108 protein-coding genes and 1 tRNA gene (2 of these 109 running past the window's edge) are annotated in these 113,028 nt (G+C 67.2%); 49 read left to right on the top strand and 60 right to left on the bottom strand.

The window, feature by feature from the left end; all coding sequences use genetic code 11:
- From NO931_RS02905 to NO931_RS02895, 3 genes are all read right to left on the bottom strand, one after another.
- Window positions 1-586: the 5' portion of a DUF726 domain-containing protein gene (locus NO931_RS02905; RefSeq protein WP_256391121.1), read on the bottom strand. The gene continues 254 nt to the left of window position 1, outside the view; the window shows 586 of its 840 coding nt (coding positions 1-586); the start codon lies at window positions 584-586; its stop codon lies off the left edge, out of view.
- Window positions 587-674: 88 nt separating this feature from the next.
- Window positions 675-887 carry a hypothetical protein gene (locus tag NO931_RS02900; RefSeq protein ID WP_256391120.1) on the bottom strand — a complete coding sequence of 71 codons (213 nt, stop codon included), beginning with the start codon at window positions 885-887 and terminating at the stop codon, window positions 675-677.
- A 12-nt stretch (window positions 888-899) separates the two neighbouring features.
- Window positions 900-2,270: an NAD(P)/FAD-dependent oxidoreductase gene (locus tag NO931_RS02895; protein ID WP_256391119.1), complete on the bottom strand. Its 1,371-nt coding sequence runs from the start codon at window positions 2,268-2,270 to the stop codon at window positions 900-902.
- 145 nt (window positions 2,271-2,415) lie between these two features.
- Between NO931_RS02895 and NO931_RS02890 the strand changes: the two genes are divergently transcribed.
- Window positions 2,416-3,225 (top strand): enoyl-CoA hydratase/isomerase family protein, encoded by an 810-nt coding sequence (locus tag NO931_RS02890; RefSeq protein WP_256391118.1) that lies wholly within the window; start codon window positions 2,416-2,418, stop codon window positions 3,223-3,225.
- A gap of 1 nt (window position 3,226) precedes the next feature.
- Here NO931_RS02890 and NO931_RS02885 read toward each other — a convergent pair whose 3' ends face one another.
- Entirely contained in the window at window positions 3,227-5,116 is a 1,890-nt protein-coding gene (locus NO931_RS02885) for a cbb3-type cytochrome c oxidase subunit I (RefSeq protein ID WP_375142028.1), read from the bottom strand.
- Window positions 5,117-5,322: 206 nt separating this feature from the next.
- On the opposite strand from NO931_RS02885, the gene NO931_RS02880 reads away from it, so the two are divergent.
- Window positions 5,323-6,288: a D-2-hydroxyacid dehydrogenase gene (locus NO931_RS02880; protein WP_256391116.1), complete on the top strand. Its 966-nt coding sequence runs from the start codon at window positions 5,323-5,325 to the stop codon at window positions 6,286-6,288.
- A 27-nt stretch (window positions 6,289-6,315) separates the two neighbouring features.
- On the opposite strand, the gene NO931_RS02875 is transcribed toward NO931_RS02880, so the two are convergent.
- The 9 genes from NO931_RS02875 to NO931_RS02835 all read right to left on the bottom strand — a co-directional run bounded on the left by NO931_RS02875 (window position 6,316) and on the right by NO931_RS02835 (window position 14,350).
- Window positions 6,316-7,152 (bottom strand): hypothetical protein, encoded by an 837-nt coding sequence (locus tag NO931_RS02875; RefSeq protein ID WP_256391115.1) that lies wholly within the window; start codon window positions 7,150-7,152, stop codon window positions 6,316-6,318.
- Window positions 7,153-7,217: 65 nt separating this feature from the next.
- Window positions 7,218-7,685: a histidine kinase gene (locus tag NO931_RS02870; protein WP_256391114.1), complete on the bottom strand. Its 468-nt coding sequence runs from the start codon at window positions 7,683-7,685 to the stop codon at window positions 7,218-7,220.
- 137 nt (window positions 7,686-7,822) lie between these two features.
- Window positions 7,823-8,857 carry an aspartate-semialdehyde dehydrogenase gene (asd, locus tag NO931_RS02865; protein ID WP_256391113.1) on the bottom strand — a complete coding sequence of 345 codons (1,035 nt, stop codon included), beginning with the start codon at window positions 8,855-8,857 and terminating at the stop codon, window positions 7,823-7,825.
- Between the two features lie 147 nt (window positions 8,858-9,004).
- Entirely contained in the window at window positions 9,005-9,199 is a 195-nt protein-coding gene (locus tag NO931_RS02860; protein WP_256391112.1) for a 30S ribosomal protein S17e, read from the bottom strand.
- Between the two features lie 83 nt (window positions 9,200-9,282).
- Complete coding sequence (locus tag NO931_RS02855) at window positions 9,283-9,921, bottom strand: DUF447 domain-containing protein (RefSeq protein ID WP_375142019.1); 639 nt, start codon at window positions 9,919-9,921, stop codon at window positions 9,283-9,285.
- A gap of 2 nt (window positions 9,922-9,923) precedes the next feature.
- Window positions 9,924-10,772 carry a triphosphoribosyl-dephospho-CoA synthase gene (locus tag NO931_RS02850; RefSeq protein WP_256391111.1) on the bottom strand — a complete coding sequence of 283 codons (849 nt, stop codon included), beginning with the start codon at window positions 10,770-10,772 and terminating at the stop codon, window positions 9,924-9,926.
- A gap of 30 nt (window positions 10,773-10,802) precedes the next feature.
- A complete protein-coding gene (locus NO931_RS02845; RefSeq protein WP_256391110.1) occupies window positions 10,803-11,603 on the bottom strand; it encodes a tRNA-dihydrouridine synthase in 801 nt (266 codons plus the stop codon).
- Between the two features lie 3 nt (window positions 11,604-11,606).
- A complete protein-coding gene (gene cofD / locus NO931_RS02840) occupies window positions 11,607-12,599 on the bottom strand; it encodes a 2-phospho-L-lactate transferase (RefSeq protein WP_256391386.1) in 993 nt (330 codons plus the stop codon).
- 176 nt (window positions 12,600-12,775) lie between these two features.
- Window positions 12,776-14,350, bottom strand: coding sequence for a glutamate-cysteine ligase family protein (locus NO931_RS02835; RefSeq protein WP_256391109.1), 1,575 nt, complete (start codon window positions 14,348-14,350; stop codon window positions 12,776-12,778).
- A 135-nt stretch (window positions 14,351-14,485) separates the two neighbouring features.
- Here NO931_RS02835 and ligA point away from each other — a divergent pair, with 135 nt between their 5' ends.
- Window positions 14,486-16,240 (top strand): ATP-dependent DNA ligase LigA, encoded by a 1,755-nt coding sequence (ligA, locus tag NO931_RS02830; RefSeq protein ID WP_256391108.1) that lies wholly within the window; start codon window positions 14,486-14,488, stop codon window positions 16,238-16,240.
- A gap of 65 nt (window positions 16,241-16,305) precedes the next feature.
- Window positions 16,306-17,052 (top strand): MBL fold metallo-hydrolase, encoded by a 747-nt coding sequence (locus NO931_RS02825; protein WP_256391107.1) that lies wholly within the window; start codon window positions 16,306-16,308, stop codon window positions 17,050-17,052.
- 52 nt (window positions 17,053-17,104) lie between these two features.
- Here NO931_RS02825 and NO931_RS02820 read toward each other — a convergent pair whose 3' ends face one another.
- Entirely contained in the window at window positions 17,105-17,965 is an 861-nt protein-coding gene (locus NO931_RS02820) for an ion transporter (protein ID WP_256391106.1), read from the bottom strand.
- Window positions 17,947-18,666, bottom strand: coding sequence for a DUF2270 domain-containing protein (locus tag NO931_RS02815; protein WP_256391105.1), 720 nt, complete (start codon window positions 18,664-18,666; stop codon window positions 17,947-17,949). The genes NO931_RS02820 and NO931_RS02815 overlap by 19 nt, the downstream gene beginning before the upstream one ends.
- A gap of 192 nt (window positions 18,667-18,858) precedes the next feature.
- On the opposite strand from NO931_RS02815, the gene NO931_RS20675 reads away from it, so the two are divergent.
- Window positions 18,859-20,205 (top strand): bifunctional metallophosphatase/5'-nucleotidase, encoded by a 1,347-nt coding sequence (locus tag NO931_RS20675; protein ID WP_256391104.1) that lies wholly within the window; start codon window positions 18,859-18,861, stop codon window positions 20,203-20,205.
- 30 nt (window positions 20,206-20,235) lie between these two features.
- Here NO931_RS20675 and NO931_RS02805 read toward each other — a convergent pair whose 3' ends face one another.
- Together NO931_RS02805 and NO931_RS02800 are read right to left on the bottom strand one after the other, a co-directional pair.
- A complete protein-coding gene (locus tag NO931_RS02805) occupies window positions 20,236-21,327 on the bottom strand; it encodes a DNA topoisomerase IV subunit A (RefSeq protein ID WP_256391103.1) in 1,092 nt (363 codons plus the stop codon).
- Complete coding sequence (locus NO931_RS02800; protein ID WP_256391102.1) at window positions 21,324-23,813, bottom strand: DNA topoisomerase VI subunit B; 2,490 nt, start codon at window positions 23,811-23,813, stop codon at window positions 21,324-21,326. The genes NO931_RS02805 and NO931_RS02800 overlap by 4 nt, the downstream gene beginning before the upstream one ends.
- 329 nt (window positions 23,814-24,142) lie before the next feature.
- On the opposite strand from NO931_RS02800, the gene gyrB reads away from it, so the two are divergent.
- Together gyrB and gyrA are read left to right on the top strand one after the other, a co-directional pair.
- Entirely contained in the window at window positions 24,143-26,056 is a 1,914-nt protein-coding gene (gene gyrB, locus NO931_RS02795) for a DNA topoisomerase (ATP-hydrolyzing) subunit B (RefSeq protein WP_256391101.1), read from the top strand.
- 13 nt (window positions 26,057-26,069) lie between these two features.
- Window positions 26,070-28,574: a DNA gyrase subunit A gene (gene gyrA, locus NO931_RS02790; RefSeq protein ID WP_256391100.1), complete on the top strand. Its 2,505-nt coding sequence runs from the start codon at window positions 26,070-26,072 to the stop codon at window positions 28,572-28,574.
- 12 nt (window positions 28,575-28,586) lie between these two features.
- Here the strand turns inward: gyrA and NO931_RS02785 are convergent, their stop codons facing one another.
- Complete coding sequence (locus tag NO931_RS02785) at window positions 28,587-29,063, bottom strand: hypothetical protein (protein ID WP_256391099.1); 477 nt, start codon at window positions 29,061-29,063, stop codon at window positions 28,587-28,589.
- A gap of 235 nt (window positions 29,064-29,298) precedes the next feature.
- Here NO931_RS02785 and NO931_RS02780 point away from each other — a divergent pair, with 235 nt between their 5' ends.
- Complete coding sequence (locus NO931_RS02780; RefSeq protein WP_256391098.1) at window positions 29,299-29,628, top strand: HalOD1 output domain-containing protein; 330 nt, start codon at window positions 29,299-29,301, stop codon at window positions 29,626-29,628.
- A 7-nt stretch (window positions 29,629-29,635) separates the two neighbouring features.
- Here NO931_RS02780 and rocF read toward each other — a convergent pair whose 3' ends face one another.
- On the bottom strand, window positions 29,636-30,559 hold the full coding sequence (gene rocF / locus NO931_RS02775; protein ID WP_256391097.1) for an arginase: 924 nt from the start codon (window positions 30,557-30,559) through the stop codon (window positions 29,636-29,638).
- Between the two features lie 211 nt (window positions 30,560-30,770).
- Here rocF and NO931_RS02770 point away from each other — a divergent pair, with 211 nt between their 5' ends.
- The 3 genes from NO931_RS02770 (at window position 30,771) to NO931_RS02760 (ending at window position 33,465) form a co-directional block, all read left to right on the top strand.
- Window positions 30,771-31,439 (top strand): metal-dependent transcriptional regulator, encoded by a 669-nt coding sequence (locus tag NO931_RS02770; protein WP_375142018.1) that lies wholly within the window; start codon window positions 30,771-30,773, stop codon window positions 31,437-31,439.
- A 111-nt stretch (window positions 31,440-31,550) separates the two neighbouring features.
- A complete protein-coding gene (locus tag NO931_RS02765) occupies window positions 31,551-32,084 on the top strand; it encodes an Rrf2 family transcriptional regulator (protein WP_256391096.1) in 534 nt (177 codons plus the stop codon).
- A 202-nt stretch (window positions 32,085-32,286) separates the two neighbouring features.
- Window positions 32,287-33,465, top strand: coding sequence for an NAD(P)/FAD-dependent oxidoreductase (locus NO931_RS02760; RefSeq protein WP_256391095.1), 1,179 nt, complete (start codon window positions 32,287-32,289; stop codon window positions 33,463-33,465).
- An 18-nt stretch (window positions 33,466-33,483) separates the two neighbouring features.
- Here NO931_RS02760 and NO931_RS02755 read toward each other — a convergent pair whose 3' ends face one another.
- The gene (locus tag NO931_RS02755; RefSeq protein ID WP_256391094.1) at window positions 33,484-34,857 is read right to left on the bottom strand and encodes a cytochrome P450; all 1,374 of its coding nucleotides are present in this window, start codon (window positions 34,855-34,857) and stop codon (window positions 33,484-33,486) included.
- A gap of 83 nt (window positions 34,858-34,940) precedes the next feature.
- Between NO931_RS02755 and NO931_RS20670 the strand changes: the two genes are divergently transcribed.
- Window positions 34,941-35,591 (top strand): helix-turn-helix domain-containing protein, encoded by a 651-nt coding sequence (locus NO931_RS20670; protein WP_256391093.1) that lies wholly within the window; start codon window positions 34,941-34,943, stop codon window positions 35,589-35,591.
- Window positions 35,592-35,622: 31 nt separating this feature from the next.
- Here the strand turns inward: NO931_RS20670 and NO931_RS02745 are convergent, their stop codons facing one another.
- Window positions 35,623-36,453 (bottom strand): succinate dehydrogenase/fumarate reductase iron-sulfur subunit, encoded by an 831-nt coding sequence (locus NO931_RS02745; RefSeq protein ID WP_259371424.1) that lies wholly within the window; start codon window positions 36,451-36,453, stop codon window positions 35,623-35,625.
- Window positions 36,454-36,685: 232 nt separating this feature from the next.
- On the opposite strand from NO931_RS02745, the gene NO931_RS02740 reads away from it, so the two are divergent.
- The gene (locus tag NO931_RS02740; protein WP_256391091.1) at window positions 36,686-37,117 is read left to right on the top strand and encodes a DUF5518 domain-containing protein; all 432 of its coding nucleotides are present in this window, start codon (window positions 36,686-36,688) and stop codon (window positions 37,115-37,117) included.
- Between the two features lie 96 nt (window positions 37,118-37,213).
- Here NO931_RS02740 and NO931_RS02735 read toward each other — a convergent pair whose 3' ends face one another.
- The gene (locus NO931_RS02735; protein ID WP_256391384.1) at window positions 37,214-38,035 is read right to left on the bottom strand and encodes a nucleoside phosphorylase; all 822 of its coding nucleotides are present in this window, start codon (window positions 38,033-38,035) and stop codon (window positions 37,214-37,216) included.
- A 132-nt stretch (window positions 38,036-38,167) separates the two neighbouring features.
- Complete coding sequence (locus tag NO931_RS02730; RefSeq protein WP_256391090.1) at window positions 38,168-39,484, bottom strand: PQQ-dependent sugar dehydrogenase; 1,317 nt, start codon at window positions 39,482-39,484, stop codon at window positions 38,168-38,170.
- 90 nt (window positions 39,485-39,574) lie between these two features.
- Here NO931_RS02730 and NO931_RS02725 point away from each other — a divergent pair, with 90 nt between their 5' ends.
- A complete protein-coding gene (locus NO931_RS02725; RefSeq protein ID WP_256391089.1) occupies window positions 39,575-39,799 on the top strand; it encodes a PLDc N-terminal domain-containing protein in 225 nt (74 codons plus the stop codon).
- Window positions 39,800-39,814: 15 nt separating this feature from the next.
- Here the strand turns inward: NO931_RS02725 and cdd are convergent, their stop codons facing one another.
- Window positions 39,815-40,201 (bottom strand): cytidine deaminase, encoded by a 387-nt coding sequence (cdd, locus tag NO931_RS02720; RefSeq protein WP_256391088.1) that lies wholly within the window; start codon window positions 40,199-40,201, stop codon window positions 39,815-39,817.
- 94 nt (window positions 40,202-40,295) lie between these two features.
- Here cdd and NO931_RS02715 point away from each other — a divergent pair, with 94 nt between their 5' ends.
- Window positions 40,296-41,300, top strand: coding sequence for a sodium:calcium antiporter (locus tag NO931_RS02715; RefSeq protein WP_256391087.1), 1,005 nt, complete (start codon window positions 40,296-40,298; stop codon window positions 41,298-41,300).
- Between the two features lie 25 nt (window positions 41,301-41,325).
- Here the strand turns inward: NO931_RS02715 and NO931_RS02710 are convergent, their stop codons facing one another.
- The 3 genes from NO931_RS02710 to NO931_RS02700 form a co-directional block, all read right to left on the bottom strand.
- Window positions 41,326-42,753 (bottom strand): phosphohexomutase domain-containing protein, encoded by a 1,428-nt coding sequence (locus NO931_RS02710; RefSeq protein WP_256391086.1) that lies wholly within the window; start codon window positions 42,751-42,753, stop codon window positions 41,326-41,328.
- A gap of 85 nt (window positions 42,754-42,838) precedes the next feature.
- A complete protein-coding gene (locus NO931_RS02705; protein WP_256391085.1) occupies window positions 42,839-43,087 on the bottom strand; it encodes a hypothetical protein in 249 nt (82 codons plus the stop codon).
- A gap of 60 nt (window positions 43,088-43,147) precedes the next feature.
- Complete coding sequence (locus tag NO931_RS02700; protein ID WP_256391084.1) at window positions 43,148-43,618, bottom strand: DUF5793 family protein; 471 nt, start codon at window positions 43,616-43,618, stop codon at window positions 43,148-43,150.
- A gap of 131 nt (window positions 43,619-43,749) precedes the next feature.
- Here NO931_RS02700 and NO931_RS02695 point away from each other — a divergent pair, with 131 nt between their 5' ends.
- The 6 genes from NO931_RS02695 (at window position 43,750) to NO931_RS02670 (ending at window position 51,155) form a co-directional block, all read left to right on the top strand.
- A complete protein-coding gene (locus tag NO931_RS02695) occupies window positions 43,750-44,262 on the top strand; it encodes a DUF7549 family protein (protein WP_256391083.1) in 513 nt (170 codons plus the stop codon).
- A 101-nt stretch (window positions 44,263-44,363) separates the two neighbouring features.
- The gene (locus NO931_RS02690; protein WP_256391082.1) at window positions 44,364-46,046 is read left to right on the top strand and encodes a type II/IV secretion system ATPase subunit; all 1,683 of its coding nucleotides are present in this window, start codon (window positions 44,364-44,366) and stop codon (window positions 46,044-46,046) included.
- Entirely contained in the window at window positions 46,047-48,200 is a 2,154-nt protein-coding gene (locus tag NO931_RS02685) for a type II secretion system F family protein (protein WP_256391081.1), read from the top strand.
- 128 nt (window positions 48,201-48,328) lie between these two features.
- The gene (locus NO931_RS02680; protein WP_256391080.1) at window positions 48,329-48,973 is read left to right on the top strand and encodes a class I SAM-dependent methyltransferase; all 645 of its coding nucleotides are present in this window, start codon (window positions 48,329-48,331) and stop codon (window positions 48,971-48,973) included.
- A 239-nt stretch (window positions 48,974-49,212) separates the two neighbouring features.
- Window positions 49,213-49,283 (top strand) — tRNA-Gly (locus NO931_RS02675).
- Window positions 49,284-49,454: 171 nt separating this feature from the next.
- Window positions 49,455-51,155 carry a DUF262 domain-containing protein gene (locus NO931_RS02670; protein ID WP_256391079.1) on the top strand — a complete coding sequence of 567 codons (1,701 nt, stop codon included), beginning with the start codon at window positions 49,455-49,457 and terminating at the stop codon, window positions 51,153-51,155.
- 6 nt (window positions 51,156-51,161) lie between these two features.
- Here the strand turns inward: NO931_RS02670 and NO931_RS02665 are convergent, their stop codons facing one another.
- On the bottom strand, window positions 51,162-52,658 hold the full coding sequence (locus NO931_RS02665) for a TrkH family potassium uptake protein (protein WP_256391078.1): 1,497 nt from the start codon (window positions 52,656-52,658) through the stop codon (window positions 51,162-51,164).
- A 226-nt stretch (window positions 52,659-52,884) separates the two neighbouring features.
- Between NO931_RS02665 and NO931_RS02660 the strand changes: the two genes are divergently transcribed.
- Window positions 52,885-54,420, top strand: coding sequence for a TrkH family potassium uptake protein (locus NO931_RS02660; protein WP_256391077.1), 1,536 nt, complete (start codon window positions 52,885-52,887; stop codon window positions 54,418-54,420).
- Window positions 54,421-54,506: 86 nt separating this feature from the next.
- Here the strand turns inward: NO931_RS02660 and NO931_RS02655 are convergent, their stop codons facing one another.
- Window positions 54,507-55,694 (bottom strand): hypothetical protein, encoded by a 1,188-nt coding sequence (locus NO931_RS02655; protein WP_256391076.1) that lies wholly within the window; start codon window positions 55,692-55,694, stop codon window positions 54,507-54,509.
- Window positions 55,695-55,925: 231 nt separating this feature from the next.
- Here NO931_RS02655 and NO931_RS02650 point away from each other — a divergent pair, with 231 nt between their 5' ends.
- Window positions 55,926-56,063, top strand: a complete 138-nt coding sequence (locus tag NO931_RS02650; RefSeq protein ID WP_256391075.1) for a DUF7563 family protein — start codon at window positions 55,926-55,928, stop codon at window positions 56,061-56,063.
- Window positions 56,064-56,077: 14 nt separating this feature from the next.
- Here the strand turns inward: NO931_RS02650 and NO931_RS02645 are convergent, their stop codons facing one another.
- The 3 genes from NO931_RS02645 to NO931_RS02635 all read right to left on the bottom strand — a co-directional run bounded on the left by NO931_RS02645 (window position 56,078) and on the right by NO931_RS02635 (window position 62,794).
- A complete protein-coding gene (locus NO931_RS02645; protein ID WP_256391074.1) occupies window positions 56,078-56,377 on the bottom strand; it encodes a PadR family transcriptional regulator in 300 nt (99 codons plus the stop codon).
- A 233-nt stretch (window positions 56,378-56,610) separates the two neighbouring features.
- Window positions 56,611-58,104, bottom strand: a complete 1,494-nt coding sequence (malQ, locus tag NO931_RS02640) for a 4-alpha-glucanotransferase (RefSeq protein ID WP_256391073.1) — start codon at window positions 58,102-58,104, stop codon at window positions 56,611-56,613.
- 130 nt (window positions 58,105-58,234) lie between these two features.
- The gene (locus tag NO931_RS02635) at window positions 58,235-62,794 is read right to left on the bottom strand and encodes a DUF7997 domain-containing protein (protein WP_256391072.1); all 4,560 of its coding nucleotides are present in this window, start codon (window positions 62,792-62,794) and stop codon (window positions 58,235-58,237) included.
- A gap of 325 nt (window positions 62,795-63,119) precedes the next feature.
- On the opposite strand from NO931_RS02635, the gene malA reads away from it, so the two are divergent.
- Complete coding sequence (gene malA / locus NO931_RS02630) at window positions 63,120-65,057, top strand: alpha-amylase MalA (protein WP_256391071.1); 1,938 nt, start codon at window positions 63,120-63,122, stop codon at window positions 65,055-65,057.
- Between the two features lie 78 nt (window positions 65,058-65,135).
- Here the strand turns inward: malA and NO931_RS02625 are convergent, their stop codons facing one another.
- Window positions 65,136-65,369 (bottom strand): DUF5822 domain-containing protein, encoded by a 234-nt coding sequence (locus tag NO931_RS02625; RefSeq protein ID WP_256391070.1) that lies wholly within the window; start codon window positions 65,367-65,369, stop codon window positions 65,136-65,138.
- 62 nt (window positions 65,370-65,431) lie between these two features.
- Window positions 65,432-65,671 carry a DUF6199 family natural product biosynthesis protein gene (locus NO931_RS02620; protein WP_256391069.1) on the bottom strand — a complete coding sequence of 80 codons (240 nt, stop codon included), beginning with the start codon at window positions 65,669-65,671 and terminating at the stop codon, window positions 65,432-65,434.
- Window positions 65,672-65,748: 77 nt separating this feature from the next.
- On the opposite strand from NO931_RS02620, the gene panB reads away from it, so the two are divergent.
- The 3 genes from panB to NO931_RS02605 all read left to right on the top strand — a co-directional run bounded on the left by panB (window position 65,749) and on the right by NO931_RS02605 (window position 71,235).
- Window positions 65,749-66,564, top strand: a complete 816-nt coding sequence (gene panB, locus NO931_RS02615) for a 3-methyl-2-oxobutanoate hydroxymethyltransferase (RefSeq protein WP_256391068.1) — start codon at window positions 65,749-65,751, stop codon at window positions 66,562-66,564.
- Window positions 66,565-67,135: 571 nt separating this feature from the next.
- Window positions 67,136-69,547, top strand: a complete 2,412-nt coding sequence (gghA, locus tag NO931_RS02610) for a glucosylglycerol hydrolase (RefSeq protein ID WP_256391067.1) — start codon at window positions 67,136-67,138, stop codon at window positions 69,545-69,547.
- Window positions 69,544-71,235, top strand: coding sequence for a glycoside hydrolase family 13 protein (locus NO931_RS02605; RefSeq protein ID WP_256391066.1), 1,692 nt, complete (start codon window positions 69,544-69,546; stop codon window positions 71,233-71,235). The genes gghA and NO931_RS02605 overlap by 4 nt, the downstream gene beginning before the upstream one ends.
- 30 nt (window positions 71,236-71,265) lie before the next feature.
- Here the strand turns inward: NO931_RS02605 and NO931_RS02600 are convergent, their stop codons facing one another.
- Window positions 71,266-71,472 (bottom strand): DUF7550 family protein, encoded by a 207-nt coding sequence (locus NO931_RS02600; RefSeq protein ID WP_256391065.1) that lies wholly within the window; start codon window positions 71,470-71,472, stop codon window positions 71,266-71,268.
- 170 nt (window positions 71,473-71,642) lie between these two features.
- Here NO931_RS02600 and NO931_RS02595 point away from each other — a divergent pair, with 170 nt between their 5' ends.
- From NO931_RS02595 to NO931_RS02575, 5 genes are all read left to right on the top strand, one after another.
- Window positions 71,643-73,325 carry a glycoside hydrolase family 13 protein gene (locus tag NO931_RS02595; protein ID WP_256391064.1) on the top strand — a complete coding sequence of 561 codons (1,683 nt, stop codon included), beginning with the start codon at window positions 71,643-71,645 and terminating at the stop codon, window positions 73,323-73,325.
- 78 nt (window positions 73,326-73,403) lie between these two features.
- Window positions 73,404-74,285, top strand: coding sequence for a hypothetical protein (locus tag NO931_RS02590; RefSeq protein WP_256391063.1), 882 nt, complete (start codon window positions 73,404-73,406; stop codon window positions 74,283-74,285).
- Between the two features lie 101 nt (window positions 74,286-74,386).
- Window positions 74,387-75,202 carry an imidazole glycerol phosphate synthase subunit HisF gene (hisF, locus tag NO931_RS02585; protein WP_256391062.1) on the top strand — a complete coding sequence of 272 codons (816 nt, stop codon included), beginning with the start codon at window positions 74,387-74,389 and terminating at the stop codon, window positions 75,200-75,202.
- Window positions 75,199-75,477 carry a hypothetical protein gene (locus NO931_RS02580; RefSeq protein WP_256391061.1) on the top strand — a complete coding sequence of 93 codons (279 nt, stop codon included), beginning with the start codon at window positions 75,199-75,201 and terminating at the stop codon, window positions 75,475-75,477. The genes hisF and NO931_RS02580 overlap by 4 nt, the downstream gene beginning before the upstream one ends.
- Before the next feature lie 205 nt (window positions 75,478-75,682).
- Window positions 75,683-76,315 carry a hypothetical protein gene (locus NO931_RS02575; RefSeq protein ID WP_256391060.1) on the top strand — a complete coding sequence of 211 codons (633 nt, stop codon included), beginning with the start codon at window positions 75,683-75,685 and terminating at the stop codon, window positions 76,313-76,315.
- A gap of 83 nt (window positions 76,316-76,398) precedes the next feature.
- On the opposite strand, the gene NO931_RS02570 is transcribed toward NO931_RS02575, so the two are convergent.
- Complete coding sequence (locus NO931_RS02570; RefSeq protein WP_256391059.1) at window positions 76,399-76,683, bottom strand: DNA-directed RNA polymerase subunit L; 285 nt, start codon at window positions 76,681-76,683, stop codon at window positions 76,399-76,401.
- A 99-nt stretch (window positions 76,684-76,782) separates the two neighbouring features.
- Here NO931_RS02570 and NO931_RS02565 point away from each other — a divergent pair, with 99 nt between their 5' ends.
- From NO931_RS02565 to NO931_RS02555, 3 genes are all read left to right on the top strand, one after another.
- Window positions 76,783-78,207: a cryptochrome/photolyase family protein gene (locus NO931_RS02565; RefSeq protein WP_256391058.1), complete on the top strand. Its 1,425-nt coding sequence runs from the start codon at window positions 76,783-76,785 to the stop codon at window positions 78,205-78,207.
- A 110-nt stretch (window positions 78,208-78,317) separates the two neighbouring features.
- Window positions 78,318-78,929 carry a superoxide dismutase [Mn] gene (gene sod, locus NO931_RS02560; RefSeq protein WP_256391057.1) on the top strand — a complete coding sequence of 204 codons (612 nt, stop codon included), beginning with the start codon at window positions 78,318-78,320 and terminating at the stop codon, window positions 78,927-78,929.
- Window positions 78,930-79,278: 349 nt separating this feature from the next.
- Window positions 79,279-79,575, top strand: coding sequence for a PadR family transcriptional regulator (locus NO931_RS02555; protein WP_256391056.1), 297 nt, complete (start codon window positions 79,279-79,281; stop codon window positions 79,573-79,575).
- 133 nt (window positions 79,576-79,708) lie between these two features.
- On the opposite strand, the gene tpiA is transcribed toward NO931_RS02555, so the two are convergent.
- The 5 genes from tpiA to hisC all read right to left on the bottom strand — a co-directional run bounded on the left by tpiA (window position 79,709) and on the right by hisC (window position 83,211).
- Window positions 79,709-80,353: a triose-phosphate isomerase gene (tpiA, locus tag NO931_RS02550; protein ID WP_256391055.1), complete on the bottom strand. Its 645-nt coding sequence runs from the start codon at window positions 80,351-80,353 to the stop codon at window positions 79,709-79,711.
- Window positions 80,354-80,398: 45 nt separating this feature from the next.
- Complete coding sequence (locus tag NO931_RS02545) at window positions 80,399-80,932, bottom strand: multiprotein bridging factor aMBF1 (protein WP_256391054.1); 534 nt, start codon at window positions 80,930-80,932, stop codon at window positions 80,399-80,401.
- 91 nt (window positions 80,933-81,023) lie between these two features.
- On the bottom strand, window positions 81,024-81,632 hold the full coding sequence (locus NO931_RS02540) for a CDP-alcohol phosphatidyltransferase family protein (RefSeq protein WP_256391053.1): 609 nt from the start codon (window positions 81,630-81,632) through the stop codon (window positions 81,024-81,026).
- Window positions 81,629-82,138 (bottom strand): adenylate kinase family protein, encoded by a 510-nt coding sequence (locus NO931_RS02535; protein WP_256391052.1) that lies wholly within the window; start codon window positions 82,136-82,138, stop codon window positions 81,629-81,631. The genes NO931_RS02540 and NO931_RS02535 overlap by 4 nt, the downstream gene beginning before the upstream one ends.
- On the bottom strand, window positions 82,135-83,211 hold the full coding sequence (hisC, locus tag NO931_RS02530) for a histidinol-phosphate transaminase (RefSeq protein WP_256391051.1): 1,077 nt from the start codon (window positions 83,209-83,211) through the stop codon (window positions 82,135-82,137). The genes NO931_RS02535 and hisC overlap by 4 nt, the downstream gene beginning before the upstream one ends.
- A gap of 194 nt (window positions 83,212-83,405) precedes the next feature.
- Here hisC and NO931_RS02525 point away from each other — a divergent pair, with 194 nt between their 5' ends.
- Complete coding sequence (locus NO931_RS02525; RefSeq protein ID WP_256391050.1) at window positions 83,406-84,041, top strand: DUF7504 family protein; 636 nt, start codon at window positions 83,406-83,408, stop codon at window positions 84,039-84,041.
- Between the two features lie 87 nt (window positions 84,042-84,128).
- On the opposite strand, the gene NO931_RS02520 is transcribed toward NO931_RS02525, so the two are convergent.
- Window positions 84,129-85,613, bottom strand: a complete 1,485-nt coding sequence (locus tag NO931_RS02520) for a hypothetical protein (RefSeq protein WP_256391049.1) — start codon at window positions 85,611-85,613, stop codon at window positions 84,129-84,131.
- A gap of 105 nt (window positions 85,614-85,718) precedes the next feature.
- Complete coding sequence (gene trpB / locus NO931_RS02515) at window positions 85,719-86,894, bottom strand: tryptophan synthase subunit beta (RefSeq protein WP_256391048.1); 1,176 nt, start codon at window positions 86,892-86,894, stop codon at window positions 85,719-85,721.
- A gap of 149 nt (window positions 86,895-87,043) precedes the next feature.
- On the opposite strand from trpB, the gene NO931_RS02510 reads away from it, so the two are divergent.
- Window positions 87,044-87,553 carry a macro domain-containing protein gene (locus NO931_RS02510; RefSeq protein ID WP_256391047.1) on the top strand — a complete coding sequence of 170 codons (510 nt, stop codon included), beginning with the start codon at window positions 87,044-87,046 and terminating at the stop codon, window positions 87,551-87,553.
- A 94-nt stretch (window positions 87,554-87,647) separates the two neighbouring features.
- Here the strand turns inward: NO931_RS02510 and NO931_RS02505 are convergent, their stop codons facing one another.
- From NO931_RS02505 to NO931_RS02490, 4 genes are all read right to left on the bottom strand, one after another.
- Window positions 87,648-88,730 carry an ABC transporter permease gene (locus NO931_RS02505; RefSeq protein WP_256391046.1) on the bottom strand — a complete coding sequence of 361 codons (1,083 nt, stop codon included), beginning with the start codon at window positions 88,728-88,730 and terminating at the stop codon, window positions 87,648-87,650.
- Window positions 88,720-90,723, bottom strand: coding sequence for an ABC transporter permease (locus NO931_RS02500; RefSeq protein ID WP_256391045.1), 2,004 nt, complete (start codon window positions 90,721-90,723; stop codon window positions 88,720-88,722). The genes NO931_RS02505 and NO931_RS02500 overlap by 11 nt, the downstream gene beginning before the upstream one ends.
- The gene (locus NO931_RS02495; protein ID WP_256391044.1) at window positions 90,720-91,604 is read right to left on the bottom strand and encodes an ABC transporter ATP-binding protein; all 885 of its coding nucleotides are present in this window, start codon (window positions 91,602-91,604) and stop codon (window positions 90,720-90,722) included. The genes NO931_RS02500 and NO931_RS02495 overlap by 4 nt, the downstream gene beginning before the upstream one ends.
- A 91-nt stretch (window positions 91,605-91,695) precedes the next feature.
- Window positions 91,696-92,127, bottom strand: a complete 432-nt coding sequence (locus NO931_RS02490) for a DoxX family protein (RefSeq protein ID WP_256391043.1) — start codon at window positions 92,125-92,127, stop codon at window positions 91,696-91,698.
- A 136-nt stretch (window positions 92,128-92,263) separates the two neighbouring features.
- Here NO931_RS02490 and NO931_RS02485 point away from each other — a divergent pair, with 136 nt between their 5' ends.
- Window positions 92,264-92,608, top strand: a complete 345-nt coding sequence (locus NO931_RS02485; RefSeq protein WP_256391042.1) for a winged helix-turn-helix transcriptional regulator — start codon at window positions 92,264-92,266, stop codon at window positions 92,606-92,608.
- Window positions 92,609-92,697: 89 nt separating this feature from the next.
- On the opposite strand, the gene NO931_RS02480 is transcribed toward NO931_RS02485, so the two are convergent.
- From NO931_RS02480 to NO931_RS02470, 3 genes are all read right to left on the bottom strand, one after another.
- A complete protein-coding gene (locus NO931_RS02480; protein ID WP_256391041.1) occupies window positions 92,698-92,952 on the bottom strand; it encodes a DUF8015 family protein in 255 nt (84 codons plus the stop codon).
- A 270-nt stretch (window positions 92,953-93,222) separates the two neighbouring features.
- Window positions 93,223-94,218 (bottom strand): tyrosine--tRNA ligase, encoded by a 996-nt coding sequence (locus NO931_RS02475; RefSeq protein WP_256391040.1) that lies wholly within the window; start codon window positions 94,216-94,218, stop codon window positions 93,223-93,225.
- Window positions 94,219-94,275: 57 nt separating this feature from the next.
- Window positions 94,276-94,560, bottom strand: coding sequence for a hypothetical protein (locus tag NO931_RS02470; protein WP_256391039.1), 285 nt, complete (start codon window positions 94,558-94,560; stop codon window positions 94,276-94,278).
- A gap of 95 nt (window positions 94,561-94,655) precedes the next feature.
- Between NO931_RS02470 and NO931_RS02465 the strand changes: the two genes are divergently transcribed.
- Window positions 94,656-95,576, top strand: a complete 921-nt coding sequence (locus NO931_RS02465; protein ID WP_256391038.1) for a biotin--[acetyl-CoA-carboxylase] ligase — start codon at window positions 94,656-94,658, stop codon at window positions 95,574-95,576.
- Between the two features lie 15 nt (window positions 95,577-95,591).
- On the opposite strand, the gene NO931_RS02460 is transcribed toward NO931_RS02465, so the two are convergent.
- The 5 genes from NO931_RS02460 to NO931_RS02440 all read right to left on the bottom strand — a co-directional run bounded on the left by NO931_RS02460 (window position 95,592) and on the right by NO931_RS02440 (window position 99,701).
- Window positions 95,592-96,074, bottom strand: a complete 483-nt coding sequence (locus NO931_RS02460; RefSeq protein WP_256391037.1) for a universal stress protein — start codon at window positions 96,072-96,074, stop codon at window positions 95,592-95,594.
- A 96-nt stretch (window positions 96,075-96,170) separates the two neighbouring features.
- Complete coding sequence (locus tag NO931_RS02455; RefSeq protein ID WP_256391036.1) at window positions 96,171-97,184, bottom strand: amidohydrolase family protein; 1,014 nt, start codon at window positions 97,182-97,184, stop codon at window positions 96,171-96,173.
- 92 nt (window positions 97,185-97,276) lie between these two features.
- A complete protein-coding gene (locus NO931_RS02450) occupies window positions 97,277-98,512 on the bottom strand; it encodes an HD domain-containing protein (protein WP_256391035.1) in 1,236 nt (411 codons plus the stop codon).
- A gap of 143 nt (window positions 98,513-98,655) precedes the next feature.
- Window positions 98,656-99,390: an archaeal proteasome endopeptidase complex subunit beta gene (gene psmB, locus NO931_RS02445; RefSeq protein WP_256391034.1), complete on the bottom strand. Its 735-nt coding sequence runs from the start codon at window positions 99,388-99,390 to the stop codon at window positions 98,656-98,658.
- A gap of 137 nt (window positions 99,391-99,527) precedes the next feature.
- Complete coding sequence (locus NO931_RS02440; protein ID WP_256391033.1) at window positions 99,528-99,701, bottom strand: hypothetical protein; 174 nt, start codon at window positions 99,699-99,701, stop codon at window positions 99,528-99,530.
- A gap of 284 nt (window positions 99,702-99,985) precedes the next feature.
- On the opposite strand from NO931_RS02440, the gene NO931_RS02435 reads away from it, so the two are divergent.
- The 6 genes from NO931_RS02435 (at window position 99,986) to NO931_RS02410 (ending at window position 104,648) form a co-directional block, all read left to right on the top strand.
- Entirely contained in the window at window positions 99,986-100,360 is a 375-nt protein-coding gene (locus NO931_RS02435) for a DUF555 domain-containing protein (protein ID WP_256391032.1), read from the top strand.
- Window positions 100,361-100,493: 133 nt separating this feature from the next.
- The gene (locus NO931_RS02430) at window positions 100,494-101,033 is read left to right on the top strand and encodes a CBS domain-containing protein (RefSeq protein WP_256391031.1); all 540 of its coding nucleotides are present in this window, start codon (window positions 100,494-100,496) and stop codon (window positions 101,031-101,033) included.
- 42 nt (window positions 101,034-101,075) lie between these two features.
- Entirely contained in the window at window positions 101,076-101,672 is a 597-nt protein-coding gene (locus NO931_RS02425) for a DUF502 domain-containing protein (RefSeq protein ID WP_256391030.1), read from the top strand.
- Window positions 101,673-102,560: 888 nt separating this feature from the next.
- Window positions 102,561-103,073: a DUF5805 domain-containing protein gene (locus tag NO931_RS02420; protein ID WP_256391029.1), complete on the top strand. Its 513-nt coding sequence runs from the start codon at window positions 102,561-102,563 to the stop codon at window positions 103,071-103,073.
- Window positions 103,070-104,125 carry a tyrosine-type recombinase/integrase gene (locus NO931_RS02415; protein ID WP_256391028.1) on the top strand — a complete coding sequence of 352 codons (1,056 nt, stop codon included), beginning with the start codon at window positions 103,070-103,072 and terminating at the stop codon, window positions 104,123-104,125. The genes NO931_RS02420 and NO931_RS02415 overlap by 4 nt, the downstream gene beginning before the upstream one ends.
- Before the next feature lie 358 nt (window positions 104,126-104,483).
- Window positions 104,484-104,648, top strand: a complete 165-nt coding sequence (locus tag NO931_RS02410) for a hydrogenase maturation nickel metallochaperone HypA (protein WP_256391027.1) — start codon at window positions 104,484-104,486, stop codon at window positions 104,646-104,648.
- 19 nt (window positions 104,649-104,667) lie between these two features.
- Here NO931_RS02410 and idsA3 read toward each other — a convergent pair whose 3' ends face one another.
- Window positions 104,668-105,717 (bottom strand): geranylfarnesyl diphosphate synthase, encoded by a 1,050-nt coding sequence (idsA3, locus tag NO931_RS02405; RefSeq protein ID WP_256391026.1) that lies wholly within the window; start codon window positions 105,715-105,717, stop codon window positions 104,668-104,670.
- 1 nt (window position 105,718) lies between these two features.
- The gene (locus NO931_RS02400; protein ID WP_256391383.1) at window positions 105,719-107,071 is read right to left on the bottom strand and encodes a ribonuclease J; all 1,353 of its coding nucleotides are present in this window, start codon (window positions 107,069-107,071) and stop codon (window positions 105,719-105,721) included.
- Between the two features lie 315 nt (window positions 107,072-107,386).
- Between NO931_RS02400 and NO931_RS02395 the strand changes: the two genes are divergently transcribed.
- Window positions 107,387-107,992, top strand: coding sequence for a metal-dependent hydrolase (locus NO931_RS02395; RefSeq protein WP_256391025.1), 606 nt, complete (start codon window positions 107,387-107,389; stop codon window positions 107,990-107,992).
- A 29-nt stretch (window positions 107,993-108,021) separates the two neighbouring features.
- On the opposite strand, the gene NO931_RS02390 is transcribed toward NO931_RS02395, so the two are convergent.
- The 3 genes from NO931_RS02390 to NO931_RS20665 all read right to left on the bottom strand — a co-directional run bounded on the left by NO931_RS02390 (window position 108,022) and on the right by NO931_RS20665 (window position 110,973).
- Window positions 108,022-108,810, bottom strand: a complete 789-nt coding sequence (locus NO931_RS02390; RefSeq protein ID WP_256391024.1) for an isopentenyl phosphate kinase — start codon at window positions 108,808-108,810, stop codon at window positions 108,022-108,024.
- Between the two features lies 1 nt (window position 108,811).
- Window positions 108,812-109,837, bottom strand: coding sequence for a mevalonate kinase (mvk, locus tag NO931_RS02385; RefSeq protein WP_256391023.1), 1,026 nt, complete (start codon window positions 109,835-109,837; stop codon window positions 108,812-108,814).
- A 158-nt stretch (window positions 109,838-109,995) separates the two neighbouring features.
- The gene (locus tag NO931_RS20665) at window positions 109,996-110,973 is read right to left on the bottom strand and encodes a zinc metalloprotease (RefSeq protein ID WP_256391022.1); all 978 of its coding nucleotides are present in this window, start codon (window positions 110,971-110,973) and stop codon (window positions 109,996-109,998) included.
- A gap of 104 nt (window positions 110,974-111,077) precedes the next feature.
- On the opposite strand from NO931_RS20665, the gene NO931_RS02375 reads away from it, so the two are divergent.
- From NO931_RS02375 to NO931_RS02365, 3 genes are all read left to right on the top strand, one after another.
- Window positions 111,078-111,674 carry a J domain-containing protein gene (locus NO931_RS02375; protein ID WP_256391021.1) on the top strand — a complete coding sequence of 199 codons (597 nt, stop codon included), beginning with the start codon at window positions 111,078-111,080 and terminating at the stop codon, window positions 111,672-111,674.
- Window positions 111,675-111,820: 146 nt separating this feature from the next.
- Window positions 111,821-112,792: an archaeosortase A gene (gene artA / locus NO931_RS02370; protein WP_256391020.1), complete on the top strand. Its 972-nt coding sequence runs from the start codon at window positions 111,821-111,823 to the stop codon at window positions 112,790-112,792.
- Window positions 112,793-113,028: the 5' end (the start) of a metallophosphoesterase gene (locus tag NO931_RS02365; RefSeq protein WP_256391018.1), read on the top strand. The gene runs 487 nt beyond the window's last position; 236 of the gene's 723 nt are visible here — the first part of the coding sequence; the start codon lies at window positions 112,793-112,795; its stop codon lies beyond the right edge, outside the window.

Below are 113,028 nucleotides of genomic sequence, written 5' to 3'. Positions count from 1 at the left end.
CCGACTGGTCGTCAGCTGCGGCGCCCAGCAGCGTCAGGGCGTCGACAGTTCGTCCCGCACCCCACGCCGAGAGCGACCGGGCTGCCGAGAGAACGACCTGTGCACCGAGGGAGTAACCGACGTAACGGACGGTGGCGTCCGGACAGGCATCCAGATAGTCCACGGTGAACTGCGCCAGTTTGGCCCCGTTCTTGCGCGCTATCTCGGTCGTCTCCCACCAGTCCCACAGCGGGTTATCGGCGTCCCAGGTGTAGCCGATCGTCGTGCCGCCGTAGCCGCTGGTCGCGAGCGATCCGGCGGCGTCGCTCGTCGTCTCGGGCGCCTCGCCGTTCTTGGTCTTGTAGCCGTGGACGAACACGGTCAGGTCCCCCGCGCAATTCCCGGTGTCGATCCCCGGAACCGCACCGTTCGTTCCGTACTCGCGCGGACCGTACCGGTCGTCCCGTACGACCGATCCCCACTCGATGTCGAAGTGGCCTCGCGTCGTGACCAGCGGAACGGTCTCCGCAGCCTGTACGCTTGCCGGACTGATCGCTGCCCCGATAACACCTGCTCCCGCCAGTTTACAGAACGTTCTCCGTTGCATAGCTCCCGCCGAGAAATAATACATGAATCATGATTATAAAAATCGCAGAACTTGCGGCGAGACGATCCGTGTTGAACGCGTTGAAAGTTCAGTCCTCGATCGCGACGACGCCGAGCTTCCAGAGGACGCCGAACGCGAACAGCCCGACCGCGATCGCAAAGCCCGAGAGGAACAGCGGCGCCGCGACGGTGCGCGCGAGATCGTAACCGATCGCAAGCCGCGAAAACCCCATCGTGACGAACCCGCTGATGACGAGGAGAGCAGACAGGCCGACCAGTTTCGTCAGCGTGGTGGCCCGCATCTCGATCTGGGCTTACAGCTGGTACTCGGCTTCGCGCAGCTGGACGTACTTGCCGTCGCGGTAGCCGAACTTGCGCCACTTGTACTCGCCGACGACTTTGAGGCCGGCCAGTCCCGAACGAAGCTGCCAGCGTAGCAGTTTGTCGTCCTCGGGCGCCAGCAGGTCGTTGGCGACGCCGAAGGTTCGGTCCCAGTCTGCGGGCCCGTAGTCGGCGACGATGTCGGCGAACGTGACGTTCCGCAGTAGCTCGTCGCCGATGGCCTCTTTCCAGGCGTCGTTGTAGCGACGGAGTTCGTCGTCCGCGGCGAGTTCGCCAGCGATCCGCCCCGAGCGCACGGCGACGTGATAGCCACCCTCGTGGAACGCCGAGGTCGTGCCCATCGCGCCGCCGGCGACGGCGATGCCGGCGCGGGTCGGCGAGTCGATCGGCCGGGTCGAGGAGATGGCGTACGTCTCGGTGCCGCCGCGCTTGCCGCGGTCTTCGACGAGCGGGAAGTCCTCCTCGACGTCGTACTCGTCGCCGTACTCGCGTTCGAGCAGGCGCTGGATGTACTCCCCTCCCGAGGGGATGCCGTCGTCGTCGGGCCGCAGGAGGGCGTAGTCCTCGCGGTTCTCGATCTCGTCGATGTCCAGTCCGATCGGCATCGTCAACCCGATGCGGGCGACGTTGCCGTCGTTGGGGAACACCCACGGGTAGGCCGTCTCGCCGGGCATGTACCCCCACCAGAACTTGAGTCGGTCGTCCTCGAAGACCTCCTCGGGCACCTCGCGGTGCTCCTGGTAGGCGATGTGGTTCGCGTGGGTCGTCCCGACGTAGTCGGTGATGTCGACGTCCGCCGGCAGGTATCGGTCGAGTACGCGACTCGTGACCTGACGCTGCGGGCCGTCCGCCAGTACGAGGTACTTCGCGCCGATGTCCTCGCCGTCGCGCAGGCTGAGGACGTGGCGCGGGTCGCCCGACAGGTCGGTCTCCACGTCGGTGACGCTGACGCCGACGCGGTAGTCGGCGCCCTCGCTCTCGGCCTCCTCGCGGAGCCAGTCGTCCATCCGAGCGCGCTGGAAGGTGAACCCGAACCCGTCGTAGCCGGCGTCCATTCCAGTGGTGTCGAGCGAGACCGACTCGTTCGGGCCGACGAAGTCCGTCCCCGAGAGCTCCCGGAGGATCGCCTCCTCGGGGATGCGCTCGTAGTCGATGTCCATGATGTCGACCCAGTAGTCGAGCATCCCCGCTGCGTCCGTCGAGTCCGGACCGAGTCCGTCGCGATCCTCGCGGGGGACGCCCTTCTCCAGTACCACCGCCCGGGAGCCGCCCTTGGCGGCCTCCCAGCCGGCACACGTCCCCGCGGGACCGCCACCGACGACGGCCACGTCGTACCGCTCCATACACCGAAGGGTCCGTGCCAGCGATATTAATGTCCCGATAGCACGCGGTGGCTTGGCGACGCGGCGTCTCCGGGAGCCTACGACGTGGCAGAGCCGTGGAACTTTCGCGCTAGATTATTTCAGGGTGGCCCGCGCAGTTACCCGCATGGAATCCGACAGCTTCGAGGCCGGCGGCGAGCACGTCGACGTCGAGCGCGACGGCGCGGTGGGGACGATCACGATGGCTCGGCCCGACGCGTACAATGCGCTGAGCGAGGCGATGGCCGGCGACCTGCGCGACGCCGTCATCGAACTGGCTGACTCGGACGACGACGTGCGCTGCGTCGTGCTGACCGGCGTCGACGACTGGTTCAACACCGGCGCCGACCTCGCGGCTCTGGAGGGCGACGAGTCAGACGGCCGGCGGCTGCGTGCCTTGGCCTCCCGGCTCCACGCGGCGATCCGGCACATGGCCACCGCGCCAAAGCCCGTGATCGCGGGCGTCAACGGCACCGCGGCGGGCGCCGGCTTCGGCCTCGCGATGGCCGCAGACCTCGTGGTCGTCTCGGAGGACGCCCGCTTCGAGTACGCCTACCCGCGGCTCGGGCTGTCGGGCGACGGCGGCATCACCTACCTCCTGCCGGAGCTCGTCGGCCACCGACGGGCTCGCGAGATCGCGCTCATGGACGCGCCGATAGACGCCGAGCGCGCGGTCGACTTCGGTCTGGCGACCGAGGTCGTCCCGGCGAGCTCGTTCGAGGATCGCGTCGAGGAACTCGCCGACGAGATGGCATCGGGGCCGACGCGGGCCTTCGGCGCGACCAAGCGTCTCATGGCCAACAGCCACGGCCGGACGTTCGATGAACATCTGGAGGCCGAGACCGACACGATCGCGCGCCTCGCAGGCACCGACGACTACGCCCGAGGTCACGAGGCCTTCTTCGGCGACGAGGACCCCGAGTTCCGGGGCGAGTGAGCTAGTCTTCGTTGGGATCGGGATCGACTGAAGGGCCCTCGGCGTCCGACGGCGCCTTAGCGTCGGCGTCCTGTGCGTCGGCGTCCTGCGCGTCGGCGTCCTGCGCGTCGGCGTCCTGCGCAGCCTGTGCATCGGCTTCTTGCTTGGTTCCACCGTCGTACGCGATCGCGTGTCCGCCGCCGCCGGACATCGGCATCCGGTGCTCGCGGAACCAGTCCCACTCGCGGGTCTTCATGTTGTGCTCGTCGAGGTTCCAGGGATCGTCGTCGTCGATCACCGGCCCTTCGAGCGCCGAGGACAGGAAGTTGTACGCCCAGACGAGCTGGCCGACCAGCAACAGCAGGGCGCCCAGCGTCGCGATCTGGTTGAGGTTGATAAACATCTCCTGCGGGCCGACCGTCACGTCGTAGTTGGCGTACTTGCGGGGCATCCCGGCGTAGCCCAGCAGGATCAGCGCGAAGAACACGATGTTCGTCCCGACCATCGAGAGCCAGAAGTGCCACTTCGCGAGCTGGCGCTGGTACATCCGGCCGGTCACGAGCGGGAACCAGTAGTAAAAGCCCGCAAAGAAGGCAAAGCCGATGGCGCCCATCACGATGTAGTGGAAGTGCCCGACCACGTAGTGGGTCTCGTGGAGGATCAGGTTCACGGGCACCGCGGCGAGGAACACGCCGGTGACGCCGCCGATGATGAAGTTCGAGACGAAGCCGAGACAGAACAGCATCGGCGCCGCCAGCCGGATCGACCCCTGCCACAGCGTCGTGATCCAGTTGAACACCTTCACCGCACTCGGCACCGCGATCGCCAGCGAGACGGCCATAAAGGCGCCCTCCATGCGCGGATCCATCCCGGAGGCGAACATGTGGTGCGCCCAGACGCCGAAGGAGAGGACGCCGATCGCCAGCGTCGAGTAGACGACGAACTTGAACCCGAACAGCTTACGCCCCGCGAATCTGGGCAGGACGTAGCTGATGATCCCCATCGGGGGCAACACCAGGATGTACACTTCGGGGTGACCGAAGAACCAGAACAGGTGCTGCCAGAGGATCGGGTTACCGCCCTCGGGGGCAAAAAACACCGTCCCGAAGTTCCGGTCCGCGAGCAACATCAGCAGCGCGCTGCCCAGCAGCGGGAACGCAAAGAGGATGATCGCTGACTGGGTGAGGATCGTCCACGAGAAGATATCGAGGTTGTGCCAGCCGACGTCGTCGGCTCGTTCGGTGAAGATGGTGACGATGAAGTTGATCGCGCCCATCGTCGCGGAAATACCCGAGAGGTGCAGCCCCAGCATCATCATGTCGGCCCCGGGGTTGATCGCCCCCATGCTCGCGGCGGGCGTCCCCTGTGCGGTGCTCGACGTCGACAGCGGCGCGTACATCGTCCACGACGTCTGGGCCGGAGCGACGCCCTCGAGGACGGGCCAGAGGAAGAACCCGCCCCAGATCAACATGGCACTCACCGGGAGGAGCCAGAACGCGATGGCGTTGATCCGCGGGAACGCCATGTCGTCCGCGCCGATGAACAGCGGGATAAAGTAGTTCGCGAATGCGGCGATAAAGGGCGTCCCGAACAGGAACAGCATCGTGATGCCGTGGTTCGTCAGCAACGCGTTGTACGTCGACGCGCCGATGATCGTCTCGCCGGGCTGGAGCAGTTCTAGGCGCATCACTACGACCATCAGGCCGCCGACGACGAACGCCGTCACCGAGAACAGACCGTACATGACGCCGATGTCCTTGTGGTCGACCGTCGTCAACCACCGTATGAGGCCACCGGGTTTCTCGGCAGTCTCGCGGCGATCCTCCTCGACGGTGCCGCCGCCGACGGTCGTCGGTCGCCAGTCGCTGAGTCGTCCGAGCCACGCGGCGACGCCCACGAGAAATAGTCCCATGAGGACTGTCAGGACTACCTGGCCAGCTACCATACGTACCTATGCTCGTCGCGATTTATCAACGGCTGGGGTGCCTCTCGGACGCGCTGACCTGTCTCGCGGGCGATCAGGTGATACCGACGCTCGGATATCGGCGGAGTTCGACGAAACCAGCAGTGTTCGCCACCTGTCCGGGACTTATGGCCGCGTCGGTCGATCACGACTACATGAGCGACCACGACGTACTCGTGCTCCGGAAGGGAACTCACGGCATCCCCGTCGAGGAGTACGCCGACGCGCTTCGGTCCAGACTGCCAGACAGCGACGTCACGCTCGCGCGGACGCCGGCAGCGGAGCGCGAGGAGATCCCGGATGCGGAGATCGTGACGGGCATGGTGTTAGACGAGGAGCTGCTCGACCGGGCCGAGGCGATGCAGCTGTTCGCCTGCGCGTACGCCGGCGTCGGCCACCTGCCCCTCGACGGCCTGCGCGAGCGCGGCGTCACCGTGACCAACGCCTCGGGCGTCCACGGCCCGAACATGGGCGAGCACGTTCTGGGGAACATCCTGACGTTCACTCGCCGGTTCCACGAGGGGTTCCGCCGCCAGCGAAACAACGAATGGCGCCACTACAAAGCCCACGAACTGCAGGACAGTACGGTGACGGTCGTCGGCCTCGGCGCGATCGGGCAGGCCGTCGTCGACCGACTGGAGGGGTTCGGCGTCGAGACGGTCAGCGTCCGGTACACGCCCGAGAAGGGCGGTCCGACCGACGAGGTGATCGGCTTCGACGAGGACGGCCTCCACGACGCTCTCGCGCGCACCGACTATCTGGTGCTCGCCTGCCCGCTGACCGACGAAACTGATGGGTTGATCGGCAGCGAGGAGTTCGTCACGCTCCCGCCCGAGGCCGTGCTCGTCAACGTCGCCCGCGGCCCCGTGGTCGACACCGACGACCTCCTGACGGCGCTGCGCTCCGGCTGGATCCGCGGCGCTGCGCTGGACGTGACCGATCCCGAACCGTTGCCTCGGGACCACCCGCTGTGGGATCTCGGCAACGTCCAGATCACGCCCCACCACGCCGGCCACACGCCCGACTACTACGAGCGCCTCGCCGACATCGTCGCCGGAAACGTCCGGCGGGTCGACGAGACGGGCGAGTACGACGGGCTGGAAAACGAGGTCTCGCTGTAGCCGGGCGAGCACCGAGTGACGCCGGCGTCACGCGGCGAGGTACAGCAACAGCCCGCCGACAGACCCCGGCATCGCGGCGAACGCGTAGAGCGCGGCCGCGTTCTCGGTCCCGCGTCCGATGGCGACGAGCACCGCGGCCAGCCCCAGGAAGACGGCCGCTGTCCCCACGAGCGCGGCACGCTCCGCAGGCGGGTGCGACGCCTCGCTCTCGTCGGGGTCCTCGGGCACCGCGGCGACCGCGGCGTCGGCGACCGACCCTGGAACGACGACCAGCCTCGGTCTGCCGAGATCGTTTGGACCGGCGTACGACAGCCAGAGAACGGCGTAGTCGCCAACGTCGATCCGCCGGTGGTCCGCAACTGCATCGAGGTCGACCGCCCGACCCTGAACGACGAGTTCCCCCGCAGCGGCGTCGAGCGCGCCGTCGACGTCGAGCGACCCTGCCACGCCGAACGATACCGTCGGAATGAGCAGTAACGCCCCCAGTAGCACCCACGACCCGCTGTAGACCGCCGCGAGGATCCCTCCGGCGCCGATGACGGCGGCGAGGGCGATCCTCCACCGGACGAGCCGGCGGTACCGCGGGAGATCCTTCGAGAGCGAGCGCCGCGCGTCGGCGTCGGTGACGACGGGGAGGAGGTACAGCATCGAGAACGGCCCGCCGACGAGCGCCAGCAGCGCGACGAGCGCGAGGACGCCGTACTCGCCGGTACGAACCGACCGGAGAGCGACGAGCGCGATCAGCGCAGCGAGCAGTAGCGCGAGTCCGCCGAAAAATCCGACCTGCAAGTACAGACAGAGCCGACCGACAGTCGACGTCGACGCGTCGCCGGACCAGGTCATCTCGGCGGACTCGCTCGCCATGTCGGCACATAGGTGTCAGATCGTAATCAAAATATCGGTCGGACGAGATCCGCTCAACGAGGACGCTAGTACTTCTGGAGCGCGGCGGCGACGCCGCCGAGCACCGCACCGTAGAGGACGTGGCCGAGTCCGCTGACGGGATTCAGCGAGGGTAGCGCGGGCGGCGCCGTTGCAGAGACGGCCTCCAGCCACAGCGGCATGATCACGCCGGCCGCGAGGAACCAGAGCACGACGCCCCAGGTGATACCGATCGTGACGCTCGCGAGGACTCGGTCTCGAAACGGCTTGAGCGGCGCCCACATGTAGAACCCGCCGAAGATCAGCGCGAACACGACCGCGTGAAACAGGTGTGCGATCCAGCCCGGTCCCGTCGCCGCGAAGCCATACAAGCTTCCGACCGCTTGCATGATCCCCATCACCCGGAACATCACGATGCCCATCGCCAGACCGGCGACGAGGCCGGCGATCGTGACCTTCGTCCAGTACGTCGCGGTCAGCTCGGGGTACTCCGTCTCGTGGGCTTGCGCCGTCATCGATGCGACCTTCAGCGACACGAATGATAGTTCCGGCCCGGCAGTGTGCGACGCTCACACGGGTGCCGCAGCTTTATATGTCGGTTGGCAAAGAACGGCCGTCGGGCGACTGCGAGAGAGCGGATCGCGGACGGCGTCTACAGGTAGCCTTCCTCGACCAGCAGCTCGCCGTTCAGCACGCTGGCGCCGGCGGCGCCGCGGATCGTGTTGTGTGCGAGACAGTCGAACTGGACGCCGTCGCTGGTCTCCTGGACCGGGCCGGTCGCGATGCCCTGGCCGTCGTTGAGGTTGCGATCCAGGCGGGGCTGGGGCCGGTTGGGATCCTCGAACACCTTGATGAGCTCGTCGGGCGCGCTCTGGAGGTCGATCGTCGGCGCCTCGCGGAACGCGGCCTCGACGTCGGACGCCGAGGCGTCCTCGGCGAGTTCGGCGAACACGTTCTCGAGGTGGCCGTCCAGCGTCGCGACACGATTACACGACGCGGTCACGTCGACGTCGTGCCAGCTGAGCTCGGCGCCGTCGAACTCGCCGAGCAGCTTCCGGGACTCGCTCTCCATCTTTTCTTCCTCGCCGCCGATGTGGGGCAGGACGTTGTCGATGATCTCCATCGACGTGACGCCGTCGTAGCCCGCGCCGGAGACGGCCTGCAGCGTCGAGACGAACACTTTTTCGAGGCCGAACTGGTCGAGCTGGGCCAGCGTCGGCACCATCGTGATCGTCGAGCAGTTGGGGTTCTTGATCAGCGCGCCGTCCCAGCCCCGCTCGTCGCGCTGGACCTCGATCAGGTCGAGGTGGTCGTGGTTGACCTCGGGGATCACGAGGGGCACGTCCTCGGCGAGGCGCGAATTCGAGGAGTTCGAGGAGACGACGTAGCCGTCCTCGACGAAGTCGGGCTCGACCTGTTCGCCGACGCTGGAGGGCAGCGAGGAGAAGATCAGGTCGACGTCGTTCGGAACCTCGTCGGGGTCGGTCGCGGAGACCGTGAGGTCCGCGACGTCGTCGGGGATCGGCGTGTTGACGCGCCACTTCGCGGCGTCGCTGTAGGATCGGCCCGCGCTCGATTCGCTGGCGGTCAGGGCCGCGATCTCGAACTGCGGGTGGGGTTCGAGGAGCTGGATCAGGCGCTGTCCGACCGCGCCGGTCGCTCCGAGAATACCGACTCGTACTGACATTGTGGTGGGAGTGGTATCGGGGAGCAAAAACGGTTTGGATAGCGCGGCGTCGCGGCGCTCCGGCCGATCTTCGGCGCTACACGACGCCCTGACCGCCGGCGCAGCCGCTGTCGGAGACCCGACTGCGCAGAATCGGCGAGAACGAGCTTACGCTTCGGCGGCGTTGCCGCTCTTCTTTCGCGAGATGAAGCCGGCGACGCGGTTGCGGACGTCCTTGGACTCGATGTTGGTCAGCGTGTCGACGCCGTCCTTGTTGTGCTCGAAGTCGTCCGAGAACGCGTCGGGATACCGCTCGAGCAGGATGTTACCGGTCTTCTTGACGTACCCAGGTTTGATTGGCATGTTCGAATCGTTGTCCGACCGGCGCCTAAAAGGGTTCGATGTTCGACGGAGTGATCGGCGTCTGATGGCCCGCCGTTCCGTCGTCAGAGCCGATCGCGCCAGCCGGTCAGTTCTGTGAGCCGGTCGAACGCCGCGCGCTCGCGGTCGCCGCCGCAGGTGTCGACGACCTCCGCAAAGTACGCGAGCCGATCGAGCAACGTCGCCGTGTCGTAGGCGTCGACGTCGAGCCGCGAGGCCGCGACGGTCGCCTCGATCACCGCGTAGTACCCGCGGTTCGTCGTCGCGGGGTCGTGCTCTCGACGGACGGACTCGACCGGCCGGAGCGTCCACTCCTCCCAACGCGTCGATCCGTCCTCCCCGGCGTCAACTTGCTCGACCTCGACGCGAGCCCAGGCGTCGGCGGCGTCCGTGATCGGCTCGTCGCGCTCGCGGATCGAGAGGGCCGCCTCGACGAACGCGAGCGGGTCGCGGACGAACTGGACGTACCCCTCGCCCTGCCGGCGGAAGTTCCGCCGCGTGCGGGTGTTCCCGTACGTCCGGGCGGTGACCGGGTCGCCGGCGTGCAGCCCCAGCGCGGCGTCGTTCCACAGATCGTTCGGTCCCAGCGTTGCGACGACCGATTCCGTGACGCCGCGCAGTTCGACCGGCCACTCGACGGGTCGGGCCGCCGTTTCGGCGTCGCTCGCGTCCGCGTCCTCGCCGGAAGCGCGGTCCTCGCGCACGCTCACACCTCCAGCCCGTCGCGTTCGAGCGCGACGAACAGCGCCGCGGCCACGATGTCCGCGGTCGTCCCGGGGTTGATCCCAGACTCGACGAGCGACTCCGAGAACGCGGCCACAAGATCGGGGCCGCCCTCGCGGGCCTCCTGTGCTCGGACCATCACGCTCCGGGCGGTCGACGCGCCGTGTTTCTTGGCGACGTGCGTGTCGGGCCGGCGAGCGAGCAACCAGAGGAACGCGTCGGCCGCTCGTGCGGGCAACGGGCCCGACCGGTCGACGATCCGGTCGGCGACCGCGAAAGTCTGCTCGAACTCGTCGGTCCACTCCCGCGCGACGCCATCACGTTCCGCGCTCTCGGCCATCAGTTCTTCCAGCGTCAGTCCGCGCTCCCGCACCGCGTCCGCGGCGTCGCTCCCGCGGCGGACATCCAGCGGTTCCATTTCCTCGGGCGGATCGCCCGCGCGCACGTCGACGTGGTCGAACGCCCGGTAGAAGTCCACCGCGTCTTCGACGGTCGTCGCCGCGACCGTCGACGCGACGGCGTCCGGCGTCAACTCCCCGGCCTCGGCGTCGCCGGCCGTTCGAACGAGCGGCGTCAGCAGGAGCAGGGCGCCGAACTGCGTGTTCCCGCCGCGCTGCTCGGACATCCCCTCGACCGACCGCTCGAACGCGGCGCCGACGCGCTCCCCGCGTTCGGCCGCCCGGAGGCCGTCCTGCGCGCCGACGGCTCCGGCCAGGAAGTGCTCGAAGCGGAGATCCTGCAAGTCGCGGGCTCGGTCGACGTTGCCGGGCTTGGGCGTCCCGGCCACCTCCAGCAACAGGGCGAGTTCGGCGTTCTGGGCGGGCGTTCGCATCGTCTGTACGAAAGTCGACGCCGCGGGCACTTAGGAGTGCGGCTCCGGCGTCGACGCCGGCTCGGCCGTGGTAGTCCCGGACCCGTGATCCTGCTCTCCGCCCTCGAACCACTCGTCGACGGCCCGACGGACGCGTCGGAGCACAGCGGGCTCGTCGCTCGGCCGGCCGACGCTGACGGCGTCGGCGCCGTAGCTCAGGTACTCGCGGACCGACGCCCGATCCCGCACCTCGTTGTTCGCGATCACGAACAGGTCGGCGGCATCAGCGACGTCCGCGATCGCAGATTCGGTGTCCATCGCGTCGACGTGGATCGCGTCGGCACCCGCGGCGTCGATCCGGCGCGCGGTCGCGGGCAGGTCGACGCCGTCGACTTCGGCGCGGGCCTTCACGCTCACGGTCGCGCCCGCCGCCGATGCCGCGGCGACGTACTCACAGAGCCGGTCGGCGTCCGCGAGGAGGGCCTCGCCGCAGCCGGCGTCGCACAGCTCGTCCTGTCGGCAGTGGGCGTTGATCTCGATGACGGCATCTCGATCGGCGCAGATTTCGGCCGCCGCTTCGATCGGCTCGACGGTCGCGCTGCGAACGTTGAACGCCGGCTGGATCGGGACGTCGTCGATCGCTTCGAGCTCGGCGTCGACGAACGCCAGCGGATCCTCGGGCAGAAACTCCTCGCGGTCGCGCGCGACCAGTTCGCGGGCCGCCTCTCGCGATCGCTCGTCGAGCGCGATCCCGCCGAGAAACGCGGCGCCGGCGTGTTCGGCGCCGCCGGCGGCCCACGCAGCGTCGGATCGGCCGCTCAGGCTCGCAAGCGCGACTCTCGGGCCGAACACGGCCTACCGGACCTCCTCCAGAGCCGTCTCGACGGCCTTCGTGACGCGGGCGGCGTCCTCGCTGCCGTCGATCGAGATATCGGTCCTGACGACCGGCACGTCGAACTCGGTGTCGTCGTCCTCGTCGACGACCAGCGCGTCGGCGAACGGATAGGCGGTCTCCAGCCCCGCGGAGTTCGGCTCGGCGCCGACCGCTTCCATCAGCTGGGCGACCGGGCCGGAGAACGCCTCGCCCTCGACGAACGGCGAGACGGCGACGACGGTCGTGTTCCACAGCGCGTCCGCGATGCCGGGCACCGCGAGCATCGGGCCGATGCTCGTCACCGGGTTCGACGGGCCGATCACCACGTCGTCGTCCAGCGCGTCGAGCACGCCGGGCGCCGGTTCGGCGTTCGACGACCCGCGGAACTCGACGCTCTCGACCTCTGGCTCGCCGCCGCGGGCGACCCAGAACTCCTGAAAGTGCATCAGCCCCTCGTCGGTGTGGATGAGGCTCGAAACGGGGTCGTCGCTCATCGGCAGCAGGTCGATGGTGAGGCCGAAACCTTTCGCGATCTTGTCGGTGGCTTCCGAGAGCGTGTGGCCCTGATCGAGCAGGCTCGTCCGCGTGATGTGGACCGCCCGGTCGCGGTCGCCGATCTCCATGAACTCGACGGCGCCCGAGAAGCGGCGCCATGCGGCGATGTCGCGGCCCTCGGTCTGCTTCTCGTCGGGAAGAAAGTTCGGTCCTTCGTCGAGTCCCATCGCGTCGCCGATGTCCTTGAGGGCGCTGTGGGTTCGCGTCGTGTCGCCCTTGATTCCCCACCAGTCATCGCGGTCGAGCACGCCGCCGCCCTGAAAGATCAGCGTGTCCACGTCGGGCGAGATCAACAGCCCGCCGAGTTCGACGTCGTCGCCGGTGTTCGCGATCACCGTCGTCTCGTCTGGCGAGAAAGAGATCGCGGCACCGTCCAGGAGCTTCGGCGTCCCGGTGCCGCCTGAGAGGAACGTGACCATACCACCCATACTGGACGGGGGGACTATAGTACTGACGAGGATTCTCGAAGGGGAGAACGTGCCGAAGCGCCCGAACTAATCGAGTTGCGTGACGCAGAACGACGGGCGGTGTCGATCACGTCGTGACTCCGGTGAGTCGGACGGCCGCCGTGCCTCCTCGATCCAGTCGGTCCGCGCTACCACTCCCGGTCGTCGACCCACTCAGTGAAGCTGCCGCCGATCAGCGAGTCGTGCTGGCGTTCGAGGTAGCGCCGTTGCATCCCGGTCACCGCATCCGCGAAGCTCTCGCCGTCGTCGAGGCGCTGTTTGACCTCCCGGCGCTTCCAGCGCGCCGGCGTCAGTTCGTGGCGCGCGCGCTGGCGGAGCGGCCAGAGGTACTCCTCGATCTCGGTGTCCGAGAGGCCGCGTCGTTCGAGGCCGTCGGCGGCGTGATCGAGCAGGTCGGCGTACAGCGTCTCCCGATCGGTCGTCTCCTCGCCGGAGTTCGTGATCCACTGCAGGTCGGCGTCGAGCCCCTCGCGCATCGCCGCGTAGAAGTTCTCGCGGGCGTCCTCCCAGGGCAGGTCGGCGACGGGGTGTTCGACGCGCGGGAGGCTCTCTAAGAGGCCGGCCAGCGCGGCCTGAAATGCGACGGAGTCGCTGACGGTCGGCTGTGCGGGCAGCGGCCTGAACTCGATGCGAGCGTTGGCCTCAGATCGCGTTCCGCCGCCGAAGACGGGGCGGACCCAGCGCCAGTAGGTGCCGTGTTTGAGCCGGAAGTGGGCGAACTCGTCGTCGAAGCCGTTGCCCGGATCGACCGGCATCGGCACCAGCGTGTCGTCGCGAGCGATCCGATCGACCGCCTGCTCGACGTGCTCCAGATCGCGGGGGAACCGGACCTTCCCCTCCCCGCGGTCGGCGCCCGGCGGGTTCAACGAGGTCTCGAACACGCTGATCCGGTGTTCCATCCAGCCGTCTTCGAGAACGTCCTCGGCCGTCGCGTCGGCGTCGTACAGGTCCGGCGGGAAGAATGGCGAGTTGACGCCGAGCGCGAGCAGCGGGCCGGCGATCCGCAGCGCGTACCGGAAGTAGGTGGGCAGGTCGATCGCCTGCGGCACCTGATAGTGGGGCTGGATCGACGTGATCAGGCTCTCGGGCATCACCGTGTCGCTCTCCAGCGAGACGTGTGGTGCGTCGATCCGCAGCCCGACGTCGGCGTCGGCGGCGCTGTTGGCCATCGCGTGATAGCGCACCGAGTCGCTCATGTTCGAGGCGATCCTGACGCCGCGGTCCTCGACGCTGTCGGTGAGATATCCCCGCGCGGTCTCGCCCTCCGGCGGGATCGTCCAGAGGCCGTCGCTCACGAGTTGCATCCCCTCGGCGCGGGTGCGCTCCTGGGCGGCCGAGAGCCGGGCGTTGACCTCCGACTCCTGTGCCGCGAGCCCGTAGGAGTTGAGCGGCTGGGGGCTGAGCGTCATCTCGGCGTTGTGCAGCCCCAGTTCCTTCTCGAACCCGATGAGTTCGAGCAATCGGCGGGGGACGCGCTGGAGCGTCCCGCCGGCTTCGGTCCCCGGCGTCCAGGGATCGTCGGCCGGGTTCGCGACCGCGTAGAACTCGTACTCCAGCCCGACGATCGCCTGAGAGTTGTCGAAGGTGCCGTCGCGTAGTTCGGACTTGATGACCTCCGCGTCGGCGTCGACGGCCGCCTGAAACTCCTCGGGGTCGATCGACAGTACGTCGTCTACCGCCGCCGCCAGATCGGCCTCCGACATGTGTGTGGGCCACTGCGCGGCCGAGTTCCTTGAAACCGACGACTGCGACGGGAACGTGTCGTTGAAACCACCCCGCGGCGGGACGCCGAGGACGGTCCGGACGGTTTATTGACCCCACCGACCTACCGGCGTGCGATGGAGTTCCGGGAGTTCGCCGAGCGCGCCGCCCGCATCGAGGCCGAGCCGGCCGACCTCGAAGCCGTCGCACTGGTCACCGAACTACTCGACGCCGCTGCGGGGGATCTGCCCGTCGTCGCGCGATTCGTCCAGGGCCGGGTGTTCCCCGACCACGACTCGACGACGCTGGACGTCGGGCCGAGCTACCTCTACGAGGCGATCGCCCGCGCGGCCGGCCAGAACGTGGACGCAGCCGACGTGGAGGACGACCTGGCCGAACTAGGCGAGATCGGCGAGGTCGCGGCGAGCTACGACCTGGGCGGCCAGACCGGGCTGAGCGCGTTCGGCGCCGGAGCGGGCGGCGGTAGCGACGACCTCACAGTGAGGGAAGTCGCGGACGAACTCGAAACGCTCGCGGAAACCGAAGGCGAGGGCAGCCAGGACGCCAAGATCGACCTGCTGTTCGGCCTGCTCAATCGGTGTTCACCCGAGGAAGCGAAGTACCTCGTCCGGATCGTCCTCTCGGAGATGCGCATCGGCGTCGGCGAGGGCGCCGTGCGGGACGCCGTCGCCGAGGCGTTCGACGTCCCCGTCGAGGACGTCGAGCGGGCGCTGCAGGTGTCGAACGACTACGGCCTCGTCGCCGAGGTGGCCCGCGACGACGGCGTGGACGGGCTCGCCGAGCTCACCCTGGAGATCGGCCGGCCGGTCCAGGCGATGCTCGCGCAGGCGGGTAGCGTCACCGACGCCATGGAGGAGTGGGAGGAGGCCGCAGTCGAGTGGAAGTACGACGGCGCGCGCGTCCAGCTACACCACGAGCCCGGGGGGATCACCCGCGTCTACTCCAGGAACATGGAGGACGTCACCGACGCTCTCCCCGAGGTCGTCGAGTTCGCGGAGGAGCGCATCGACGTCCCGGCGATCCTCGACGGCGAGGTCGTGGCCGTCGACGACGACGGCGAGCCGCTCGCCTTCCAGAACGTCCTGCGCCGGTTCCGGCGCAAGCACGACGTCGCGGCCGCGCGGGAGGAAGTCGCGGTCCGCCCCGCCTTTTTCGACTGCCTCCACGCGGGCGTCTCCGAGTCCACGGACTCGGAGGCTCGTGAGACGGAGTCTCACGGCGGCGAGGATATGCTCGACGCGCCGCTCGTCGAGCGCCACGAGCGCCTGTCCGAGGTACTCGACGACGGCGACGAGGCGCCGGACGACACCGCGGCCGACGTGGAGGGGCTCTCGAAGCTCTGGCGCTCCGACGACGCCGACGAGATCGAAGCCATCGACGCCGAGGCGCTCGACGCCGGTCACGAGGGGATCATGCTCAAGAATCCCGAATCGACGTACTCGCCGGGACGCCGCGGGAAGAACTGGCTCAAGCGCAAGCCCGACGTCGAGACGCTCGATCTCGTCGTGACCGGCGCCGAGTGGGGCGAGGGCCGGCGCGCGACGTTCCTCGGGACCTTCCTGCTGTCGGCCCGCGTCGACGACCGCGACGAGTACGAGACGATCGGCAAGGTCGCGACGGGGATCACCGACGAGGAACTGGCCGAGCTGACCGAACTGCTCGACCCCCACGTCCGAGCGGAGGACGGTCAGGATGTCGACCTCGACCCCGCCGTCGTGTTCGAGGTGGGCTACGAGGAGATCCAGGCCTCGCCGACCTACTCGTCGGGCTACGCGCTCCGGTTCCCGCGGTTCGTCGGCGTGCGCGAGGATCTCGATCCCGACGACGCCGACACGTTAGAGCGCGTCGAGCGACTTGCGGAGAAGCAGTGAACCGGTTGGCATCGCGCCGCGTCCGGAACCGAACGCTTGAATCCGCAGGGGGCGAACCACTCTCCATGACGATCAGCCACGGCGACCTGACGATCGACTGGCTCGGCTACGCGACCGTCCGCATCGAGGGCGACGACGGGACCGTCGTCTACCTCGACCCCGGCCGGTACGGCACGCTCACCGGTGAGTGGGCGCCCGACACCGAGGGCGTCGGCCACCCGCCGGCCCGGGACTACGACGCCCGAGACGGCGACCTCGTGCTGGTGACCCACGACCATCACTACGATTCGGACGGGATCCGTCGCGTCGCGCGCGAGGACGCCACGGTCGTCGTCTACGACGCCGTCTACCCGCCGGGGATCGACCGGGACGTCGAACCGCTCGGCGACCTGCCCCAGGACGTCGTCCGCGTCGACGAGCACACCGATCGGCTGTTCGAGGACGTCATCGTTCGGACGATCGCGGCGTACAACGAGCCCGACGGCCCGCACGTCGACGATCAGGGCGAGCCGTACCACCCCGAGGGGATCGGAGTCGGCTACCACCTCACGATCGGCGATACCACGGTGTTCTGGCCGGGCGACTCGGACGCGCTCCCCGGCCACGAGGAACTGGACGTCGACGTTTTCCTGCCGTCGATCAGCGGGAACTTCACGATGGACCGCCGCGAGGCCGCCGACCTCGCCGAAGCGCTGGATCCCGCCCTCGTCGCACCGATCCACTACAACACGTTCGGCGCGCTGGAAGCCGACGCCGAGGCATTCGAGAACGATCTCGAACGCCGCGGCGTCCCCGTCGCGCTCGACGAGTAGTCCGGCTGCTCGCGGACCGGAATACCCGAGTCAACCGATCGAGAACCGGCGCTCACGTCCGGTCCCCGTCCCCGTTTTCCACACCGTCAGCTGTCGCACCGTCGATCTCGCGCCCGCAGTGGGAACACTCTACGACGTCCCCGCGTCGACCGAGCACCTCGCGGAACCCCTCGACCAGAATCGCCGTCGGCAGCGCGAACACCGCGACCCCCAGCACGGAGATGAACCCGCCGAGTACCCTGCCGAGCGGCGTCACCGGGTAGACGTCGCCGTAGCCGACGGTCGTGAGCGTGATCACGCCCCACCACATCGCCGCCGGGATGCTGCTGAACGCCTCGGGCTGGGCGCCCCGCTCGGCGAAGTACATCGCACTGGAGGCGGCAACCAGCAGGGCGGCCATCCCGGCGCCGACGACGACGAACACGTCACGCTCGCGGCGAACGACCGTCCCGAGCAGTCGCAACGACCGGGAGTACCGTACCAGCTTGAGCATCCGAAACAGCCGCGCGACCCGCAGGAGCCGCGGCGCGCCCTGAACGCCGACCGTTACCGGCAGGAAAAAGGGAAGAATCGCGACGAGATCGATCAGCGCGTACGGCGTGAGGGCGAACCTGAGCCGCCCCCGGACCGGCGACGAGAACCGGTCGTCGGCCGTACACGACCAGACGCGCAGCAGGTACTCGACGGAGAACACGGCGACGAAGAACGCGTCGGCGGCGCGAAAGTAGGCGCCGTACCGAGCAGCGAGATCGTCGACGGTGAACAGCACGACGCCGACGACGTTCAGCAGAATCAGCCCGGCGATCAGCCCGTTGACGGCGATCGACAGTCGGTCGTGTGCGTGACGCGCGTCGAGCACGTCGTAGACGCGGCGCCGAACGGCGTCGTGCCGGGTCATTTCTCGCGCTTCCACTCGCCGACCTCCTCGCCGTGGAACTCGCCTTTCGCCTCGCGTTCGGCCGGCCAGTAGGCGATCGCGAGCACCGCTGCGTAGAACAGGCCGACAGCCCCGATGACGTAGATGCCGTCCAGCGCCGGAAGCTCGGCGGCTTCGATGGCGGATCGATCCGGCGCGAACAGCGTGATCTTGACGATCCACGCGGCGCCGAGAACGAGGAGTAGCGGCCCGTACACGCGATGCATCCGCCGCGACAGCGCCTCTCGGAACGTGATCTTCAGCGTCGGCCGTCGGAGGTCGCTGCCGAGTTCTCTACGCCAGTCTTCGTGCTCGACGCCCGAGGGGTCGAACGCGTTCGCGAACACGTTCTCCTGTAGCAGCCGGACGCGCGAGCGCCACGCGTCGTAGGTCCGGTAGCGCCGCGATTCGAACACCAGAAAGACGCACATCGCGGCCATCCCCACGAACAGCAGGTACGAGGGAATGTTCCGCCCGGAGAACGTGAGAGTGATGATCCCCGCCATCACCGCGACCGCCCAGTCGCTCGTCTGGTCGATCCGGCGCAGTTCCGTGGTCAGGTGCGACACCTCGCCCCGGTAGTAGTGGGGAAGCAGATCGAGGAAGCGCTGGTCGTCGGTCGCCGCTTGCTGTGCCACCTCGCGCTCGGGTTCTCCCTCCGGATCGAATCGGTCGCTGCGGTCGTCGTCGCCTCCCATACCGTGGGTTCCACGGGAACTCAGAAAAACGCGGGACGTGTTCGTCCGGCGCCGAAATCCGACCGCCGAACTCCCAAGACCCTCGCGCGTCGCGGAAATGGCGGGCCTTTTACTCGGACGAACCGACTGGCGACGTATGGATCGGCTACCCCCGGTGTGGATGCGAGACTGCCCCGTTGGGGATGGTGTCGCGTGACCCGCATCCTCCAGTACAGCGACCTCGAAGGCGTCTACGACGACGCCCGGGCGTTCGGGCGGCTGGTCGGCTGTCTCGACGAACGCCGCGACGACGACGCGCTCGTGCTGGGCGCCGGGGACGACATGGCGCCCAGCGTCACGACGACGGTGCTCGGGGTCGACGGTCCGCTGACGGCGCTCGATCTCCTGAATCCCGACGTCGAGACGTTCGGCAACCACGACTTCGATCACGGGGCCGAGTTCGCGCGGACGGTCGCCCGGAGGTCGCCGGCGACGTACGTCAGCGCCAACCTCCGCGCCGACGGCCGACGGTTCGGAGCGGACGACGGCGTCCGCCGGCGGGTCGTCCGCGAGGTGGACGGCACGAGCGTCGGCGTCTTCGGCGTCACGACGCCGGAACTCGACGCGGTGACGAGCGGGCGTGCGGCGGTCTCGACGACCGATCCCGTCACGGCCGCCCGGGAGGCCGAGACGGAACTGCGGACGGCGGGCGCTGATGCCGTCGTCTGTCTCGCCCACATGGGGGGCGACGCGGCGATCGCGCGGGCGACCGACGTCGACCTGATCTGTGGCGGGCACACGGTGCCGGCGGGATCGACGGAGATCGACGGCACGACGCTCGTTCGACCGAAGCGGGACGGCGGGACGATCTTCGAGGTCGATCTGGCGAGCGGCGAGACGACCCACCACGACGTCGACGCGTTTCCCGTCGCCCAGCGCGGCGTCGACGCGCTGCGCGAGGCTCGGCGGGACGCCGGACTGGCCGAGACCGTCGGCCGACTCGACGACCCGATCGACGTTCCCGACCGGAACGGGGCCGGAGAGACGCGGATCGGGAACTTCGTCGCCGACGCCGTACGGTGGGGCGGCGACGCGGACGTCGGAATCTACCACGACGGGGGGCTCCGCGGCGACCGGATCGCCGCCGGAGAGGTCACCGCGTTCGACCTCGCGAGCGCGGTGCCGTTCACCGATCGCGTCCGCGTTCTCGACGTCTCGGGCGAGCGGCTTCGGGCCGCGCTCTCCGAGATGGACGGTCGATGTCTCGGTTTAGCCGACGAGCGCTCGTGGTTCGGCAACGTCTCGGGCGCCCGCGTCGTCCGCGACGCCGCCGCCGGCGAACTCGTCGACGCGACCGTCGGCGGGGACCCGATCGACGACGGGGAACGATACTCGCTGGCGGTTCCCGGCTACCTCTCGGCGTCGGACCACGTGATCGCCGCCGTCGGCGACGACGACGCCGTCCGCCGGACCGACGCCACGGTCTACGAGCGAGTGATCGAGTACGCACGCGAGTTCGGGATCGACCCCGAGGTGGAGGATCGGATGCTAGAACGGTAGAAGAGATCGGCGAGCGCGCCCGGCGCCGATCTACAGAACGCCCATCTCGTCGAGCCGTTCGGGCAGGTAGGTCTCGGTCACGAAGTCCAGCCCGTGGGACGCCAGGGCCTGCTGTTCGGATTTCTTGTTGATATCGAGCTGGAGCTCGATCTGTTCTTCCCAGTAGTCGGTCTGGAAGCGCGGGTCCTCCAGTTCGCTCTCCAGAGCGTTGATGTCGGAGTCGCTGAGCGGGTCGGTCGGCAGGTCGTACTCGACGATGTCCTCGGGCTGGACGCCGATGAACTTCGCCTCCGGCGTCGCGAGATACTCCGAGAGGTGTGCGGACTTGATCGACCCGTACGCGACGGAGCCGTAGATCCGGTAGGACCAGGGGTCACCGTCAGTGAACACCGTGACCGGCAGGCCGAGTTCGTCGTGGAGGCGTTTGGTCAGCCGACGGGTCGCCCGCGCGGGCTGGCCGCCGAGGTGGACGACGATCGCGTCGTACTCGTCGTCGAACCCGTTCTCGACGAGCCGGTCGCGCATGCCGCCGGTCTCCACCGCGAGGACGAAGTCGGCGTCGTTCTCCAGGAACTCGATCGTGTCGGGGTTGTTCGGGATCTGATAACCGCCCTGCCCGACGTCCTTCTGGCAGTGGATCTCGCGGTCGCCGCGGCGGGTCTGCTCGCGGAGGAGCAGCGGGCCCATCACCTTGGCGCCCGACTCCTCGGGGCGCATGTGGAAGTCCTCGCGGCGGACCTCCGAGACGATCTCTAAGTCCTCGATGAGCTGGTTCGACTCGTCTTGATTCGAGAACTGCGCCTCGTTGGAATCCCACGACTCAGAGAGGTAGTACAGCTCACGCAGGGTCGACGAGCGGTCCTCCTCTAGCTGGTTGTCGAGGAACTCGATGGTGTAGATCGCCTTCAGCAGCTTGCGGGCGCCGCGGATGCTGTTGGCCGAGCGCGTGCTCTCGCGCTCGCCGTACACCCAGACGTCCTCGTCCTCGTCGAAGACGATGTTGCTCTTGGTGCGGGTCGGGATGGACATCTCGGGGATCTCCCCGCGGTCCATCTGGTCGTAGAACTCCGCCGCAAGGTCGATCAGCTTCTGTTGGGCCTCGGAACTGGTGTCGCTGCTCATTGTTTGATGGTGAGTTTCGCGTCTTCGACGCCCTCGACGCTCAGGTCGAACTCGGCGTCGTCAGCCGTCACGTACGACAGCGTCGCTTCGTCGTCGCTCGATACGTCCGCGGACCACTTGACGAACCACTCGCCGTCCATCTCGACGACGGTCGCGTCGTCGGGGAGGTCGGTCGGCTCGGCCGTGACGATGTCGGTCACTTCGAGCGACTCGTTGGTGCTGGAGTTGTTCTCGACGGTGACGGTTACCTCGCTGCCGGCGCCGTTGGCCTTGATCTCGCGCTCGACGAGCACGTTGTTCATGATGCGCGCGAGCGCGTCGTCGAAGTTCGGCTCGTCGTTGTCCGTGACCTCCGCGACCTTCTCGGCCATCTCGGGGAGGATGTCGGCGAGCACGTCCTGCTTGCGCTTGCGCTTCTCCAGGGACTTGCGCTTCTTGAGGTAGCTCTTGAGTTCGCGGGCCGCCTCGCGAATCGCCAGCTCGATTTCGTCTTCGATCGCGGGGACGTTCGCGACGGCGTCTTTCGACTCGCTGGTGAAGGGGACGTTCGTCGAGGCGACGTGGACCATGATCACCGCGGGCCCGTTCGGGACGCCGCTCCCGCCCGGCTGGTCGAGGTTGTAGTTGCGCCAGCCGATCTGTTTGATCACGTCCGTCGTCGCGCAGGCGCCGCGCTGGTACACCAGCGGAACGCGGTTGGCGAAGCGGAGCACGTCGGCCGTGCCGCCCTCCTCCAGTTCGCCGCCGTAGGCGATGCCGGCCTCGACGATGAAGGGGTCGCCGCCGTGGACTTCGGCGTCCCGCGTCGCCGCCGCGTAGAAGTCGGCGTCGTACTCCTTCCGGAGTCCGGCCTCGACGAGGTCGTCCTCGATCGGCGCGAGGCAGTTCGTCGGCGGCGCCATGATGTCGGTCGTCCGCATCGCCTCCAGCAGGTCGCTGGCGGCGTCCCGATCGTCGGCGAGTTCGCGAACGAGCGGCGGGTCGTCGGGGACCGTCCGGGCGCGGGTCCACAGCGCCTCGACGACGTTCTCGCGGGCGGTATCGCCGAACGTCACCTCGTCGTCGGTCTTCTGGAACATCTCGACAGAGCGATCGAGATACTCGCGCAGCTCGGCGCGCGTGACCCGATCGCGATGATCCTCAGCGGACTCGAACTTCTCGGCCAGACGCTCGGCGACGCCGCGCACCGTCGCGTCGTCCTTGCGCGTGCTCGTCGCCTCGTCGACGATCCCGTGGAGGCTGTCGGCGCGGCGGCCGCCAACGGTCGTCGCTTCGGCGTCGGCGTCCACCGCGTCGTCAGCGGCGTCCGCATCGGCGTCCTCGCCGGTCGCGCCCTCCGTGATCGCTATCCAGGCGGCCTCGATCGCGTTCTCTCGGACGGTCTCGCCGAGCGTGACGCCGAACTCGTCGGCGACTTCGTCGGCCGCCGCGTCGACGGCGTCGGCGACGTGGTAGTGGGCGACCCGGTCGTGGGCGTCGAGATTGTCGACGACGGCCTCCCCGAACGCCGCGGTGGCCTCGGGTCCCTTGCCGTTCGTCGCCTCGGCGACGGCGTCCGCGACGTCGGCGTCTTCGTGGGGCCGCGGGAGCGTCCAGGTCATCTCCCGGCCGTAGTACTTGTCGCGGAAGTTGTCGACGACGCTGTCGGCCGTCTTCTTCCCGACGCGGGTGAACTCCTCCTGGAGATAGCCCGACATCGAGTGGGAGTCCGTCGCGGCCAGCATCTTCAGCACGGTGCCGAGTTCGACGCCGTGGGGGTGCGGGCGGATCTCCTCGGTCTCGGCGGGGAGTTCGGCTTCCTCGGCGCGCTCGCCCTTGAAGTGGTTCTTCGGCTCTTTCAGTTCGATGCGCGCGTGGGGGTTGACGACCGCGGTGTGCTTGATGTAGTCGTGGAGCTGGCTCCGGGCGCGCATGTTGGCCTCCATCTCCATCTCGATCCGCGTGCCGTGCGTGCGGTCCCAGGAGGTCGTCTCCTCGGTCCGGATCTCGGGCTCGTTGGTATCGGTGTCGATGATCAGCTCGAAGTACTGGGCCTCGTCCGATCCCTGCGTCCGGCTGGTGATCTTCGCCGGCTTCCCGCTGGTGAGCTGGGAGTAGAGCACGGCCGCCGAAATCCCGATCCCCTGCTGGCCCCGGGACTGCTCGCGGGCGTGGAACCGCGATCCGTACAGCAGCTTCCCGAACACTTTGGGGAGCTGCTCCTTGGTGATGCCGGGCCCGTTGTCCTCGACGATCAGCGTGTAGTAGTCGCCGGACTCGCGGATCTCGACGTAGATATCGGGCAGGATCCCCGCCTCCTCGGCGGCGTCCAGCGAGTTGTCGACGGCCTCCTTGACGGCCGTGACCAGCCCTCGGGCCCCGCTGTCGAACCCGAGCATGTGCTTGTTCTTCTCGAAGAACTCGGCGATGGAGATCGCCTGCTGGCTCTCGGCCAGCTCCTCTGCGATCCCCGCCTCGTCGCCGAGCGTCGACTGAAACGAGGTCATTACCCGACTCGTAGCGCCGGGGGACGTAAAACCCATTCGCTACCGGAGTGAAAGTGAAACTCGCGCCGTCGTCCGGCGCTTCCGACCTCTCACCGACGGGCGGATCGTATCACCAGCCAGTAGTATTCGGACATCGCAGCGCGGAGTAAGCGGTGCCAAACGCCCGATACCGTGCGCACGGGCGCGGACCGCGCCGGCGGCGTTTTTCCCGGGCGGCGCTCGTCGGAGTAATCGCCGCCTCGTAGCAGTACGGTTCGCTTACCTGTTCACGCGCGAGCGCGCGTACGTGACCTTTATCAACCCGGGCGGCATACGTCGAGACAGATTTTATGTCCGAGGAAACGGAGTACGGTGCCGGACAGATCCAGGTACTCGAAGGGCTGCAGGCGGTCCGGAAACGTCCGGCGATGTACATCGGTTCTACCGACTCTCGGGGATTGCATCATCTCGTCTACGAGGTGGTCGACAACTCCATCGACGAAGCGCTGGCCGGCCACTGCGACTCGATCGGCGTGACCATCCACGAGGACGACTCGGTGAGCGTCTCCGACGACGGCCGGGGGATCCCCGTGGACACCCACGAAGAGTACGACAAGCCCGCCCTAGAGGTGATCATGACGGTGCTTCACGCCGGCGGGAAGTTCGACAACAAGTCCTACCAGGTCTCGGGAGGGCTTCACGGCGTCGGCGTCAGCGTCGTCAACGCGCTCTCCGGGGAACTGGAGGTCACGGTCCGTCGCGACGGCGCAGTCTGGACACAGCGGTTCGACGCCGGCGAGCCAGCGACCGATCTCGAACGAGTCCGCGACATGGAGCCCGACGAGTCGACCGGGACGCAGATCCGCTTCTGGCCCGACGACGACATCTTCGAGACGACGACGTTCGAGTTCTCCACACTGGAGAGTCGTCTCCGGGAACTGGCGTTCCTCAACTCCGGCGTCGAGATCGCGCTCGCCGACGAGCGCGACGACACCGCGAAGTCGTTCCGCTACGAGGGCGGCATCCGCGAGTTCGTCGAGTATCTCAACGAGACCAAGACCGAACTCCACGAGGACGTCATCTACTTCGAGGACGCCGAGGAGGGGATTCAGGTAGAGGTGGCGATGCAGGCCACCGACGAACTCCAGGGCTCGATCCACGCCTTCGCCAACAACATCAACACGCGCGAGGGCGGGACCCACCTCACCGGGTTCAAGACCGCGCTGACGCGCACGGTCAACGACTACGCGACCGACAACGGGCTGCTGGGCGACCTCGACGAGAACCTCACGGGCGAGGACATCCGCGAGGGGCTCACCGCGGTCATCTCGATCAAGCACCCCGATCCGCAGTTTGAGGGCCAGACCAAGACGAAACTCGGCAACTCCGAGGTCCGGGGCATCGTCGAGGGCACCATGCACGAGGGGCTTGGCACCTTCTTCGAGGAGAACCCCGATACCGCCGAGGCGATCGTCTCCAAAGCGGTCGAGGCCGCGAAGGCCCGCAAGGCCGCCAAGAAGGCCGAGGAGCTGACCCGCCGGAAGAGCGCCCTCGAATCGACGGCGCTGCCCGGAAAGCTGGCAGACTGCCAGACGAAAGAGCCGAGCGACTCCGAGCTGTTCATCGTCGAGGGTGACTCCGCGGGCGGGTCGGCAAAGCAGGGGCGCAACCCCGAGATCCAGGCGATCCTCCCGCTGGGCGGGAAGATCCTCAACGTCGAGAAACACCGGCTCGACCGGATCTTGGAGAACGACGAGATCCGGAACATGATCACCGCCATCGGGACGGGGATCGGCGACGAGTTCGACATCGAGGAGGCCCGCTACGAGAAGATCGTGATGATGACCGACGCCGACGTCGACGGCGCGCACATCCGGACGCTGCTGCTGACGCTGTTCTACCGGCACATGCGCCCGCTGCTCGAGGCGGGCTACGTGTACGCCGCCCAGCCCCCGCTGTACCGGATCCGGTACCGCGGCGAGACGTACGACGCGATGACAGAACAGGAGCGCGAGGAGATCATCGCCGAGAAGTGCGACGGCAATCCCACGCAGGTCCAGCGGTTCAAGGGCCTGGGCGAAATGAACCCCGAGCAGCTCTGGGAGACGACGATGAACCCCGACAACCGCGTGCTCAAGCAGATCGGCATCGAGGACGCCGCCGCCGCCGACAAGATGTTCTCGGTGCTGATGGGCGACGCCGTCGAGCCGCGGAAACAGTTCATCAAAGAGCACGCCCCCGAAGCAGAGTGGGTCGACATCTAATGGAGGCATCTACATGAGTTCAGACGTACCCGATCCGACAGACGTCGACGCTGCCCGCGTAGAGCGCGTGCGCGTCGAAGACGAGATGGAGCAGAGCTACATCGACTACGCGATGAGCGTCATCGCGGGCCGCGCGCTGCCCGACGTCCGTGACGGGCTCAAGCCCGTCCACCGGCGCATCCTCTACGCGATGCACGAGATGGGCGTCACCAGCAACACGAGCCACCGGAAGTCCTCCTCGGTGATCGGGGAGACGATGGGTGACTACCACCCGCACGGTGACAGCGCTATCTACGACACGCTCGTTCGCATGGCCCAGCCGTTCTCGATGCGGCATCCGCTTGTCGACGGCCAGGGCAACTTCGGCTCGATGGACGGCGACCCGGCCGCGGCGATGCGCTACACCGAGGCCCGGATGAGCCCCATCGCCGAAGAGATGCTCACCGACATCGAGAAAGACACCGTCGACTTCTCGCCGAACTACGACGACCGCCTGCAGGAGCCCGACGTGCTGCCGTCGGCGTTCCCGAACCTGCTGGTCAACGGTTCCTCGGGCATCGCGGTGGGGATGTCGACGAACATCCCGCCGCACAATCTCGGCGAGGTCGTCGACGCCACGATCGAGCTGATCGACGACCCCGAGGCGACCGTCGAGGACCTGATGGAGCACGTCAAGGGGCCCGACTTCCCGACCGGCGCGAACATCGTCGGCCGGGACGCCATCTACTCGGCGTACTCGACCGGCCGCGGTCGCGTCCGCGTCCGCGCCGAGTACGAGACCGACGACGATCAGATCGTCATCACCGAGGTCCCCTTCCAGCAGAACAAAGCGCGTCTCGTCGAGCGCATCGCCGACGACGTCAACGAGGGCAAGATCGAGGGCGTTCGCGACCTGCGCGACGAGTCCGACCGGAACGGCGTCCGGATCGTCGTCGAACTCAAGCGCGGCGCCAACGCCGACGTCGTCGAGAACCAGCTTCTGGAGCACCACCTCGAGAACACATTCGGCGTCATCAACCTCGCGCTCGTCGACGGCCAGCCCCGGGTGCTGACGCTCAAGGAAACCCTCGAACACTACGTCGAACACCGCAAGGAAGTCGTGCGCCGCCGCAGCGAGTACGACCTCGCTGAAGCCGAGGATCGAGCGCACATCCTCGAAGGCCGCCTCACCGCGCTGGAGAACGTCGACGACGTGGTCGAGCTGATCCAGGACTCCGAGGATCGCGACGCGGCGAAGGAGGCGCTGATCGAGGCCTACGACTTCTCGACCGACCAGGCGGACCACATCGTTCGGATGCAGCTTGGCAGCCTCACGTCGATGGAGGCCGCCGAGATCGAATCCGAGTACGAGGACGTGCAGGCCAACATCGAGCGCCTGGAGACGATCCTCGAAAACGAGTCGGAGCTGCTCTCGGTCATCAAAGAGGAGCTCCGCGAGATCAAAGCGGAGTACGCCGACGACCGCCGGACGAGCATCATCGAGGACCAGGGGACGGTTACCCACGAGGACCTCATCGCCGAGGAGGAGGTCGTCGTCGTCGTCACCGAGGACGACTACGTCAAGCGGATGCCCGCCGAACGGTTCGACCCCCAGGGTCGGGGCGGCAAAGGCATCATCGGCGCCGACGTGAAGGAGGGCGATCGGGTCTCGAAGGTGTTCCGGGCGAACACCCACGACTACCTCCTTTGCTTCACGAACCACGGGCAGGTCTACCGCCTGAAGACCTACGAGATCCCCGAGATGAGCCGTACGGCGCGGGGTAAGTCGGCGATCAACCTGATCGACTTCGACGACGGCGAGGAGATCACCGCCGTCGTCGCCACCGACGAGTTCGAGGACGGCGAGCGCGTGACGATGGTCACCCGCGACGGCTACGTCAAACGCACCGCCGGCGAGGAGTTCGAGAACATCCTCTCGACGGGGATCATCGCGGCCGATCTCGAAGACGGCGACGAGCTCGTCGACGTCGAAGTTACGGACGGCACCAAGGATCTCGTGATCGCCACCGAGGGCGGCATGACGATCCGGTTCGACGAGTCCGAGGTCCGCTGCATGGGCCGGAACGCCCGGGGCGTCGGCGGCATCAAGCTGCAGGACGACGACAAGGTCGCCGGGCTCGTCGCGACCGACGAGGACGACGATAACGCCCTGCTGACGGTTACCCGCAACGGGTTCGGCAAGCGGACGAAGCTCGCGGAGTACAGCACGCAGTCGCGGTACGGCATGGGCCTCATCGACATCAAGACCGGCGAGCGCAACGGGCCGGTCGCGACAGTGAAGTCGGTCGCCGAAGACGATCGGCTGGTGCTGATGAGCGAGAACGGCCAGATCATGGTCACCCGCGCCGCCGACGTTTCGACCGTCGGCCGCAACACGATGGGCGTGACCGTGATGGACGTCGAGGCGGGCGACGCCGTCGCCAGCGTCGACGTGCTGCCCGCTGCGACGCCTGACGCCGAAGACGCGCAGGGCGACGACGTTGTTGAGGCACAGAGCGTGCCGACCGACGACGAGTAACTCGACGCCGTTTTATTTCCGCGCTCGTTCGATCGCCGCTTCCAGTTCGTCCGCGCGCTGCGATCCGATCAGCAACTGCTTGGCGTCTCGGCGATCGACGCGGACACCCTCGCTGCCGCTGACGTTGTACGCTTTCCCACCGCCCGTCCAGCGGATCCCCCAGCCGCCGTAGTCCCGGATCGGACTGTACTCGACGGCCTCCGAGCGCTCGATAGCTTCCAGCGGGATCCGCCGGGGCGAGAGATGAAAGGGGAAGAACTGAATCCGGACGCCGTCCCCGCGGACCTCGACCGTCAACTTGGCGACGGCGAACAGGGCCAGCAGGGCGACCACGACGGCCAGGCCGATCGCCGTACCGGGGCCCGAAGCGCCCTCCGCGTACAGGCTGCCGCCGACCAGCACCGCAACCCCGATCAGGAGCCCCCACAGCCAGGGCTGCCGGAAGCGTTGCGTCTCGCGGAAGTGAACGTCGGCAGGTCCCCTCGTCACGAGATATAGTAGGCATTCTTACACTATTTGCGTTTCGTTTCGCCGAGGCGGACAACGGCCCCGGTGCTCGGACGCCGGACGCCGCTCGGCGACACCCGTGGAGACGGACCGAGGAGACCAGCAACTCTCGGCGCCGCTGCCGGGGTTTGATGGAGCCTCGAACGTCTCCAAAAACCGGCAAAGCCTACATGATTGGGTGCAGGACTGAAAGCTCTACGCAACTACACGTAAAAAAATGGGACGAAACGACTGCGGCGATCGACCGGCGACCGACGGCGGCGCGACGGTCGTCGTGGAACCGGGCCCCGAGGAATCCCTGACGCGCGCGATACTCCGGGGCGTCGCCGCGCTGAAAGGGGTCGCGGAACGCGACCTCGATACGCTGTACGAGAGCGTCGACGTGGAGGCCCTGAAGTCAGTGATACGCCACGCGAACGCCCGCGACAGCCGCGTGAGCGTCGAGTTCATCTTCCAGGGATGTACCGTCCTCGTCGAGAGCGACGAAACGGTGCGGATCGCCGAAAACCGACCGCCACGAAGCGAGATGTATCCGGAACAGTCGTAGCTCCGAGCTACAGGATCCGCTTGCCGAGCGCGCTCGCGGCGAGTTCGGTCGCCAGTTCGGCCGTCTCGTTGTGCTCGTCGAGGATCGGGTTGACCTCGACGAGTTCGAGCGATCGAAGGTCGGCAGCGCCGTCCGCGCCGTCGCGGGTTGCGACCCGTTCCATGGCGGCGTGGGCCTCGCGGTAGCTGACGCCGCCCCGAACCGGCGTCCCGACGCCGGGCGCCTCGCCGGGATCGAGCCAGTCGAGATCGAGGCTGACGTGGAACCCCTCGACCCCGTCGGTCGCGACGTCCAGCGCGTCCTCGACGACCGGCGTCAGGCCACGAGCGTCGATATCCGACATCGTGTAGACGGTAACGTCGCTCTCGCGGAGCGCCTCGCGCTCGGCGTCGTCGATGCTCCGCAGGCCGACGATCGCGACGTTCTCCTCGCGGAGTCCGGCCGAGCGCGCCCAGGGACGATCGGCGAACGACCCCTTCCCGAGCGCGGCGGCCAGCGGCATTCCGTGGACGTTGCCGCTGGGCGACGTTTCGGGCGTGTTGAAGTCACCGTGGGCGTCGAACCAGACGGCGCCGAGCTCGGCGTCGCGGCCCGCGCCGGCGAGCGTCCCGATGGCGATCGAGTGGTCGCCGCCGAGCGCGAGGGGCAGCTCCCCGTCGGCGACGGCGTCGGCGACTTCGTCGGCGAGACTCTCCGAGACATCCTCGACCTCGCGCAGGAACTTCGCGTCGCCCGCCGGCGCCCCGGCATCCGGGTCGCGCTCCTCGGCGCGCGCGACGAACAGGTCGCCGACGTCGACCGTCGTCGCGCCCGTCGCCTCGACGGCGTCGGCCAGCCCGGCGTACCTGATCGCCGAGGGGCCCATGTCGACGCCGCGCCTGTTCGCGCCGTAGTCGGTCGGTGCGCCGATGATCCGGACGGTTCGCGTCATGGAGCGTCGTACGAGCAGGCCCCGCTTATTATCTGTGGCATCTCCCGGCGCCGTTCCACGGCGTCTCGCCGCCGCTCTATGGCCTCGCTCCGGCGCCGATCCGCGGCCGCTGCGCGTCCCGCTCCGCGGCGTCGCCGCGCCGCCTCGCCGCGGTCGGCGTCCGATCGACCGCGGTAGATATACAAGTCCGCCCTCCCTACTCGCTGGCGAGATGATGCTCAGCGACGTGATGGAGGACTACCTGAAGGTGATCTACCACCTGCAGGGCGAGCGCGACGGGCGGATCCGCACCTCCGAGATCGCGGAGTACCTCGACGTCACGTCGCCGACGGTCACCAGCATGATCGACAAGCTAGAGGAGCGCGGGCTGGTCGACCGCGAGAAGTACAAGGGTGTCGAGCTGACGCCCGAGGGCGAGACCGTCGCGCTGGAAGTCGTCCGTCACCACCGCCTGCTCGAATCCTACCTCACCGAGCAGCTCGACTACGACTGGAGCGAGGTCCACGAGGAGGCCGACAGGCTGGAACACCACATCAGCGAGAAGTTCGAGCGCCGACTCGTCGAGGCGCTGGGCGACCCCGAGGTCGATCCCCACGGCGATCCGATCCCCAACGAACAGCTCGAACCCCCGGAGGCGAGCCAGAGCAGACAGCTGACCGAGTTCAGCGAGGGAGACACCGTCGTCGTCGAGCGGATCAGCGATCGGGATTCGGAGGTGCTGCGCTACCTCTCCGAGCGCGGGATCGACCCCGGCGTCACGCTGCGGATCGACGAGGTTGCCCCCTTCGGGATGATTACGGCCCGCCCGAAAGATCGAGACGCCGAGGTGTCGCTCCCCGAAAACGTCGCGGCGGACGTTCACGTCCACGACGCCGTCTGATAGTTTTCGTCGGGAACGCCGCTTCGTGCCGTGCGTGGAAATCAGTATCACGCGGGCGAAAAGTGGTCCTATTCGCCGGATTTAAGACGATCACTACCGAACGTTACAGTAATGTCATCCATCGAACTCACGCCCAGCCAGAAGACCATTCTCACCGCGCTGATCAATCTCCACCGGGAGTCCGAGGACGCGGTGAAAGGCGAGGACATCGCCGAAGAGGTCGACCGAAATCCGGGTACGATTCGCAACCAGATGCAGAGCCTCAAAGCGCTCCAGCTCGTCGAAGGCGTCCCCGGCCCGAAGGGCGGCTACAAGCCGACCGCAACCGCCTACGAGGCGCTCGACATCCAGCAGATGGACGAGCCCGCCGCCGTGCCCATGACCCACGAGGGCGAGGAAGTCACGGAGGGTAACGTCGAGGGGATCGACCTCAGCAGCGTTCACCACCCCGAGCTGTGCCGCGCCGAGATCCACATCCAGGGATCGGTCCGCGACATCCACGAGGGCGACACGGTCGTCGTCGGCCCGACGCCGCTCTCGAAGCTCAAGGTCGAGGGGACCGTCGACGGGAAGGACGACACCGCGAACATCCTGATCTTGAAGATCGACGATATGGTCGCGCCGGCCGAAGAGCCCCAGCACTGATCGGCGGCTGACGTCGTCCGATCTATCGGCGTCCGATCGCGGACGCGACCGCTCTTGATCTTCTCGCTCCGTTCTCGAACCGTCGCTGCGAGCGAGCGATCGCTCTGCTACTGCCCTCTCGCCGGGAACCGTGAGAGAGAACCGTTATCACACACACTGCGGTTTCAAAGCCTTTGTATCACAGGGTTGCTGAGTACCAGTCATGACAGCCACGGTCGTCGTTCTCGGCGCAGGCTACGCTGGCGCCGGCGCGGTCAAGCAACTCGAGGAGGAACTGAACGGCAGCACGGAGATCGTCTGGGTCTCCGACACCGACTATCACCTGGTGCTCCACGAGTCCCACCGCGTGATCCGCGATCCGTCGGTCCAGCACAAGATCACCATCCCGGTCGAGGAGATCAAATCGCCCGCGACGACGTTCGTCGAGGGCGAGGTCACGGGCCTCGACGTCGACGACCGTGAGGTCGAACTGGACGACGGCGAGACGATCGACTACGACTACGCGCTCGTCGCGCTGGGTAGCCAGACCGCCTACTACGGCATCCCCGGCCTCGAAGAGCACTCGATGACGCTCAAGAGTCTCGACGACGCCCTCGACATCCACGAACGCGTCAAGGAAGCCGCCGAGGACGCGACGCGCAGCGATCCCGCCGAGGTCGTCATCGGCGGCGCCGGTCTCTCGGGCATCCAGAGCGCGGGCGAGGTCGCCGAGTTCCGCGACCGGAACAACGCGCCGATCGAGATCACGCTCGTCGAGGCGCTCGAAGAGATCTTCCCGCCGGGCTCCGACGAGATCCAGCAGGCGCTCCGCGAGAAGCTTGAGGACGCCGGCGTGAACATCCTTACCGACGACCCGATCACCGAGGCGACCGCCGAGGCCATCGAGTTCGACGAGCGCGACGCGATCGACTACGACGTGTTCGTCTGGACCGGGGGTATCACCGGCCGCGACGCCATGGACGGCGTCGACCTCGACAACGAGCACAACCGCGTCACCGCCTCCTCGACGTTCGAGACCAGCGACGAGCGCGTGTTCGCCATCGGCGACTCCGCCGTGATCGACCAGGGCGACAACCCCGCGCCGCCGACCGCGCAGGCCGCCTGGCAGGCCGCCGAGGTCGCCGGCGAGAACCTCGCCCGCGCGATCGACGACCGGCCCATGAAGACTTGGCGGCACAAGGACAAGGGGACGGTCATCTCGATCGGCGACGAGGCCGTCGCGACGGAGGTCGACCCCGGCTTCGGCGCCGGCGCGCTGTTCGACGTGGTCGGCACGTTCGGCGGCATGCCCGCCGAGACGCTCAAGAAAGCCATCGCCGCCCGCTGGATCGCCGACATTACCTCCTGGAACCGCGCCCGGAAGGCCTGGGACGCGCTGTAGTCCGGATCGCCCGTTCTCTCACCGCTTTTTCACTCTCACCTCGACGGCACCGGGATCGAGCGTCACGCCCATCGTCGGGTCCAGTGACTCCGTGACGCGCTCGAACTCGACGCGCCGCGCCAGCGTCGCCAGGGCGATCTGTAGCTCGGTCATCGCGAAGCGCATCCCCAGACAGTGGCGCGGCCCGCCGCCGAAGGGGAAGTACGCGTACTCCGGCCGCTCGCGATCGTCGAGCCAGCGCTCCGGTCGGAACGACGCCGGCTCCGACCACCAGCGCTCGTCGCGGTGGATGCCGTAGGCCGACAGCTGGAGCGTCGCGTCCGCCGGGAGCCGATAGCCGCCGAGCACGGTCTCCTCGCGGGGCTCGCGGTAGAGGATCGGCGCGGGCGGGTAGAGCCGCATCGCCTCCCGTGCGATCGCTTCCGTCTCGTCGAGCGCCGGGATGTCCCCGAACGCCGGATCACGACCGCCCAATTCGGCGTCGAGCTCGGCGTCGAGACGCCGGCGCGCGTCGGGGTGGCCGGCCAGCAGCCAGCAGGCGTAGGTCAGGGCCGTCGCGGTCGTCTCGTGGCCGGCAAACAGGAACGTGACGAGCTGGTCGCGAACTTCCTCGGGCGTCATCCGCTCGCCGTTCGGGTACTCGGCGGCCGCCAGCATCGAGAGGAGATCGTCCCGTTCGGCGTCGTCGCCGCCGGCGTCGCTCCGGCGCTCCTCGACGAGCCGCTCGACCAGCGCCGAGAGGTCGTCCATCGCCCGCTCGTAGCGCCGCTCGTCGCCGACCGGGAGCCACGACGGAACGACCGAGCGCACCGCGTACGCGCTCGGGTCGGCGACGTCGGCGAGCGCGCGGGTCGCCTCGCGGACGACCGCCGCCCGTTCGTCGTCGAACTCCAGATCGAACAGCGCCCGCGTCAGCACGCCGAGCGCGAACGTCGACAGCGCTTCCCGAAGTTCGACGACCTCGCCGTCGTTCCAGCCGTCCGCCAGCGCCGCCGCTTCGTCGGCCATCGCGTCGACGTACGTCTGGACTTCTGCGGGCGTGAACGCGGACTGGAGGAGCTGGCGCTGCCGTCGCCAGCGCTCGCCTTCGGTGAACACGACGCCCTCGGGAGCGACGAGTTCGCCGAACGCGGTCTCGAACTCACCCTTGGGAAACTCGTCGTTCCGGGAAACGAGAACGGTCTCCACGAGGTCGGGGTCGAAGACGGCGACGAACTCTTGACCGAGCGCTCGGTAGGCGACGACGTCGCCGTGCGGACGGAGCTCGTCGGTGAAGTCGATCCCCTGCCGGGCGAACGGAATCGTGCTTCCGAGCACCGGCAGCCCGGTGCGTCGGGGCGGCGCTTCGGCGTCGGTGCGCGATCGACCGGCGTCGACGGAACGGTTTGCCATCGGGTGAACGTTGGCGCCGCGCGACCGTCGGCGTTCGCGCGAAGCAGTGAACGTTTTTATATCCGGGTACGCAACCCGATCGCGTGCAGTCCGTCGACCTGACGATCTCGCTTCCGGAATCGATGCAGTTGCCCACCCCGGACTACGAGGGGTACGTCGTCCGCGAAGAGGTGCTCTCGTGGCGGGTACGGCCCGGCGAGGGCGTCGTCTGCTTTCTCTCCCTCGTCGTCGGCGACCGTCGACGGTGCAGAGAGGTCGTCGAGGGGATCGACGCCGTCCGACGGTTCGACGTCGCGCCGATCGACCACGACCGGTTCTACGGTTACGCCGAGATGGATCTGCGCGACGCCGACGCGTCGCTGCTGGAACCGTTCGACGACCGCGGGCTCGTGATCGTCCCGCCGATCGTGTACGAGGACTCGTCGCGGGTGCGCATGACGGCGCTCGGAACGGAGGATTCGCTCACCGGGCTGCTCGATGGCTTCCCCGACGGCGTCGAGATCGATGTCGAGCGCGTCGGCGACCACGATCGGCTCTCGGGGTCGCTGGCCGGTCGGCTCACTCGGCGACAGTTCGAGGCGCTGTCGGTCGCCCGCGAGTTGGGGTACTTCGAGGTCCCGCGAACCGCCTCGCTGTCGGCCGTCGCGTCGGAACTCGGCTGCTCGGAGAGCGCGGCGTCGACGCTCCTGCGGAACGCGGAGGCGCGACTGGTCGACGCGGCGATCGCGGAGTGAGGAAGTGGAGGGTGACGCGGACGACTGATCGCTACCAGAACTTCAGGTTTCGCTTCACGGCTTCCCGCTTGAGTTCCTGGATGTGTTCAGTCAGCGGGATGTCTTTCGGACACACCTCGGTACAGGAGAACTGCGTCTGGCAGCGCCAGACGCCGCGCTCGGACTCCATGATCTCCATGCGGTGCTGGGTGATCTCGGGGTCGGCCTCGCGCTCGTCCATGATGAACTTGTAGGCCTTGTTCACGGAGGCTGGCCCCAGATACTCGCTGTCGGCGGCGATGTTACAGGAGGACGTGCAGGCGCCACACCAGATGCAGCGGGTCGACATCTTGACGTACTCGTGGTTTTCGGGGCTCTGGCGCTGCTCCTCTAACTCCTTGATCAGCGGCGCGTCCTCGCCCTGAAAGTACGGCTCGACGGCCTTCATCTGATCGTAGAAGTCCTCCATCTCCACTACCAGGTCCTTGATCACGTCCATGTGGGGTAGCGGCTCGACCCGCACGGGCTCTTCGAGGGCCTGGATCTGGGTCTTGCAGCCCAGGCGCTGGCGACCGTTGATGAAGAAGGCGTCCGACCCGCAGATCGCCTGCCGGCAGGAGTGACGAAAGGTCAGCGACGAGTCGAAGTGGTCCCGGGCGTAGATCAGCGCGTCGAGTACGGTCATCCCCTTCTCGAAGGGGACGTGAAAGGCGTCGAAGCGCGGTTCCTGTTTCCCCTCGACCTCCGGATCGTACCGGAACACTTTGAGGCGCGCCGTCTCGACGCCTTCCTCGGCCTCGCGCTCCCGGCGCTCGGCCGCCTCGCTCGCTCGGCGCGTCTTCTCGGCCATGCGCTCCTGCTGGGGCGATCGCTGGCCGTACATCTCGCGGTCCGGCACCCCCTCTTCCCTGTCAGCCTCCCCCGGCTCCTCTTGCTGTTGCTGGCTCACGTGGTTCTCCCCCGTCGTACAAGAGGGTCGCCGAGTCAATAAGCGGCGGTGGGTACCACCGAGTCCAGTGCTTGATTACGCATCGAACTCCTCCCAGTTCGATCGTACGGCCCACGTGGCCCGATCCCACGAACATTTATCCTGTCGGCAATTCTGAAAATCGAATATGCAGTCATCTTCCCGGGGACACGTCCTCCCTGATTCGTGGCGATTCGCGCTCGTCGGTGCGCTGGCCTCGCTACCGATCACCGCCGTTCTGAATCGGCTGCCGAACTCGGAGGCGACCGTCGGCGGCGGCATCATGATCTTCGGGGCGTTCATCGCGGGAGTCGTCGCCGCAATCCGTTCGTCGGATCCGAGTGCTGCCGGACTCCGCGCTGGATTCACCGGCGCCGTCCTCGGAGTGCTCATCTTCCTTCTGACAGCGGGTACGACGGTCGCGTGGCCGCTACCCAGAGTCGTTTTTTGGATCTTCGCCGGCGGACTGGTGGTGTGCGTCGCTTCCCTCTTCGGTATCGGATTCGGTCGTGCCGGTGGTTGGATGGCGAACACCGTCGCCTCTCGATGGTCGGCCGACGCGGACGCGCCACACCGATAGCCCGTCGGGCGAAACTTCTGTGCCGTCCTCGAATCACGCCCCCATTCCGAAGACCAGAAACTGCGCTACTATCTTTCGTGCAGGACTAATTCGGACTCACTCCAGCGACAGTCCCGCGTGCCACCGATCGACGCCGCGCTCGCGCTTGATCTCGTCCATCTTCGCGAGCAGCGCAACCGCTAGCGACGCCGTCTCGGCGGCCCGCTGCTCGCCCTCGGTCCGGAACTCGCCGGTCTCCCTGTTCGCGTACACCGTACACACCGCCCCGGCGCGCAGCCCGTAGAGGTTCGCCAGCGTCAGGATCGCGCTGGCTTCCATCTCGATGTTCGCGACGTTGGCCTCCCGGAGATCGTCGACGAGTCGCTCGCTCCTGGCGGCCTCGAACCCCTCGAAGCCGGGGCGTCCCTGACCGGCGTAGAAGCTGTCGGCGCTCATCGTGATCCCGGTGTGGTACTCGTAGCCCAGCCGCTCGGCGGCCGCGATCAGCGCCGAGACGACTTCGTGGTCGGCGCTGGCGGGGTAGTCCTCGCGGACGTACTCGGCGCTGGTTCCCTCCTGGCGGACCGCGCCGGTCGTGATCACCAGGTCGCCCACCGACATCTCGGGCTGGATGGTGCCGCAGGAGCCGACTCGGACCAGCGTGTCGGCGCCGACGCGGGCCAGCTCCTCGACCGCGATCGCCGCGGAGGGCGAGCCGATGCCGGTCGACGTGACGCTGATCGGCGCCCCGTCGTAGGTGCCGGTCACCGTTCGGTACTCGCGGTGGCGTCCGACTTCCTCGCCGTCGTCCCAGAACTCGGTGATCTTCGGGACGCGCTCGGGGTTGCCCGGCAGGAGTACGGCGTCGGCCACGTCGCCGGGACCGACTTCGAGGTGGTACTGCTCGCCCTCGTTCGGATCCTCGCTGTCGCCCGGCACCTCGGTGTCGGCCCCGGCTTCGGCGTCCGCCGGTCTCTCGGCGTCGTCTCGCTCGGTCATGTCCGGTCGTTTGTCAGCGGACGGTAAATAGGTCGTCGCCGGGCGGCCGGTTGAGGCCGTGCGGTGTCTCGGTCACCCGGCAGGAACGACTCGGTAGACCCTCCCGTCGCCCCCCTCGATGCCGAGAACGAACAGCACCCCGTCCCGACCGCGCCCGAGCGAGTAGATCTGATCCGGCGCCCCGCCGTCGGCGTCCATCTCGATCGTTCCCATCGGCCAGCGCTCCTCGGTCCCCGACGGTTCGGCGACGAACAGCCGACCGTCGGGTCGCAGGTCGGCGAAGACGTACCGTCCCTCCAGATCCGGGAGCGCCGAGCCGCGGTAGACGTACCCGCCGACGACGGCGACACCGTTGACCGGGTTGCCGCCGTGGGCGTACTCTACGACCGGATCGACGAGCGGCTCGCCGCCGCGGACGCTCTCGGGCGTCGCGGTCGGGCAGTCCTCGGCGCGGAAGCACTGCGAGCCCTCGCGGACGTTCCAGCCGTAGTTGCCGCCGCGCTCGACGAGATTGACTTCCTCGAACTCGGACTGCCCGACGTCCGCGACGAGCAGCGAGTCGCCGTCGAACGAGAAGCGCCACGGGTTCCGGAACCCCCAGGCGTACTGCTCGGCCAGCCCGTCGCCGTCGGTCAGAGGGTTATCCTCGGGAATCGCGTACGTCCCGCGCTCGTCGTCGCCGTCGACATCGATGCGCAGCAGGCTCCCCAGCAGGTTCTCGGTGACGTCCTGTCCGTTGCCCCCTTCGACCGCGTCGTACCAGTCGTCGACGTGCCCGGTTCCGGCGTCCGCACCTGCACCGCCGTCGCCGACCGCGACGTAGAGGTAGCCGTCGGGGCCGAACGCGAGCGCGCCGGCGTTGTGGTTCGACTGGGGTTCGGGGATTTCGAGGAGCGTCCGCTCGGTGTCGGCGGACGCCCGGAACCCGTCCTCACCGACCAGAAACTCCGCGAGGACGAACGTGTGGCTGTAGCGTTCCGGCGTCCCGTCGCGCGACGGCGCGCTGTAGCGGACGAACAGTCGCCGGTTCTGCTCGAAGTTCGGGTGGAGCGCGACGCCGAGCAGCCCCTTCTCGCCGCCGAATTCCACGGCGTCGCCCAGATCCAGCAGTGGGTCGTCGCGGACGCCATCCGCGTCGAGCACCGAGATGCTACCCGACTGGTCGGCGAGATACTGGCGGTCAGTCCCCGGCACAGGTGCGAGCGCCACCGGCGCGTCGAAGCCGCCGGCGACGCGTCGAAGCCGTACCGAGTCCGGTAGCTGGTCGTCGATCAGCGGCTGGTCGGCGGCGTCCGACGAACCGCGCAACTGTCCGCAGCCGGCGAGCCCGGTCGCCGCTCCCGCGAGTCCGGCGGCGAGGAATCGGCGTCGACCGAAACGGCCGTTCATACCGGTGGTTACGGTGCGAAGCGGAAATACGTAGCTCTGTGTCAGCTAGAAACGACAAAATATTTACTGCTTCCACTCCGGCCACCGACTATGGCAGGTCTCGGTTTCGCGTTCGTGATCGTCGCGCTTCTGATGCTGGTCCTCTCCATTGTCATACCGCTGTGGGTGTACAGCGACGCCCAACGAAACAGTTCCGACAGTGCGCTCCTCTGGGCGCTCGTCGTGTTCTTCGGGAACCTCCTCGGGCTTCTCCTGTACCTGCTCATCGGTCGCGACGGAGCGGGCGGACAAGGTGGAACCCGAAGCCAGTTCTGAGAGCCCGAACGCCGGTTACTCCAGATCGTCCCGAGAAATCGTGTTCGGCAGCAGTTCCCCGAGCGTGTACTCGCTGCGTTCCTCGCCCTCGTCGCAGAGGACTCGGAGGTCGTCGTCGCAAAACTCGGTGAGCGACTGGCGACACATCCCGCAGGGCGTCTGGCCGTCCAGTTCGCTGGTGCTGACCGCGACCGCGTCGAACGAGCGGTGGCCCTCGCGGACGGCTTCCGCCAGCGCGACCTCCTCGGCGTGCAGGCTGTTGGAGTAGTTCGCGTTCTCGATGTTACAGCCGGTGAAGACGGTCCCGTCGGCAGTCCGTAGCGCGGCGCCGACCTCGTACTCGGAGTAGGGAGCGTACGACGCCTCTCGCGCTTCCCGGGCGGCTTCGATCAGATCGTCCATGCCGGCGTGTTCGAGCAGGGGCCACAAGTAGCCGGCGCTCAGCGTCGTCTCGAATGACCTACACCTTTCAGCCCCTGCCGAGTAGGTTGGTTCGATGACCGGTCTCCTCGTTGCTCTCGGACTGGCGATCGTCTCGACGGGCGTCATCTGGAAGGGCAGCGAGTACCTCGAACGGTCGGCCGAGCGCCTCAGCCAGTACTACGGGCTGCCGGTTGCGGTCCACGGCGCCGTCGTCGTCGCGATCGGGTCGAGCTTCCCCGAACTCAGCTCCGTCGTCATCAGCACGCTCGTCCACGACGAGTTCTCGCTGGGCGTCGGCACGATCGTCGGCAGCGCGATCTTTAATCTGCTCGTGATCCCGGCCGTCTCGGCGCTCGCGACCGACCAGCTGGAGGCCACCCGCGACATCGTCCACAAGGACGCGCAGTTCTACATCATCAGCGTTCTCGTGCTCTTCATCGTGTTCGCGCTCGGCGCCACGTACGTCCCCGGCGGGACCAACAGCGAGGCAATCCTGACGCGCCCGCTAGCCATCCTCCCCATCGCGACCTACGGCATCTACGTCTTCCTCCACCAGCAGGACGCCAGCGAGTACGCCGCGCCGACCGTCAACGTCGATCACCGCCGGGAGTGGGCCGTGCTCACGGTCGCGCTCGCGCTGATCGCGGTCGGCGTCGAGGGGATCGTCCGCGCGGCGCTCACTTTCGGCGACGCGTTCGGAACGCCGAGCTTCCTCTGGGGGCTGACCGTGATCGCCGCCGCGACGAGCCTACCCGACGCCTTCGTGAGCGTCAACGCCGCCAGGAACGGCGAGAGCGTCACCAGCATCACGAACGTCCTCGGGAGCAACACGTTCAACCTGCTGGTCGCGATTCCGGTCGGCGTTCTGCTGGCCGGGGAGGCGACGATTAACTTCCTCGCGGCGATCCCGACGATGGGATTTCTGGCGTTTGCGACGCTGGTGTTCGTCGTGTTCGCCCGCACGGATCTCGAACTCACCGACCTCGAAGCCTACGGCTTCCTCGGGCTGTACGGGCTGTTTCTGCTCTGGATGACGCTGGAGTCCGTCGGCGTGATCGACACGGTGCGGGGAATTTGAGAGCACGTAACTGCTTCGACGCTCCTTACCGACTGTCCGCGACGGCCTCATCCACGGCGTCGACGGTCTCCTCGACCAGCGCGTCGACGTCCTCGCTCTCGGCGTAGGCGCGGACGTAGGGCTCGGTGCCGCTGGGGCGGACGAGCACCCACGCCGCGTCCGGCAGTTCGATCCGGACGCCGTACTCCGTCGAGACGTCGCCTTCGGGGAACAGCTCGGGCAGCGTCGTCTTCAGGCGCTGCATCGCGGCGTCCTTGGCGTCGTCGGGACATTCGACGTTGACCTGTCGGTACGGCCGCTCGGTGACCGGCGCCCGCACGGCCTCGATGTCGCCGGCTTCGGCGACCAACCCGGAGAACATCGCCGCGCTGACGATGCCGTCGATCCACCCGCCGAAAGCCGGGTGGACGTGCTTCCAGGGCTCGGCGGCGAAGGCGACCTCGGTACTCTCGTCGCCGACCGCGCGCTCTCGGGCCATCCCCTCGTGGAGCGCGCCGAGCCGAACGCGCTCGGTTCGGCCGCCGGCCTCCCGGACCAGCTCGTCGATCCGCGCGGAGGTGTCCGGCGTCGTCACGACGACCGGATCGTCGGCGCGCGACTCCCGGACGTATCGCGCCGCGAGCACCGCCAGCACGGTGTTCTCGTCGACGATCTCGCCGTCGCCGTCGGCGACCACGATCCTGTCGGCGTCGCCGTCGTGGGCGACGCCGAAGTCGAACTCGCCGTCCGCCAGAAACGCCAGCAAGTCACCGAGCGACTCCCGCGTCGGCTTGCTCTCGCGACCGGAGAAGTGGCCGTCGACGTTGGCGTTCAGCGTGACGACGTGCGCGCCCAGCGCCCGGAGCACCTGGGGCGTCCCGAGACTCGCCATTCCGTTGCCGCAGTCGACGACGATCGAGAGGCCGGACAGCGGCGTCGCTGCGCCGAAGAACTCGCGGGCGTACTCGACGACGTCGTCGCGGTAGACGCCGATCACGTCGACCGAACCGGTCGATCCCCACTCGTCCCACGGCGCCGAGTGCTGGTGGTCGGCGACCAGCGACTCGATCCGTTGCTCGGCGGCACGGTCGTACTCGACGCCGTTCGCGAACAGTTTGATGCCGTTGTCGGTCGGCGGGTTGTGGCTCGCCGTGATCATCACACCCCGACGGCCTCGCGAGGCGTACGCCAGCGCCGGCGTCGGCACGACGCCGACGCGGCGGCAGTCGGCACCGGCGCTTTCGAGGCCCGCTTCGACGGCGGCCGCGAGCGCGTCGCTGGTCTCGCGACCGTCGCGACCGAGGACGACCGCCGGTCGTGACGCCGCGGCGGCGTCGGCGTCGCTCCCGGTCCCGGCGTCCGTATCTGCCTCCCTCGCGTGGGTGGCGACCGCACGTCCCACCGACAGCGCCAGCTCCGGCGTCACTCGCTCGCTGACCGGCCCCCGGATCCCGGCCGTTCCGAACAGGTTCATACTGAAATGACCGGGCCGGACGACCGTAAATGCACCCGAACGGACACGAGGCGGTCCGGAAAACTAGGCGGCGCTGGGTGGGCAATTACTGGCCGTCGGTAAAATCGACGACGGGGAAGTACGTCCGAAGGCCCACGAGCAAATACGTCGCGGACGAAATGAGTGCCAGCCAGCCGATAACGGCCGCAATCTCGTAGAGGATCCCGGGATCGACGTCGGACAGGAGGCTCAGTCGGTACAGAATCTCGTTCGCGAGCAACACCAGCGTCGACAGCAGTACCGAAACGAGAGCGGTTCCAGCGGCCTCCCTTTCACTCGATCCGAGAAGACTCATGAGATTATGCGAACGCTCCGCGATCAAAGACGAATCGAAGAGCGAAGAAATCGAGCGACGCTACAGTTCGACGCCGCTCGGGATGAGGCTGTGGTTCCGCAGCAGGTTGCCCTCCTCGTTGTAGACGAGGAACGTCCGCTTGTCGTAGGTGACGAGTTCGTCGCCCTCGATGTGGATCCGGACGTCGTAGCGGCCGTCGGAGTCGGGGTCCTCCTCGCCGTAGCGGCGGGCCGCCCGGATGAACTTGAGCACGTCGTCGGCGTCCTCGTTGAGTTCGAGCACGAAGTCCCCGGTGATCCGGTTGGTCACGCTGACGACGCCGGTCGCGTCGTCGTCGAGCGACGTCTGGAGCCGGTAGGCGACGTCGGTCTGGTCGGCGTCGAGCAGTTCGTCGTCCGTTCCTGTGAGGCGCTCGCGGAGCGTCGAGGCGGGGCCCTCGAAGTCGATCCGTACCGTCGGCTTCGCGGGTTCGCCGTCGTCTTCGACCCAGTCGACGTTGCTGACCTCCAGTGTGAAGTAATCGCGCCTCATTCCCTGTGTGAATCGGATACGGACTCACGGGCAATGAACGTAACGCCTGAAAGCGTAGCGTTCGCGGCCTGCGATCGCGCGACGCCGAGCCGGAATCTTTTAGCCGCCGGGGTCCGCGCTCGTCAGGTACAATGGCCTGGGTTCGCTCCGAGTACGCCGGCGAGCTGGCGGTCGTGTCGGCCTGGCTGGCTGCCGTGTTGCCCTGGAACGTCACCTACGCGTCGATTCCGGGGACCGAGCTGTCGGCGCTGTTTCTGCGCTTCCCGTTCCTGCAGGTGCGGTATATCTTCGGGCTCCCCCGCGATCAGCAGCGGCTGTTCCACCACCCGATCGCCGCGCTCGATCTGGTGTCGGGCGTCTCGGAGACGCTGTACTACGTCTGGATTGCCGGCGCCGCGATCGTCGGGCTGGCCGTCCTGCTCTCCGTCGCGATGTACGCCGCCGAAGACGCCGTCGAGGATCGGTCGCCGGTCCATCCGGTACGCGTGATGGGCGGGCTGCTCGCAGTGGCGACAGCGCTGCTTTCGGCCGCGACGGTCGCGATCGCGACGAACGGCGACTTCGGCGGCGGCATCCCGATCCCGATCGGGCTCGCGGTGCTTGGCCTGCTGGCAGGCGTGTTGCTCCGCGCGGATCTCGTCTGACGCGATCGACCCGGCCGCCCATTTTAAGGTTCCCGACCACCTTGGCACGGTTAGATCAGCGTACCGACGGTAAGCCGTCCCTACGCCGGTGCGCGACCACCATGACAGACACGGACGAGCCGCGGGGGATCCAGCTGGGCGCCGACGGACCGACCAGCGACGACGCCGCGTCGGAGACGCGGATCGACCGTCTCAAGCGACGCCTCCGCCGCGCGGTCGAGCTGCTCCGGGGATCGACCGTTCCCGGGGAGCCGTACGCTCCCGGTCGTCACGGCGAGATCGTCTCGTTCGACGGGTTAGATGGGTACGAGGAGATCGACCGATACTGGGTGAACGCGCCGTTCGCGTTCGTCTCGATCAACTACGATCCCGAGGAGAGCGAACACCTCTACTACGTCGTCGAACCCGAGCTCGCGGCCGACGAGTACGAGCTGCTGGAGTTGCTGTTCGAGGACATCCGCGATCCGCTCGTCTACCGGCCGGACATCGCCGACGAGGACGTCGAAAGCGTGCTGCGCGAGGAACTCCGCGAACACCTAGAGCGCTACGGCGCCGAGGTCGACGGCGCGACGGTCCACCGGCTGTTTTACTATCTCTTCCGGGCATTTCGCGGCTACGGGAAGATCGATCCGATCATCAACGATCCCCACGTCGAGGACATCTCGTGTGACGGCTACGAACTGCCGATCTTCGTCTACCACGACGAGTACACCGACGTGAAGACGAACGTCTCCTTCGAGCAGGAGGCGCTGGACAACTTCGTCGTCCGGCTGGCCCAGCAGTCGGGTCGGCACATCAGCGTCGGGGAGCCGATGGTCGAGAGCACGCTCCCCGACGGCAGCCGTGCCGAACTCGCGCTGGGCGAGGAGGTCACGCCGCGCGGGTCGGCCTTTACGATCCGAAAGTACTCCGACGAGCCCTTTACCCCGATCGACCTGATCGAGTACGGCACCTTCAGCGTCGACCAGATGGCGTACCTCTGGCTGGCGATCGAGCACAACAAGTCGCTGATCTTTGCCGGCGGAACGGCCTCGGGGAAGACGACCTCGATGAACGCCATCTCGATGTTCATCCCGCCCCGCTCGAAGGTGCTCTCGATCGAGGACACCAGGGAGCTGACGCTGTACCACGGCAACTGGCTCTCCTCGGTGACCCGGGAACGGCTCCACGAGGGCAACGACATCACGATGTACGATCTGCTGCGATCGGCGCTGCGGCATCGCCCCGAGTACATCGTCGTCGGCGAGGTCCGGGGCGAGGAGGCGATCACGCTGTTCCAGGCGATGAACACCGGACACACGACGTACTCGACGATGCACGCCGACTCGGTCCAGACGGTGATCAACCGGCTGGAGAACGAGCCGATCAACGTGCCCCGCGCGATGGTCCAGTCGCTGGACGTGCTCTGCGTCCAGACGCTGACCCGCTTCGACGACGAGCGCGTCCGCCGGAACAAGACTGTCGCCGAGATCGAGGGGATCGACCAGCGCACCGGCGAACTCGACTACTCGACGACGTACGCCTGGGACGGCGACGACGACACGTTCCGCGACAACGGCAGCAGCGTCGTCCTCGACGAGATCCGAGAGGATCGCGCCTGGACGCAGGCCGAACTGCTCTCGGAGCTTCGCGATCGACGACGCTTCCTGCAGTACCTCCGGGACAACGACGTGACGGACTACCGGCGCTTTACCGCGCTGGTCAACGAGTACTACGCCGACTCCGAGTCAGTGATGGACCGGATCGACGAGGCAGCGGCGGCGCCCGCGCCGACGGTCGATTAGATGGCGCCGTACGACTTCGTCCCGCTGGCGATCGCCGTCGCGGTGCTCGTTCCGGTCGCGCTCGCGCCGCTGAGCACGCGCGTCGAGCGGATCGTCTCCCGGGTATCGTTGCTCGCGTTCGGCGACTTCGTCCATCGAGTCGGCCGCAATCGCCAGCTTCGCAAGCGACGGCTTCGAACTGCGCACGTCCCGACGACGTACCGCATCTACGCCGCCCGGACCCTGCTGTACGCCGTCTTCGGCGCCGTCGTCGGCGCCGCCGCCGGGCTGTACCTGCAGTGGGGCGCCGTTCGACTGCTCCAAACGCCCCAGAAGACCGTCAGGGCGAGTCTTCCCGGCACCGTCGAGTTCGTCGCCGGCGCCTTCGGGCAGCCACAGCCGACCGGGACGACGCTGCTGGCAATTCAGGTCGGCTCGGCGATCGCGGTCGCCGTCGTCCTCGCGGTCGCCACGTACTACCTCCGGTGGTGGTACCCCTCCTACCTCGCCGGGCAGCGTCGACGAAACATCGACGCGAACCTCCCCGAGACGGTCTCGTTCATGTACGCCCTCTCCCGGAGCGGGATGGAGTTCCCGACCGTGCTCCGGATTCTGGCCGACCACGAGCACGTCTACGGGGAACCGGCCGCGGAGGTCGGCGTCGCCGTCCGGAACATGGACATGTTCGGCAAGGATATGGTCACCGCGATCCGGACGATGGCCCGCCGGACGCCGAGTCCGAAGTTCAAGGAGTTCGCCGAGAACCTCTCGAGCGTCCTCCAGAGCGGGCAGAGCCTCGCTGACTTCCTCGAACAGCGACACGCCGAGTTCCAGCAGGACGCCGAAGACCAGCAGGACCGCCTACTCAACGAGCTCGCGACGCTCGCGGAGGTGTACGTGACGCTACTGGTGGTGTTACCGCTGTTCCTGATCACGATCCTCGTCGTGCTCGGCATCTCGCTAACCGACACGCTGGCGCTGCTCCGGGTGGTCGTGTACGTCTTGCTGCCGGTCGCGAACATCGCGTTCATACTCTATCTCGGCTCGGCGATGGGCGAGTCGAGCGGCGGCGAGCAGTTCGCCCCCTCGTTCGATCCCTCGATCCGGCTCTCGGACGTGCGCCGGGCGGAGAACACGACCGATCGGTCGGCGGGGACGAAGGCGCGGTCCGGCGGAGCGACGACCCGCTCCGACGGCGGGACGCCGACGGCGCCCGAGTCCGACCGACGCGCCGGGAACCTCGAACGCCTCCGGCTCTACCGCCAGTTCCAGTGGCTCCGCGATAACTTCGGGAATCCGGTCCAGACGATCATCGAGCGCCCGAAAACGCTACTGTGGGCGACGATCCCGATCGTCGGTCTCCTGACAGCGTTGCGGTTCGCGGTGGCCGTCCACCTGGGCGTCCCGCTCCGATTGATCGTCGACGACTTCCTGCTCCAGGCGACGCTGTTCGTCGTCGGGACGTTCGCGATCGCCTACGAGATCCACCGGCGCCGGATCGACACGATCGAGGCGTCGGTGCCCGACTTCCTCGATCGGCTCGCGAGCGTCAACGAGGCGGGGATGACCGTCGTCGAGAGCATCGACCGCGTGCGAAAGAGCGACCTCGGCGCGCTCAACCCCGAACTCGACCGCGTCTGGGCGGACATCCGGTGGGGCGCCGACGTGGAGATGGCGCTGCGGCGGTTCGAGCACCGCGTCCGGACGCGGACGATTTCGCGAGTCGTCACCCTGACCACGAACGCGATCAACGCCAGCGGCGATCTCGCCCGCGTGCTTCGGATCGCCGCGGCGCAAGCCAAGTCCGACCGACGGCTCAAGCGCGCCCGCAAGGACGAGATGCTCACCTACGTCGTGGTCGTCTACGTCGCCTTCGGGGTGTTCCTGTTGATCGTCGGCGCGCTCGACACCGTGTTGATCCCGAACCTCCCCGACGAGAGCGTGCTGCCGGAAGCCAGCGGCGCGGCCGGCCAGTTCGCGATCACGCAGGTGCTCGAAGAGCTCGGGTCGATCAACCAGTCGGCCTACACCGTGATCTTCTTCCACACGACCTCGCTGCAGGCGCTGTTCTCGGGCCTGATCGCGGGCCAGATGAGCGGCGGCCGGCTGGCCGACGGCGCGAAACACGCCGCCGTGTTGCTCTCGGTCGCGTATCTGACCTTCCTGTTCATCTGAGCGGCGGCGCGCTCGGCGTCGCGACGCGATGGCGTCCCACGGCGCCGCCACGCGACCCGTCTCGACGGCGTCCTCCACCGGATCGACGGATCGCCGCGACTTTGGTCGCCGACCCACTCCGGTCGGGCATGGACCGGGCGCCCGACCACGTGCGCGACACGTACGACGACATCGCCGAGCACTTCGCGTCGACCCGGGAGTACCCCTGGCCGGAGGTAGAGACGTTCCTCGACGGCGTCGAGGGCGCCGTCGGCCTCGATCTCGGCTGCGGCAACGCCCGCCACGCCGAGCCGATGGCCGAGCGCGTCGACCGGGTGATCGGCGTCGACGTGAGCCGCGGGCTGCTCGACACCGCCCGGAAGCGCCGCGGCGAGCGCGGCTTCGACGTCGATCTCGTGCAGGGCGACGCCGGGCGGCTCCCGATCGCAGCGGGCGTCGTCGACGTCGCGGTGTACGTCGCCACGCTCCACCACCTTCCGGACCGTGCTGCGCGACGCCGAAGCCTGGACGAGCTCGCCCGCGCTCTCGCACCGGAGGGCCGCGCGCTCGTCTCGGCGTGGAGCACCACGCACGACCGCTTCGACCGCTCGGAGGGGTTCGACACGACGGTCGACTGGACGCTGCCGGGCGGCGAAACGGTGCCGCGGTTCTACCACGTCTACGATCCCGACGAGTTCCGAGCCGATATCGCGGCGAGCGATCTGATCGCCGAGGACGTGTTCCTCTCCAGCGGGAACTGCTATGCCGTCGTCGGAAAAGGGAAACACCCTTAACCGCCGCCCGAAAAGGGAAGGACGCACGCTGGTGTGGGCTCAATGGCCCACCGGCGGATCGCGGTCGCGCGATCCCCCGGGCGATCGTTCGATTGCCCGGTTTCAGTACACGCCACAGCACGCGCCAAAGCGCGTCGTGGGGTGTGACGCGCCGATATGCGGCGCGAAAAACGAGCGCCGGTGGTGAGCGATTCCGAAGGAATCGCGATCTACGGCGCATGAGGAACAGCGTGACGAAAGCGCCGGTGGTCTAGTGGTAGGACCTGAGCCTTCCAAGCTCATGGCCCGGGTTCAAATCCCGGCCGGCGCACTTCTGAATTCTAATCCATTATTCACATTTTTACTCAGCGATTAGCGTAGCAATATCCGTTGGTTTGCGAAGACTCCACTTTCAGTCTAAGTAGGATATTACCGTTCTCTACCAATTTCACGGTGTTTTTATAATGCTTTAGACATACCAGGATCCATGGTAAGCTCTAATATGGATCTTGAGGCCGAAGAACTACGGCTTGTTGATCTCCTCGGTGAAAAAACTCGAATATTCAAAGTCCCAATATTCCAAAGAGAATATAAATGGAATGAGGAACAGAGAATAGCACTGTGGAATGATATTAGCAGTATCGGTACCGATTACAAGAGTTCTCATTTCGTTGGTCAGGTCATCCTTGTAGAAGATCATGATGAGGGAGATGACGATGTTCAGGTCTACAAGATCGTTGACGGTCAGCAGCGATTGACTACGTTTTCTATCTTAGTCTGTGCTATCCGCGACGTAGCAGGACTCCCCGATGATCACAAAAACGTTGAAAGTATACTCACTACGCATGATCAAACTGGGAAATCCGTTCGTACTTTACAACTTCTCGATAACGATGATAAAGCCTACCAACACATTTACGATGGAGATGTAGAACAGGTAGGTTCGGACCATCCTATCCGAGAATGTTATGACTTTTTCGCGGACAAAGTGTCCGATCTGACTGCAGACGAGCGCGAGGAGATGCTTCAAAATACTGTTCACCACGTGAACCTTGTTCGAACGTCCTGTGGGAGCATGACCGCTGCGTATCAAGTGTTTCAGACACAGAACGAGCGCGGACTCGAACTATCACCAATCAACCTTGCTAAAACTAAACTTTTAGAGGAAGCTACGAAATCAGGATTGGACGAAAGAGACGTTCGGCGGCGATGGGAGGACATTAGTACGCGACTTGAAGAGAATGACAAAGTCAGCAGTGCAGCTCCAAGACGGGCAATAACTCACTATCTCATCGTAGATGACCAGTATCAAGCACATGGACGCATTACGAGCAAGGATTTCTATCGTGTTTTCACTGAGGCACTCGATACCCATAGTGGACCTACAGAAATTCGACGGTTTGTCGGGAAGTTAGAAGACTATACAGACACATATATTGATATTCATGAGGGGACGGTTCGGAAGTATCGGCGGAATAAGCGTAATCAGATCAACAAGCAGATGAGGTTTTTCCAATGCAAAAATGCGCACGCACCAATTGTCCTGCTTTATCTTGTAGAGAACGTTAGCGACGCGGATGAAATGGAGAAGCTTCTACGCCTCGCAAATAAGCTCAACGTACGGCTGAATCTTGAGGATGCAAATCCTGCCCACCATCGGGATAGTATGTATCAGTTCGTGAGCCAACTGAAAGAAGCCGAGCAGAGTAACTGGGAGCCCTCGATTGAGGAACTGATCAACGAACGCACGGTTGAAGACGAACAGTTGTTCGAGATCCTGAAAGGACGCGAGCTTCCAAACAGCGCATTCACCCGAAATATGCTTCGCACACTTGAGGAAGATTACTACCAGGCAGGAACTCCTGAAACACAGCTCGATTCCGATCGGGTTGAGCTAGAGCATATCGCTCCACAGAGAGCTATGTCGTCAAACAAATACAGTTCCTGGGAAGCAGTATTCAATAACAACGAGGAACGCTTTGATCTCTATAAGTCTCGATTGGGGAATCTCACACTGCTTGCAGATAGTCAGAACGTTCGAGCAAGCAATAATCCGTTCGCTGAGAAATGTGCAGAGTATCGTAACTCGAAAATTCAGATGACGAAGAAAATCCCTGAAGAGCACGATAACTGGGGGTTTGAAGCTATCGATGACCGGACAGAGAAACTTGCAGAAGACATTATCAACTTCTGGGGGACATAATCCCCGCTACGACCGCCAGTACGACGGCGTCAACAGCACCAGCACAGGGATGATCTCGATCCGACCGATCCACATCAGGAGAATCATCGCGACCTTCGTGCTCTCGGGAAACACCTCGTAGGTCTCGTAGGGGCCGGCGACGCCGAAGCCGGGGCCGATGTTGAAAAAGGTCGCCGCAGCGGCGCCCATGGCCTCGAACTCGGTGATCTGGAAGCCGACGCGGGAGCTGTCGACCACCAGGAAGACGGTGGTGCCGATGAAGAACACGAGGCTGACCAGCGTGTAGGCGTAGACGTCGCGAATCGTCTGCTCGTCGATCACGTCGCCGCTCAGGCGGACCGGCTTGACGACCGCGGGGTGGCTCGCGACGAACAGGTCCCGGCGGAACCCCTTCAGCACGATGAGCCAGCGCAGCGCCTTGATCGAGCAGGTCGTGCTGCCCGCCATCCCGCCGATGAACATGCAGATAAAGAGGAGGTGTTTCGCCGAGGCCGACCACGTGTTGAAGTCGACGGTCGCGTAGCCAGTCGTCGTCGTGATCGAGACGACCTGGAAGACGCCGTGGCGGATCGTCCGTTCGACGTCCCCGGCGTAGGTCGCGTCCGAGAACAGGATGGCGACGACGACGAGGCTAAAGAGTCCGAGAATGGCGACGTAGAAGCGGAACTCGTCGCTCTCGTAGAGGCGCTCGACGTTGCCCTGCAGGACCAGATAGATCAGGACGAAGCTCGTCGCGCCCAGCGCCATGAACAGGGTCGTGACCCACTGGACGATCGGCGCGAACGCGCCGAGACTCTCGGGCCGGGGCGAGAACCCGCTGGTCGAGACTGTCGTGAAGGCGTGGGCGACGGCGTCGAACAGCGTCATGTTCGGCGCCGCGCCGACCAGTCCCAGCCCGGCGAGGATCGCGATCAGAAGCAGCGTCAGGCCGACGTAGAGCCCCCAGAGCAGCCGAGCGGTGTGGGAAATCTTCGGCGTGAGTCGGTTGACGTTCCGCGTCTGGGTCTCGGTCTCCATGAGCTGGGCGCCGGCGACGCCGAGCTGCGAGAGGATCGCCGTCGCGAGGATGAGGATGCCGAGTCCGCCGAGCCACTGGATGAGTTGTCGCCACAGCAACACCGCCCGCGAGTGGACGGAGAAATCGACCGCCGCGGTGGCGCCGGTGGTCGTGATGCCGCTCATGCTCTCGAACAGCGCGTTCACGGGATGGGCGAGCGCCCCGTCGCCCGCAGCCACGAAGGGAATCGCGCCGACGAGCGCGACCGAGAGCCACGTGAGCGCGACCATGAGGAACGCCTCCCTGGTTCCCAGATCGCGCTCGTCGGCGAGTCGTTCGAGGAGCGCGCCGACCGCGACTGTGACGCCGATCGTCAGCAGGAACGGGACGACATCCGCGCGGTCGTACAGCGCGAGCGCCAGCGGAATCAGTAACGGCACCGAGAGCCACTTGAGGATCGTCCCGACGAGGCTGCAGCTGACTCGCCAGTCGACGCGGACCGTCATCGTGGTCGCTCCAATCGGATGGCACAGAACTTGCGGTGGTCGCGGCTCGGCGGCTCGTACATCACTCGCCTACTGGTAGTAACTGTGTGCGTTCGCCGACATGGATGTACCGATTGTCCACCTCGCATCGACGCCGACGTGCGGCCCCTCGCTGGATCGTCGAACGGTACGACGGTACGGTCGCAAGTGAGAGGCTTTTTTGTCGCCCTGTGGGTACGTCGATCCGATGCCGAGCCACGTCGACTACAGGGCGGCGTTCAGCCTGGTCGGGACCGTCCTGAAGTACATCACCGTCCCGTTCGCGTTCCCGCTACTGGTCTCGCTGTGGTACGGCGAGAGTCCGCTACCGTTCGTCGTGACGATCCTGGTCGCCCTCGCGGTCGGCGAGGGGCTCCGGCGCCTTCGACCGGAGCCGGATCTCGGCCACCGGGAGGGGTTCTTGCTCGTCGGGGCGACGTGGCTCGCGGTTCCGCTGATCGGGACGCTTCCCTACCTCGTCGCCGGACAGGGGTCGGTCGCAAACCCCGTCTACGCCCTGTTCGAGAGCATGAGCGGGTTCACGACGACCGGTGCGACGGTGCTCAGCGACATCTCGGTCGAGCGCCACGGTCACGGGATGATGATGTACCGACAGCTCACCCAGTGGCTCGGCGGGATGGGGATCGTCGTTCTGATGGTCGCGATCCTGCCCGAACTGTCGGTCGGCGGGGCCCAGTTGATCAAGGAGGAGGCGCCCGGGTTCGAACTGGAGAAGCTCACGCCCCGGATCACCTCGACCGCCCGCGCGCTCTGGAAGATCTACGCCGGCCTGACGCTGCTCGCGGCGGCGGTGTACTACGCGCTGAACCTCTTCGGACCCGCCGACGGGATGACCGTCTACAACGCCGTCGCCCACGCGCTGACGACGATGCCGACCGGCGGGTTCTCGCCGGAGGCCCGCAGCGCCGAGGCGTTCGCGCCGATCGTCCAGTGGGCAATGATCCCCTTCATGATCGTCGCCGGGACGAACTTCGCCCTGCTGTGGCACGCGCTCGACGGCAATCCCTCGCGACTCGTCGATGATTCGGAGTTCCGGGCCTATCTCGCGGCGCTGGCGAGCGTCGGCGGTCTCATCGCCGCCCTGCTGTACGCCGGTCCCGGCCTCGACTCGACGCCGAGTCAGGTCGCGCCGATCGTCGGCGCGATCGAGCCCGCGCTTCGGCAGGCGCTGTTCCAGGTCGTCGCCATCGTCACGACGACGGGGTACGCGAGCATGGACTTCAACGTGTGGAGCGCGCCGGCCCAGACGATCCTCCTGTTCGCGATGTTTCTGGGCGGCTCGGTCGGTTCGGCGGCCGGCGGGATCAAGATCGTCCGCTGGTACGCGATCTCCCGACTGATCGACCGCGAGCTGTACACGACCGTCCACCCCGAGGCGGTGCGGCCGATCCGCGTCTCCGGGTCGGTCGTCGACGAGGACACGCTCATGGGGCTCGTCGGCTTCACGCTCACGTTTCTCCTGTTGTTCGCACTCTCGACCGTGCTGCTCTACCTCGACACGCTGCGGACGCCGGGGCTGTCGCTGAACGGGCTGGAAGCGATGAGCGTCACGATGGCGACGCTGGGCAACATCGGACCGGGCTTCGGGGAGGTCGGCCCGATGAACAGCTACGGCGAGTTCTCGGCCGCAGCGAAGCTGTACATGACGTTCCTGATGTGGATCGGCCGCCTGGAGATCATCTCGGTGCTGGTGTTGCTGTCGCCGACGTTCTGGCGGCGCTGATCCGGCGACGTCGTTCTGACTGTAGTGCACCGTGGCGTCTGTTCGGGAGGGGTGACCCCGCCATCCGCTCTGGCAGCGGACGCCGCTCACCGGTTCGCGCTCGCCCGGAACGCCGCCGCGACGACGTACGCCACGAGCAGGCTCCCCACCAGCGCGAGGATTCTCCCGAGGACGACCGCGACATCGACCGAGAGAATCACACCGCCGACTTCCAGCGCCAGCCCCCCGGCGAGCGCCGCGATCGACGCCGCGGCGAGCCGGTCGCCGGCGCCGGGGAGGTCCCCCACGGCCGGCGGGTAGAAGTGATACGAGACGCCGACGATCGTCAGCCCCAGAAAGCCGAGCACGTTCAGCCGCGCGTGGACCGCCGCGAGCGCCGCGGTGGGCCCGGCGGTCGCGAAGTGGATCCCCAGCGAGACGCCGACGACTCCGGCGAGCGCACCCAGCAGGACGCCGTACCGGCCGACGCGCTCGCGGTCGGAGCGCCGGAGCACGGCGAGGACGGCCAGCGCAAAGCCGCCGACTGCAATCGCCTCGACGGCGGCGCCGACCGATAGCCACGGCGTTCCGAGGCCCGCCGCCAGCAGTGCGGGCCCGACCGCGCCGGTCGGCAGGACGAGCCACGCGAGCGGCCGCGGCGGCGTCGCGACGAGCAACCGCGGGAGCAGGCGGAAGCCGACGGCGAACACGAGCAACCCGCCGGTGCCCGCGGCGAGCAAGTGGGTTGCCCGGGCCGGGTAGCCGTCGAGCAGCGGCACCAGCGGCGTCGCGCCGGCGGCCGTCGCGTAGGAGCCGATCAGCAGGTACGCGAGCGCGATCGGGACGAACGCGTTCGCCAGCCGATCGAGATCGCGGCGGTGAGCGTTGTGATCGCCCGTCCCCGTCCGGCGGCCCGAGAGATTGCTTCGGAGCGTCCACAGCAGCGTCGCGACGAAGACGGCGACGCCGACCAGCCAGAGGACGCTTCCGACCGCGGCGAGTCCGGACGCGGGACGCGCAGCGCCCGCGGCCAGCAACAGGGCGCCGAGAGCCGTCGCCGGGAACTGCACCGCGAGCGGCCCAGCGCTCTCCAGTTCGGACTCGAAGTACGCGGGCACGAGCGAGTAAGCTTGTCCGAACACCGCGTGGAGGACGAAGCCGTACACGCCGAGGCGGACGCCGACGGGCCGAGGGACGCCGGCGACGGCGGCGACCTGCCACGCGACCAAAAAGCACGCGCTCGCCGCGACGAACCAGCGGACGCGCCGCGAGACGGCGCCGACCGATCCGGCCATCGAGTCAACAGTTGGACCGCGCGGCCTTTGCAGTTCGGCCCGAACGTGTTCGTGGCGCGTCGGGACGCAACCGGTGGAGAAGGGAACCACTGAACGACGAATGTAAGCCGGCGTTACCCGTGGAAAGGTGGAGATAGCGGCGAGCAACCCGGACTGTACCCTGATCGTTCAGCATCGTTTGTTCGTACCCGGTCAGTAACTAAGCGGGTCGCACTCCCTCTGTAGACCCGTATGCCAACCTGCAATAACTGCGGTTCGTTCGTGACCCGGGACTTCGCGCGCGTGTTCGGCGACAATCAGGAGAACGTCAGCGCCTGCGTCGAGTGCACAACTGGACGAGACCTCAAGTCGGGCGCAGCAATCCAGTAACTCGGCGCGTCCGTTCAGTTGGCTTCCGCGGCTTCCAGCGCCTCGTCGACGTACTGCGCTTCCCAGTCGCGCCGGGCCTCGATCTCCCGGCGACCGCGAGCCGTCAGCGAGTAGTAGTTGGTACGCCGGTCGAGTTGGCCCTTCTCCGCGAGCCCTTTTTCGACGAGCGTGTCGAGGTTCGGGTACAGCCGCCCGTGATGGATCTCTTTCTCGTAGTACTCCTCGAGTTCGTCCTTGATCGCGAGGCCGTGTGGGTCGTCGAGGCCCGCGATGACGTACAGGAGGTCGCGCTGGAATCCGGTCAGATCGTACATCGTTCTACACGTGTTATACTATCCAATTTGTGTTAAGTCTATCGCTACGACGTTCCATCGCCGGCACACGTGGACGAAGGTTTCGGTCCCACCGAGGGTTCAAAATGGGTCGGTTGACGCTGGAAAGCGGTTCGACACCAACCAGCCGTTGCCGGTCTATCTCCCGTCAAACGCCGGTTTTCTCGTGACAACCCCTCGTTACGTCACCCTCAGATCGTCTGTCAGCCGAGTCGCTATTCGATCCGTCCGGCGTCGTCGGTCAGTTCGCGCAGCCGGTCGACCGGGAACGCTTCGAGCTGGTCGGCCGTGCAGCGCCACTCCCAGTTGTCCTCCGCCGTCCCCGGCGCGTTGAACCGCGCCCACTCGCCGAGGTCGAACAGGTCCTGGACCGGGACGACCGAAAGCACCGAGTCCGAGTGCCAGGCCGCCGCGATCAGCTCCCAGTTGATCTCCTCGCCGTCGGCGCCGAGATAGTAGTGCAGACAGTCCCGGTGTTCCTCGGAGAGGCTCTCGTACCAACCGCGGACGGTGTTCGTGTCGTGGGTGCCGGGATACGCGACCGTGTCCTCGTCGTACGTGTGGGGCAGGTAGATGTGGTCCTCGGAACACCAGTCGGCGTACTGGAGCACCTTCATGCCGGGCGCGTCGACGTCCCGTCGAAGCTGTTCGACCGACTCGTTAATGAAGCCGATGTCCTCGGCGATCACGGGGAGCTCGCCGAGCTCGGATTCGAGGCGCTCGAAAAACTCCAACCCCGGTCCCTCGTGCCACCGCCCGCCGGACGGGTCGGCGTCGGCGGGGATCGCGTAGTACTCGTCGAACCCGCGGAAGTGGTCGATCCGGATCAGGTCCGACAGCTCCAGTTGCCACTCGACGCGATCGAGCCACCACTCGTACTCCTCGTCGACGACGGCGTCCCAGTCGTACACCGGCATCCCCCACTCCTGTGCGGGGTTGTTCGCGTCGGCGGGGACGCCCGAGATCAGCGCCGGCTCGCCGGACTCGTCGAGCTCGAACAGCTCGGGGTTCGCCCAGACGTCGGCGCTGTCCTGGGCGACGTAGATCGGCAGGTCGCCGACGATGTCGATTCCGCGCTCCGCGGCGTACTCGTGGAGCTCGTCCCACTGGTCGATCGCGAGGAACTGGCAGAACTTCCTGAAGCGAATCTCGTCGGCCAGCTCCTCGCGGTACTCGGCCATCGCCCCGGGCTCGCGCGAGCGGATCGGATCGGGCCAGTCGGTCCAGGCGACGTCCCCGAAGTGGTCCTTGAGCGCCCGGAACAGCGCGTAGTTGTCGAGCCAGTCGACACGCTCGCGGAACGCGGCGAACGCCGACGCCACGTCCTCGGGCTCCTCGGCCTCGAATCGGTCGTACGCCTCGCGGAGCAGCGGGTTCTTGAACTCGCGGACGGCCTCGTAGTCGACTCGCTCGTCGGGGAACGACCGGTCCGCGGCGACGTCGGACTCGTTGAGCAGACCGCGATCGACGAGGTCGTCGAGGTCGATCAGGAGCGGTTCGAGCGCGAACGCGGAGTAGGCCTGATATGGTGAGAACCCGTGAACCTCGGCGACCGGACTCAGCGGACACAGCTGCCACAGCGACTGACCGGCGTCCGCCGCGGCGTCGACGAACTGCTTCGCCGGCTCGCCGATCGACCCGATGCCGTGCCGCCCGGGCAACGCCGTCGGATGCAGGTACACTCCACTCTGTCGCGAAAAACGGCTCATACAGGACGTACGGCGGCCTCGGTTGTAAGGATGCTGCAATTGCTCGGCAGGTAAAATATACCGACAGGTCACGCGTGAGTAACTAACTCGATGCGACGCCGATCGAAAACGAAGGGTCGGTCGCGGCGCCTCAGTCGAACCGGACGCTCGTGAGCGTGGTGCCCACGCCAGCGAGCTCGTCCGCATCGGAGGCCGCGATCACGGACACCGACTCGGTGCCCGGCTGAACCTCGACGGTCGCCTCGAACCGGTCGTCCTTGACGGTCGCGATCGCGGTGTCGTCGGCCGTCCAGAGCACGACCTCGTCGGCGCGAGTGGTGCCGGCGACCGTCGCCTCGCCGCCGGACAGTTCGACGTCGTCGACCGACAGCGGCGGTCCGTCGGGATCGATGTCGCGGTAGCGACGTTCGAGGAACGTCGGCGTCTCGACGGGGCTGCCGGCGTCGAGGGCGTCGGCCAGGCGCACGAACTGGGCCATGCTCCAGGCCAGCGGCGTCGCCGCGCCGGTGCCCTCACCGATCTCCCAGCCGAAGTCGGTCGGGTACTCGCGATCCCACACCTGTTCGGGGATCATCCGCCCGCTGTTGGCGAACCGCTGCATCGTCTTGAGCAGCTCCGCGGGGTCGTAGTCGCCGATCTCCTCGCGGCCGCCGAGGTCGGCGTCGGCCGCCGCGGCGAGTTCGTACTCGCCGCGCTCGCCGGTGAAGATCGGCCACAGCCGCCCCGATCCGTTGCGGTCGATCGACCAGGGCCCACCCTCGTCGGGCTCGATCTCGCCCATCTCGCCGTAGCCGTCGCCGTTGTAGCGGTACCAACCCGGCCCGTTCGGCGTGTCGACGTGGATCGTGTCGTCGGCGACCGCCAGCGAGTTGCGGATCAGGTCGTAGTCGGGATCGCGGATCCCCAGCCGGACGAGTTCGAGGAACCCGCCGTCGATGATGTCGCGCTCGTCGAGCGTCGGGCCGTTGTTCGCGAGCTCGCGCTTGACGCCGCTGTCGGGGTCGCCGTTACGCGACACGCGGATGTAGTACGGCGTCTGTTCGTGGCGCTCGGTCCCTTCGTCGGTCGCACACCAGCGGTCGACGCCGGTGCGCCAGTAGTCCGCGAACCCGAGGTACGCCAGCGCGTCGGCGTGCTCGCCTTCGGCGGCCGCCAGCGGCGCCGCGCAGGCCGCGCCGGCGATCTCGGCGGCGATCGTCGACGGCGAGTAGCCGGCCTCCTCCTCCCAGCGCTCCTGACCGCTCCGGGGCCCCGAGCGCAGGACGTACTCGACCGATCGGCGGACGTGCTCGTAGTCGTAGCCGACGTCCTCGAACTCCACGCCGTGGCGGGTCCAGAGCTGGTAGGCCATCACCGAGGGGAACGCGACGTTGTCGAGCTGTTCGCCGCCCCAGCGGATCCGGCCGTCGAGGAACGTGTTCTGCGAGATGAAGCCGTTGGGCCGCTGCTGGTGCTCGTAGATGTACTCCGTGGCTTCGGTGGCGCTGCGGACGTCGCCGATCGTCTCCAGCGCCGTGAACACCTGGTAGAGGTCCCGCGCCCAGGTGAAGTTGTAGCCGAAGTCCCGCGGCTCGGTCGCGTCGACGTTCTCGCCCCACGGCACCGACGGGCTGGCGATGCCGGCGCCGAGGAACGTCTTGTCCTCGACGGCTTTCAGCACCATCACCGCCGCGCGGTACTGGTTCGCCAGATCGGGATCGTCGCGCACCGAGTCCGGAAGCTCGACCGCATCGAGGTACTCGCGCCAGCCGTCGACGTACGCGTCGCGAACGCTGACGTACCCCCGCGAGAGTGCTCGCTGGGCCTCGGTCAACGCCATCTCGGTGTCGGCGTCCTCCGCGAATCCGAGCGCGATCGTGTCGGCGATCGAGGTCGCGCGCTCGCCGACGCGGCCGACGAGCACGCTGTGGCCCGGTCCGGCTTTCGGCTCGCCGTCTTCGGCCTCGCCCTCACTAAATAGCGCCGCGAGGTGTTCGTCGGTGGCCTCGCCGACCGTCGCCCAGTCGAACGACCGCTGGGAAGCGATCGCCGCGGCGACCTGATAGGGCTCGCCGTTCGGGTCGACGAACGCGGGATCGTGAGTCGCGCCCGTGTCCCAGGCCGCGAGCGCGTAGCCGTCGCCCTCGTCGACCAGTTCGGCGCTCTTGTCCTCGATGTACCCCGAGAGCGCGGCGTCGCCGACGACGTACACGTCGTACTGGTTGTTGTCGTCGGCCGCGAAGTCGACGTCCATCACGATCGACTCGCTGTCGGGGTCGGTGACGTACTCGACGACGAGCTCCCACTCGTGGCCGTCGGCGCCGGTCTCGGTGATCGTCTGGCGGTACACCGGCGACTCGGAGCCGACCATCGTCGTCGAGCGCTCGATCGTCTCGATGGCGTCGTCGGTGCGCTCCTCGTTGTGGGTGCGAGCGGTGTAGCTCGACTCGTCGTCGGCGTCGACGACGAGGAAGTCCACAGTCCTAAAGTTCATCAGATCGACCCGCGGGAACCGCGGCTCGGTCATCGCGCCTTCGGTCAGCGTGAACCAGACCCGGGAGGAGTTCGACTCCCAGTGGTCGGCCGCGGTGCCGACGCCGTAGGTTTCGCCGGTCGTCCACGTCGAGTGGGCGGCGGGCCCGCTGGGCTGGGTGAGTTCGGCCGAGGATGCCAGCGCGCCGTTCTCGTGGAGTCTGGCAACGACCGCCGACCGTAGGCCGTGGGCCCACGCGAACGGCGTCGCGCTGTCCTTGCGGCCGTCGTCGAACACCTGCTCGGAGAGGTAGCCGCCCGGCCCGGAGAGCCGACCGTCGGGCTGGATCAGGTCCAAGAGCATGCGGGCGCGCTCGAACGCCGCCTCGACCGGCGACGCTTCGGCGTCGGCGTCCGCCGCGTCGCCGAGCGCGTCGACGCCGTACTCGTCGATCATTCCGGCGAGGTCGGCGTTGGCCGACGCCGCCCAGCCGACCGCGAGCGGCCAGATTTTCGATTCCTCCTGGCCGCGGCGCCGCCACTCGTCGCCCTCGTAGCGGACGAGTCCGAGCAGCTCGCCGTCGGCGTCGTGCCGCGAGAGCCCCTCGACGGTCGTCGCGACGTGCTCGCGGAGCCGATCGGTGCGGTCGGCGTCGAGCGAGCCGGTCAGCGCCGCGTACGCGCGGTGGGCACAGACGAGCACGAGCGTCCCGACGTCGAGCCGGTCGTCGCCGGGCGCGCGCTCGAAGACGCCGCGGTCGCTCCAGCGCTCGCCGATAGCCTCGTACACCTCGGTCGCCAGGGCTTTCGCTCGTTTCTGCACCGATTCGTCCACCGGCGCCCGCCCGATCGCCGACAGCGCAAGTAGCGCCGACGCCGCGGTGTGGGTGAACCGCCCGGTGTCGGACTCCCAGACGTCCTGACAGGGCCGCGGGAGGCCGTCGTCGGCGATCATCCCGTCGAGCGCGTCGAGGCCGTCCTCGATGGTGCCCGTGATCCGGGCGACGAGATCGGTGTCGGGCGATCCCAGCCGGAGATACCGCGCGAGATACGCGAGCACGCTCGCGGTGCCGTCGGCGGGGTACTGCACGCTGTCGGCGCCGGCGACGCGGCCGTTCCCCCAGCCCGGCGCGAGCCGGCCGTTGTGCGCCCAGACGCGCTGGGGCCAGGTGCCGTCGGGCAGCTGTGCGTCGGCGTAAAAACGGGCGCTCGCGGCGTGTTGGTCCTCCAGATCGATGCCGAAGTTCGCGTCGACGGTCAGCAGGTGGCGGGCGACTTCGGCGTCGTCGCGGAACCAGCTGTAACCGTACCCGCCGGAGTAGACGTGGTGGGGGTCGAACTCGGGGCCCTTGATCCGGGCGCCTGTCGGCGCCGTCAGCAGCGAGAGGGTCCGGAGGTCAGACACGACGGTTTTGCGGTGGGGCACGTCCGGCACGTCGAACCGATTGCGCGACATCGCGCGGTTCCGGATCGCCCGATCGGTCTGGTAGTGATCGGCGAACGCGTGGACGTGCGCGAGCGCGTCGGAACGCGAGGTCTCCTCGTGGTCGGCGACCAGCGAGACGAGCGTCGTCTGGGCGAGGCTCCCCTCGTCGTCGAGGGGGACCTCGGCGACGATCGTGTCCGAGAGGTCGTCGCCCGCGCCTTCCCCGGTCGGCAGCGCGCCGGGATCGTCGGCGAGCAGCTCGTCGAACCCTTCGCGGCGCTGGCTGACCGCGTGGTCGATGCCGGTCGACGCCGTGAGGTAGTCGTGCTCGGCGTCGTGGAACACCTCGACGACGTCGTCGTGGAGCAGGTGGCCGACGCTGCTGGTCTGGCCGTCCGGCGCGAACGCCACCGCGGCGATCAGGCTCGGACGGTCGGGCACGTCACCCCGCAGTTCCAGGTGGGTGAGGTGCGCCTTCTCCAGCGTGTAGTCGTACTGGTGGATCGAGTAGCCGTCGGCCTGATGGCGGGTGACCACCATCGTCGTCTCGCCCTCGTAGGTCTGGCGCGTCGTCTCCAGATCGTCGAACCAGGTCACGTGATCGTCCGCGCGGATGCCGTACCGCGAGCTGTCGATCCCGTGCATATCCAGCGTCGAGCCGGAGTAATCCCGAACCGATCCGGACCGATCGACGTAGACCAGCCGCCCCTCGTCGCCGGAGAATAGCCCGTCGGTCGAGGGGCGCTCTCCCGGATGTGTGTCGTCGTCGCTTCGGTCCCCCTTGTACTCGTTGATCGCGATGCGCATCGTCATAAAGACCAGTTCCTCCGCCTGAAAGTAGGCGGAAATTGTTCGTCACGACTCTAGCCGGGTGGTGCATATAAACCTGCCTATGGCATCATGGAACTTGGTGGCTATGCGCACGCGTTCGTACCAACGTCTTCGAGCTAATAACTACGTGACAGAGGCGTCGCACCGCGGTTGACTCCTCCCGCCCCACACCTGTTGCTATGGCGACAGTACAATGTGTACAATCATCGACAGTATGGAGTGAATCGGTATGACAGAGCCTGACGATAACGTACCGTGTCGAAAATCGGGAAATAAAAGACCCCTCCCACTGGACATCTAGGTGATAATGCACCATCCAGGCCCCCCTCGGTTCGAGGCAGTCGGATCGGCCGTCGATCTGGCACCGCGCGACCCCGACCCCGCCGGCAGTTACCAGTGGCGTATCGCCGACGCTCCGGAACGGAGCGCCGCCACGCTCGGCGACGGGCCGGTCGAACAGTTCACCCCCGACGAGCCCGGCACGTACACCATCACGCTGGACGCGCCCGACGGAACGCACACGCTGACCGTCCGCGCGTTCCCGGCGTCGTACGCGCCGCCCGAACCCGACCCGGCGGCGTCCGGCTCGGGCTTCCAGTCCGGTTCGGGACTCCGATCGGGGTCGGGCTTCCAGTCGGGATCCGGCCTCCGATCGGGCTACGCTAGCGGCTCCGCCACGACCGCGACCGGCTACGACGCAGGCGGCCGCCCCCGTATCCAGCTGTTCGCGCGCGTCGAGGGCGACGAGGTCGTGTTCGAAGCCGAACCCGCATCGTCGCCCAGCAGCGACGTGCCGAGTGAGGACCTCGACGTCGAGTTCCACGCCGACGACCGCGACCCTCTCGACACCGACGACCTCGACGTCGACGACCACGAGGCCCGCGTCTCGCTCGACGCGCTCGGCGAGTACAGCCGCGTCCACGCCGTCGCGCTCGGCGAGACGTTCAGCGTCGCCGACACCGTCGGCGTCGCCGTCGATGGGGGCGTCGAGATCGAGCGACTCAACGAGCCGCCCGAATGGGGGAAAGAGGTCACGCTCTACGAGGTGTACGTCCGCACGTTCACCGGTGGCGAGGCCGCGACGTTCGACGCCATCGCCGACCGACTGGAGTACCTCGCGGAGATGGGCGTCGACTGCATCTGGCTCTCCCCGGTGCTGCAGAACGACGACTTCGATCACGGCTACAACATCACCGATTTCTTCTCGATCGCCGACGATCTGGGCACGCGCGAGGAGTTCGAGGCGTTCGTCGACGACGCCCACGACCACGGCATCAACGTGCTCTTTGACCTCGTGCTCAACCACTCCGCCCGCGAGCACGAGTACTTCAAGCGCGCCGAGGACGGCGATCCCAAGTACCGCGACTGGTACGAGTGGACCGACGAGGAAAACGACGTGCCGGGCACGTACTTCGACTGGCCGTACATCGCGAACTTCAACTTCGACACCCTGGAGGTGCGCCGGCACCTGCTCGACGCCGTCGACGAGTGGGCGCCGATCGTCGACGGGTTCCGCTGCGACATGGCCTGGGCGGTCCCGACGAGCTTCTGGAAGGAGGTCCGCGACCGCGTGAAGTCCCACGACTCGGAGTTCCTGCTGCTCGACGAGACGATCCCCTACATCGCGGACTTCCACGAGCTCTGCTTCGACGTCCACTTCGACACGACGCTGTACCACAACCTGCGCCAGATCGGCAACGGGGCCGCCGACGCGGCGTCGATCCACGACGCGATCGACAACCGCGCCGAGACCGGGTTCCCTGACCACGCCGGCTTCCTGCTGTACATCGAGAACCACGACGAGACGCGCTACGCGGAGGATTGTGGCCGCAAGCAAGCCTTTACCGCCGCGGGCGCGCTCTTCACGCTCCCCGGCATCCCGCTGCTGTACGCCGGCCAGGAGATCGGCGAGGAGACCCGCCGCGAGAAAGTCGAGTGGGCGGCCGCCGACGAGGAACTGCGCGATCACTACCGCAGCCTGATCGAGACGCGCGACGCCCACCCCGCGCTCGGCTACGAGGGCGACTACGAGCCCGTCGAGGTCGAGGCGAGCCACGACGGCGTCGTCGCGTACGCCCGCGAAGCCGAGGGCGAGCGGCTGGTCGTCGTGCTGAACTTCGGGCCGGTCGCCGAGTCGGTCGCGGTCGACGCCGACGTCGAGACGACCGACCTCGTCTCCGGCGACGACGTGAACGCGCCCGCCGCCGACGTCGAGGTCGACGACGTCGTGGTCCTGCAGGCCTGAGAGCGGCGTCGAACGGCGATCGTCGTCCCGTATCGTACTCGTTTGCTCCGCGCGAATTTCTGATCGCGGTTGTGACTGTTAGTCCGCGCTCCGCTTCGCGTACGCGAACACGGACAGCGCGACGACGATCCAGACCAGCGCGCCGACCCGGACCGCAAAGGAGAGTCTGGACCCCCAGGTGGGCAGAGAAACCGGAATCGACAGTGCGGCCACGATCGGCGCGCCGACGAGGATCGTACAGACGAACGTCGTCTGCATGACCCAGCCGAAGTCGACGCCGTCGGGATCGCTCCGCTCGACTGGTTCGCGCACGATCGGTGGTTTCCCCCGCGATACCTTGAACCTTTACAGGATCGACCGGCGCCGCCGGCCTCTCAGAGGAACGGCTGTGCGGCGAGGTAGACGCCGACGCCCAGCACGGCGACGCCGACGGCGCGGACGAGCCAACGAAGCCTGTCGTCGATCTCGCGCTCGCCGCCGTACTCGCCGTGTCGCCCGGTCGTCGGGCCGTACGCGGCGAACTGCAGGCGGACCACCGCTCCCGGCGCCGCGACCGCGACGAGTCCGATGCCGATCGCCAGCGTAGCGGCCAGCGCGCTGCGAACGTCGACCATGCGCGCCGGTTGTGTCGGGGGCGAAATAAAGCCCGCCGATCCGTGGTACTATGTCGCCGTGCGCTCAACGTCCGGCCATGCCTACGACGGTCCGGGACGTCCGCGCGAAGGCGGGCGAGGAACCGATAACGATGCTGACCGCCTACGACGCGCCGACCGCCGGCGTGATCGACGACGCGGGGATCGACGCGATTCTGGTCGGCGATAGCATGGGCAACGCGGTGCTGGGCCACGACTCGACGCTGCCGGTCACCGTCGACGAGATGGCCAGTCGCACCGCCGCCGTGGCCCGCGGGACCGAGGACGCGCTGGTCGTCGCCGACATGCCCTTTTTGAGCATCGGCACGAGCCGGGAAGCCAGCGTCGAGAACGCCGGCCGGATGCTCAAGGAGGCCGACGCCGACGCGGTAAAAATCGAGAGCGGCCCTCACACCGTCGATCTGACCGAACGGCTGGTCCGGTTGGGGATTCCGGTGATGGCCCACCTCGGGTTGACGCCCCAGCGCGTGAACGAACTCGGCGGGTACACGCGGCAGGGGACCGACGAGGAATCGGCCGAGGAAATCCTCGAACTCGCGCGCGCCCACGAGGACGCCGGCGCGTTCTCGCTGGTGCTGGAACACGTCCCCTCGAATCTGGCGGCCCTGATCACCGACGAACTCGAAATCCCGACGATCGGCATCGGCGCCGGTCCCGAGGTCGACGGGCAGGTGCTCGTGTACAACGACGTCGTCGGACTGAGCGAGCGCTCGCCGCCGTTCGCCGAGCAGTTCGGCGACGTCCGCGCCGAGATCGAGCGCGCGGTCGATGGGTATCGAGACGCCGTCGAGAGCGGCGAGTACCCCGCCGAGGAACACAGCCACTACGCGGAGGAACTGGAAGACCTGTATTGAGCCGACACGGCTCGCGACGCGCGTGATCGTACGGGACGTTTGCAGCGCTCTCCGGAGTTGTTTTCGCGACCCGTTGCCAGAAGATTTTTATTACGGGATGGAGAATCCGAAACTCGCCGGGAAACTGGCGACGGAGCACGACAGGCTCAGTTTCGGGGCGGTCTCGCCCCGAGAGTCGCCCGACGCACGAGCCAGGGACTCGAACGCGTCGGTTTTCGAACGAGAGATAGCTTTCGGAGTTGCGGGTTCGAAGCGAGCGCAACGTGCGGAACTGTTCCTCTGTCGTCCAGCGACAGTGACTGTCCTCGATTCCGTCACAGGCACTGTCGCTTCGAGCAACGGAGTGTCGGAACAGCGCGACCAGCTGTCGGACCGAAGTCCGGCGGAGCGCGGAACTCTACTCGCGTCGCTGTTCCCGGAAGCAAGTATACGTAGCGGTCTACCAAAGATTATTAACAACACCTGTACATACTCGGTCTATGAGATGCCGACGGGCCGACTCCTCGCGAACGCTCGGTGAGAACACCCAGAAACTCTCACCCGAGCCGGGACGTTCGAGGGTGAGCGCCGAATGAGCGACACACTCGCAACCGATGTCTCACTGTGCGAGCGGGCGACGGAACGCCTCTGTGAGCGGACGTCGGAACGGCTCGCGTCCGCAGACGACGCGTTCGAAGCTGCCCGCGACGTCGTGGAGAAGTTAGGCGCTCACTGGCAGGGTGAGCACGCGGAGTTCGGATTCTGGACTCCGGAGTTGGTAGATCGGTCGGTTCCCGAGGAGGACGTCTTCGTCGAACTGATCACGCCGACCGAGCCTGTCGACTTGACGGCCGACGAGACGACCGTCCCGGTGCGTCGAGAGCGCGTGCCGACCAGACGCGCGGGCGAATACACGTGGGCCGCGATCGACGGCGTCAGACCCGGCACGCGGGACCGACTCGGGACGCTGTACCGGCTCACCTACCGGACCGACGACGGGTGGGAGACGATCCACGATCCGCTGGCGTACTCGCTGCCGTTCGGTGCGTACGCCCCCGCCGAACTGTACGACGTCGACCGACTCGACGCCGAGCGCCCGGACCGCGAGTACTACGAGGCGCTCGGTACCGAGGACGAACCAGTCGCGACCGAGGAGGACGGCGGACTGCCGCGAATCGAGCCCGCGACGAACTTGCTCGAACTCCACCCCGGGACCGCGAGCGAGGCGGGGTCGCTCGCCGGGGTCGCCCGGCGCTACGAGGAGATCGCGCGCAAGCGTCGCGAGGGGGAGGAGCTGACGCCGATGGAGCGCAACTTCGCCGGCTACGACGGCGTGCAGGTGATGCCGATCGCCCCCATCACGGAGGGCGAGTACCACTCGGACCACTTCGCGATCGACGACCCCGCGCCGAACCAGCGATCGGTCGACGCCGAAGCGACGCTCCGCCGCCCCCGGATGGTAAACTGGGGGTACGACATCGTCGTCTCGGGCTTCTCGGCGGTGAACCCGGCGGTCCTCGAAACGGGTCGGCCGGACGAACTGGTCGACTTCATCGCGACGCTGCACGACCAGCCCGAGCCGATGCGGGTCGTCTTCGACATCGCGCTGGGCCACGCCGACGACGGCGCGCTGGGGCTGCTCAACGACGAGTTCTTCGAGGGCCCGGGGATGTACGGACGGGAACTCGACTACACGCAGCCGACGGTCAGGGCGATCCTGCTCGAACTCCAGCGACGGAAGATGGATTGGGGCGCGGACGGCATCCGCGTCGACGGTGCCCAGGACTTCACAAACTGGGACCCCGAGACGGAGGAGGAGTACCACGACGACGAGTTCCTCGCCGAGATGGACGCCGTGACCCAGACGGTCGCCGGCCGGGAGTACCGACCGTGGATGATCTTCGAGGACGGCCGGCCCTGGCCGGACGAAGACTGGGAACTGGCTTCGTCGTACCGCGAACTGATCGAGCAACACCCCCACTCCTTCCAGTGGGGGCCGGTCACGTTCGCGCACAATACGCCCGCGATTCTGACGTTCTGGGCGACCAAGTGGTGGCGCGTCCGCGAGGTCGCCGAGATGGGCAGCCAGTGGATCTCCGGCGTCGCCAACCACGACACGATGCGGCGCGGCGCGCAAGTCGAAGTGGGCGAGAGCTGGGACGCGACTCAAGAGAACCCCTATCTGGCGGACTCGCTCCCCGGGACGATCGAGCGGGCGTACGACAACCCGGCCTCCAACGCGCTGTTCTACTGTTTCCTGCCGGGCGTACCGATGGATTTCACTCACGCGAACGCCCGCGCGCCGTGGTACTTCGTTCGGGACACGGATCCCGACTGGAACGTGAAAGTCGTCGGCGAGTCGGCCTACTTCGTCGACTGGCGGGTATCCGCGGAGCGCTACGACGATCTCGACCAGTTCACCCGGCTGAAGGAACTCGGGTTCGACGACCGCGAGCAGCTCCGCGAGTTCGGCCACGCGCTCGCGTCGGTCGGTGAGGCGACCGACTACGACCGGGACCTGATGGCGACGATGCTCGGCGCCATGGACTGGCCGCTGGGCGACGACGTCGACGCCGCGGCCCTCGAAACGTTCGCGCTGGCGTGGATGCGCGACGTCGCGGACTTCTGCAATCTCGCACACTACGAGGACGAGCAGGATCCGGACCGAACGGCCTTCGACCTCGACGTCCGCGAGTTCCGCCACGACCGCCCCTGGCTCCGTCGGGATCTGCGAGCCGACGACGAGTTTTCCTACGCTCACCCCACCGATCAGACGGTCCTCTACTACGGACAGCGAAGCGATCCCGGCGGCGCCGAACAGTTGCTGTTCGTCGCTAACATGGAGGGCCGACCCGCGACGGTCGTTCCCGCGGACCTCGCTGACGTCGCTCGGGGCGGGTGGGAACTCGTGGTCGCGACGCCCGGTTGCGAGGACGCCGTCGCGGCGGAACCGGTCACGCTGACCGACAGCGACGTGGTCGTGTTCTCGCGAGGTGGGCGATGAGCGACGGCGCCGACGTCGACCGCGAGTGGTGGAAGGAAGCCGTCGTCTACCAGGTGTACCCGCGCAGCTTCAACGACTCGGACGGCGACGGAAACGGCGACATTCCGGGCATCGTCGAGAAGGTCGACTACCTCGACGAACTGGGCGTCGACGTCGTCTGGCTCAACCCCGTCTACGAGTCTCCCCTCGCGGACAACGGCTACGACATCGCGGACTACCAGTCGATCCATCCCGAGTTCGGCACGATGGACGACTGGGAGCGCCTGCTGGAGGAACTCCACGATCGGGACATGCGCCTGATCATGGATCTCGTGGTCAACCACACCTCCGACGAACACGAGTGGTTCGAACGCTCTCGAACAGGCAACGAGCGGTACGCCGACTACTATCACTGGAAAGAGGGAGAACCCGACGACGACGTACAGCCGAACAACTGGAACTCGTTCTTCGGCGGCTCGGCGTGGTCCTACGACGACGAGCGCGGCGAGTACTACCTCCACCTGTTCGACGAGAAACAGCCCGACCTCAACTGGCGCAACGCAGCGGTCAGGGAAGACGTCTACGAGATGATGAACTGGTGGCTCGACAGGGGGATCGACGGGTTCCGAATGGACGTGATCAACTTGATCTCCAAAACCGAGGGGCTCCCCGACGGCGATCCGGGCGACGAAGTGACCGGCGCCGGTCACTTCGTCGACGGCCCGCGTCTCGACGAGTACGTCACCGAACTGTACGAGCGCACGCTGGAGGGCCGCGACGTGATGACCGTCGGCGAGATGATCGGCGGCATCAGTGCGGACGAAGCCGCCGAGTACGTCGGCGAGGACGGCCTGTCGATGATCATCCACTTCGAGCACGTTCACGTAGACGTCGGACCGGGGGGCAAGTGGGACGTCGTCGACCTCGATCTCGCGGAGCTCAAGACTGTCGTCACCGACTGGCAAGAGACGCTGGCCGAGGAGGGCTGGAACTGCCTGTACCTCTCGAATCACGACCAGCCCCGCGCAGTCTCGCGGTTCGGCGACGACGGCGAGTACCGCCGCGAGTCCGCGAAGATGCTCGCGACGTTCCTCTTTACCCTCCAGGGGACGCCCTTCGTCTTCCAGGGCCAGGAGATCGGCATGACCAACGCCGACTGGGACCGCCAGGAAATCCGCGACGTCGAGGCCGAAAACTTCGTCGAGTCGTGCCTCGAGTCCGACGAGTACGACGACTACGAAGACGTCCGCCCGCTCGTGGAGGCCCGGAGTCGGGACAACGGGCGGACGCCGATGCAGTGGTCGGCCGACGAGAACGCCGGCTTCTCGGAGGGCGACCCCTGGATCAAGGTCAACGAGAACTACGACAGCGTCAACGTGGAGACCGCCCGCGCCGACACCGAGTCGGTCTGGCACTTCTATCGCGAGTTGATCGACCTGCGGGAGGACCGTGATATCTTCGTCTACGGCGACTACGAACTGCTCCTGCCCGACCACCCCGAGGTGTTCGCGTACCGCCGGACGCTCGGCGACGAGGAGCTGCTGGTCGTCTGTAACTTCTTCGAGGGCGAGCCCGAACTCGACCTCGCGGCGTTCGCCGACGATCGGGACGCCGACCTGCTGGTCGGGAACTACGACGTCGAGGACGCCTGCCTCGCGGAGTCGATCCAGCTACGGCCCTACGAGGCACGGGTGTACGAACTGGCGTGAGTGAGCGGGGAAAACGAGAGCCGCGGTCGCTCAGGCCAGCAGGAACGGCACTACGAACGCCACGAGCAGGCCGACGGCGGTGACGGCGGCGCCGATGCCGACCTCGCGCATCCCGTAAGGACTCTGGGGAGCGGTCGTCCGGGCCTCGGTCGGGACTTTTTCGCCTTCGGCGTACTCGGACTCGGGTGCCTCGACGGTCTCGTCGTCGGTACCGTGGGAGCCGTGGTCGTCGGTCATGTTCCGACGTTGCGACCGGGCCGACTTAAGCGGTGCTGTCTCGGCGTCGCGCCGCTGCGACGCCGGTGTCTCGGGACGGAGCGCCGGTCCGGCGACGAGTCTCGCGCGCGGTGATTCCACCGATCCGACGTATCGCGCCGCTTTTGCTTCTGGGCGGCGGAGCACGAGCAATGACAGACGCGCCCGACGTCGACCGCGAGTGGTGGAAGGAAGCCGTCGTCTACCAGGTGTACCCCCGCAGCTTCAACGACTCGGACGGCGACGGGATCGGCGACATTCCGGGCATCGTCGAGAAGGTCGACTACCTCGACGAACTGGGCGTCGACGTCGTCTGGCTCAACCCCGTCTACGAGTCGCCGATGGCCGACAACGGCTACGACATCGCGGACTACCAGTCGATCCATCCCGAGTTCGGCACGATGGACGACTGGGAACGGCTGCTCCAGGAGCTGCACGACCGAGACATGCGGCTAATCATGGATCTGGTGGTCAACCACACCTCCGACGAACACGAGTGGTTCGTCAACTCTCGCGAGGGCGACGAGCAGTACGACGACTACTATCACTGGCAGCAGGGCGACGCCGAGGACGACGCGCCGAACAACTGGAGTTCGTTCTTCGGGGGGTCGGCGTGGTCCTACGACGACGAGCGCGGCGAGTACTACCTCCACCTGTTCGACGAGAAGCAGCCCGACCTCAACTGGCGCAACGAGGACGTTCGCGACGAGGTCTTCGAGATGATGAACTGGTGGCTGGAGAAAGGCATCGACGGCTTCCGGATGGACGTCGTCAACCTGATCTCCAAGACCGAGGGGCTGCCCGACGGCGCGGAGGTGGGCGGGCTCACCGGCGAGGAACACTTCGTCGACGGACCCAACATCGAGCAGTACTTCGAGGAGATGTACGAGCGCACGCTGGAGGGCCGCGACGTGATGACCGTCGGCGAGATGATCAACGTCGACGCCGACCGGGCGACCGAGTACGTCGGCGAGGAGGGGTTCTCGATGCTGATCCACTTCGAGCACATGGGCGTCGACACCGGCGACGGCGGAAAGTGGACGCTCGCGGACCTCGATCTCGGCGAACTCAAGCGGATCATCACCGACTGGCAGGAGACGCTGGCCGAGGAGGGCTGGAACTGCCTGTACCTCTCGAACCACGACCAGCCCCGCGCCGTCTCGCGGTTCGGCGACGACGGCGAGTACCGCCGCGAGTCCGCGAAGATGCTCGCGACGTTCCTCTTTACCCTCCAGGGGACGCCCTTCGTCTTCCAGGGCCAGGAGATCGGCATGACCAACGCCGACTGGGACCGCCAGGAGATCCGCGACGTCGAAGCCGAGAACCACGTCGACATCGCCCTCGACGAGTGGGCCGACTCCTACGAGGACGTCCGGCCCCAGATCGAAGCGCGCAGTCGGGACAACGCCCGAACGCCGATGCAGTGGTCGGCCGACGAGAACGCCGGCTTCTCGGAGGGCGACCCCTGGATCAAGGTCAACGAGCGCCACGACGAGATCAACGTCGAGGCCGCCCACGAGGACGCCGAGTCGGTCTGGCACTTCTATCGCGAGTTGATCGACCTGCGGGAGGACCGTGATATCTTCGTCTACGGCGACTACGAACTGCTCCTGCCCGACCACTCCGAGGTGTTCGCGTACCGCCGGACGCTCGGCGACGAGGAGCTGCTGGTCGTCTGTAACTTCTTCGAGGGCGAGCCCGAACTCGACCTCTCCGAGTTCGCCGGCGATCGAGAGGCCGACCTGCTGGTCGGGAACTACGACGCCGACGACGAGAACCTCGCGGAGCCGATCCGGTTGCGTCCCTACGAGGCGCGCGTCTACGACCTGTCCTGAGCGTCTGGCGGGAAAGAAAGATACGGCGCCCTCCCGAACCCCCGATAACCCCGCGCGACGCCGCGGCGGAGGACGACTGTGGCGACCGAAAACGAGACGACCGAGGAGCCGCTCGGCGACGGCGACGCAGGACCCGCGAGACGGATGTATAGCCGCGAGGCCGTCGCCCGCGACCTGCTCGTCCTGCTCGCGGTCCCGCTCGGTCTCCTCGCCGTCCACGCGTTCGCGTCGCCCGAGCAGCGCGCCCGCCTGGCGCTGGACCACGCCGATCCCGAACTCGCCGAGTTTCTGACCGCAGCGTACGTCCACGGGACGCCGCTGCACCTGCGCAACAACGTGCTCGGGTTCCTGTCGGCCGCGCCGATGGCGTACATGCTCTGTCTTCGCGCGCGGCGCCGCCGCTGGTTTCACGCGACCATGGCCGCGCTGCTCGTTGCGGTCCCCGTCGCGGTCAACGTCCTGAACTACGCGACGCTCGAACTGTGGTACGCCGGCCCGACGCCGACCAGCAGCGGCTTTTCGGCGGTCGTCGCGGGCACCGGCGGATTCGTGTTCGTCGCGCTGCTCGTCTGGCTGCGATCGCTGTACTCCCGGTCGACCGCGACGTTCGCCGGCGCGCTCGTCTGGATCGCGCTCGCGGCGACGTTCTACGTCGTCCACGCCGACGCCGTCGATCCGCTGCTGCTCGGAGCGCTCGGCGTCAGCGCCGCGCTGTGCGCGCTCGCGCTGGCGGCGGGCAGCGCCGTCCCGATCCGCGCCGACGCGGACCAGCTCCGGCGCGTCGCCGTCCGTGCCGTCCCGGTCGCGCTGGTTGCGGTGCTGCTCGGGGCGTTCGTGATCGGCCTGTTTCCCCGGCAGACCGTCCGCGACGGCGTGTTCGTCAACGTGTACGCCCACGGCGCGGGGTTCGTCTTCGGCGTCGCGGTCGCGGCCGGGCTGGAGCCGCTCACCCGGAACTGACCGATGGGCGCCGACGCTCGACTACTCGACCCCGGAGCGGCCGGCCAATTTCGCCCCGTAGCGGTCCCTTTGTATACCCCGGGCGAGTAGAATCCGTCAGAATGGGTCTCACGAAACGGATCATCCCCTGCATCGACGTGGACCTCGACGACGAGGGCGACCCGGCGGTCTACACCGGCGTCCACTTCGAGGATCTCGAATACACTGGGGACCCGGTCGAGATGGCCAAGCGGTACAACGAGGCCGGCGCCGACGAGTTCGTCTTCCTCGACATCACCGCCAGCGCCGACGGTCGCGAGACGATGCTCGGCGTCGTCGAGGACGTCGCCGACGAGGTGTTCATTCCCCTCACCGTGGGCGGCGGCATCCGGACGCGCGAGGACATCAAGGAGACGCTCCGTGCCGGCGCGGACAAGGTCTCGATCACCACCGGCGCGCTCGAACGCCCCGAACTGATCAACGAGGGCGCGGCGGCCTTCGGCAGCCAGTGCATCGTGATCAGCGTCGACGCCAGGCGCCGGTTCGACGAGGGCGGCGAACACTACTTCGACGTCGACGGCGAGTCGTGCTGGTTCGAGTGCACCAAGAAGGGCGGTCGCGAGGGCACCGGCATCGACGTCATCGAGTGGGCCAAAGAGGCCGAGGACCGCGGCGCCGGCGAACTCTTTGTCAACTCCATCGACAAGGACGGCACCAAGGACGGCTACGACGTTCCGCTCACGGACGCGGTCTGCGACGCCGTCGACACGCCCGTCATCGCCTCCTCGGGCTGTGGCGGCCCGGAGGACGCTTACGAGGTGTTCACCGAGGCCGATGCCGACGCGGCGCTCGCGGCGTCGATCTTCCACTTCGACGAGTACTCGATTCAGGACGTCAAAGCGTATCTCGACGAACGCGGGGTGCCGGTGCGACTGTGAGCCCGACCGTCGACGATCTCCGAAACGAGATCCGCGTCGCCGTCGATCGATTCGAACGCGAGGGATCGGCAGGGTTCACCAAGGAGGACCTCGCGGCGATCGCCGAGGCCGCTGGACACGACGTGGGCGCGAAGCCGTTTCCGCCCAAATCCGAGATGCGGGCGGCGATCCGCGACGGAGTGGATGCGCTGGACGGCACGGTAGAGGGCGACCGCGCGCTCCGAAAGGCCGAACTCGAAACGCTGGCGGCGGCGCTCGACGGCGAGAACGAATAACCGAACCCGGCTTGCTCCTTCCGATTTTCTGCCGATGATTTTATAAACTGAGCTGCGAAAGAATCTTGCGATGGCGAACGGTCCCGACGACGGTTCGATGCCGGGCGACGAGTCGACGATTCGTCCGGAACAGTTCGAGTGGGTTTGTCAGGAATGCGGTCGCGGGCACCCCAAGCACTCGCCTCCTTGCAGTCGGTGCGGCCACATGCATCTGGAGAAGGAGCCGATCAGCTACGATCTCGACGACGCCGAGGCGCCGAGTTACTTCGACGTCGGGAAGTGGCACGTCGTCGCGATCGTCGTACTGGTCGCGCTCGTCGGCCTCGTCGCCGCGGGCGTGATCTCGGTGCCCGAATTCGGGGGGCCGCCTTCGATCGACGACGCGCCGGGAAAAGAAGAGCGCGCCGCTGGGATCGATCTCGTCGAGACGGAGACGACGCTCAGAGAACGCCTCAACGAGCACCGCTCCGAGGACGGGCTCTCCGGTCTCGCCGCGGGCGAGGAGCACGACGCGATCGCGACCTACCACAACCGCCACCGCGCGGTGGCGGCACACGACGACGATGTAGAGCGACCGACGCCGCGGGAGGACTACGCCGAGTTCGACCACGAGTGTTCCTACGCACCGGCGTTCCAGTCGTTCCCGATCAGTCGCCTCGGCATCGACGGTTCCATCCACGCCTACGATAGCGAAGCGGAACTCGGGGACGCCGTCGCCGATACCCTCGTAGCCGCTCCCGGCGGGGACGGCGCGGTGATGGACGACTACGAGGCGATCGGCGTCGACATCCACGTCTACCCGAACGACGCCGTCTACGTCTCGTTGTTCCTCTGCTGAACCGTCCCGAGCGCGTGCTTGGTCGGTGAAGAACGTGTCCGACTATGCTGCATTCGGCGGCGTGAAAAAGCGTCCGCGCCGACTCAGGCCGCGGCGTCGAACGCGTCCTTGAACGCCGTCGTCTTCTCGCGGATGCGGCCCGCGGCATCCTCGATCGCGGTGAGCGGTTCGGTCGTCTCGTCGGTCTTGACCGAGAGGATCGGCTCGGTCTGGCCGCCGGACTGCTCGGGGTTGACGTCGTACGTCGCCGCGGTGACGCCCTCGGTCTCCAGCAGCGCGCCCTTCAGCACGTTCATGAACGTGTGGTCCTCCCCGCCGATCTCGATAGAGATCTCCTCGTCGCTACTCTCGATAACCCGCAGTTCCATGGGCGAGAATTTGCCCGTGGCTCGCTTGTAGCTTTCGATAGCGAGAGGCGTTCGGACGGCGTGACGGTGATTTATCCCGTCCCAGTCCTCAGGACGGGTATGCAACTCCACTGGCACCGGCGCGATCTGCGGGCCGACGACAACAGGGCGCTGGCGGCCGCCGCCGAGGACGGCCCGGTCTGTCCGGTGTTCGTGTTCGACGACGCCGTGCTCGATCACGCTTCGCCCCCGCGTGTGGCGTTCATGCTCGATGCACTTCTTTCGCTTCGCACCTGGTACTGGGAGCGCGATGGGGACCTGTTGCTGGCCCGCGGCGACCCCCGGGAGGTGCTGCCGGCGATCGCCGACGCGCTCGACGCCGAGCGGGTCGTCTGGAACAAGGACTACTCCGGACTAGCCCGCGAGCGCGACGCCGCTGTCCGGCGGGCGCTCGACGACGCCGACGTCGAGCGGGCGAGCTACCACGACGCGATCCTGCACGAACCGGGGTCGATCACGACCAACGAAGGCGACCACTACTCGGTGTACACGTACTTCTGGAAGAAGTGGCGCGACCGGCCGAAAGACGACCCGTTCCCCGTGCCGGACGCCGACGCGCTGGCGTCGCCGGCGCCCGACGACCTGCCGGACGTGACCCTGCCGTCGCTCCCGACGCTCGACGACCTCGGGTTCGTCGAACCCGAGGCGTCGATCCCCGACGCGGATCCCGCGGCGGCCCGCGACAGACTCGCCGAGTTCTGCGAGGACGACATCTACCGGTACGAGGAACGTCGGGACTACCCGGCCGACGAGTGCACGTCGCGCCTCTCAGCCGATCTCAAGTGGGGGACGATCGGCATCCGAGAGGTGTACGACGCCACGGACGAAGCGAAGGCGTTCGCGGACGGCGAGAACGAGGTCGAGAGCGTCGAGGAGTTCCAGTCACAGCTCGCGTGGCGGGAGTTCTACGCGCACGTCCTGAACTTCAACCCCGGTGTCGTCACGGAGAACTTCAAGGACTACGACCGCGAGATCGCGTGGCGCTCCGATCCCGAGGGGCTTCGAGCCTGGAAGGACGGCGAGACGGGCTACCCGATCGTCGACGCGGGGATGCGCCAACTCCGCGAGGAGGGGTACATGCACAACCGCGTCAGGATGCTCGTCGCGGCGTTCCTCACCAAGGACCTGCTCGTCGACTGGCGCGAGGGGTACGACTGGTTCCGCGAGAAGCTGGTCGATCACGACACCGCGAACGACAACGGGGGCTGGCAGTGGGCCGCCTCTACGGGCACCGACGCCCAGCCGTACTTCCGGATCTTTAATCCGATGACGCAGGGCGAGCGCTACGATCCCGACGCCGAGTACATCAGGCGATACGTCCCCGAACTGCGCGACGCCGACGCCGAGCAGATCCACGCGTGGACCGACCTCGACGACGCCGAGCGCGAGCGGGTCGCGCCCGACTACCCCGCGCCGATCGTCGAACACGCGGAGCGGCGCGAGATGGCGATCGAGACGTTCGAGGCGGCCCGCGGGAGCGACTGATCGGGACGGACCGGCGGTTTCGCGCCGTCAGCCGCGCGTGTGACGTGTCAACGATTCCCTTCTAAAAGTTTAACAGCCGGCGCGGTGATATATTTCACGAGGTCCTGAACATGCCAGAGCAATCCAACCCCGAGCTGCCGCCGCTGCCGTACGATTACGACGCGCTGGAACCGCACATCTCCGAGCAGGTGCTCACGTGGCACCACGACACCCACCACCAGGGCTACGTCAACGGTCTCGAGAGCGCCGAGGAGACGCTCGCCGAGAACCGTGCGAGCGGTGACCACTCGTCGACTGCCGGTGCGCTCGGAAACGTCACGCACAACGGAAGCGGTCACTATCTCCACACGCTGTTCTGGGAGAACATGGACCCCGAGGGCGGCGCCGAGCCCGAGGGCGATCTCGCCGACCGCATCGAGGAGGACTTCGGCTCCTACGAGGGCTGGGAAGACGAGTTCCGCGCGGCCGCATCCGCAGCCGGCGGCTGGGCACTGCTGGTCTACGACCCCGTCGCCAAGCAGCTCCGCAACGTGGCCGTCGACAAGCACGACCAGGGCGCACTCTGGGGCTCCCACCCGATCCTGGCGCTCGACGTCTGGGAGCACTCCTACTACTACGACTACGGCCCGGACCGCGGCGACTTCATCGACGCCTTCTTCGAGGTCGTCGACTTCGAGAAGGCCGCCGAGGAGTACGAGAAGGTCTCCGGTCGCGTCGAGTAACCCGATCGCACTTTTTTGACGCCGAAGCCGCCGCGGCGTCGCAGTTCCGCCTCGACCCGTAGCGAAGCCCGACCGACGGGGATCGCCGCAGTGGCTCCGTACCGACCGATCACCCGGTTTAGTAACCGGATCGGAAAGGTCGGTGCTGCCGAACAAGTAATATGATATACGAGTTATGTTTATACAATCCTAAGTTCCTGACGTGTACGAAAAACCTCTTTTGAACCAGTATCGTCGGGTACTAAGTTCAGAATATAAGATAACTATACTGATTGGTTAACGAATTCCTGATTGCGGTCCCCGACACATTTATCAGTATCATTGTCAGATAACAATGTGGGGGAATGCAATGCACGATTTAACTGGCTTCCAGCGCGACCTTCTGTACGTGATCGCCGGACAGGACGATCCGCACGGTCTCGCGATCAAGGAGGAACTCGAGGACTACTACGAGAGCGAGATCCATCACGGGCGGCTGTACCCGAACTTGGACGCGCTGGTCGACAAGGGCCTCGTCGAGAAGGGGGAACTGGACCGCCGAACGAACTACTACGCCCTGACACAGCGGGGCCACCGCGAGCTCGAGGCCCGCCGGGAGTGGGAGGAGCGGTACCTCGACGCGGAAGAAGCCGAAGTCTCTCTGTAACCCGCCGATACGGGACGGTCGGGCACAGATCGGCACGCCGAGTGCCGGGTCCGACGGCCGCGACCGGAAGTGCGTCTCCGTACGGTGGCGAGAACTATTTTTCGACAGCCGCGACTGCCCGATAGCTCGACGGTTACAGCGGGTCGACGAGGTCTTCGAGCGCCGCCTGGGGGTCGTCGGCCTTGGCGACGCCGCTGGCCAGCAGGACGCCGTCGGCGCCCAACTCCTCGGCGGCGACGACGTCCTCGCCCGTCGAGATGCCGGCGCCGCAGTAGACGTCGACGCTCTCGTCGACCGCCGCGGCGGCGTCGACGGCGTCCTCGACGATTCCCGGATCGGCGGTCGCGACGGAGACGTCGCCGCCGATCAGTTCGGGCGGCTCGACGGCGACGGCGTCGGGGCCGAGCGCCGCGGCGGCCGCGATCTGCTCGGGGTTGTTCGCGCAGACGACCGTCTCGAGGTCCGCCCGATCGGCGGCGTCGAGCGAGGCGTCGATATCTGCGAGTTTCATCCGGTTCTCCGAGTGGTTGAGCAGCGTCCCGGTCGCGCCCGCGTCGTCGACGGCCTCGGCCAGCGTCGATCCGGTGTGGCTACCGTGCTCCACGGGGCTGACGTGCTGGGCCCACGTCTCGACGCCCGTCTCCGCGACGGCCGGGAGGTGCGCGGCCTGGGGCGCGATACCGACGTCGACGCCGGAATCGTCCGCGACGGTGGCCGCAGCGGTCGCTACTTCGACTGGATCGCACGGGTACGCCTTCAGGTTGACAAGGACGAACATACCCGAAAGCCCGTTCCGCCGAGACAAATAGGTTGTGAGAAGTCGCTAGTCTTTCCGCTTGACGACGTCGCCCAGCGTGTACTCCCCGGTCGAGGAGCCGCCGCTCCACTCCTCGTCGTCGCCGCCGGCGCCGCCCGACAGCGAGATTTCGAGGAACTTCTCGAGCTTCGACTGGACGTCGTCGCTGGGCAGCGTGTCGCCGCGTTCGAGCTTGCGGATCAGGCTGGCCTTCTCGTTGAGCTCGTTGGCGAGATCGGACTGGGAGAGATCCCGGTCCTCGCGGGACTGCCGGATGCGCTCGTCGTAGTCGGTGACGATCTCGTCCATGTCGTCGAACATGTCCGAGCGACGGCGCTGGCCGCCACCGCCGCCGGAGCTCGACGATCCCGAGCTGTCGCCACCGGAGCTCCCGCCCGAACTCGACGACGTGGAGTACTTCGTCGACGTGCTGGAGCTGTCCTGGGTCTTGACTTCGGTCCCGAAGTCAGCGCAGTCGTCGCAGACGTCGAGCTCGGCACCCTCGACTTTGACCGTCTTCGGCGACGACACGTTGGCGCCGCACATTTCACACTGCACCATATGCTCGGTCCTAGGCTCGCAGCACTGATAAAAGGTGTGCCCCGTCGAAATCGGCATCGGAGACGGCGATGCCATCACCGCGACGACCCGATCACGACAGCGCGCGCCAGGCGCCCCAGAAGCGCTGGAGCGCCGTGACGTGGCCGACGACGGCGAACACGACGAGCAGCCAGCCGACCAGCCCGAAGCCCAGCGCCGCCACGTCGACGAACGCGGCGACGCCGGTGACGATGCCGATCAGCGCCAGCCGGTCCGCGCGCCCGAGCATCCCGCCGTAGACGCGGTCGAGTCCGACCGCCTGGGACTGCGTCCCCAGATACGACGTCATCAGGACGCCCGTCACCGCCGCGAGCCCCAGCCCGTAGCGGTCGAGTCCCGCGGCCAGCCCCGCGACCATCACGATGTCGGCGTACCGGTCGAGCACGTGATCGAGCAGGTCGCCCGCTTTCGAGTCGGTGCCCATCTCGCGGGCGACGGCGCCGTCGAGGATGTCCAGCCAGCCGTTCAGCCCCACCAGCACCGCGCCGGCGAAGTACCAGAGCGCGGCGTCGCCCGCGAGGTAGTAGGCGCCACCCGCCGCGGCCGCGACGACGAACGCCAGCGCGCTGATGGCGTCGGGCGTGACGCCGAGTTTCGTCGAGAGCGAGACGAACGGATCGAGCAGCCGATCGGCCACGTGGCGGAACTGATCCAGCGTCATAAGTACTCGATAAAGGAAACCTCGCCGGCACTCGGTTCGCGCTCGCCGCGGACGACGGCGTCGATCTCGGTGGCGACGGCGTCCGGGCTCCGATTCGTAGCGTCGATCTCGTACACCGACTCGACGCCGTGGCGGTCGACCGCCTCCGAGAGGATCACGTCGAGCGCCTCGCTCTCGGCGTTCTCCGTGATCGAGGCTTCGCTCTCGTCGCCACGCTCGCGCAGGCGATCCTCCAGATCCTCGGGATGGCACCGCAGCACGACCACGCGGTCGACGTCGAGGTGGTGTGCGAGATGCGACTCGATCAGCACGTCGTCGCGGTCGCCGAGCCACTCGCGGGCGGCGTCGAGATCGACGATCACGCTGTCCCGCTCCTCGTCGACCTCGTCGTACAGGTCGTGTTCGCGGACTGCCTCGTTGAGGTGGACCACGTCGAGATCGGCGTCGAGTCGCTCGGTCGCGGTCGTCTTGCCGGTCCCCGGCGTCCCGGTGACTGCCACTCTCATCGGTCGGCGAGCACCTCGTTGATCGCTTCGGCGGCCTGCCGCGTCTCGGGCTTCGTGCCGCAGGTCACGCGGATGCAGTCGTCCAGCCCGAAACTCGTGCAGTCGCGCACGATGATGCCCTTTCGCTTGAGCGCCTCGGCGACCGCGCTCGCGTCGCCGACCTCGATCAGCACGAAGTTGCCCTGGCTGTCGTAGGTCGGCGCCTCGACGGCGTCGGCGAGATACTCGCGGGCCCACGCGACCGTCTCGATCGTCTCCGCGACGTGCTCGTCGTCCTCCAGTGCGGCCAGCCCGGCCCGACAGGCGATCTCGCTGGCGGCAAAGGGCGTGTTCACTCGCGCGTAGGCGTCGGCCCACTCGGCGGGCGTGACGGCGTAGCCCAGGCGCAGCCCCGCGAGGCCGTAGGCCTTCGAGAACGTCCGGAGCACCGCGACGTCGTCGCGCTCGCGGACGATCTCGACGGCGCTGTCGACGTCGGCGAACTCGCCGTAGGCCTCGTCGACGACGACCAGCGTCTCCTCGTCGGTCTCGGCGGCGATCCGCTCGACGTCCTCCAGGGCGACGACCGAGCCGGTCGGGTTGTGCGGGCTGGTCAGGTAGACGATCCGCTCGCCGTCGTACGCCGAGAGAACGGTTTCGGCGGTCTGGGCGAACTCGTCGTCCTTCGAGAGGTCGTACTTTCGAACGGTGCCGTGGTGGTAGCGCGCACTCATCGGGTAGTACGCGAACCCCGGTTCCGGCACGAGTACGGCGTCGCCCGGATCCAGCGCGGCGCGAGCGAGATAGTCCAGCGCGCCGTCGCCGCCGTTGGCCAGCCACACTTGCTCGGGCGTAACGTCCCACTCGTCGGCGAGTCGCTCCGCCAGGTCGGCGTGGGACGCTTTCGGGTAGCTGTGGACCGTCTCGGCGCGTTCACGGATCGCCGCGACGGCGGCCGGCGACGGGCCCAGCGCGTTCTCGTTGGAGGCGAGCTTCACGAACTCGTCGGGCTCCCGGCCGAGCTCGCGGGCGACCTCCTCGATCCCCCGGCCCGCGACGTACTCGTCGTGGGCCGACAGGTCGCGTGGTTGCATGTTCGGGCCAAGTAACCCGCGGCTCTTAAGCGTGCTCAACGCGGACGCGAACCGGTCCCGGCGCGTCGTGCCGACGGTAACTGCGTCCCGATATCTCCACCACCTGCGAGACGATCGCTGCGGCGCCCGTTTTCGGCTGTATCCACCGAAGAATGACACAATACTTATTATACCGAGCCTCCAAGAAAGAGAGGATGCGAACCGGTCCGGGCGGCGCGTCGGAGAGCTCCGCGTTCTCCCAGCAGCTGTCCGAACTCAAGCGCGAAGGGAGCAGCCTGCTCGTCGTCGGGCAACACTCGGGGGCGGGCCACAGCGGCGCCTGTCGGCATCTCGTGGGCGACGACTGCGCCGGTCGCCGGCGCGTGTTCGCGTTCACGCAAGGCCGGAGCGTCTGTGGCTGTTCGCTCGACGACCTCGACGGGGACGGGCGCGAGGTCGTCCGCCACCGCGCCGGCGAGAACGGCGACGGTGCGGACGACGAGCTGAGTGCCCTCGGTACCGAGATCGTCGATGCGGTCGACGTTCTCGAAGCGGAGGCCGACGGCTTCGAACCGGCCGAGCTTCGTCTCTGCTTCGACTCGCTGGGGCCGCTGTTCGTCGACCACGAGCCCGAACGGCTGTTTCGCCTGCTGCACGTCGTCACCGCACGCGTTCGACAGGTCGGCGGGATGGGCCACTTTCATCTCCGGGTCGACCGCGACAGCGATCACGTGAACCTGCTCGAACCGCTGTTCGACGCCGTCGTGGAAGTGCGCGACGCCGAGGAGGGTCCCGAGCAGCGCTGGCACCTCCGAGACGGCGGCGTCTCGACGAACTGGCTGCAGCTCTGAGTCGAGAAGTCGTTCGACGCCCACTCCCGTTACAACGCGGTCGTCCCGCCGTTCGACGTACGGTTTTCCGTCCAGTTTACCGAGCGGTCACTCCCGCTCGGCGAGTTCGGTATCGCTCAGCCACTCGAACTCCCCGGGGGAGTCTGTATCGTCGGCATCCCCTCCGTCGACATCTCCTCCGTCGACATCGGTCTCTGCGTCCTCGCGGTCGGCGGCCGTCGCGTCGTCGACGCCGGTACTTGGGTCTCCGGTATCGGCACTCGCGCCCTCGGCGAGCGCGTCGGCGTCGGACAGCAGTTCCTCCAGCGTCGGGTCCTCGCTGGGGCCGTCGTGACCGCTGTTATCGGGGCCTACAGTCGGCGTTCCGGCGCTGGCGACGCCTCCGACGACGGCCGTCCCGCCGCCTCCGCCGGCGGCGCCGTCGTCGCCCGTGATCGCCTTGCGCTCCAGTTCCTCGAACAGGCCGTCGATGGCAGCGGGCTCCTCGTCCGTCTCGCCGGCCTCGCTCGTCGCGCTCCCGTCAGCTTCGTCGGCGCCCGATCCCGACCCGTCGGCGCCGGTGCCGAGTTCGAGCACCGGCGGGTCGTCCGGACGGAGGCTCCGCCCGGTGTCGTCGGTCGCCGTCGGCTCCAGCGAAACGTCCGAAAGGTCGCCGAACACCTGCCTGAGTTCCTGATCGCTCGCCTCGACGCCGGCGTCCGACGAGCCCCCCGGCTCCGCCGTCCCATCGGCGATGAGTTCGTCGGGCGACGCTTCGAGGACGGCGCCGGGGTCGGCGGTCGGCTCGGCCGCGGCGTCGGGCTCGGATGCGGCCGCGTCGCCGTCGGCCAGCAGGTCTGCCGGGTCGACGGTGCGGTCCGTCGCGTCGGCGGGCGACGCGCCGGACGAGTCGGTGGCGTCGGCGCCGATCTCGATCGCCTGCGGGTACACCGCCGGCGTCTCGCCGCTGGCGAACGCCGAGGGCTGGTCCTCGCACAGCAGCGGGAGTCCCGCAAACTCGATCCGGTCGCCGTGGCGACGCCGGAGCTCGGCCAGCCGGTCGGATTCGAGCAACACGACGCGCCAGCGTCGGTCGATCCCCGATAGCAGCGCGAAGCTGAGGTCGGTGTTCGCGAGGAGTTCGGTTTCGACGGCGTCGAGCAACGCCGGCAGGTTATCGTCGTCCAGCGGCGTGTCGGGGTACTCGAAGCGCATCGTGTGGATCGATCCGCCGGCGTCCTCGAGTTCGATCTCGACGCTGGCGCCGTCGCCGCCGTGGACGGCGTCGCGGAACGTCACCGAACAGCCGTACGGCTCGAACACCTCGTCGAGGTGGACTTCGGGCGCGTAGTTCCAGTAGCTCGCCGTCGCGCTGATGCCGCGCCGGGACTGTGTCAGCGTCTCGACGAGCCGGGAAAACAGCGCCTCGCGCGAGCCGTCGTCGACGCGCTGCGCGACGAACTGCCGCAGCGACGCGTCGGCCGACGCGTCCTCGTCGGCGTGTAGCTCCCGAACGTCCTCGGGCGGGAGGCCGAACTCTCGCAGTAGCGTGACGTACTCGGTCAGCAGGTCCGACGACGAATCCCCTATCATTGGTGGCTCCCCTGGAACCGGTTTAATATGACTTTTGGCCGAAGATATTTCTGTTTTTTCATGGAGGTCCGGCTCGGGACCGATCTGTGGGGCCGGAAACAGCGATCACGCGCCGAGATCGAACTCCTCCGCGGCGGTCCGCATGTCCTTGTCGCCGCGGCCGCTCAGGTTGACGAGGATCACGTCGTGCTCGTCGGCCAACTCCTCGGCGAGCGCGATCGCGTGGCTGGTCTCCAGCGCCGGGATGATCCCCTCGGTCCGGCTGAGCGTCCGGAACGCTTCGAGCGCCGCCTCGTCGTCGACGCCGCGGTACTCCGCGCGCCCGGTCGAGCGGAACATCGCGTGCTCGGGACCGACGCCGGGGTAGTCCAGCCCGGCCGACACTGAGTGGACTTCGACGTCGTCGTCGATGACGCGAGTCTTCATCCCGTGGATCACGTCGTCGGTGCCGGAATCGAGCGGCGCGGCGTGACGTTTCGAATCGGCGCCCTCGCCCCCGCCCTCGGCGCCGTACAGCGCGACCTCCTCGTCGTCGCGGAACGCGTCGAACAGCCCCATCGCGTTCGACCCGCCGCCGACGCAGGCCACCGCGGCGTCGGGAAGCTGGCCGGCCTGGTCGAGGATCTGGTCGCGCGCCTCGCGGCCCAGCACCGACTGGAAGTCCCGGACCATCCGCGGGAACGGGTCGGGACCGACGACCGAGCCGACGAGGTAGTGCGTGTCGTCGATGTTCTCGATCATATCCTCCAGCGCGGCGTCGACGGCGTCGGCCAGTCCGGCGCCGCCGCGGGTCACCTCGTTGACCTCGGCGCCCATCAGGCGCATCCTGAAGACGTTCATCTCCTGACGCCGGACGTCCTTTTCGCCCATGTAGATCTCCGTGTCCAGATCGAACATCGCCCCGACCATCGCCGTCGCGGTGCCGTGCTGGCCCGCGCCGGTCTCGGCGATCAGCCGCTCTTTGCCCGCCTTCTTGGCGAGCAGCGCCTGCCCGATGGCGTTGTTCATCTTGTGGGCGCCGCCGTGGAGCAGATCCTCGCGCTTGAGATAGATCTCGGCGCCGAACGCCTCCGAGAGCCGCTCGGCGTGGTACACCGGCGTCGGCCGGCCGGCGTAGTGTTCCAGCACGTCGCGGAGTTCGGCCTCGAACTCCGGCGTCTGGGCGATCTCCTCGTACCCCGCCGCCAGCTGGTCCAGCGCCTCCTCCATCGGCTCGGGGACGTGGCGGCCGCCGTACTGCTCGAAGCTCCCGTCGTCGTACCGCGGGGTCTCCTGTGACATCGTTGCTCGAAGATTCTCCCTGTCGTACTTAGTTGTGACGCGATGTGTGCTACTCGTTCGCGAGTGTCGTGTTTCGAGCGCCGACGGTGACTTGTGACGGACGCCGGATCGCCGACACGTTTGTGCGCGATGCGCTCGAACGCTCGCCCATGGAGTTCGATGTAGTGCAGGGAGACATCGCCGCCCAGTCGGCCGACGCGCTGGTCAACGCGGCGGGGACGAGCCTGCAGATGGGCAGCGGCGTCGCCGGGGCGCTCCGTCGCCGCGCCGGCAGCGAACTCAACCAAGAAGCCGTTTCGAAGGGGCCGGTCGATCTCGGCGCGGTGGCGGTAACCGACGCCTACGACCTGGACGCCGAACACGTCATCCACGCCGCTGCGATGCCCCATTACGGGAGTGGTGAAGCGACCGCCGAGAGCATCCGGTCGGCCACGCGCAACTCGCTGGAGCGGGCCGACGAACTCGACTGCGAGTCGCTGGTGCTTCCGGCGCTAGGCTGTGGCGTCGCCGGCTTCGACCTCGCTGACGGCGCCCGGATCGTCTGCGAGGCGATCGACGCCCACGAGCCCGAGTCGCTGGTCGACGTACGGTTCATCGCCTACAGCGACGACGAGTACGAGACGATCCGGCGCGTCGCAGAAGACGTGCGCAGCGAGTGAGAAGCGGCGTCGTGACGCCGCGTCGCGACCAGTCGAGCGGCATTGTCACGTCGCCGCGGCGTCGGCAGCGTCTCGCGGCCGCGACGCGGCGCCGTCACGCCGAACCGAGCAGCCGATCGACGTCGACGCGCGCGACCGCGAACTGGACGCCGACGAGCGCTGCCAGACCAATACAGAGGTAGCCCGCCACCGCGACCCAGGTCGTCTGGGCCGGGCTGCCGATCGCCAGCTTCGCGATCGTGTTCAGCGGGTGCTCGGGCAGCAGCGTCGTCGCCCCGGCGATCGTGAGGATGCCGAAGGAGTAGAGGAACTGCGCCTGCCGCCGGTCGGCGGTGACCAGTGCGAGCGCGATCCCCATCGAGACGACCGCCAGCGAGAGCGCGCCGGCGATCGCCAGCAGGGCCGGCGCGTTCGCGATCGGCGTCCCGTTCGCGGACAGCAGCACCAGCCACAGCGCGGCCTGCACGGGCGCCAGCCCGGCGGCCGCGAGCAGCTTCCCGTCGACGATCTCCCTGAGTTCGACCGGCGCGACCGCCAGCAGCTCCAGCGTCCCCCGCTCTAACTCCTCGGTGACGGCGTCGACGGCGAGGCTCCCGCTGATGAACACCGGCAGCAGGACCAGCAGCGGGACGAGCACCGTGTACGTGAACCCGTAGTAGGGGTTCTCGGAGGGAACGTCGGGGACGCCGAGGGGCTGTTGATCGAGATACGCGCTCCGCTGATCGCGCTCGTAACTCTCGTACTCCATCAGCGTCTCCTGAAGCGAGACGACGACGAGCGTCGACTCGACGCCCGAGTCGGGCGCGATCGTCTCCACTGTGATCCGCCCGTCCGACCGCTGGTTGGCGATCATCACGGCGTCGACGGCGTGGTTTCGATACCCCTGTCGCGCGGTCTCGCCGCTCTCGTAGATGATCGGCCGGACGCCCTCTTGCTGGTTCGCGATCGCGGCGAGGTCGTGGCGCTGCTCGCCGGAGACGCCGACCCGCACGGTCTGGCCCTCGGCGCCGGAGGGATCGTACAGCGAGACGAGCCCGACGACGAGGAACGACGAGAACGCCGCGACGAACAGCTGGATCACCAGCGCGAGCACGATCGTCTTCTCGCTTTTGAGCGTCGCCAGTTCGCGCTTCGCGATCGTCAGGCGGGCGCCCCATTGCGATCCCTCACGCGACATAGCGGGTCACCCCCAGATTGTACAGCGTGTGGATGGCGATCGCCAGCCCGAGCGTCGCCGCGTAGTGCCAGCGCCCGCGGCGCGCCCCTACCGCCGAGACGATCGCCGTCACGGCGTGGAGCGCCAGCGGGAGGAAGAACATCGCCACGGCGACGGGGGCGGCGTAGCTCGCGGCCGACTCGGGGAACGCGATGCGACCCAGATCGAGCGTCGTGATGCCGACGAAGCTGACGACGTGGGTCGCCTTCTCGGCGACGAAGAATCCGGCGCCGCTCGCGGCGCCGACGATCGCGGCCGAGCGCAGCGTCGGCGTCCAGCGGTTGTGCGCGAACCCGGCGTACACGTGGAGGCTCTTGGCGAGCTCCTCGACGACCGAGATCGAGAGCAACAGCACCGGCGCCGACAGCTGGAGCGGGATCGCGAACAGGATCGCGATCGCGAGCAGTTCGCCGACCAGCACGAACGGGATCGACAGCCCGGTGACCGCGAAGACGCTCCGCGGCGTCCGGGCGTAGTTCGCCAGCGCGTCCAGGGCCTTCAGGTGGACGGCCCGCTGGCTGAACATGTCCTCCTCACGGTAGACGCCGGCGCCGAGCCCGAACAGCAGCGTGCTGGTCAGGTACAGCGGCCCCGTGGAGAACGCGTACTCCGCCAGAGTGGCCGTTTGGCCCTGTATGTCCCAGACGACCAGCGTCAGGGGCGAGATCAGCGCGATCGGCGTCACGTTCGTGAAGATCGCCGGGACGAACGCGTAGGAGCTCAGCCCGACGCTGATCGTCACCGTGACGAAGGTGAGCTCCTTGAACGACCGAGAGAACATCGCGCCGACGAACGCCGCCGCCAGAAACAGCATCGCCAGCGGGACGACCGCGCCGACCGAGAGGATCCCCCCACCGATCGCGAGCGCGATCGCCGTCGAGATGACCGCCAGCCCCGCGAGATAGGGCAGTGTCTTCCCGGCCACGATGGCGGCGCGCCCGACCGGCGCGACCAGCATGAGCTCGCCCCTGCGGTTGATCCGCTCGTTCATGATCGAGCCGCCGTACAGCTGGATGACGAAGTTCATCGGCACGATAAACAGGAAGGCGAGCACGAGCGACTGCATCGGGAACGGCGGGGAGATTTCGGCCGGCGAGTCTCCAGTGCTGGCCCCGCCGAGGATGCCGCCGAGCAGGCCGCCGCCCCCGCCGGAGGCACCACCGCTGGCAGCCGTGCCGGCGGTTCCGCCGCCGTCCGTCCCTCCATCGCCCGACGCCGCGCCGCCATCGGATCCGCCCGTGTCGCCGGAACCGCCGTCGTCGGAACCAGTACCATCTGCACTCCCACCACCATCGTCGCTTCCGGTGCCGTCGTCGCTGCCGCCACCGCCGTCGTCAGTACCGCTGCCGTCGCCCCCGGCACTGTCTGTCCCATCACCGGATCCCCCGTCTCCCGTGCCGTCTCGGGGTGCATCGATGTCGGTGCCGATCGGCGGGCGCTCCTCGTATCGCAAGTCGACGACGATGGGGAAGGCGGCGCTCCGGTTGTCGTCCTCGCGCATCGTCTCGAAGTTGTACGCCTCGACGGCGCTCGCGAACTCCGAGAGCGCGGCCTCGCTCTTGCCGACGGAGCTGTTGTACTGGACCGTTCTCCCTTCGATCAGCAGCTCGATCTCGCTGTGGTTCAGCGCCGCCTCGTCTGGTTCGGCCGGACGGAACGCCGAACTCTCCTCGACGACGGGGTAGTAGGGGTTCTCCTCGTCGACGCCGACGCGGTAGATCCCCTCGTCGAGCGCGGCGCTGCCGCCCAGCGCGACCGGGGCGACGAGGCCGACGAGCAGGACGCCGGCGACGCCGAGCAGGATCGTTCGCCGGTCGAGCGTCCCCGCCGACCGCGTCACTTCCCAGCGGGCGATCCGCGCGGTCTTGGCCGCGAACTCCCGCGCAGCGGCGGCGAGACGCCGAAGCCGAACGCCGACGCCGCGGACGCCCAACTCGCTCGGCCCGAGCGTCACGCCTCGGCCTCCCGGGGCGACTCGCCCGCGATTTCGAGGAAGATCTCTTCGAGACTCGGCTCGTGGGTCTGGATGTCGACGACCGAGCCGCCCTCGGTCTGGGCGCTCTCGCGGGTTCGTTCGACGGCGTCCATCGACTCGACGACCCGACGATACCGGCCGTTCTCCTTCGTGGCGCCATCGACCGGAACATCGGTGTAGACGCGGTACTCCGTGCGCCCGTGGCGATCGCGGATCTCCTCTAAGCTGCCGCGCGCGATGACCTCGCCGCGATTCATCACCAGAATCCGATCGCAGAGGCTCTCGACGTGGAACAGGTTGTGCGCGCTGAACACGACGGTCCGGCCCTCGTCGCTCAACTCGCGCACGAAGTCGATGATGTAGTTGGTCGTCAGCGGGTCGAGGCCGCTGGCGGGCTCGTCGAAGATCAGCACGTCCGGATCGTTCACCAGCGCGCGGGCGATGGCGACCTTTCGCTTCATCCCCTTGGACATGTCGCCGATGGCGCGCTCCCGGTGCTCGAGATCGAGCCTGTCGAGCGCCTCGGCGATCCGCTCGTTCGCGAGCTCCCGAGGCACGTCGTAGAGGTCGGCGAAAAAGCGGAGATACGAGTGGGCGGTCATGTCCTCGTACAGCGGCGATTCCTCGGGGACCCACCCGAGGTTGCGCCGCATTTCAGTTTCGCCGGCGGGGACGCCGGCGACCGTCGCTGCGCCGCTGGTCGGCTCGATCAGTCCGGCGAGCATCTTCAGCGTCGTCGTCTTCCCCGCTCCGTTGGGGCCGACGATGCCGAACACCTCGCCGGCGTCGACCGAGAAACTGCTGTCCTCGACGGCGACGAAGCCGCTGTACTCCTTGCGAAGCGAGTCGACCTCGATCACGATATCGCCACGGTGGGGTGCCGCCGATTTAAATTATCGGTATGGATAGGTGTCGCTCGAGGCGGAAAATAACCGGACAAATGGGGGCGACTTACAGTCCGACGCCGACCGCGTACGCCCAGTCAGCACCCGCGAGCGCGAGGAAGCAGAACGCGGCCCCGAGCATGGCGACGTTCTTCAGAAAGGCGGTCAGCTCGTCTTGCTGCTGGTCCTCCGGGGCCGCCCAGAAGTCGTGCATCACCGGCGTCGTCACGAGCAGAAACACGACGAGCGCGCCGGCCGCGAGCGTCGGAAAGACACCCAGAGCGATCCCGAGCCCGCCGAACAGCAACATGCCGCCGGTGAACGGGACCGCCAGCGACGCCGCCGGGACGCCTTTCATCTCGGCGTAGCCACTCATCGACTCCGCGTTCGTGATATGGTTCCATCCCATGAACGCCAGGACCGCGCCGAAGGAGACTCGTGCGAGGAGAAACGCGACGTCGGCGCCGGCGCTCCCGAGGGCGAGCGGCGCGAGACTCACGCCGCCACCTCCGTCGCCGCTGCACGGTCGGAAAGCGGTACGATCGATCGCGTCGATTGTGGTATCATCACGTTACCTGGTTAGGAACCGAACCCATATATTCTCTCGGCGACAAAGCTGTAATCAGGTATCACCGATGTCATCGGATCTCCAGCGGTCGACCGCCGAGGCGGAGGAAGAAGACGGTCCCTGCGCCGTCATCGAATCGATCGAGCAGATCGGGTCCCAGTGGCGACTCGTCGTGCTCCACGACCTGCAGGACGGCGAGAAGCGTTTCAACGAACTGAAACGGTCGACCGACGCGAGCTCGCGGACGCTCTCGCGCGTACTCGACGACCTCGAAGAGCTCGGGTTCGTCGACCGCCGGATGGAGGAGGACGCGCCGGTCGCGACCTACTACAGCCTCACCGAGAAGGGCGAGTCGCTCTGCCCGGTGTTCGACGAGATCGAGTGCTGGGCCGGCAGCTGGCTCGACGAGTAACGGCGCGCGCTGGCGACTGATCGTTCTCCGCTATCAGCGAACCGCAGCAGCGAAGCCGCCCCTGTCACTGGCGTCGAGAACGGGTCCCGTTACGCGGCCCGAGGCCGACGCGGCGGGTTCCGGAACAGGCCGTCGGCGACCGCGAGGCCGGCGACGATCGCACCCCCAACGAGAGCAGTCTGGAACGGGATCGAGAGTAACTGCCCGAGCAGCGCCGCGACGAACAGCGCGGCCGGAATCACGGCCAGCACGACGTCGTGTCTCGACACCGAAGGCGGCCGGAACGAGCTGCTGTCGGTCACGGGCGATTCCGTTCGGCGTCGATCGGGTGTTCTCTCGACCATGTTCTACACCTCCTCACGAGTTACTAGCTACGTTTCTTCACTAAAATCCTTCGTCGAGTGTTTTCTCGAAGTTGGAGTAGTTGTAGATTCGGCCACGAGAAATGTAACTCATAACTTATGGAGATTATAACGGACTGGTCGCGCTCTCGGAGCAGCGGAGAAGCGCACGAACGAGACCGAGCGGCGTCGTCCGACGTCGAAGCACAGCTACGCGACCGATTCGAAAGAAGAAGCTACGCCGGGGAGCGGCGTCGTGACGCCCGAACGTCGTTACGCTCGGAGTTCTTCGAGACGCTCGCGGCCGGGCGCGATCAGCTCGTCGAGGTACTCGGCGAGCGTGCCCTTGGCGTCGGCCGGGTGGAGCTCGCCGCTTTCGAGAGCGCTCGCCAGCGCCTCGTAGTCGTCGTACGTGACGTTACCGCCGTACTCGTCGGGGCGCTCGACGGTGACCGACTCGAAGCGCGGGAACACGTGGTACCGGAACAGCTCCAGGACGGGGTTCTCGCGCTCGTTGCCGTCCTCGTCGGGCTCGGGATCGCGCGTCGGCGGGCAAAAGGCCGCGTTGACCTTCTCTTCGAGCGCCTCGGCCGAGTCCTCCATCGAGATCGTCTCGCCAGAACTGGAGGACATCTTCCCCTCGCCGGAGGTCAGGTCGGCGATGATGGGGGTGTGGAGCGCCGGGCGCACCTCGTAGTCGAGGTCGGGCAGCTCCTCGCGCGCGAGCATGTGGACCTTGCGCTGGTCGAGGCCGCCGACCGCCAGGTCGACGTCGAGGTACTCGATGTCCAGCGCCTGCATCAGCGGGTAGACGACGTGGGAAACCTTCGCCGTGTCGCCGCCCTGAAGCTCGGCCATCGCGCGCTGGGCGCGGTTGAGCGAGGTCGACAGTTCGAGTTGGTGGAGGTCGAGCGCGAACTCCTCGTCGAGTTGAAACTCCGAGCCGTAGACGAACTCGGTCTGCTCGGCGTCGAGGCCGTACGCGAGGAACTGCTCGCGCATCACTTCGGCCGTCTCCCGGATCTCCTCGAAGCTTCCCTTCCCGTTGAGGTAGGCGTGCACGTCCGCGAGCAGCACGACGACCTCCATGCCCGCCTCCTGGAGATCGATCAGCTTGTTCGCAGTGAGCAGGTGGCCGACGTGGAGCACGCCGGAGGGCTCGTAGCCCACGTACGCGCGCTTGCCGTCGGGGTCGGCCGCGAGGGCCTCTACCTCCTCTTCGGTGACGACCTCCTCGGCGTTGCGCGTGATCAGGTCGTAGTCGTCCATACGGGAACTCTGACAGGGCGGCAATTTAGGGCTTCTCGTCTGGGCCGCTACGGTGGACTACAGACCCCCACCGCCACCGCCGCCTCGGGTGAAGATAGACGCCGGGCTCCGATCGGGATCGATTGGTAGCACGGTTCCGCGAGTCGCCCGGAGCAGGAAGTAGCCGCTGAACCAGGTGCACATCGACAGCCCGAACAGCGACAGCGTCACGAACGCTTTCCCGGCTGAGACGCCGCCGAGAACCGCGGAACCGGCCATCGCGAGTCCGCCGAGCGCGGCGCCGAACGCAACCGCAAGGAACGCGTACCCGACTACCGTCCCGAGGAGCCTGCGCAATGCCATACGTGTCAGTATGGATGAAGGAAATAAAAGGGTACGGGACCGAGACGTCGACAGCGCCCGTCAAAGCAAAGGCCCTGCCGCAGAAATTCTGCGCCATGAACGACACGCGCCGGAGCGTCCTCGACGCGCTGGACGACGGCCCCGTGACCGGCCCCGATCTGGCGGAGCAACTCGGCGTCTCGCGGGCGGCCATCTGGAAGCACGTCGAGGCGCTGCGCGAGGACGGCTTCGAGATCGCGAGCCGCGACGACGGCTACGAGCTGGTGTCGGTCCCCGAGTTCGGCGGCCCTGCCGTCGAGTACGGACTGGAAGCCACCTTCGACGTGGAGTACCGCGAGAGCGTCCCGAGCACGAACGCCGTCGCCCGCGATCTGGCCGACGACGGCGCCAGCGACGTGGTCGTGCTCGCCGACGAGCAGACCGGCGGCAGGGGGCGACTGGATCGCGAGTGGTCCTCGCCGAGCGGCGGCGTCTGGCTGAGCATCGTTCTCCGACCCGATCTGCCGCCCGCCCGCGTTCCAGTCGTGACGCTCGCCGCGGCAGTCGCGATCACCGACGCCGCGCGCGAAGCCGGCGTCGACGCCGAAATCAAGTGGCCCAACGACGTGCTCGTCGGCGAGCGCAAACTCGCAGGCATCCTCACCGAGATGGAGGGCGAGGCCGATCGCGTGTCGTGGGTGATCCCGGGCCTCGGCATCAACGCGAACATCGACGCCGACTCGCTCCCCGAGGGCGCGACGAGCATCCAGTCCGAGGTCGGCCCCGTGGAGCGTCGGCTGTTCGCCCAGCGGCTTCTGGAGCGGTTCGACGAACTCCGGTCGGATCCCGACGCCGTGCTCGACGCCTGGCGGGAGCGATCGGCGACGCTCGGACAGGACGTCCGCGTCGAGACGCCCGACGGCGTCGTCGAAGGAGAAGCGATCGACGTGGAACTGCCGGGAACGTTGCTCGTCGAGACCGACGACGGCGTCGTCCGCGTCCACGCCGGCGACTGCGAGCACCTCCGGCCGGTCTGACTGTCCCGCCTCGTCCTACGGCTGTGGCGTCCGTTCCTCGGCGGCGGCCTCCTCCGCGCTCTCGTCGTCGGTCATGTTCACCGTGAGCACCGGCGGCTCGGCGGTCCGGACGACCCGCTCGGTGACGCTCCCCATCAGAAGGCGATCGATCCCGCCGCGGCCGTGGGTCCCCATCACGATCAGGTCGCAGCCCTCGCTCGCGGCGTGCTCGCAGATCGTCCGGCTCGGCATCCCTTCGACGATGCGCGTCTCGACCTCGACGCCGTGTTTCTCGGCGATCTCCTCGACCCGCTCGACGGCTTCGTGCCCCTCGTCGCGCAGGACCGAACTGATCCCCTCCCAGGACGTCTCCATGGGTAGCCCGCCGAACGTCGCCGCGTTGACGACGTACAGCGCCTGCACCGTCGCCCCGTGTTCCTCGGCGAGTCCGACGGCGTGCTCGACGGCCCGCTCGACGCCCGTGGAGCCGTCGGTGGGGACCAGAATGCGATCGTACATGTGTCCTACGTTAGCACACGCAGTCCGGGATCAAAACTGTTCCGCGGGATCGAACGGAAGCGCTCGGCCCGAGTGTAGCGCGCCGCCGCGGATTTCCTATAGCACTATGCGATTTACATCACCCTCGCCCGCCCGCCGAACGACCGCCCGGACGATATCCTGCGCACCGGCGAGATTGTGCGAGTCGCCGTCGAGCACCTGCAGCTTCGCCTCGCGCCCCTCGGCGACGACGCCGCGATCCAGGCCCGCGATCTCGGCGCCGTTGATCGTCGCCATCCGGAGGACCTCCCGCGCGGGCAGATCGAACAGCTTCGCCGCGAACGCCATCTCGCGGAACATCGACGGGCTGTTGGTCATCACGTTGTCCGTCCCGAGCGCAAGCGTCGTCCGCTCGGCCAACTCCTCGGCCGGCGGCAGGCCGACGTCGGTCACGACGTTCGAGCGCGGACAGAGGACGATCGGCACCTCGCTGTCGGCGATCCGGTCGAGCTGGTGGGGTTCGGGGTGGACCATATGCACTAGGAAATCCGGGTCGAGATCCAGCGCGGGATCGACGTCCGAACTGTCGACCTCGCCGGCGTGGATGCCAAAGAGTTTGCCCGCCTCCCGGGTCGCCCGGCGCTCTCGATCGAAGTCGGCGTCGTTCGCACCGCTCGCGCCGAAGCCGTCGCTCGCTTCCATGGCGTCGGTCGTCTCCCGGCCGAGAATCACCGGCTCGACGTCGAGCCCGTCGGCGGCGTCCTGGAGCTGCTCGACGCCCTCGACGCCGCCCTCGCGGAATTCGATGCAGGTGCCCGTGCCGGTCGCGCGCATGAACCGCAGCGATCGGCGCATCCCCGCGACGAGTTCGTCCCGGTCGGCGGCGTCGAGCAGCCGGTGTTTGAGACCGTCCGGCGGGGCGACCAGTTCTTCGAGCGTCAGCCCGCCGCCCGCCTCCTTGGCGATCGAGTCGCCGAGGTGCGTGTGAGCGTTGACAAAGGCCGGCAGGATCACGTCGTCGCTGTCGGTGCTCGTCTCCTCGACGGCGACGATCTCGCCGTCCTCGATCACGACCCGTCCTTCGACCGGATCGAACGACCGTCCGCGCAGGACGATGCCTTCCAGTTCCATACCGGAGAGAACGCGCTTTTGCACTATTCCGTTTGCCTTTCGCGGACGCACGACCTCGCCAGCGAGTCGGAGACCGCTGAGGAACCGGACCGCTATTCGGCGTCGGCGTCGAACTCGTCGAGCGTCGCGTAGTGGCCCCGCCGGACCTCGGAGACGAGGCCGCCGTCGGTCTCCAACCCGAGCACGGACGCCGCGGCGCCGCCGACGCCGTCGGTGACCGCTTCGGGCGCGTAGACGCCGAAGCGCCACTGGGATCGCTGGGCGGCCCGCAGCGCGTCGACGAGCGGAGATTGCTGGCCGAGACGCCTGATCTCGCCGTTGACGACGACGCGGGAGGTCGACTCGGTCATCGAGGGGCGCGAGGGCACGTCGATCACGACGTGCTCGGGCGCCACGCCCGCCCGGTCGGCCACGTCGGCCTCCAGTTCGCGAACGCGCTCGTGGTCGGCGTCGAGCAGGGCGTCCGGAACGTCGTCGAGTTCGGCCCAGACGGCCCGCTTGAACAGATCCCGCTCGTCGAGCGCGCGCGCGTAGGTCTCCGTCGCCTCGGTCGAGCGCAGGGCGGCGATCAGGTCGTAGTCGTCCATCCGCCGGATCGTCTCGGCCGTACTGATGCCGTCGTCGATCAGCCGCTCGGTCGCCCGGCGGAGCATCGACTTGCCGATCCGGGCGACGGGGTGGCTGTACACCGTCGGGTTCATCAGCGCCCGCGCGACGAGCAGACTCTCGGCCGTCTGGACGTTGCCCTCCGCCAGCACGAGCTCGCCGTCGAGGAAGGTCAGTTCGCGGACCAGCCGCTCGTGGTCGATCGTCCCGTAGGGGACGCCGGTGTGGTGGGCGTCCCGGACGAGGTAGTCCATCCGGTCGACGTCGAGCTCGCCCGAGACGAGCTGGCCGTACTGGCCGTCACCGGCGATCAGCCCGGCGACCGCGGACGGGTCCAGATCGTGGGATCGCAGCACGTCGCCGACCGGATTCGACGCCAGCAGCTCCTCGACGTCGTCGTGGTACTTTCCGGTGCGGCGGTGGATCACCGCTTCGACGTTGTGGCTAAACGGGGAGTGGCCCACGTCGTGTAGCAGGGCGGCGGCCTTGACGCGCTCGGCCTGCTGGCCGTGGACGCCCAGATGCTCCAGGGCCTCGCACGCGAGGTGGTAGACGCCGAGGCTGTGTTCGAAGCGCGTGTGGTTCGCGGAGGGGTAGGCCAGCGACACCGTCCCCAACTGCGCGATCCGGCGGAGCCGCTGGACTGCGGCGGTGTCGAGCAGCGCCGCCGCGACGCCCTCGACCGCGATGTGGTCGTGGACGCTGTCCTTGATCGTGGTCATGGGCGGGCTTCGGCCCGTTCGTACAAAAAGTGTGGCCGGCGGACGCCGAAATCCGGGTGCACGACGCCGAAATCGAGGTCTTGACGACTGCAGCAGTCGCTGCCACGAGTGAGTAGCGAGAGGAGAGAAGATCGGCGACCGCGTTACAGCACGTCGTCGAAGTCCTTGTGACCCTGAATCTGGACGTCCTCGTCGGACACTTCGGCGAGGAAGACGCCGTTGCCGCTGCCGGTGTCGCGCTCGACCGCGCTCTTGACGGCGCGGGCGGCGACTTCCTTGGCCTCCTCGTTCGAGAGGCCCTCCTCGTAGTACTGTTCGAGGGTGCCGTACGCGACCTGCATCCCGCTGCCGGTGACGGTGTAGTCGTCGCGGACGACGCCGCCGGCCGGGTCGATGCTGTAGACGTGGCTGCCCTCATCGTCGACGCCGGCGAGGATCGGGTGGATCGCGAAGAACGGCCCGCCGCGAGCGAAGTTGCCCGCCAGCGAGGACAGTGCCTGCATGCTCATCTGTTCGCCGCGACGCGTCTCGTAGAGGTTCGACTCGACGCGGAGGTACTTGATGAACGACTGGGCGCCGCCGACCGAGCCCACGAGCGTGAGGACGGCGCTGGGGTGGATCTGCTCGACCTTCTGGACGTCCTTACTGGAAACGAAACGCCCGCCGAGGCTGGCGCGCATGTCCGTCGCGACGACGACGCCGTCGTCGGTCGTCAGGCCGACCGTCGTCGTCCCGGTCTTGTTGACGTTGTCCAGTTCGTCCTCCGAGAACTGGGGTTCGGGAAGCGACCCGAGGGAGGGGCCCAGCGGATCGTCGTCGGCACCCGACAGCCGGTCGCGGTTTCGCGAGAACTCGTTGTCGTGCATCGGGGTTCGCATTGCCCGCGTCTACACGTCGCGCGTATATAAATGGCCGGCGTTCCGGACGACGGCATTAGACCCCGGTCAGCGGACCGCAGACTTCTCTACGGTAGCATCGAACGAACGGAGAATCGATCTGGTTCGGGCGTACCCGATTACGGTTTCGCTCCCTCGTACGCGCTCTCGACGCGCTCGACGATCCGGTGGATCGGCGGCGCGCGGCCGGCCGTTCGCTGGGCGGCGAGCGCGAGCGGCATCATGACGATGCCGACTGCGATTGTCAGCTGGTACAGGGCAAACACGGTGGATTGGTACACCCGTTCGATCATCTGGCTTCGATACGGAGCACCTGATGGGCGTATATAAGACTAATCGAACTTAGATTACATAATGGTCGATGTCACGCGATCGACCCCCGCGCAGTCTTGCGATTCAACTGGACTTGCGTTGTGTTCATCTGAACGCGCATTTCTTCGCGACCACGAGTACGTGTGCACTGGATGAACGGAGGCTTCGCCATAACTTATGCAGATACTCCGGATGGCGTGCGCGGCTTGCATCACGACGCGCGCGAACCACAAAGCAAGAGGGGCCCCGGCGTCGAACAGTACCCATGAGCAACTACCTCGTTGCGATGGAAGCGGCATGGTTGGTGCGCGACGTCGGCGAGATCGACGACGCGATCGGCGTCGCGGTCAGCGAAGCCGGCAAGCGCCTGAACGAAGAGAGCATGGACTACGTCGAGGTAGAAGTCGGCGCGACGGGCTGTCCCGCGTGCGGCGAGCCGTTCGACTCGGCCTTCATCGCCGCCGAGACCGCGCTGGTCGGACTCGTCCTGGAGATGAAAGTGTTCAACGCCGACAGTCAGGAGCACGCCCAGCGCATCGCCAAGAGCGAGGTCGGCGGCGCGCTGCGTGACGTCCCGCTGTCTGTCGTCGAGACGATCGAGTACGAGGACGAAGATCAGCTCGAATCGGAGTCCTCGTGAAGTGACGCCGAACGGGAACCCCAAGCGCACGGCGATTCGGTCCTGACGAGCGGAATCGAGCGACGGATTCGGGGCGGCCGTTCCGGAAAGTCCCGACCCAAGCTTTTTAATATAACCTAAGGTAATCACGGGTATGGAACTGCCGACGCCCGCGGACCTGCGGGAGCGCCGGAACGAACTCGGGCTAACCCAGAGCGAACTGGCCGAGCGAGCCGACGTGTCCCAGCCGCTGATCGCCCGTATCGAGGGCGGCGACGTCGATCCGCGGCTCTCGACGCTCCGGCGGATCGTCAACGCGCTGGCGGAAGCCGAGACCGGGATCGTTCGTGCGGAGGACCTCATGCACGAGAACGTGATCCGCGTGGCGCCGGACGACGAGCTCAGCGTCGCCGTCCACCGGATGGAGGAAGAGGCGTACTCCCAGCTCCCCGTCCTGCAGGACGGCATCCCCGTCGGCAGCATCAGCCAGAGCGACCTGGTCCACGCCGACGAGGACGACCGGGCCGAACCCGTCCGGGAGTTCATGAGCGAAAGCTTCCCGACGGTCTCGGAAGACACGACGCTCGACGAGATCACGAGCCTGCTCGAACACTACAAGGCCGTGATGGTGACCGACCGCGGAGAGACGGTCGGGATCATCACCGAAGCCGACATCGCGGGTCGGCTGTCGTGATTCGACGAGAACGCTAATGAGGCCGTGCGAACAGGGTTAGCTATGGACTGGCTGAAGCGGAACCTGGGCAGCGGGCTCGTCGTCCTGCTTCCGATTCTCGTCAGCATCTTTGCCGTTCGCTGGCTCTACACCAGGCTCGCTGCGCTCCCGCTGGTTGACGGCGTCCAACCGCCCGTGGTCGGCGTCGCGCTCAGCATCGCGCTGTTCGTGAGTTGGGTGTTCGGCATCGGCTACCTGATGCGGACCGCGCTGGGGACGGTGCTGGCGATGCGACTGGACGCCCTGATGAACCGCGTCCCGGGGCTCAGAGTCGTGTACAACGCCTCGAAGATGGCCGTCGAGACGGCTGTCGCGGACAGCGACGGGCTGAAACGCCCCGTCAAGATCAAGCCCTGGGGCGACCTCCGGGTGACGGCGTTCGACACGGGCCACGAATCCGACGAGGGCAATCCCGTGGTCTTCATCCCGACGTCGCCCAACGTGACCAGCGGCATCGTCGTCGAGGTCGACGAGGAAGACGTCATCGACGTCGACGAGTCAGCCGAAGACGCGCTCACCCGAGTCCTCAGTGCCGGATTCGGCGACAAGAACGGACAGTCGAACGTTCCAGGAAGCGTCTTCTCGGCAGACGACGAGTAATCAGCCTCAGTTTCTGACGTTGCGCGCGCGTGACGATTGACAGTCTTTGTTAGCTATAGCGACATGCGATTTAGAAGGTGGGTGCGCGCCATCTGGTCGTGGTTAATGCTATCAAACAACGCGCTCCACGAGAGTGACGAACTGGCGAAAACCAACCCGTTCAGCAGACGACTCTGAGCGATCGACCCTGTTCTCCGAGTGAGACTCAGCTCGGTATCCCTGAGCTACCCCCACGGGACTGGCGACATCACCGAGCAGCCATGCCTACGCGACCGCGTTTTATCAGTTCTGAAGCCTGCTCATCGGAGAGCACGTCGTCGTGTGGAAAGAACACGTGGCGAGCCACGCAACCGACGAACGAGCGGTACGTCGGCATTCGGGGAGCCACGGCGGGACCAAAGCGCATCTCGACGTCGAACCCAGGGAGAGCGGCCGACAATCGGTGACTCGGGCACACGGCGGACAGCGCATCGGATCTACGAAGACAGAGCCGAGTAGTTGGCCGCCACCACGGGTTCTCCAGGCCGACGGTTGACCCGCTGCGATCCAGCGGCACTTACCGGCGCTACGGCACTGCTCAGGAGCGTAGGCGTGCCACCAAACTGAGTACGTCTCACGCTCACCACGAAGGCTGACCGTCCGCGTCGAGCGGACGATCGGGTGCGACCGGTGCCGAAACCGGTCCGATTTCGATCACGGGGTGCGCCGTTCGTCGAGAGAGACCATCCACCAACCCAAATTTGTATTTGCAGATGTGTACCTAGAATAGGGTTTTGTAGTGATAGAATGGCAAAATAACCGGAGTATGAGGGAACCATAGAATAAAATAAGATACTTTATCCGGAGTTATGGGAACATTGAAGGCGTAGCGGTTCGTCGGTCGTCGCCGTGACGACTGATCGAGACGCGGACACGTCCCGGACGGCCGTGAAGACGTACGTGCCGGCGTATCAAAAACGTCTGTGGGCCGAGCACGCGGAGGAACTCGGGATGAGCCAGAGCGAGTTCGTCCGGACGATGGTCCAGGCCGGGCGCCGTGGCTTCTCGCCACCGGAGGAGTCGACCGGCGATGCCGCGGCGGCACCGGAGCGCAAGCCCGCCGAGCAGTCAGCAGACGAACACGAAACGGCCGAAATGGAACCCCGTTCTGGGGACGCTACCCCTGGGGTTGAGGGCGGGGAAACGGGGTCCTCCGAAGCGGGGTCGAGCGACGATGGCGGCGACCTGACCGACCGCGTCCTCGAGGTGCTCGATCGGGACGGTGCGCTCTCGTGGGACGAGCTGGTCGAGGCCGTGACCGACGATATCGAACGGCAGCTCGACGAAGCCGTCCAGGAGCTTCAAGACCAAAACGCGATCCGCTACAGCGGCCGTGAAGGAGGGTACACCGTCCAGTCATGAGCGGCGAAGTACGACAGGGTGCCGGCGACGTCGACGATCCGATCGCCTACTTCGTCCAGGACGTGGGGTACCACGGAAAGACGGAACGGACGCAGGAGGCCTACGAGCGCGTTCTACGGGAATTTGAGTCGTTCCTGGCCGACGGAACGACCCGGGCGTCGAGCGGGGTGACGGTCCGCAAAGCGACGCACAGGGACTGCATGGAGTGGATCCACGACAAGCGCGGCGAACTAGCGGGCAGTACGATCGCCACGTACGCCTCCTACCTCCACCGATTCTACGGGTACATGACCCAGGTCGGCGCGTTCGACTCGAACCCGATGACGATCGTCGTCGAGCAGATGGACGAGTCGATCGACACGGACCCGGCGCGACGAGAGATCTCCGTGCCGGAGATGCGATCGTTCGTCGCCGAGGTCGCCCATCCGCTCGATAGAGCGGTGATCGTTACGCTCCTGAAGACGGGCATACGTGCCGGCGAACTGTGTAATCTCGACGTTCGCGACCTCCACCTTCCCGACACGCTGGACGAGGACGAACCGTCGGTCAGACCGTCGGTCTCCGGCCGCCCGAACTCGCTGTACGTATCCGCGGAACCGCGGCAGGGCGCCGACGTCAACGGCGAACGCCGGACCGAGTCGAACAAGCGAAAACGCGACACCGTGATTCCCGTCGACGAGGAGCTGTCGCGGGTCCTGACGCGCTGGCTGGCGACTCGCCCGGACGCCGTCTCGGAGGCCGAACCCCTGTTCGTCGGGACGAGAGACGGCTGGGGAGAGCGCCTCTCGATCGACGCCGTCCACCGGATCGTCACCGATCAGGCTGCCGAACGAGGCTGGTATCGAACCGGCGGCGGCGCCGCGGAAAACGTGACGCCGCACTACTTTCGGCACTTTTTCACGACGCATCTCCGGAGCGAGACGGGCGACCGAGGCATCGTCAAGTACCTCCGCGGCGACGTCGCCGAGGACGTCATCGACACGTACACTCACAACTGGGGCGATAGGGTGCGCGAGACCTACGAGTCGAACGTGTACTCGTTGCTGTCCTGAACCGGGCGTCCTGCTCGACTGAGGAGGGTGTTTCCGCTCGGATGCGACTGCACCGCCTCGCCGAGTTGCTGACCCCGGGAAATCGGCGCTGTTCAGAGTGTTTCTAGCCGCGATCGCCACACATGAATGTGTTTTGACAGTACTCCAGTGACTGCTGCCGAACCCATAAATCACATATAGCTATACGAAATCGGGGCGAGCCAGGTCAGTCGAGAACTGTCGCAAATGAACCGTCTCGTGGGGGTGGCGGGGATGAATCGCGAAGTTCGCTGTTCGGGGATTGCGGTCGTATCGGTGGCGACGAATTGTATGGCAGCTGTTGACAATTGTTAAGGTCGAATCCGTCGGACGTCCATACATGGGGCTGCTCGATCAGCTTCGCGACGCCGTCGGCGGGCGGCGAAGCAGTCGGCGCTTCGAGTGTGCCGACTGCGGCAGGACGTTGGCGTACGCGCCCTCGGTCGAAGATCCGAGCTGTCCGTACTGCGACTCGGCGAAGTTGCGCACTCGCGAGTCGGCGTGACTGGAAAAGTAGAGTGCCGTCAGTAGCCGCGTTCGATCAGGTAGTCGGCCAGCTGTTCGAGCAGATGCCGAGCCTCGTTGTCGGGGAGCACTTCCAGTCGGTCCTTGCCGGACTCGACCAGTTCCGCCGCCGTGTCGCGGGCGTAGTCGATGCTGCCCGCGGCTTCGAGTTCGGCCACGGCCTCGTCGATCTCGGCTTCCGTGACGGCCTCGACGCTCTCGGCGTCGACCAGCGAGTCGACGTCGACGCCCTGTTGGCGGGCGTGGAGCGTGAGCAGCGTCTGCTTGCCTTCCACGAGGTCGCTGCCGCGTTGCTTGCCCAGTTTCTCGCTGGGGACGGTGAGATCGAGGACGTCGTCCTGAATCTGGAACGCACGCCCGACGTCGATGCCGTACCCGTACAGCTGCTCGACGGTCTCCTCGTCGGCGCCCAGCAACAGCGCGGGGACGCAGGCTGACGCACCGTACAAGACGGCGGTCTTCTGTTCGACCATCTCGAGGTAGTCCTCGGTCAGCACGCCCGAACTCGTCTCGAACTCGACGTCAAGCGCCTGCCCTTCGCAGATGTTCGTGCAGGTCGTCGCCAGCACGTCGAGCGCGCGGACCGTGCGGTCGGCTTCCGCACCGGTATCGAGCATGATCTCGAACGCCTTGGAGTACAGCGTGTCGCCCGCGAGGATCGCCGTCTCCAGATCGTACTCGCGATGGACCGCGGGGACGCCGCGTCGGAGGTCGTCGTCGTCCATGATGTCGTCGTGGATCAGCGTGAACGACTGGATGACCTCGACGCTGACCGCCGCCGACATCACGTCGACGTCGCCCCCGGTCAGCGACGGGAACGACCGGTAGTCGGCGGCGAGCGGTTCGACGTCGGCGAGCGCTTCCGCGACCAGTAACAACACCGTGGGGCGGAGTCGCTTTCCGCCCGCGTCCAGCAGGTATCGGGAGGCCTCGTAGAGCCGCTCGGGGTCGGTGATCGGGAGTTCCTCCGGAATCGCGTCGTTGACCCGCTCTCGGCGCTGTCCGACGGCCTCCAGTACCTGTTCCTCGCGCGCCTCGGATTCAGTCATGTCACTCGACCAGCTGGATCATGTTGCCGTTCCGGGTGACGTGCAGGTCCCGGCCGAGCTTGTACCCCTCGCTTTCGGCGAGATCGACGTAGCTGGAGTAGCCCTTCATGTTCTGGTGGGCGGGGATGACGTGCTGGGGCTGGAGCGCGTCGAGCATCTCGTAGTGGCCCTCCTGACGCAGGTGGCCCGAAACGTGGATGTCGTCGTAGATGCGAGCGCCCTGCATGCCCAGAAGCTTCTCGGACTGGTAGCGCTGGCCCTCGTTGGTCGGCTCCGGGATGACGCGGGCACTGAAGAGAACCTTGTCGCCGTCGTCCAGTTCGTACGGCGTGTCGCCGCGACCCATCCGGGTGAGCATCGCGCGGGGCTCGCCCTGGTGGCCGGTGACGATCGGCAGGTAGTTCTCCTTCCCCTCGTTCATGATCCGCTTGAACGTCCGGTCGACGGACTTGCGGTGGCCGAACATCCCCAGATCCTCGGGGAAGTCGACGAAGTTCAGGCGCTCGGCGGTGCCGGAGTACTTCTCCATCGATCGGCCGAGCAGGACGGGCTGGCGCCCGATATCCTTGGCGAACTCGACGAGGCTGGAGACGCGCGCGATGTGGCTCGAGAACGTCGTCGCGACGATGCCGCCGTCGTAGTCCTCGACGCTGTACATCACGTCGCGCAGGTGCTCACGCGCGACGTTCTCGCTGGGCGTGCGGCCCTTCTTGTTGGCGTTGGTGCAGTCCTCGATGTAACAGAGAACGCCTTCGCCCTCGCGACCGATCTCGCGGAACCGCTCCATGTCGATCGGGTCGCCGATGACGGGCGTGTGGTCCATGCGCTTGTCCAGCCCGTAGACGACTGCGCCCTCGGGCGTGTGGAGCACGGGGTTGATCGCGTCGATGATCGAGTGCGTGACGTTGACGAACTCGAGATCGACGTTGCCGGAGTCGCCGATGCTCATCGTCTCGCCGGCTTCCATCTTCACGAGGTCGTTCTCGACGCCGAACTTCTGCTCGCCCTCGATCTGCTGTTTGACCAGCTCGATCGTAAAGGGCGACGCCACGATCGGCGCGTTGTACCGGTGGGCGAGCTTGCTGATGGCGCCGATGTGGTCGAGGTGGCCGTGGGTCGGCACGATCGCCTTCACGTCGCCCTCGAGGTCGCTCATCACCCGATCGTCAGGGATGGCGCCCATGTCGATCAGGTCGAGGCTGTGCATCCGTTCGGTCTCGACGTTGTCGTGGATCAGAACCTTCGAGAGGTTCAGACCCATGTCGAAGATGACGACGTCTTCGCCCGCTCGTACCGCCGTCATCTGCCGTCCGACTTCCTCGTAACCGCCTATCGTTGCTATTTCGACTTCCATAGTTGATCCGAGCATTCAAAGCCACGTTGCGGTGGCGATGCGCTCACGGAAACACCCACGAATAACGGGAACGCTGACCCCGGCGTCTTGCAGCACGTCGGCCGCGCACCCGCCCGCAGCGCGCGTCCGTCGGACGCACGCCACTACCCGCGGGTCGTGTTGTAGGACACTATGCGCTCATGGTTTAAAAAGGCGTGGCATACGGCTCGCACCGTCGGGAGGACGCATCCCGCCGACGATTCCGGCCGATCAGGGCCCGTGGTCGGGCGTCTGCGGCGACGTGCTTAATGTATCGAGGCCCCTTCGAGTGACCACATGATGCTGACGACCCACGTGCTGGTCGGGCTGGCGCTGGCGACGCCCGTGCTCGCCGTCGCCCCCGAACTGGGGGTACCCGCGCTCGCCGGCGGTGCGATCGGCGGCGCGTTCCCCGACGCGGATATGTACACCGCTCACCGGCGGACGCTGCACTTTCCGGTGTACTTCGCCGCGCTCGCGGTCCCCGCGCTCGGGCTCGCCGCAGTCGCCCCGACGCCGGCGACGGTCGCGCTCGCACTCTTCCTGCTCGCAGCCGCGGTCCACTGTCGGATGGACGCCTTCGGCGGCGGCCTGGAACTCCGACCGTGGAAGGGAACCTCGGACCGGGCTGTCTACGACCACTACCGCGGGCGCTGGCGCAGCCCCCGCCGCTGGATCCGATACGACGGCGCGCCGGAGGACTTCGCGTTCGGCCTGGCGCTCGGCGTCCCGCTGTGGGTCGTGCTCGACGGCCCTTTCGATCTGCTCGTCGCCGCGGCGCTCGCGGTTTCGGCGGTGTACGCCGCGGTCAGAAAGCGCCTGCCCGACCTCGCGCCAGTCGTCGCTGAGGTCGCGCCCGAACCCCTGGAGTCGTACCTCCCGGACGAATCGGAGGAGCGCTAACTCGTCGCTGACGCCGCCGTCTGGTACCGTCAGTCGGCGTCGCCCCGTACCGTCGTCCCCGGGCGCTCGCCCGACAGAAATGCCGACAGCGCGTCGAGATCGAAGATCGAGGCGGGCGCGTCGAGTGCGAGCAACTCCCTGACTTTCCCCGCCATGCCGCCCGAAACGTCCGTAGCGTCGCTCCCGCCGAGCACGTCGGCGACGTCCTCGAAGGATCCGATTTCGGAAATGACGGCGTCGTCGGCGTCGAGCACGCCCGGAACGGTCGAGCAGACGCCGACGCGGTCGGCCCGCAACTGGTCGGCGAGCTCGGCGACGATCTCGTCGCCGCTCAGCACGGTGACGCCCTCGCCCGCGTGGGCGATCACGTCGCCGTGGAGCACGGGGACGAACCCCTCGTCGAGCAGGGTTCGGACCTGTCCCGTGGGCAAGGTGAGTTCGGCGTCGGCGTCACGATGGGCCGTCGACAGCGGGTGGACCGGCACTGCCGGGACGCCCTCGTCGCGCAGGCGCCGGAGGACGAACTTGTTCAGCGTCGTCATCGCGCCGTGGATCGCCAGCACGCCGTCGGCGTCGTCGGTTCCCTCCTCGGTCGTAACGCCCCACTCCGCCGCGTTCGGGTGACCGAAGCTCCCGCCGCCGTGAACGACTACGAGGTCGTCGACGGCGCCGTTCGTCCCTCCACCGCCGTTGGTCCCCGCGCCCGAGCGGGCCGCCGCGACGGCCGCCGCCGCGCGGTCGAGCGCCGGGCCGTCGACCGTCTCGTCGCGGTCTTTCTCGGTGACGACGCTACCGCCGAGCTTGAGGACGGTCGCCATCTCAGGCGCCCTCCTCGCTCGGGGCCTGCTCGACGCGCACGCCGTCCCGGTCGAGTTCGGCGCGGAACGCCTCCTCGCAGCCCGGCGTGAACCGGAGCGCGGTGCGCGTCTCGTCGGTCTCGTCGAGCGCGACGACGCAGCCCCCGCCGCCGGCGCCGGTCAGCTTCGCGCCCTCGGCGCCGGCGTCGCGCGCGGCCCACACCATCCGATCGAGCGAGCGCGAGGAGACGCCCAGCGCCTCCAGCAGCCCGTGGTTGAAGTCCATCAGTCGGCCCAGCTCGGCGACGTTGCCGTCGGCCAGCGCCTGTTCGCCCTCGCGGACGATGTCGCCGACCGCCTCGATCGTGTCGGCGGCGAAGCCGTACTCCTCGCGGAGCTTTCGGACGCCGGCGACGAGCGCGCCCGTGTCGCCGGCGCCGCCGTCGAAGCCGACGACGATCGGCAGGTCCGGCGCCTCGATCCGGCGGCAGTCGTCGCCCTCGACGCGGACCGCGCCGCCCATCGCCGAGCAGAACGTGTCCGCGCGCGAGGCCTCGCCCTCCTGAACGTCGTACTCGGCCCGGAACGCCCGATCGGCGACCGTCGCGGGCGATAGCTCGACGCCGAGTTCGCGTGCCGCGGCGTCGATCCCCGCGACCGTGACCGCCGCCGAGGAGCCGAGCCCGGCGCCCAGCGGGATGTCGCTCTCGATCGTGATGTCGAAGCCGACGTCCGAGACGTCCTCGCCGCGTTCCTCGGCGACGGCCTCGCGAGCCTGCTCGACGGCGGCGTCGACGTAGCCCATCGCGGCGTCGATCAGCGACTCCGAGACCGCCACGTCGGGCTTGGACTCGGACGTGCCGCTGTACTCGACGGTGAAGCCGTCCAGCGAAAGGTCGTCCGCGTGGACGCGCAACAGTTCGTCGTCGCGGCGCTCGACGGTGACGCGCGCCCGGCGCTCGATCGCGCAGGGCACCGCCGGCTCGCCGTAGACGACCGCGTGCTCCCCGAACAGGTACACCTTGCCGGGAGCGCTCGACGTAGTCATGCGCTACGCTCGGCGGGCATCCGTAACAGTAGTTGCGGAATGGCGGCGTCGCAGCGTGAAGCCGAGAGACGGCATCGAAGCGGTCACGGCGGCACCGAAGCGGTTACTGGGGCATCGAAGCGGCCGACTCGGCGTCTCGACGCCGATGCACAGCCGGCTCACTGCAGGCCGAGTTCGACGGCGAGCGCGTCGCTGTCCTCGATCGTGTGCGAATCCGCTTTCTCGTGGTGCTCGCGAGCCGCCTCGCGTCGCCGTTCAGCCCGGACGTAGTTTCCGTTGCTGCGCGCCGTCGCAGCCTCGCTCCACGCCTCGGCTGCGCTGCGGAGGTGCGCGGCTTTCGCTTCGGCGTCCGCGCAGATGTCCACGGCACCGTCAGCCTCGATATCGTCCGACTCCGACGCCGCGTTGCCGAACGAGCTGACGGCGGCGTCGTACTCGTCGGCGGCGCTCGCGAACTCGTCGCTCGCGGCCGTCCAGTTCTCCTCGGACCGCGCGTCGTCGGCCGCCTGCAGATGCTCGCTCCCCTCGTTGAAAGAACGGATTCCCGCGAGATAGGCCTCGTGGATCGCGCGCCGGGTCTCGTAGTTGGGAATCCGGTCGGCGGGGTCGCTGGACATGATCTCCTGGGGGGCGTCGTCGTGGCCCAGCCCGAGCGTGTGGCCCAGTTCGTGGGTGATCGTGGTCTGGGTGAGGTCGTCGGAGTAGCCCTTCTTGATCTGGACCGACGCGGTGTCGGGAGCATCGTCGGTGATCAGCGGCGCGCAGCCGACGACCATGTACTCGTCGTCGCTCCGGTGACAGGTCGTGATCTCGTCGACGAGCGTCACGCTGACATCGGGGTCGTCGGCGTCGGGATCGAGGTCGTACTCGACCTCGTAGTCCACGTACTGCTCGTCGTGTTCCTCCCAGAACGCCGCGGACGTCTCGATCAGTTCGGGGAAGTTCTCCCGTCGCTCGACGCCGTCGGCGTACGCGACGCCGATGACGATCGTGTCCCCGTCCCACGGGTGGCCGTTCGCGAGGTTCTCGATCTTGGAGCCTTCGGTCGCGCGGTCGACGGTGTCGGAGAGCTGAGCGCAGCCAGCCGTCGCGGCGGTCGCGCCGGCCAGTGCGCCGAGGAGGGTTCGGCGTCGCACGGTCTATCCGTCTGTCAGGGAAGCGTAGGGTTGAGTGTTTCGGCCATCATATGCGGGGTCGTCCCGGGAATTTCATTACCGTCGATCCCTAACGAGAAGGCGTTGTGTGGGGAGCGATCGCGGAGCTACCGGAGTGGTTACTTCTCGGGCTGGGGCTCGCAGCGGCGTCCTCGTTGCTGATCGCGCTGGCGTTCGTCGCGGGCCAGCGCGCGTTCCCGCGTCTGGAGGACGACAGCGGCGGGTCACCCGAGCGCGAGGGCGCCGAGCGACGCCTCGCTGAGATCCGCCACTACCTCGAAGCGATCGACGAGCGCTTCGTCGAAGGGACGACCGTCGAGGGCCACGACGTCGAGTTCTACCTCCCCGAGCGCGACGTGGCAGTGACGTTCAACGCCAGAGTGTTCTTCCGGCTGCGCGCGACCGATACCGATCCCGTCCTCGTCGAGCACGAGCTTCCGGGCGGGCACCTCGGATCGCGACTCCCTTTCGAGACGCCCGAGATCGCGACCGAGTCGGACGCCGACGCCGGCGTCGCGACGGCGTTCGCGGCGCTGGGGCTGCCCGCGAGCGCGGACGTCAGCGAGGTGCGACGTGCGTATCGCCGGCGGGTCAAGGAAGTGCATCCGGATCAGGGCGGCGACGAGGACGAGTTCCGGCGCATCCGCGAGGCCTACGACACCGCGCGGGAGCACGCCGACTGACGGAGTGGGCGACGCCGACGGACGGCGCGGGCGACGCCGACGGACGGGCGAGCGACGCCGACGGACGGGCGAGCGACACCGACGATCTGGCGGAAGGTGCACGCGATGCCGATAGCTCTTTATTTCGATAGCGCTTGCCTCCGGACGTGACGACGCTTGCGTCCCCGCTCGCGACCGAGGCGATCTGGGCGACGGGAACCAGAAACCTGTTCGTCTGGGCCGCCATCGCCGCCTTCCTCGCGACCGCAGCGCTCGAACTGACCGACCGGACGCGCGCCGCCAGGACCAGCGGTGCCGCGGCGTGGGTCGTGTTCGGCGTGTTCTGGCTGCTGATGGTGCCGTACTTCTACCTCGACGCCAAGAGCATTCTCGAAGCCGCGCTGAGCTTCGTGGGGGTGCCGCTGTCGCTGTACGCGGCGTACCTGCTGTACTCCGGGCGCGACTCGCTGCTGATACTCTCCAGGGCGGTCGCGATGATGGGGCTGCTGTACCTGCCCGCGATGACGATCCCGGTCGTCAAGACGGTCCTCATCGAGTCGGTCGCCCGGCAGGCTCACTTCGGGATGGAGCTGCTCGGCTACTCGCCGGGCATCGAGACCGGCGCGAACGGCTACCAGAGTCGCTTCGCGTTCGAGGGGTACTCGACGTATATCGTTCTCTCGTGTACCGGGATCGGTAGCATCTCGATCTTCGGCGGCGCCATCATGGCGGTGCGCGCGCCCCTCGCCCGGAAGGCCAAGGCGTTCGCGATCGCCGTGAGCGTCATCTGGGTGGCGAATCTGGGGCGAAACGTGTTCGTCGGCCTGGCGGCGCCGCTGGGCTGGTTCGACTACCCGATCTTCCACTCGATCACCGACACGCTCGCGGGCGAGAGCATGGTGACCTCGTTCTACGTCTCGCATCACCTGATCTCGCAGACGCTGTCGGTGGTCGCGCTCGTCGGCATCACGCTGCTGATCGTCCGCGTGCTCCCCGAGCTGTTCGCCGTCCTCGACGAGATCCTGTTCGTGCTGACCGGCACGGAGTACGACCTCCGGTCGGAGCTCGGCCCGTCCGCGGCGTCCGACGGAAACGGGCCCGCAGAGGCTGTCGTCGACGACGCCGCGAGCGACGACTGAATGGCCGCGCTCGACGCCGAGTTTCGCGATCGCGCCGTCTATCTCCCCGACGCCGACGCGCTCGTCTGCGCGGACCTGCACGTCGGCCGGGACGAACGCTCGAACGTCGAACTCCCGCTGGGCGAGCGCGACGACCTGCTCGACCGGATCGACGATCTGCTGGCGACGTTCGAACCGAGCGAGTTCGTCGTCGCGGGCGATCTGCTCCACTCCTTCGACAGCCTCTCCGACGGCGT

This window comes from Natronoarchaeum rubrum (assembly GCF_024494695.1).
Note: the sequence above shows the minus strand (reverse complement) of the source record. Positions and strands in the feature narration are given on the sequence as shown.

Coding starts and splice junctions, on each gene's coding strand:
- NO931_RS02860 (WP_256391112.1), bottom strand. CDS start 9,199: ATGCCAATCAAACCTGGGTACGTCAAGAAGACCGGTAACATCCTGCTC.
- NO931_RS02480 (WP_256391041.1), bottom strand. CDS start 92,952: ATGGTCGAGAGAACACCCGATCGACGCCGAACGGAATCGCCCGTGACC.
- NO931_RS02400 (WP_256391383.1), bottom strand. CDS start 107,071: ATGGAAGTCGAAATAGCAACGATAGGCGGTTACGAGGAAGTCGGACGG.
- NO931_RS02730 (WP_256391090.1), bottom strand. CDS start 39,484: ATGAACGGCCGTTTCGGTCGACGCCGATTCCTCGCCGCCGGACTCGCG.
- NO931_RS02895 (WP_256391119.1), bottom strand. CDS start 2,270: ATGGAGCGGTACGACGTGGCCGTCGTCGGTGGCGGTCCCGCGGGGACG.
- NO931_RS02505 (WP_256391046.1), bottom strand. CDS start 88,730: ATGTCGCGTGAGGGATCGCAATGGGGCGCCCGCCTGACGATCGCGAAG.
- NO931_RS02835 (WP_256391109.1), bottom strand. CDS start 14,350: ATGTCGGAGGCCGATCTGGCGGCGGCGGTAGACGACGTACTGTCGATC.
- NO931_RS02890 (WP_256391118.1), top strand. CDS start 2,416: ATGGAATCCGACAGCTTCGAGGCCGGCGGCGAGCACGTCGACGTCGAG.
- NO931_RS02645 (WP_256391074.1), bottom strand. CDS start 56,377: ATGTACGATCTGACCGGATTCCAGCGCGACCTCCTGTACGTCATCGCG.
- NO931_RS02700 (WP_256391084.1), bottom strand. CDS start 43,618: ATGAGGCGCGATTACTTCACACTGGAGGTCAGCAACGTCGACTGGGTC.
- NO931_RS02395 (WP_256391025.1), top strand. CDS start 107,387: ATGATGCTGACGACCCACGTGCTGGTCGGGCTGGCGCTGGCGACGCCC.
- idsA3 (WP_256391026.1), bottom strand. CDS start 105,717: ATGACTGAATCCGAGGCGCGCGAGGAACAGGTACTGGAGGCCGTCGGA.
- NO931_RS02870 (WP_256391114.1), bottom strand. CDS start 7,685: ATGACGGCGCAAGCCCACGAGACGGAGTACCCCGAGCTGACCGCGACG.
- NO931_RS02880 (WP_256391116.1), top strand. CDS start 5,323: ATGAGCGACCACGACGTACTCGTGCTCCGGAAGGGAACTCACGGCATC.
- NO931_RS02565 (WP_256391058.1), top strand. CDS start 76,783: ATGCAACTCCACTGGCACCGGCGCGATCTGCGGGCCGACGACAACAGG.
- psmB (WP_256391034.1), bottom strand. CDS start 99,390: ATGCGAACCCCGATGCACGACAACGAGTTCTCGCGAAACCGCGACCGG.
- NO931_RS02650 (WP_256391075.1), top strand. CDS start 55,926: ATGCCAACCTGCAATAACTGCGGTTCGTTCGTGACCCGGGACTTCGCG.
- NO931_RS02570 (WP_256391059.1), bottom strand. CDS start 76,683: ATGGAACTGCGGGTTATCGAGAGTAGCGACGAGGAGATCTCTATCGAG.
- NO931_RS02410 (WP_256391027.1), top strand. CDS start 104,484: ATGGGGCTGCTCGATCAGCTTCGCGACGCCGTCGGCGGGCGGCGAAGC.
- gyrB (WP_256391101.1), top strand. CDS start 24,143: ATGTCCGAGGAAACGGAGTACGGTGCCGGACAGATCCAGGTACTCGAA.
- trpB (WP_256391048.1), bottom strand. CDS start 86,894: ATGTCACAGGAGACCCCGCGGTACGACGACGGGAGCTTCGAGCAGTAC.
- NO931_RS02520 (WP_256391049.1), bottom strand. CDS start 85,613: ATGATAGGGGATTCGTCGTCGGACCTGCTGACCGAGTACGTCACGCTA.
- NO931_RS02760 (WP_256391095.1), top strand. CDS start 32,287: ATGACAGCCACGGTCGTCGTTCTCGGCGCAGGCTACGCTGGCGCCGGC.
- NO931_RS02715 (WP_256391087.1), top strand. CDS start 40,296: ATGACCGGTCTCCTCGTTGCTCTCGGACTGGCGATCGTCTCGACGGGC.
- cofD (WP_256391386.1), bottom strand. CDS start 12,599: ATGGTCACGTTCCTCTCAGGCGGCACCGGGACGCCGAAGCTCCTGGAC.
- NO931_RS02755 (WP_256391094.1), bottom strand. CDS start 34,857: ATGGCAAACCGTTCCGTCGACGCCGGTCGATCGCGCACCGACGCCGAA.
- NO931_RS02670 (WP_256391079.1), top strand. CDS start 49,455: ATGGATCTTGAGGCCGAAGAACTACGGCTTGTTGATCTCCTCGGTGAA.
- NO931_RS02545 (WP_256391054.1), bottom strand. CDS start 80,932: ATGGTGCAGTGTGAAATGTGCGGCGCCAACGTGTCGTCGCCGAAGACG.
- NO931_RS02825 (WP_256391107.1), top strand. CDS start 16,306: ATGACGATCAGCCACGGCGACCTGACGATCGACTGGCTCGGCTACGCG.
- gghA (WP_256391067.1), top strand. CDS start 67,136: ATGAGCGACACACTCGCAACCGATGTCTCACTGTGCGAGCGGGCGACG.
- gyrA (WP_256391100.1), top strand. CDS start 26,070: ATGAGTTCAGACGTACCCGATCCGACAGACGTCGACGCTGCCCGCGTA.
- NO931_RS02620 (WP_256391069.1), bottom strand. CDS start 65,671: ATGGTCGACGTTCGCAGCGCGCTGGCCGCTACGCTGGCGATCGGCATC.
- NO931_RS02805 (WP_256391103.1), bottom strand. CDS start 21,327: ATGAGCAGCGACACCAGTTCCGAGGCCCAACAGAAGCTGATCGACCTT.
- NO931_RS02850 (WP_256391111.1), bottom strand. CDS start 10,772: ATGCGAACGCCCGCCCAGAACGCCGAACTCGCCCTGTTGCTGGAGGTG.
- NO931_RS02710 (WP_256391086.1), bottom strand. CDS start 42,753: ATGAACCTGTTCGGAACGGCCGGGATCCGGGGGCCGGTCAGCGAGCGA.
- NO931_RS02725 (WP_256391089.1), top strand. CDS start 39,575: ATGGCAGGTCTCGGTTTCGCGTTCGTGATCGTCGCGCTTCTGATGCTG.
- cdd (WP_256391088.1), bottom strand. CDS start 40,201: ATGGACGATCTGATCGAAGCCGCCCGGGAAGCGCGAGAGGCGTCGTAC.
- NO931_RS02575 (WP_256391060.1), top strand. CDS start 75,683: ATGCATCTGGAGAAGGAGCCGATCAGCTACGATCTCGACGACGCCGAG.
- NO931_RS02740 (WP_256391091.1), top strand. CDS start 36,686: ATGCAGTCATCTTCCCGGGGACACGTCCTCCCTGATTCGTGGCGATTC.
- NO931_RS02475 (WP_256391040.1), bottom strand. CDS start 94,218: ATGGACGACTACGACCTGATCACGCGCAACGCCGAGGAGGTCGTCACC.
- NO931_RS02695 (WP_256391083.1), top strand. CDS start 43,750: ATGGCCTGGGTTCGCTCCGAGTACGCCGGCGAGCTGGCGGTCGTGTCG.
- NO931_RS02815 (WP_256391105.1), bottom strand. CDS start 18,666: ATGGGAGGCGACGACGACCGCAGCGACCGATTCGATCCGGAGGGAGAA.
- NO931_RS02900 (WP_256391120.1), bottom strand. CDS start 887: ATGCGGGCCACCACGCTGACGAAACTGGTCGGCCTGTCTGCTCTCCTC.
- NO931_RS02660 (WP_256391077.1), top strand. CDS start 52,885: ATGCCGAGCCACGTCGACTACAGGGCGGCGTTCAGCCTGGTCGGGACC.
- NO931_RS02425 (WP_256391030.1), top strand. CDS start 101,076: ATGGACTGGCTGAAGCGGAACCTGGGCAGCGGGCTCGTCGTCCTGCTT.
- hisC (WP_256391051.1), bottom strand. CDS start 83,211: ATGCAACCACGCGACCTGTCGGCCCACGACGAGTACGTCGCGGGCCGG.
- NO931_RS02600 (WP_256391065.1), bottom strand. CDS start 71,472: ATGACCGACGACCACGGCTCCCACGGTACCGACGACGAGACCGTCGAG.
- malQ (WP_256391073.1), bottom strand. CDS start 58,104: ATGAGCCGTTTTTCGCGACAGAGTGGAGTGTACCTGCATCCGACGGCG.
- NO931_RS02440 (WP_256391033.1), bottom strand. CDS start 99,701: ATGATCGAACGGGTGTACCAATCCACCGTGTTTGCCCTGTACCAGCTG.
- NO931_RS02430 (WP_256391031.1), top strand. CDS start 100,494: ATGGAACTGCCGACGCCCGCGGACCTGCGGGAGCGCCGGAACGAACTC.
- NO931_RS02465 (WP_256391038.1), top strand. CDS start 94,656: ATGAACGACACGCGCCGGAGCGTCCTCGACGCGCTGGACGACGGCCCC.
- NO931_RS02525 (WP_256391050.1), top strand. CDS start 83,406: ATGCGAACCGGTCCGGGCGGCGCGTCGGAGAGCTCCGCGTTCTCCCAG.
- NO931_RS02655 (WP_256391076.1), bottom strand. CDS start 55,694: ATGGCCGGATCGGTCGGCGCCGTCTCGCGGCGCGTCCGCTGGTTCGTC.
- NO931_RS02690 (WP_256391082.1), top strand. CDS start 44,364: ATGACAGACACGGACGAGCCGCGGGGGATCCAGCTGGGCGCCGACGGA.
- NO931_RS02470 (WP_256391039.1), bottom strand. CDS start 94,560: ATGGCATTGCGCAGGCTCCTCGGGACGGTAGTCGGGTACGCGTTCCTT.
- NO931_RS02765 (WP_256391096.1), top strand. CDS start 31,551: ATGTCATCCATCGAACTCACGCCCAGCCAGAAGACCATTCTCACCGCG.
- hisF (WP_256391062.1), top strand. CDS start 74,387: ATGGGTCTCACGAAACGGATCATCCCCTGCATCGACGTGGACCTCGAC.
- malA (WP_256391071.1), top strand. CDS start 63,120: ATGCACCATCCAGGCCCCCCTCGGTTCGAGGCAGTCGGATCGGCCGTC.
- NO931_RS02535 (WP_256391052.1), bottom strand. CDS start 82,138: ATGAGAGTGGCAGTCACCGGGACGCCGGGGACCGGCAAGACGACCGCG.
- NO931_RS02605 (WP_256391066.1), top strand. CDS start 69,544: ATGAGCGACGGCGCCGACGTCGACCGCGAGTGGTGGAAGGAAGCCGTC.
- NO931_RS02450 (WP_256391035.1), bottom strand. CDS start 98,512: ATGACCACGATCAAGGACAGCGTCCACGACCACATCGCGGTCGAGGGC.
- NO931_RS02705 (WP_256391085.1), bottom strand. CDS start 43,087: ATGAGTCTTCTCGGATCGAGTGAAAGGGAGGCCGCTGGAACCGCTCTC.
- tpiA (WP_256391055.1), bottom strand. CDS start 80,353: ATGTTCGTCCTTGTCAACCTGAAGGCGTACCCGTGCGATCCAGTCGAA.
- NO931_RS02685 (WP_256391081.1), top strand. CDS start 46,047: ATGGCGCCGTACGACTTCGTCCCGCTGGCGATCGCCGTCGCGGTGCTC.
- NO931_RS02875 (WP_256391115.1), bottom strand. CDS start 7,152: ATGGCGAGCGAGTCCGCCGAGATGACCTGGTCCGGCGACGCGTCGACG.
- NO931_RS02800 (WP_256391102.1), bottom strand. CDS start 23,813: ATGACCTCGTTTCAGTCGACGCTCGGCGACGAGGCGGGGATCGCAGAG.
- NO931_RS02510 (WP_256391047.1), top strand. CDS start 87,044: ATGGAGTTCGATGTAGTGCAGGGAGACATCGCCGCCCAGTCGGCCGAC.
- NO931_RS02780 (WP_256391098.1), top strand. CDS start 29,299: ATGGGACGAAACGACTGCGGCGATCGACCGGCGACCGACGGCGGCGCG.
- NO931_RS02415 (WP_256391028.1), top strand. CDS start 103,070: ATGAGCGGCGAAGTACGACAGGGTGCCGGCGACGTCGACGATCCGATC.
- sod (WP_256391057.1), top strand. CDS start 78,318: ATGCCAGAGCAATCCAACCCCGAGCTGCCGCCGCTGCCGTACGATTAC.
- NO931_RS02635 (WP_256391072.1), bottom strand. CDS start 62,794: ATGACGATGCGCATCGCGATCAACGAGTACAAGGGGGACCGAAGCGAC.
- NO931_RS02485 (WP_256391042.1), top strand. CDS start 92,264: ATGTCATCGGATCTCCAGCGGTCGACCGCCGAGGCGGAGGAAGAAGAC.
- NO931_RS02745 (WP_259371424.1), bottom strand. CDS start 36,453: ATGTACGGCCAGCGATCGCCCCAGCAGGAGCGCATGGCCGAGAAGACG.
- NO931_RS02885 (WP_375142028.1), bottom strand. CDS start 5,116: ATGGGACTATTTCTCGTGGGCGTCGCCGCGTGGCTCGGACGACTCAGC.
- panB (WP_256391068.1), top strand. CDS start 65,749: ATGCCTACGACGGTCCGGGACGTCCGCGCGAAGGCGGGCGAGGAACCG.
- ligA (WP_256391108.1), top strand. CDS start 14,486: ATGGAGTTCCGGGAGTTCGCCGAGCGCGCCGCCCGCATCGAGGCCGAG.
- NO931_RS02435 (WP_256391032.1), top strand. CDS start 99,986: ATGAGCAACTACCTCGTTGCGATGGAAGCGGCATGGTTGGTGCGCGAC.
- NO931_RS02665 (WP_256391078.1), bottom strand. CDS start 52,658: ATGACGGTCCGCGTCGACTGGCGAGTCAGCTGCAGCCTCGTCGGGACG.
- NO931_RS02540 (WP_256391053.1), bottom strand. CDS start 81,632: ATGACGCTGGATCAGTTCCGCCACGTGGCCGATCGGCTGCTCGATCCG.
- NO931_RS02770 (WP_375142018.1), top strand. CDS start 30,771: ATGATGCTCAGCGACGTGATGGAGGACTACCTGAAGGTGATCTACCAC.
- NO931_RS02555 (WP_256391056.1), top strand. CDS start 79,279: ATGCACGATTTAACTGGCTTCCAGCGCGACCTTCTGTACGTGATCGCC.
- NO931_RS02460 (WP_256391037.1), bottom strand. CDS start 96,074: ATGTACGATCGCATTCTGGTCCCCACCGACGGCTCCACGGGCGTCGAG.
- mvk (WP_256391023.1), bottom strand. CDS start 109,837: ATGACTACGTCGAGCGCTCCCGGCAAGGTGTACCTGTTCGGGGAGCAC.
- NO931_RS02595 (WP_256391064.1), top strand. CDS start 71,643: ATGACAGACGCGCCCGACGTCGACCGCGAGTGGTGGAAGGAAGCCGTC.
- rocF (WP_256391097.1), bottom strand. CDS start 30,559: ATGACGCGAACCGTCCGGATCATCGGCGCACCGACCGACTACGGCGCG.
- asd (WP_256391113.1), bottom strand. CDS start 8,857: ATGTCAGTACGAGTCGGTATTCTCGGAGCGACCGGCGCGGTCGGACAG.
- NO931_RS02390 (WP_256391024.1), bottom strand. CDS start 108,810: ATGGCGACCGTCCTCAAGCTCGGCGGTAGCGTCGTCACCGAGAAAGAC.
- NO931_RS02455 (WP_256391036.1), bottom strand. CDS start 97,184: ATGGAACTGGAAGGCATCGTCCTGCGCGGACGGTCGTTCGATCCGGTC.
- NO931_RS02680 (WP_256391080.1), top strand. CDS start 48,329: ATGGACCGGGCGCCCGACCACGTGCGCGACACGTACGACGACATCGCC.